This window comes from uncultured Shewanella sp., from assembly GCF_947497935.1.
In the GTDB taxonomy this organism is placed as follows: Bacteria; Pseudomonadota; Gammaproteobacteria; order Enterobacterales; family Shewanellaceae; genus Shewanella.
Window position 1 is genome coordinate 1 of the sequence record NZ_CANMIO010000015.1, and the last position, 110228, is coordinate 110228.

Below are 110228 nucleotides of genomic sequence, written 5' to 3' on the forward strand. Positions count from 1 at the left end.
ACCGCTCGACTTGCATGTGTTAGGCCTGCCGCCAGCGTTCAATCTGAGCCATGATCAAACTCTTCAATTAAAGTTTTGTTGTTTCACTCGGTTAAGAGCAAAACGGCTCAACGAATTCTGTATTTCATAAATTATCTTTGATTTTACTTTCTATAAGAAAGTGAAGACCAAAGTTGCTATGAACACTCATTCATTAAGTAATTTTTGATTACATCAAAGATGTAATTTCGAATAACTTAATCTCTGTGAGTGTCCACACAGATTTGCTTGTCATATTGTTAAAGAGCGTTGCCTGCTTGACGTTCTTACGAATCGTTCCAAGTGGCTAGGGGTGCGTATTCTACACTTCCCGTTGTTGGCGTCAAGCGCTTATTTTAAGAAGCCTTTCAAGCGATGATTTCTTAACCACTCTCGTGAAAAAAATCAAAATTCGAAGCCCTTAAAGCGGTTGTCACCTGAGATTATTTTCCTAGGAAGTTAATCTCTCACCTCTTTGTTAAAAGAGATACTGAGTCAGCTGCAAGTCCCATACTACCTAACTTTTGCTAAGCGCCAATGGCCTGCTATGCCGTGTCAGTGGATGCGCATTATAGGGATGTGAAACCAAAGCGCAAGAGGCTTTTTCAATAAAATCCTAATAACTTAACTAAGCGGATACTAATTCTTCATTATGCGTTTTTATCCAGCGAAAACTCCTATGTTACGGTCATTATGAGCAAGCTGTTGTCCTTACCTACGGTTATTTCTAAGGAGTTTTTACTAGCAATTAAAGTTTAAACACTTAACTAGCCGCTTTCTCTTCTTTCTTATAGCTTACTTATACCCTTGCTATATCACTCTTACCATCTATCTAAGTTAGTGCAATTACGGTGTTGGCATTCAGAATGTATTCAAGCTAGCATGGAGTTTGTTTTAGTTGACCACTACAAATTTGACTTAATTGAAGTCAGTTCATTTTTAACTATGGATAGAGAAATGATTAAAACAATAAAAATTGGCTACGCTAAACTTCCGCTCCCCACCTACACAGCTGCTTTAGCTAGCACATTTCTGCTATTGGCCTTGTCACCCTCGTTAGCCCAAGCCAACGTAATCTATACCTGGGTAGATGATAATGGGGTTACTCACTATAGTCAGCAACCTCCAGAACAAGGTCAAACGCCAGCGAATACTGACAAGTTATATAGTGAAGACCTTAAGCCTAAACCAATTGGCACTGTCGCTCCTTCAGCTCCCATTGTTAAAAATCAAGCTCAAACAGATTTAGAGAAAAAGGCGGCAGCCATTAATCAGGCAGATTCGGAGCAAGCAAAACATATCTGTAATAATGCCCGCCACAGCCTCAACGTACTCACAACCCATTCAAAACTAAACCAGAAAAATAAACAGACTGGCGAAATGATCGCAATGACGGAAGAACAAAGGCAGGCTTCTATATCGGAACAAAAAGAGAGAATTAAACTATTTTGCACAAAGTAGTCTTTGAATAAAATTCTATACTAAAGTTTTACCCTCTCAATTGTTGAAACAAAAACAGACTCATGCGAGTCTGTTTTTTATCCGGCCTACAGCTATTTTTTAGCTTGGAGATTATACATAGAACGTGGAACACCATCTTCACAAGCCTTTTGACCCGCCGACCAGCCGTCATCAAATCGTTGTAGACCATCTAAAGCTGTATCTTTCTTTATTGAGTCATATAACTCTGTCTGCTTTTTCGCTGTCACATAAGCATTTTTACAGCCGCGGTAGTAACCATAGTGATAGAGACTCTCATACTCCTTATTCCCTTCACCAATATAAGGCCCTGACACCTGCTCTTTTTCATAATTCGAACTTGAAGAACAGCCAATCACAGTCAGTGACGCTAATGCGATAATGGCTAATTGTTTTTTCATGATGTTCCGCTCCATGTCCATTCCAAGTTTAGAAATACATTAATCAACGCTAACTTTGAGTATCGTGCATTACTCAAATATTACCAACCTGACTAATATCAACCTCTATAAGTTAACTATCGAAAACAAATATATTTAGTTTAATTAATCACCACCAGCTCCCAATATACATTAAGATTGCTTAGTTTTTGTGATTTATTTTTCACACAAAAAAGGCTTCAACCGAGATTGAAGCCTTTCTACTAAACACCTAATGCTTAGGTTCTAACTTATTGGCTAAATACTAAGATGTCGTTTGCAACTGAAACCTTAATATCCTTACCAGGCAACAGTTGCCCGCTGAGGATCTGCTGCGCCAACGGGTTTTCAACTTCTTGCTGTAGTGCTCTCTTAAGTGGTCTTGCACCATAGACTGGATCAAAACCCGCTCGTGCGATCAATGCCAGTGCATCATCAGTCACTTCAAGCCCGTAGTCTTTCTCGGCAAGGCGCTTCTTAAGCCCTTCAATCTGGATCTCAGCAATATAAGCGATGTTCTGTTCATCTAACGGATGGAACACAACGGCCTCATCGATACGGTTTAAAAACTCAGGCCTGAAGTTTTGTGTCACCACCTGCATGACATCAGACTTCATCTCTTCGTAACTTTGATTTCCAAAGCCCAATTGGATGAGATCTGAACCTAAATTCGAGGTCATGATCACCACAGTATTTCTAAAGTCTACCGTGCGACCTTGACCATCGGTTAGTCGTCCATCATCTAATACCTGCAGTAAGATATTAAATACATCTGGATGCGCTTTTTCTACTTCATCAAGTAGGATCACCGAATAAGGTTTACGCCTCACAGCTTCTGTTAAGTACCCGCCTTCTTCATAGCCGACATACCCAGGAGGGGCACCGACTAAACGCGATACTGAATGCTTTTCCATAAACTCTGACATATCGATCCGCACAAGCGCCGATTCAGTATCGAACAAGAACTTAGCAAGCGACTTACATAACTCAGTCTTACCCACACCAGTTGGGCCTAAGAATAAGAACGAACCAATTGGACGGTTAGGGTCCGCAAGGCCCGCACGACTTCGACGAATTGCATTCGATACCGAGTTTACCGCTTCGTTTTGGCCAATAACCCGTTCATGCAGCGCATCTTCCATCTTAAGCAATTTGTCACGCTCACCTTCAAGCATCTTAGAAACAGGGATCCCCGTCGCTTTTGATAAGACTTCAGCGATTTCTACGTCGGTAACCTTGTTACGTAGTAGTGTCATATCCTGCATTTCGGCTTGCGCCGCTAAATCTAGTTGCTTTTCAAGTTCCGGAATACGCCCGTACTGCAGCTCTGACATACGGGTTAAGTCACCCGCGCGTCTAGCGACTTCAAGATCCATACGCGCTTGTTCTAGATCGGCCTTAATATGCTGAGTGCCAGCTAATGCCGCTTTTTCTGTATGCCAAATCTCATTGAGTTCCGCCGCTTTGGCTTCAACATCTTTAAGCTCTGCACGCAATGTGTCTAAACGGCGTAAGCTGGCTTCATCCGCTTCTTTACTCAACGCTTGCTCTTCAAGCTTTAATTGAATAGCACGCCGCTCTAATCTATCTAAAGATTCTGGTTTTGAATCAATCTGAATTCGAATACTCGATGCCGCCTCGTCAATCAGATCGATGGCCTTATCGGGCAATTTACGATCTGAGATATAACGGTGCGACATACTTGCCGCAGCAACAATGGCTGGATCGGTAATTTCTACATGATGATGCAGTTCATAGCGCTCTTTCAGACCACGCAAAATTGCAATGGTATCTTCTACACTCGGCTCATCTACCAGCACTTTCTGAAAACGACGTTCGAGGGCAGCATCTTTTTCAATGTACTGACGATACTCATCCAATGTTGTTGCACCCACGCAGTGTAGATCACCACGTGCTAGAGCTGGCTTTAACATATTACCCGCATCCATCGCCCCATCGGACTTACCCGCACCGACCATAGTATGCAGCTCATCAATAAAGAGGATAACTTGCCCTTCCTCTTGAGATAACTCATTGAGCACCGCTTTTAAACGTTCCTCAAATTCACCGCGATACTTAGCACCAGCCACTAGAGCGCCCATGTCCAATGACAATACACGCTTATTCTTAATGCCTTCGGGAACTTCGTTATTAATGATCCGCTGAGCCAAACCTTCAACAATCGCCGTTTTACCCACACCAGGTTCACCAATAAGTACCGGGTTGTTCTTACTGCGACGCTGCAATACTTGAATGGTACGGCGAATTTCATCGTCACGACCAATAACAGGATCTAGCTTACCCTGTTCTGCACGCTCGGTGAGATCGACGGTAAACTTCTTCAGTGCTTGGCGCTGATCTTCCGCATTGGGATCATCCACGTTTTGACCATTACGCACTTGGTCAATTGTCGACTCCATTAACTCCTTAGTCGCACCCGATTGTTTAAGCGCTTGCGCTAAAGGATCATTGCCCTCTAATGCCGCCAATACAAACAGCTCACTAGAGATAAACTTGTCTTTGCGTTTCTGCGCCAATTTATCGCACAAATTAAGCAAACGAATAAGCGCTTGAGATAACTGCACATCACCGCCAGTACCTTCTACTTGCGGCTTTTGTTCAAGATCTTGACTCAGCAAAGAGCGCAAGGTACTTACTTGGATCCCTGCTTGTGTAAGTAGAGGATGGATAGAACCACCATCTTGATTCAGTAATGCCATCATTAGATGTGATGGTTCAATAAATTGATGATCTCGGCCTAGTGCCAATGACTGAGCATCCGAGATGGCAATCTGGAATTTATTGGTCATACGATCGAGTCGCATAAATCCTCCGATAACTCAAAAAATGGTAAATAAAAGGCAATGGGCATTGCTTATCAGCTTCGAGAAACCGAATTGGGTAGCATTAATATCGCCATATAAACGATATAAATCCATTCGCACTTCTATTCACATAAGAAAAGGTGACTCTGCTATAGGTACAGAATCTTTGTTACTTAAAAGATGGGGTCTATTTGAACAAAATCAAGTCAAAGCTAAGTAATAAAGTTAACGATTAAGCCAAATAAATGATGCCATGCGGCCAGTAATGCCTTCGCGGCGATAAGAAAAAAATGAATCAGTGTCAGAAACTGTGCAGCGTGGATCGCTATGAATGCGCTTCAAGCCCAATAACGACAGCCTAAACCTGGCTAATCCATGGATATCAGCCATAAACTTTTGTTCCCCTTGCGCATTGACATGAGGAGAGAAAAACTGCGTTGTTTGCGGGTGTTTGGCTTCAAATTGCGCTTTGACTTCAGCGCCGATTTCAAATGCCGTTGGACCTATAGCAGGGCCAAGATAAGCAATAATCTCTGCTGGCTTATGACTAAATTTATCAACTGCAACTTCGATGATACCGTCACATAAACCACGCCATCCGGCATGTACAGCCGCGACTTCGGTGCCATTTTCATCACACAGTAATACCGGCAAACAATCTGCAGTCATCACCACACACACTTGCTGGTGACTTCGAGTGTAGCTGCCGTCGGCATGATGAACTTGTGAGTTATCGGCATCGACAACGTCGACACTGTGAATTTGCTCGAGCCAAGCAGGCTTTGCAGGAAGATTAAGCTTCTCAGCTATGAGTTGACGGTTAGCTAAGACTTTTTGAGGGTCATCGCCAACATGCAGCCCAAGATTAAGGCTGGCAAAAGGTGGCAAACTGCAGCCACCTTCTCGAGTAGAAAAAGCTAAGTTTACCCCTGGTGGGATAAACCAAGCTTGATTTTCTATTTTACTTGCCATTAAAACGCTGACGGGTTTTCTTCAGTGTCTTTACGTAGCGCTCTAGTCAGCTTAACCATATCCTCTGGGATAGGTGCTTGCCAGCTCATGATTTCACAAGTAAATGGATGCGCTAACTCAAGTCTTATCGCGTGCAATGCTTGACGCTTGAATCCCATGTAGGTTTCAAAGAAGTCCGGTGCCGCGCCTTTTGGCGGACGTGGACGACCAGCATAAACTGGGTCACCAACTAATACATGGCCAATATGTGCCATATGCACACGAATTTGGTGAGTACGGCCAGATTCCAAACGCAGTCTTAGGCGAGTATGTGCTCTAAACTTTTCCGCTACGCGGTAGTGTGTCATCGCAGGCTTACCATTATGGACAACTGCCATATGGGTACGCTTAGTCGGATGACGATCGATTGGCTCATCAACTGTACCACCGGCAATAATAGTGCCTGTGACAATCGCTTCGTACTCACGAGTAATATCTCTAGCCTGCAACGCCGCCACTAAATGAGTCTGAGCTTCAACAGTCTTAGCCACCACCATCAAACCTGTGGTGTCTTTATCCAAACGGTGAACAATACCTGCACGAGGTACCAATTCAATACCAGGGCAATGATGCAATAACGCATTCATCAAGGTACCGTTTTGGTTACCCGCTCCAGGGTGAACCACTAGGCCAGCTTGCTTGTTGATCACCAAAATATGGTCATCTTCATACACGATATCTAAATCAATCGCTTCAGCTTCAGCTTTAGTTTCTTCTTCCAGAGTGGCGTTTACGGTTACAACCTGACCTTCTAGCACCTTAGTTCTAGGCTTGTCAGAAACCTCGCCATCAATAAAGACTGAACCTGATAAAATCCACTCTTTAATACGTGTGCGCGAGTAATCCGGGAACAAATCGGCCAGAGTCTGGTCCAATCTTTGCCCGGTTTGTGTTGCTGTGATCTCGCTTTTTAGATTAATCTCTTGTGTCATATGAACCGTACCCACTTTTCTGGGTCCAAAAATGTTTACTATCTGTTACAATCGGATTGTTTCTATTTTATCGTGAAATGGAAAAATTCTTAACAATAACTTTAAAAGAATCGAATTCAAGTATGCATAAAATTGCCAAAAGTGTCGCTGTAGTCCTAATCACACTTGCAGCTACGGCCTGTAGTAGTAAACAGGGCGAAGACCCTGCGATGACAAAGAGCTCTCCTGAAGTGCTCTATTCTCAAGCAAGAACCTCTATGGAACTAGGTAATTACAGCAAAGCTGTCCGCTCTCTAGAAGCCTTGGATTCACGCTTCCCATTTGGTCCACATAAGACTCAAGTTCAACTTGACCTTATTTATGCCTATTACAAACTTGACGATCCAGCGTCAGGTATTGCGAATATCGATCGCTTTATTCGCTTAAACCCAACTCATAAAGATATTGATTATGTTTATTACATGCGCGGCCTAGTCAATATGCAGTCTGACCGGTACCTATTTCACGATATGCTAAATATCGATCGTTCTGACCGCGATCCAAAGGCTGCGCAAGATGCATTCAACGATTTCGATAGACTTATTAAGTCTTATCCAAACAGTAAGTATGCAGCAGATGCACAAAAACGCATGCAGCACCTAAAAAATAGACTGGCACTTTACTCGATCAAGGTAGCCGAATACTACATAAAAATGAATGCATGGAGTGCTGCAGCGATCCGCGCACAGTCAGTTTTAGAGACCTACCCAGGCACACCGTCAACTGAAAAAGCATTAGAAATCATGTCTACTGCTTACGGTGAACTTGGCCAAGAAAAGCTTAAAGATCATGTACTCATGGTAATGAAGGCTAACTATCCTAATAACAAATTAGTGGCTAAATAATCCATTAATTCAGCATATTTGATGATAAATAAAGGCCTCTTTTTGAGGCCTTTATTTTTTATTCCATTTTCGACTAATCTCGTTAAAGCCTGCTATCGATACCTGATTTACTTAGTCACAAGTTAAACTTTATCTCTCTTTTAAAAGCCTTGAAGAGATCAAATGTCATTATAAATAGCTTTTATCCCTATCAGTATAAGATGTTGCTCTACTCAGAGTGTTTTTAGCATACAAATTCAAGGTGAATACCTGAGGGGATAGTAATTCTCTGGTGATGCTGTTCAACTCAAAAATAGTCAGCCCAGAATGGCGACCCAATCTTTATACTGATTGGTATTAATCTTAACTACTTCCTTTTTCTTTAAGCCTCTTTGACAAAATCCAATATCGATACAGCACAGGCAACATCAACACATCGAATCCCCAAGCAAAAATCACCACTAAACAAGATAGTAAGCTCAAGTGAACGATAGGAGCGAATGACGATAACAAACCAATTGAGAACCCTAGAGCGAGAGTTAGGGTAGTAAAACTTATTACTGGCAAAACCTTGTGCAGACTCAGCCATATCGAACGCTCACTTAACGTTTGGCTATCAGGCAGTTTCAGCATCAAGTGCAAAGTATCATCGACGATAATTCCCAGCATCATGCCTAACACCACCGCAGTCCCTAAACTAATGAAGCCGCCATTGAGCTGCCAAAGAGCAAATACCCATAGCAAAGGCAAAAAGTTTAGCAATAACCCCATAAACCCAAAGATCATTGCCCCCTTCAATACACACAGTAAAATTGCTAACACAATCAGCGCCACTGCAAATGACAGCAGCATATTATTAGCATTTTCCACGCTAAGATGGGCAAACATTAAGTTACTGGCAATGGGAAGGCTCACCTTAACCGCTGTAGAATGTTCTGCAATCCAGTCACCTACCTTTTGCTCGAAGGCTATCAACTCCATCGCTGTCATCGGCTGCAAATAGAGTGTCACTAAACTCGATCGCTTATCGGCCGACAGTTCACTCGCGAGCCCTAATTCTGCAACAGAGTTATTGGCCAAGATCTGTTTAAATTGATTCTGGCCCACACCTGCACTCTTAATCCAATCACCGATATGCTGAACCTTGATCACCTCAGGCTGCCGCTTTAAGAAACGACTCAATTTATAGATATAACTAATCTCGACCTTAGCAAGCTGCGTATTGCTGGTACTAGTTACTACATAATGCTGTAAATTAATCCCCGAAAAATATTGCGTCATTTTCTCGCTAGAGAGGCTAAAGGGATTTGACGATTCAAAGTAACTCAATGGGTCATCATTTAACGTCAGCTTTGACACACTAACCAGCGAAAAGGCACTTATCAGCACTATGCCCGTCATAACAGCAATAGGTTGTCTGGCATTCCACTTAGCAATAGCTACCACCACAGAAAAGTCTAGCCCTTTTCTCACAGAGGGCTTCGAATGGCGAGCGAAAAAGAGCAAAGTCGTTAGGGTCAGTAGATAATTACAAAGCACCGCAAAAGCCACCAACAAACCAAAACTTTGGATGGGAGGCGACGGGCTAAACATAAGCAGGCTAAAACCAAATATCGTGGTGATGCTAGAGTAAAAGAGTGGCGCCAGATTAATCTTAACCGCATGGCGCAAAGCCTGTTCATGAGTTTGACCACGATTAATCTCAGTGCGCCAACCAAAGTACAGGTGAGACGCATATGCCAAGCCAAGAGTCACTATAATCACAGGAGCAAAAGCCGTAATAGCCGTCAGAGTCAGATTTAGCCAAGCGGCAAGGCCCATGCTTAAAACCAAGGAAATGCCGCTGTTGATACAGAGCGCGAAAATCCACAGTTTTTGCCTTATAAACAGCGCAGCCATTAGTAAGATAATGCCTAACAATCCCGGAGCAAACCAACTCAGATCATGGCTAAGCACCCTCGCATATTGCCAATTAAGCGCGTGGGTACCATTGAGATAAGTGTTTACATTTAGCGGCAGCCAATAGTCACGACTCTCGCTATCGACTCTTTGCAATACATCATCTAACCAGAGACTCTGAGTTTTAAAGTCTTGGATCCTGTGACTTCTCAGCTGCAACTGCAGCAAGATCCCGTGTCCGTTTGCCGACAGCACCGAAGCCAGCCGGGGGTGGGTTTTATAAGTGAGTATCTTATCTGCTTTGGCCGTGCCCTGTACAAACTGGTTATAGCCCTGAATACTCGCAATATCTTGATTGGCTTTAAGCTTATCAGTGAAGTTAATTAACTGGGCTTGTGGCTCCTTATCACGCCAATCTTGTTGAGTTTCCAGCAAGAGCCAAAGCTGATCATGACGTTCAAACTTTTCCATCATACTGTTAAACGTAATAAATCGCGGATCCGAAGGTGCGAAGTAATCACTAAAGTCCACATCGAGATTGAGCCGATGAAACCCCATCACAGAGAACAGTAACGAGGCAGCGATAACTATAAACATGATTATTGGATATCGCTGAATATGCCAGATGGCGCGCACTTGGTAACCCAATCCATCTCTCCCCGTATTTCAATGAGTAATATTTCGCAATGAGTAATGTTTAGCAATGAGTAATGTTTAGCAATGAGTAATGGTTAGCAATGAATGGTATTTAGCAGTGAGTTCCCATAAAGCCTAGCAAAGCCGCCTCCCGCATTCACTCTAACGACGGCGGACTAATATCTAATAAACCATTACTTTACGATTATTGCTCACTTATAAAGCTAAGTGCCTAATTATTCAACGTACGAGCAAAAAAACTCACTTATTTTCAGAAATGGGTTGACTCAAAACCGTAAAAACCTTTTAATAGCGCTCGTTGCCCGAATAGCTCAGTCGGTAGAGCAGAGGATTGAAAATCCTCGTGTCCCTGGTTCGATTCCGGGTTCGGGCACCAATATTCAGTTTAGGTGTTGCAACAGCTAAACCAGCGATAAGGCAAATTAAGACCTTAAATCGCTAAACTAAACCTCGCGCTGCGAGGTTTTTTTATGCCTGTAATTTAACTATTTTAATTCAATCCACATAAAAAAGCCCCGAGACGACTCGAGGCTTAATAGAGGCTGATATTAAAAGTTAAGCAGTGAAGCTAGACTTTAAACTTACTCACCGCATCTTGTAGGTATTCGGCACGCTCACGCACCTCGTCGGTCGCACAGGAGTTCTGAGTAGCGACCTCCGCAGTCTCTTGAGCTATATCACGGATCACCACCACATTTTGGTTCACCTCTGCGGCCACCATACTTTGCTCTTCAATCGCCGCAGCGATTTGAGTACTCATGTCCATAATATTGGTCACGTCACCGTTGATCTGTTCAAGCAGTGTTCCAGCTGATGCAGCCTGCTCAGCACTCTCGTTGCCCTGCTCACTACTCGATTGCATCAACTCAACAATTGAGTGAGTACGCGACTGTAGAGTCTGAATAATCGCTGCGATCTCTTCAGTCGACTCTTGGGTTCTCATCGCAAGACTACGCACCTCATCGGCAACAACAGCGAAACCTCTTCCTTGCTCTCCCGCCCTTGCAGCCTCAATAGCAGCATTTAGTGCCAGTAAATTAGTTTGCTCTGCAATACCACGGATCACATCGAGTACACTGCCTATGGTTTCACTGTCTTTTTCAAGATCGCTAACAACAGCTGCAGATTCGTTGATTTGCTGTGCCAGTAATTCAATTTTTTCAATTGTTTGCTGCACACCAACTTGACCAGTCTGAGCATTATCATGGGTCGTGCTGGCTTTGTTTGCTGCAAGTTCTGTGTTCTTGGCAATTTCATCGATCGTCGCCCCCATCTCAGTAATCGCCGTCGCCACCATATCGGTTTCATTAAGCTGATTCTCAGCGCCTTGTGAGGCCCGGGCAACATTGGCAGAAAGCTCTTGGCAAGAGTGATTCATCGTCTCAACGGACTGCGTCACCTGATGGATAAGCTGCTGAAAGCTTTCAACCATGCTATTGAAGTGTTTTGCGATTTGACCCAGTTCATCATCGCTACTGGCATCACAACGCATCGAAAGATCTTTGTTTTTCTCGATATGAGTGATCACATCGGTAATGCGTTTCACTGGCTCTATGATGCTACGAATAATCATCAAAGTCGTCACAGCTAAAGCAAGAGCGATCAACACGGCAATAGTAAGACCAAAAATAAATGCCGAACTTTCTTTATCGCTAATGGCATTCACGGCTAAAGATTCAAGTTGATTTAACGCACTGTCGGTATTGCCGACCGCTTGGCGTAATTTTCCTCGCTCGCCTTCAGAAATACTCAAACCAAGTTGTTTCTCTTTCTCTACTAAGGCTTTGAAATCATCATTATATTGTTGAATATTATTCAACACCTGCTGCTTAGCTTGCCCCCCCAACTGAGACTCGTTAGCCGTATCAATAAAGGTTTCGAGATTTTTATCAAACTTTGCCACATAACTTTCACTTCGCCTGAGCATAAAGTCTTTCTCTGCGCGCCTAAGTTGTAGCATCTGCACCATCAACTGTGGTTCATCATATTGCCCAACTAAGCTTTCTACTTGATGTACAGCGCTTCGTAAGGTGCCATATAAACCCGTTTTAGGAGTGAGACCTATCTGCTTATTTAGGCTAACGACATTACTAAAGGCGGATTCATAACGGCCGAGCTCTTGACTAAACAGGCTTAAACTCTCGGTGGGGATCTCATATTTTTCAAACACAGCAGTCAACTTAACTACCGTCTCTTTAGCTTCTCGGTTGTCAGACCTATGCAACTCAACATATTTAAGCTCTTTTCTTGCTAGAAAGTCCTTTTCATCTTTACGTAACGTTAAAACTTCATTCTTAAGCCCGGCAATATCTTGTGAAGCTTGTGCTAATTCCGTTTGCACTTGACTAAAATAAACTTGAAGGCCAAACATGGCGGCTAGCGCCGTGATGGACACTCCTGCACTTAACAGTAATTTGTAACGAATTAGCATTTTACATCTCTTTTCTTATCGATTTATTTCCCTTAGAAAACACTTTTTGCACTCTCCTTAGGCTGTCATTTATCTCTATCGGCCAATATAGCAGTACATTTAGCTACAAAATGGAACAAAAACAGCAAACAATAACTAACATTCTAATTATTAAGTTGAAATATAATTCACCAGCTAAAAGTTCATTGACTCAAACAACGCCCACAAATAGTATAAAATATACTTAAATGGAGGTTTTCATGTTAGTCATTAATGCAGAATCAGTTCATCAGTCACTTAATTTTCCCGATCTAATCAATGCTCTCGATGAGACATTTTCTCGCCCAGCAGGCATGCCACAACGCCAAGTGTTTAGCCTAGATGAGTCTGGTGCACATAATGATGCTTTTGCCGTTTTACCTTCATGGAATGAAAAAGCTATCGCAGTAAAAGCCTTCACTTACTTTCCTGGCAACCCAAAAAAAGACCCTACTCTTGCTAGCCTATACTCAAAAATATTAGTCTTTAGCCGAGAAACCGGTGAGCCACAGGCCCTAGTCGATGGCACCAGTGTCACCTTCTGGCGCACTGCAGCTATCTCGGCATTGGGAAGCCGTTACTTGTCACGTGAAGACTCAAGCAAGCTGCTTGTTTGCGGCACGGGTAACTTAGCTTCCTTTATGGCGCTTGCTCATGCCAGCGTGCGCCCTATTACCCAAATCACCATTTGGGGACGCAATGAAGAGAAAGCCCGCGCTACGATTGAGCTTATCCGTAATAAGCGTCCAGATATTGAAGTCTTGCTATGTACAGATCTCGAGCAAAGCGTGCGTGAAGCTGATGTCATTAGCTGCGCAACCGGCTCACCCACCCCTCTATTCCCTGGTGATTGGGTACAAGCGGGTACTCACACTGATTTTGTCGGCAACCATAATCACGATAGACGCGAATGTGATACTCAACTCATCACCAAATCATCGGTTTTTGTCGACTCTAAAATCAATGTGTTTGCTGAAGCTGGCGAATTACTCCTGCCTATCGAAGAGGGCGTGTTCTCTCTTGATGAGGTGAAAGGAGAGCTGGGGCAGCTATGTACAGCTCAAATTAAAGGCCGCACCAGCAATGATGAAATCACCATCTTCAAGACAGTGGGGACTGCACTTGCCGATCTTGTTGGTGCCCAGCTTGTGTTTTCAAAACTAAGTTAACCATGCCTAAAAGGCTGTTAAAGCCGTCGTAAAATAGTAAAAAGGAGCCGTTCGTGCTCCTTTTTTAATACTTTTTCTCAAATACATTTTTCAAACTTTCGCTATGTTGATTAACCAATATCAGCAACAAAAAACAGATATTCTTCGCTCAGCAAAAAATAATTTTGGTTGCATTTAAACCTTTTTATCTGTTGGCTATGTCTTATTAGTATCTAAAGCCCACAAGGAAAGTTGAGTGACGGCACAAATACGGGTAATGGAGCCAAGGCCGCTTCTAGAACCTGAACTTATCGATAAGGCAAAGCTAGGTGATAAGTCCGCTTTTAAGCAGCTCTATCAGCTACACCACCAGCGCGTCTATGCACTTTGCTTAAGGATCACCGGTCAGGTATCACTGGCCGAGGAAGCCACTCAAGACTGCTTTGTCAGGCTTTGGCAAAAGCTGCCGCAGTTTCGTGGTGATAGCCAGTTCACCACTTGGTTACACACGCTGAGTGTCAATCAAGCGCTGTCTAGCCTTAAGAATCATCGCTCATTTTGGTCACGATTTGTCAGTAGTGATACCGACATTGAAAGTGTTAGCGATGAGTATGAAGACTTGGATAAGATTTTACTCAAGTTACCAGAACGCGCTCGGATCGTTTTCGTCTTGCATGCGCTCGAGGGCTATAAACACGAAGAAGTTGGGCAGCTGATGGGCATAGCCGCTGGGACAAGTAAAGCCCAATACCACAGGGCACAAAAGTTACTTGAGGCACTCATTGACCAACGCCAAATAGATAATGGCCAGACAAATAAAGGAGGCCGTAATGAATGAAGCTAAGGCTAAGCTCACCCAGTTAATTAATCAGGCGCCTAAAGAGATCCAACCACAGAAAGATCTTTGGAGTGATATTGAAAAACAACTCGATAAGCCCGAGTTTAAACAGACTAAGCCTGAACATCAAAAAAGTAGCCAATGGATACGACTCGCCGTTGCCAGTCTGGTACTGCTCACAGGCCTTGTTGGTATGAATCTTTGGCAACAGAACGCAGCATCGATAGCGACAGACTCCCCCCTGCTAGCCACGCTATCAGAGATAAAGCAGCAGCATCAACTCCAAGTACAGCAATTAAGTCACCAGCAACACCTTACCAACTGGCAAACCAGCGAGTTAGGTTTACCGCTTGAGAAAGGCATCGAACAACTTAGAAAAGCCGCGGAGCAGATCTATCAAGCCCTGCAGCAAACCCCGAACGACAAGGAACTTTGGCAGCTATGGCTGTGGACTCAACACAAAGAGATCGAGCTATTACAGCAAGGGCAGAAGCTGCCTGTTAACCCATCACCTCAAGGAGCTTAAATATGAAACTCTCATTCATTAGTACACTCATGGCAAGTACGCTTTTTTTAAGCAATATAGTTATTGCGGGCGAAGCTATCGAACAACAGCAGACCGTTCAAGGCAATCCGTTAGTTAAAGTCAAAGTGCAACGCGGGAGTGTTACCTTTAAGTCTTGGGATAAGAATGAGATAGCGGTAAAGGGAACCCTTGACGACCTCAGCGAAGGCTTCACCTTTTCAGTCAAAGGTAACAATGTCACCATTGAGGACAACCTGCCCCGTCAATACAGTGGTAATAACACTGAGGGCTCAGAGTTAGTCATCACTCTTCCTCGCAAGCTTAACCTTGAAGCAGAGGGCGTATCGGCAAACTACAGCTTAGATAGCCTAACGGGCACACTAGAGATCAGTTCAGTCAGTGGCAATATCAAAGCTAATGCCCTAAGCGACAAAACCATGCTTCAGACTGTGTCTGGCGATATCTCTACTCGTAGTCTTACAGGTAAGAGTAAGCTACAAACGGTTTCAGGTGACATCAAAGATACCCAAAGCTCAGGCATATTAAGCTATCAGATGGTGAGTGGTGAGCTGACTGCTGATACTCAGGCGACCAAGGTAGCAATTGAATCAGTTTCAGGGGATGTGACTATTGCGCTAGCGAGTGTTGATACACTATCAGTCAAGACAGTCAGTGGGGATTCAGAACTCTCGCTCAACTCCTTATTAAGCCGCGCTAAGCTCGGCAGCGTCAGTGGCGATATCGAGGTTAAGTTTCTCGGTGATACCGATGTCAGCTTCAATATTAATGGCGGCCCTAGCGGTAAGATCAGCAACAAGTTAACCAGCGACAAAGTCACTAAAGAGAAGTACTCACCGCAAAGCTACCTAAAATTTCAAACGGGCGATGGCCGCGCGGAGCTCAAGGCTTCAACCATTAGTGGTAAAATTGAGTTATTGAAGTAAGTTATTAATACAATTACAGCTTCTATAGAGGTCAGCTCCGCTTTATCATGCCAAACAACAAAGGCTGCAAAGCACTATGACTTGCAGCCTTTATGTTATCTTTAAAGCCGTGCCATAAAAGTTACTTCCGCCTAACAACCAGCGGTTCCAATAAAGGAGACAAACTCCTTTGCTGCAGGTGTTAAAGCACGAGACTTTAAATACACCGCGCCATAATCCACTTTAATATTAGGCATATCTTTGACGTTTAATAACACTAAACGCCCAGCTTTTAGCTCGTCCTCAATAGTCACTTCAGGCAAAAGGCCTATCATATCACTGTTATAAAGTAGCAATCGTATAGATTGAAACATCTCAAATCGTAGTAGACCGGAGAAAGCCTGCCGGCTTGAGTCAAATAGATCACCAAATTGATTTTCTATTTCATGGGTGGTGGCGCGAGGTAAGGCTATTGGGAAATCTTTTAATCTGGGCGTATAGAGGTTTGCTTCTCTAACAAGTGGATGCTCAGGCCTACAACAAAACACACCATGAGAGTGACAATAGTTAATCACCTCTAGGTCATCTCGTTTGTCGAAGCCTGTGACTTTAGTTTCAGAAACAAACAGGTCCAACTCCCCTCTTAAAAGCAATTCACTTAACTCACTAACGTCTCTTGTTCGTAACTCAACACTTACCGACGGAGAGTGTCTTGAAAACTCACTAAGGATCTCACTCAATATATTACTTGAAGCTAGCGTTCCGCCGCCAATAACAAGCTTACCGCTTGATTTACCGCTATTAACTCTAATATCAGATTCAAGCAGATGTACACCAGTTAGTATCTTATCACTATGCTTTAAGACTAAGTCCCCATGAAAGGTTAACTTGACATGGCGTGAGTCGCGAGTAAATAACTGCACTCCTAGGTTCTGCTCCATCTTCTGAATACTGCGTGTCAAAGAGGGTTGAGTAATGGCTAACTTATCCGCAGCGACACTGAAGCTCTTACATTGAGCCAGCGCCACAAAGTGTTTTATATGCCTTAACTCCATATGCTCATCCAACAAAAATTCGTTAATCTAGATAAAATCAAACTCGTCATTAGCCTCAGCTAACAAACAAGATAATACCAGTTGAAGGTTAACCCTCGATTAAGCCAACTCAACCCCGCTCCCCTAACAAACTATTCCAGATATTACTCCAACTCAAGCTTTGCACCGCGAAGGTGTGACAACTTGTATCAATTGTAACCATGCCCAAGTTAATCCATTAAAACTGCATAAAACATCTATATTTCAATACCACAAACTCGATCTCGATTCGTCTTTTGGAACCACTAGTAAAGATAACTCACCAAAAAATTGAACATATTCACCATAAAAAAAACTGAAATACCTATCAGCTATCGCTGCATTCATTCTGCCTATTGGCCACAAATGCAACATTCAGATAACAATCTTATTGCACAACTACAACCAAAAGGCAGAACAATGAAAATAAAAAAAATAAGTCTGATGACCCTAGCGGCGATTTATGCCGCAAGTGCAGGGGCGGCGGCCAGCTCAAGCACTGATGACAATATACGGAGTATCGAGATAACTGATGCGATACTTAAATATAATGAGGATATTAAAAATCGTAAGCAGCGTAATGGCAGTATCGACACAACTAGAAACAACAAGGGCAAAAACGTTCATCGCGCCATAGCAACATCGACAGATAGTAAGGTTCCGTTTCAATACCAAGCCGGACTAACCGGTGAACAAACCTACATTGTGGAGCTAAGCGATAAACCCGTCTCCCTATACCGCGGTGGGACAGCACATTACCAAGCAACCTCTCCCACGATGAATAATGTGCCTGTCATGCTCAATGCCAGATCACATAATAAGTTGGATGTACACAGCAATGCAGTTAAGAGCTACAGTCACTACCTCACCGAAAAGCAAGACTCTGTTTTAGCCTTAATATCCGGGCAGGCAGAACTCAAAAACAGCTATACCTTAGCCTTTAACGGTATGGCCGTAAAAATGACACAAGAGCAAGCAGCAAGACTCGCTCAAGAGCCTGGCGTACGTAATGTTAGTCTAGAGAAACGCTATGAACTTCATAGTGATACAGGGCCAAAGCATATCGCAGCAGATGGGCTATGGACGGGCTCTGCTGCGGATGATAAATACAAAGGTGAAGGTATCGTTATCGGCGTCCTAGATACCGGTATTAATAGCGATCACCCCTCCTTTGCGCCAGTAGCTGGCGACGGCTACATCCATCAAATGCCAGCACGTTATAACCACTATTTAGGCGATTGTGAGAAAGCCGAGTTTGCTAGTATGTGTAACGACAAGCTTATCGGCATTCGTTCCTATGAAAGTATCACCGACAGTTACATGGATGGCGCATTCCAGCCCGAGCAACCCTCTTGGAATATTACCGATCCTAAGCGACCACAAAATGGTGAAGACTACAATGGTCATGGCTCTCACACAGCTTCAACCGCAGCGGGTAATGAGCTGTTTAATGTTGACCATGTCCTAGCAACGCCTGGTGAAACAGGAGATGGCGTCCCAACCGGCTTGCAGTTTGAACACATTTCAGGGGTGGCACCAAGAGCAAATATCATCATGTACCAAGTCTGTTATCCAGGTGATGGTAGCTATGGTGATGGTTATGGCGGCTGCCCTGGTTCAGCACTACTTGCAGGTATTGAAGATGCGGTTGCCGATGGTGTTGACGTAATTAACTACTCGATAGGTAGCACCTTTGGTACTTTCCCGTGGGACGACCCTATGGAGCTTGGTTTTCTTGCAGCTCGTGAAGCAGGGATTTCAGTTTCCGCATCGGCAGGGAACTCCTATGCTCCTCAGTATGCTAACCAAGCACGTGGCGCAATTGATCACTTCTCTCCTTGGTTAACCTCTGTCGCTGCCAGTACACACGGGCGAGAGATTAGCGTTGAAGGCAAGATGATTACAGCTGCTACAGGGGGGGACCAGCCTCTTGCAGATCTTGAAGGCGCGGGGATCTCAGGGGAATATACAGGTCCAGTGATAGAAGCCAAAGCCTACGGCAGCGAATATGAAAAGTGTAACGATCCTTTCCCTGAAGGTTTCTTCGACGCCGATCCACAAGGCACACCTTTCTCAACAGCCCCAATCGTTGTTTGTAAGCGTGGTGATATCCCCCGTGTGACTAAGGCGACTAATGTCCAATCCGGTGGCGCAGGAGGCTTTATTCTCTGGAATGCTAGTTACTCAGATCCCGTTCATAACGACCCTTATGCAATCCCAGGTATTAACATAAATAACAGTAATTACAATGGTAACTATGCTAACGGTTATTTTGGACTGCAAGATTGGCTAGCCTCAGGAACCGATCACTCGTTAACGATTACAGCTTCTGAAGTGTTCCTAAGCCAAGGTAGTGCTGACTATGTGGCCGATTTCTCATCACGCGGCCCCAACCTAGAAGCTCCCGATGTCATGTCACCCAACGTAGCAGCACCCGGAGTCGATGTTTATGCCGCATGGGCCGATGAAATGCCCTTTAGCATGTATGGTATGCCAGCCGATTATGCAGCCATCAGCGGTACCTCGATGGCAGCGCCACATGTTGCCGGGGCAATGGCATTGCTGAGCCAATCACATCCTGATTGGACACCAGCTCAGATCCAGTCCGCTTTAATGACTACCGCCTCACTAGAAGGAGTAACCCGTTCACGTGATGGTTACCCATTCGATCCTGTAGATGCTGGTCATAGTGATGCTGGTAGCGGTGTTATCAATGTTTCACGAGCTAATCAAGCTGGATTATTACTCAATGAAACCACTGAAAATTACCGCGCGGCTAACCCGAATAATGGCGGAAATATCCATACACTCAATCTCCCCTACTTCTACCATGATAGCTGCTCAGGGACCTGTAGTTGGATACGTACTGTTACCGCAACCCAAGATGGTACTTGGAGCGTGGATGCCAACCCATTTGAAATCGACGGCGCCCCGATGTTAGAGCTCGAAGTTTCACCAAAGCAATTTACTCTGCAGGCTGGCAAGTCCCAGACTATCAGCTTAAAAGCAAAGGTGTTGCAAGTTGAAGCTATTGGAGCTAACTCCTCAGTCATTCAACTATCAGGGGCTGTATCCTTGACACCGAGCAATACTGCCTTACCTAATCAGCATCTTCCTGTCGGTGTGCGTTATAGCGGCGATAACCTACCCTCTGAGATTTCAGGCATTATCCATAGAGAGCAAGGGCACACCTTAACGCCAATGCTTAATACAGCAGAGATCCAGTCATTTAATTCGAAAGTGTTCGGCCTTAATAAAGGTGAGCGACACGATGCAGAACTTCAACGTGCCGAAGTCAGAATGTACTCAGACGGTTTCACACGCCAAGAGATCGAGGATGGTGGCGCTAAAGTCATATTTTTCGACGTGCCAGAAGGCACAAAACGTGTCGTTTGGGAGGTGATTTCAGCGCCTAAACATGCCTATACCTCAATTGACTTAGGTATGGATATAAATGGCGACGAAGAAATTCAATGGCTAGATGAAGCTCTATGTTATTCATGGACCGATAATGGTGACTTCTGTGCTATCAACGACCCAGTTCCTGGCCGATACTGGGCCATTGCCGCAAACTGGAAGTTTGACTATGAGGATGAAAAAAATCTTGCCGATGAGTTTGCACTCAGTTTAGGCATAGTTGGAGGAGAAGATGATGGCAATCTTAGTGCTGAAGGTCCTGCAACTAACGATGGCTTAACTCCCTATCAAGTAAAGCTCAACTATAACCTCCCTGGGGCTGTTGAAGGCGATACCTACTATGGTGTGGTCGCTATGGGCAGTGACGAGTACAACGCCACAAACTTGGGTGACTTTGCCGTTAAGCTGCAACACTTTGGCACAGATACAGAAATTAACGCCTCACAAACGGCTGCAAAAGAGGGGGATATTGTCGACTTTGTGGTTGAGTTAGCGCCAAACTTACTGGCAGGAGAAAGGGAGTTTAGCTTAAATGCGAGTTTAAGTGATGGCATTCAATTGATCACAGACTCAGTCAGTGTAGGTGGTGTAGGTAACTACACAGATGGACTAATGGTTGAAGGCAATCAAATTAGCGTTAATGCCACTCAGCCTTCATCAAGTGACATGCCGCGCCATTATGTGTTTACGACTAATCTTACCGATGCCACCTGTAAGGTACCTTATGGTGACGATGAAACCTTCTATGATCTACCTATGCAGGGTTTCAATCATATGGGAATTTCAGGTCGGTCAAATCAAACAGTATTAATCCCACTGAGTGAGAGCGGCTTACCCCATGTACCGCTTTATGGTAATCCAGAAGTGTTTGGTCAAGATGTTCTCGCTATTTCGCCCTTTGGTTATGTACAGTTTGATCCAATGCCTGATTTCTGGAATATGAACCTGCCGTTCAATGACAGTTTCCAAACCTTCCCAGATACCATGGTCGCCCCTCTATGGCGCGGTGATGTGAGAATGCCTGAGCCAACATTAAACTGGGAGACTTTCCGCTATGAGCATGTAGTTTATGGTGCCATTACAGATAAGCACTTTATTTTCCAGTGGGATGGTGGTGAAGAGTGGAGCGCGTTCTTGAGCGGTAACTCGAATCCAGATCCAGATGCCAAGTTCAATGTTCAAACCATTATTGCAACCGATATCAGCTTCGATGCTGAAACTCCTGAGATTATTTTTGCATACAAGACACTAGAGTCTAGCAACGATCACCTCGGCTCTATCGGTTTGCACGGATATTGGGGCGAACGCGCAAGTATGGGTCCTGCTTTTGGATGGCTTAACGACGGATTTGCCTACAAAGATGTAAACGAAAAAGTATCGGCTGGAACAGTTGTCTGCGCCGACTACCGTGGTCCAGAGCAGACTGCTGTATCACTTAAATTCTCTGCTCGCGTATCGGCTAACGCTATAGGTAACGAAAACTCACTGATAGTAGAAAGCCAATATGCAGACTCAGAGTTACTCACTATTACCCATACCTTGGCAGCACCAAGTAATATTACACTAGCGCCTATAGCTGATATGACAATGGAGGAAAACACCAGCTTAGAAGGGCTTAGCGTTATTTACAACGATGTGAAAGGCACAGCAAACGGTATGATAGTAAGCGGCGATAATATCACTGCGGCCATCACTGGAGAGCAATTCTCAATCACCCCAGATGCCGACTGGCATGGCACCACAGAAGTGACCGTTACCGTCCATGATATGGCTTACCCATCGGATCAAGCTTCAACCCGCTTTATGCTGACAGTGAACTCTGATGGAGTAGACCCCACTCCACCAGCAGAAGAGTCACCAGATGAGCAACCAGAGTCTGATTCAAGCGGTGGTAGCTTAGGCTTCTTAGGTCTTGCACTACTAGGTTTGATTGCAGCTGGTCGCAGAAAGCGCAACTAAGTTCTCCCTATAAAATCAAAAACTAAGAAAACATCAACAGGGCCCTAACGGGCCCTTTTTTCGACAAGTCTAATTATGAATATTAACCCAAGGCTAATCAAAAAACGGGTTAGCTTGCTTGTTTACCTGCCCATTTCCATTCTCAAGCATCAGCTGCAAGAAACGCTTAGCTGCCACACTCACTTGGCTTCTAAGCATCACCACACTAAAACACACATCCAACTGTGGCATATCTACCGGTTTAAAGATATGCAGCTCATCTGTCACCGCTTCATCCAATAATGCCACCTTAGGTGTCAGTGCTAGCATCTGTGAATGTTGCATTGCCGCTTTAATCGGTGGGAAAGCGTCATAATTTAAAAGCCCAGCAAAATCACTTCGATATTCAAAAAACAGATCGCCAAACATATCAGCAACGCCTGCGGGTAAATTCCTAGGGATAGCTATTGGGTATTGGCGAATATCCTCTAAACTCAAGCTATCACGCTGTGCAAGGGGATGATCTTTTCTGGCACAGAAAACGGCGTTATAGGTGGGTAAATTAAAACATTGAACTAAGGCTTCGTGGCCTATCTCCTCTCCTCTGACATCTGTCACCAGTAGAGATAATTTTCCCTGAAGCAATTTGACTAAGTTAGCCTGCCAAGTGCCCTCTTCCAATTCAACATGCACATCTGGAAAGCGATCGATAAAACGACCTATGGCAGGCCCAAGTATGGTGTTTGCAGGAACCGGGCTAGTGCCTATAGCAAGGTGACCACTGCTTTTACCCTGTAAATATTGCAACTCTTTACGCAAGGTATCAACACCTTGAATAATGCTTTCGCTATGATTGAGTACCAGCTCTCCCGATGCAGTCAACGACATTGCTTGATGACCTCGGATCAACAACTCAGTGCCCAATAACCCCTCTAGCCGCTGAATACTGCGACTCAAAGAAGGCTGCGCCAAGTTCAACCTCTGCGCCGCCTTTTGGTAGTTCCCCTCTCTAGCTAACACTGTAAAGTTTTTCAAATGCCTAAATTCAATCAAGACTCACCCAAAGGCCTGTAATTAACATGACGACAACATACTGGTGTTAAAAATAATCAACAAGTAAGCCGCTGTTACAACTTGTATCCACCAGCATTTAAATCCTGTTGAGAAATAGACAAGCCAAGCCCTTACTACACAAGCGGTAAGTACCTTTAGCTAGGGTGAGCATATACAACAAGCGTATCGAGGTATACGCATTACGCATTAGCTGAAGACAGCTCACTGCCGTAAAAAATACAACGCGAAATTAACATTATCGCAACAATAGACAACAAGGAATGGACCATGAAACTCAAGAAAATTAGCGTAGTTACGATGGCTGCGTTATATGCTACTGGGTTAGGGACGCTAGTCGCGAATCCTCTATCCATAGACACTACCAATGGTGGCAATAGTGAACTGATTGGCATAAAGCTTACACCAGAGCAAATCGAACAATATAAAAACAAGCCAAAACACCCTGGTGTCAATCAAGCAAATCGCCCTGGCCAAGTCGGTATGAACGTGCACCGTGCAGCAAAAGGGAGTAGCCATAAAGCGCCGTTTGTGTGGGAAGATGAAGTTGAAGGCGAGCATACTTACATCATTCAGTTGATGGATGCACCAATTGCACTATATCAAGGTGAACGTCCTGACTTTGCTGCGACCTCGCCACGTAGTCAGCAGCCATCGATGCGTAGCAGCGAGCGCTTCGGCACCCTCGACGTTAAAAGCCAAGCGGTAAAAAATTACCGCAATTTCCTGACTGAAACTCAAGATTTAACAGCAAGTAAAATCAAAGCGCTAGCACCTAGGGCTGAAATCAAACGCCGCTTTAATGTCGCCCTAAACGGTATGACCATGACCTTGAGTCAGCATGAAGCGGCTAAAGTTGCCGAAATGCCAGGTATTAAGGCGGTGACTCGCGCTAAAGAATACAAGCTGTTTACCGATGTTGGTCCTAAGCACATTGGGGCCGATATGGTTTGGCAAGGTAGCGGTGTTCCCGACGGCGTAGAGATGCGCGGTGAAGGCATCGTTGCCGGTATCATCGATACCGGTATTAACTCAGATCACGCATCATTTGCGGCAGTGGCTGGCGATGGTTACGTTCATAGCAATCCACTCGGCGAAGGTAATTTCGTCGGTGATTGTGTTGAATACCCAAACATGTGTAACAGCAAACTGATTGGCGTACGCTCTTACGACATCATCACCGATACCTTTAAAGACCCAGTATTCCAGCCAGATCTCCCTGAGTGGGAAGTTGACTACAAACGTGCGCCAACAGGTGAAGATTACAACGGACACGGCTCACACACTGCGGGAACAGTAGCGGGTAACGTCCTGCACGACATTGCCTTCCAATTAGCTGGAATGACAGAGAAGTCTGATGGTTTTGATACACCATTAGTCTTCCCAGAGATCTCAGGGGTTGCACCTCGTGCCAACATTATTGCTTACCAAGTCTGTTACCCTGGCGGTGGCTCATTTGGTGAGACCTATGGTGGCTGTCCAGGTGATGCGCTGGTAGCCGCAATTGAAGATGCGATTGTTGATGGCGTAGACGTGATTAACTTCTCTATTGGTGGTCTTGAAAGCTTGCCTTGGTACGATGCTATTGAAATGGCATTCCTATCGGCACGTGAAGCAGGGATCTCCGTTGCAGCCTCGGCAGGTAACTGGGGCCAATATGGTCCATCTTATATTGACCACGTATCACCTTGGTTAACCTCTGTTGCTGCAAGTACTCACGGCCGTCAAATTGAGCCTGTTGCGGGTCGCATTAGTGACTATGTGGGTGCCAATGCGCCTGAGGATATCGAAGGTTACGGGATCACAGGTGACTTTACCGGTAACTTAGTCGATGCTGCAGATTTTGGCGATGAACTGTGTTTAGAGCCATTTGCAGAAGGTACCTTTGAAAGTGACGATATTGTCCTATGTAAGCGTGGTGATATTGCCCGTGTACAAAAAGGCGTTAACGTTGCCGAAGGTGGCGCAGGTGGCGTAATCCTTTATAACGCTATCTCTTGGGATGATGGTCGAGGCGGTAATAGCCTTAACTTAAACCCATTCCCAATCCCAGGCATGCACATAGATATGGCATCGGGTAATGCACTTGTGGACTGGGTAGCTGATTCAGAGGCTGCGCCTCAGCTAAGTATCTACGCGTCTGAAATCACTACCACAGAACGTGAAGCCGATATCTTAGCGAACTTCTCATCTCGTGGACCAAGTACCACTAACCCAAATACTATGGTGCCTAACGTATCAGCACCGGGTGTCGATGTTTTTGCGGCCTACTCAGATGAAATGCCATTTAGCCTGTACCCTGCACCAAGCGATTATGTTGCAATCAGCGGTACCTCAATGTCAGGTCCCCATGTAGCGGGTGCACTGGCCTTGCTAACACAGGCACACCCTCAGTGGACGCCAGCGATGATCCAGTCAGCATTGATGATGACCGCACAATCAGGCAAAGCCTATAACAATGATTATCCACCGACACTTGAAACGGCCAACTTCCATCAAATGGGTAGTGGTGTTATCAATGTGGCTAGAGCAGTAAAAGCTGGCCTAGTCATGGATGAAAATGGTGACAACTACCGCGCAGCTAACCCAATGGAAGGCGGAGATGTGTCAGCGCTTAACGTACCTTATCTAGTCAATGCTGAGTGTCAAAGCACTTGTACTTGGATGCGTACCTTTACCGCAACACAAGATGGTGAGTGGACTGTTGATTCTGAAGTACTAGACATGGACGGTGCGCCGTTCTTAGAGCTAGATGTTTATCCAAAGACCTTTACGGTTAAAGCGGGTGAAACCCAGAGCATCATGGTAACCGCCAAGGTACTGGATGTGACTTCGGTTAACGCCAGCTCAGCGAACCTCGATCTGTTTGGTAAGGTTAATCTAACACCTGCAGATAAAGCTGTGCCGAACCAGTACCTACCCGTTATTGCAAGCTTTAGCGGTTCGAATCTTCCAGAAATCGTATCGGGTCTTATCCACCGTGATAACGGTACCTTGTTGACGCCTGAGCTAATGACAAAAGAGATTGCAGAACTCAATGTTAAAGTTCACGGCCTAACTGCCGGTGATGTGGTTGAAAGCCAGCTAAGCGCGGCCTATGTCGACTTCGAAGATCCTGAAACCATGCTAGACAATCCTGGGATCAAGGTGCACTTCTTTGACGTACCAGAAGGCACAGCTCGTATTGTTTGGGAGCAGGTATCAGAAGATAAAGCGGCAGCGTCATCGCTCGATATCGGTATGGACCTTAATGAAAATGGTCTAGTTGAATGGTATGACGAGGCGATCTGTTACTCATTTACCGATGTGCAAGACTACTGTGCCATTAACAATCCTATGCCAGGCCGTTATTGGGCGATGCTAGGTAACTTCAAACGCCCTTGGAGTGATGAAGAAGATACTCTAGATACTATCACCACCAGCTTAGCAGTGATCCCAAGTGTAGATAGTGGCAACCTAAGCGTTACAGGTCCACAAACCACTAACGGTTTAGAGCCATACAACTTAGCGATGAACTGGTCTCTAGCAGACGCCGCAAAAGGCGATCGTTTCTATGGCTTGGTTGAAGTCGGTAATAGCGCAGACAACGTGGGTAACCTTGGCAAAATGGCGCTCAATTTAGTTCATGCTGGTGACGATGTGATGATTAACACCAGCCAGCAGCAAGCTAAAGAGGGTGATATTGTTCAAGTGAATGTTCAGATGGCACCTAACATGGTTGGCCTAGAGCGTGATGTGAACATGCAGCTGAACCTGCCTGAAGGTTTACAGTTGATTAGCGACTCAGTCACGGCAAGCAGCAGCAACCAAGACTTAGCCGATGCGTTGACCGTTGAAGGCAATCAAATCAGTCTTGCTACCATGCAGCAAGCCAGTAATGCACAGGCACGTGAGTATCAGTTTACTAGCAGTGAAGACGACATGACTTGTCGCGTTCCTGTTGGTTCAAACCCTTACTACCTAGACTTGTATGGCGAAGCCTACATCGAGCCTGAATTTGCCATTGGTGGCCGCGCGAATCAGACCATTACCGTGCCATTAAGCATCTTTGGTGTCGATAGGATCCCACTTTACAACAACAATCCAGACTACATGGAGAAGGACACACTGACTATCTCACCAGCTGGTTTCATTCAGCTTGATAGTATGCCGCTATTCTGGCCTCTGCACTTCCCAATGGATGAGCAGTTCTTCCCAGATACTGTGATTGCTCCGCTTTGGCGTGGTGATGGATTTATGCTACCTGGCTTCGATATGGATACTGAAGCTTACGATGGTGTATCGCTAGCATCGACAACCGATGGTCGCTACCTCATTGTCGAGTGGGACAATATGCGCCAAGAGTTTGCCTTCGGTGTTAACTTTGATCCTGACTACGATGCACGTTATAGCTTCGAGCTTATTGCATCAACTGAGTTGAACTTCTCTGCAGGTGAACATGAATTTATCTTCGCTTACGATAAGTTTACTGGTAAGAAGTCGCATCTAGGTTCAATTGGCCTGCATGGTTTCCATGGTCCTCGAGGTACCTTCGGCCCAGCTTATGGCTACACAGGTGACGGCTATGCATTCAACGACGTTGATGAGAAGGTCTCTGAAGGCCTAGTGGTTTGTGCTAATTACTTTGGCCCAGAGCAATCGGCTATTGACCTATCATTCTCTGCACGTGTTGCCGCGGCGGGTGTTGGTCAAGATCTACAGATCTCTGTAGACAGTGACTACACAGGCAGCGACAGCATCACCACAACATCAGTACTGAAAGTGCCTTCAAATCTTGCGATTGGTGCCTTAAATGACATGAATGTTGATGAGAATGAAAGCATCAGCTTTGAAGTGATGGTTCAGGATAAAGAGAGCACGGCCAACGGCATTCAAGTGTCTGCAGAGCATGTGACTGCAACAGTTGAAGGCAACATGGTGACGCTGACTCCTGAAGCGGATTGGCATGGCGATACCACGGTAACCGTTACGGCCCATGACTTAGCCTTCCCTAATGATGCAGTGCAAACTAGCTTCACACTCACGGTTAACTCAGATGGCTCTGAGCCGACTCCGCCACCAGCGGAAGAAACTCCAGATGTTGAAGAAACTGATGATTCAAGCGGTGGTAGCTTAGGCTTCTTAGGTCTTGCACTACTAGGTTTGATTGCAGCTGGTCGCAGAAAGCGCAACTAAAGCTGCAGTAAGACCAAACGCTTTAACGAGCATTGAGGTTAAATAATCGCTCCAATTGTTTTCACAACTTTTAACCTTGTTTTTGGGCCCTCATATGAGGGCCCTTTTTTTGCCTTGAATGAATCACTCAATCTCAAGAGTTAAAACAGGCTTTATTTAACTGAATGAACTTACACTGACTGACAAAGACTTATTTCACCGATTTAATTTCGACATCAGTTAAATAGCGCCACTCACCCAACTCAAGACTTGGATCGAGTTCGATAGCGCCAACACTCTCACGGTGAAGCTTAGTGACCTTGTTACCAACGGCTGCAAGCATGCGCTTAACTTGGTGGTACTTACCTTCGGTAATAGTTAAACGTGCTTGGTTAGGGCCTAAAATCTCAAGCTCTGCTGGTTTGGTCAGGCCATCTTCGTTATTAAGCTGCACACCAACGGCAAATTGCTGTACTAGCTCTTCGCTTAATGGCTCAGCGGTTTCTAATAGATAGCGCTTACCGCACTCTTTCTTTGGCGAGGTAATTTTATGCGACCACTGACCATCTGTAGTGATTAACACTAAGCCTGTGGTATCAGCATCTAAACGACCAGCAATATGTAAGTCTTCAGGACGAATCACATCCAATAAGCTAATGACCGATTGATACTCTTCATCAATGGTTGAACAGATGGTATCAACTGGCTTGTTTAGCATGATAAAGCGCGGACCAATGATGGTTAACACTTCGCCCTCAAGGCGGATCTCATGCTCATCGGTTACCTTAAAGCCCGAGTTTTTAACGACTTCTCCATTGCAAGTGACATCGCCACGATGTAAGGCTTTCTTGGCAGAAACGCGAGAGTGTGAAGTTGACTCACAAATAAATTTATCTAAACGCACAGTAAAAACTCAGCTGATATAACCATAATGGCCGACATTATGAGGCCAGCGCCGCCAAAGGGCAAAGTTTTGCTTGAACAAGCAGCAACCTCAAGCGTATCGTTATTGCGAGTTTTTGTAGAGATACGATATGAATCAATCACCTAGTACAGAACAACTGTCAAAAAGTGCATTAGAAACCAAAGCGCAGCAAATTGATGAATTTTCCAAAATGATCTCAGGCAGCCACTATCAATGCCTAGATCCACAACTCAATCAATTCTGGCATCAGCAACAAGTGCGCAACCAACACATGAATATCAACGGCCAAATCGATTATGAGTTGTTACCTCATGTCGCCAAAACGGCCGTAATTGTGCAGCCTTTTAATGTGAGTTACGGCATCAATATCAAGTTAGCTGACAAAGCCTTTATTAATGCTAACTGCACTTTGCATGACAATGCGCCAATTAGCATTGGGTCACAAACTATGCTTGGGCCCAATGTGCAAATATACACAGCAAGTCACCCTCTTGATGCCTCTGAACGTTGTCGCGGCATAGAAACCGCCAAAGCAGTGACAATCGGTAACCGAGTTTGGATAGCAGGTGGCGCAATCATTTTACCCGGTGTCACTATTGGCGATGAAGCTGTTATTAGTGCTGGCTCAGTGGTCACTAAAGATGTTGGCGCTAGACAAGTGGTAGCAGGCAATCCTGCCAAGGTCATAAAAACCTTATAGTTGAGGTTATTTTTAACTAAAAGTGACTCATTTTTTAGTTAAGGAAACCTTTTCTTACACATGACCACTTAAATATCCCGATAAGTTTACGCCTTAGACTTGTTCAATACATACCAAAAAACTTAACATAAGTAACTCAATGTAATTCGTTTGACCTAGCAAGTAGTCATAGTCAGCATTAACTTGATGCATGGATACGCTATTTGAAAATAAAACAATAACTCGCTTGATTCAAAAGCAAAATAAATTGACGGTATAGATTAAGGAAGAAAAATGAAAAAAGTACTCGTAGGGGGCTTATGTGCTTCCCTTATCGTTGGCCTCAGCGCATGTAACAGCGAACCCACTGAAGTTAATACGCCTGACACAAGTAAGAGTGAAACAGCCGTTGCCGTTGAAAAAGCACTGACCTCAGGTATCGACTTTGCCAATTTCGATAAGTCAGTTCGCCCACAAGATGATTTCTATTCCTACGTGAATGGTACTTGGGTTAAAGAAACCACCATTCCGAGCGACCGCACCAGTACAGGGGCATTTTACGACCTACGTGAAAAGTCACGTGACGACGTAAAGGCTATCATCGAAGAAGTCGCCTCGACGCCAAACCTAAAAGTCGGTAGCGACGAGCAGAAAGTTGCCGATCTATACAACTCATTTATGGATGTTGACACCCTAAACAAACTGGGCGTGACGCCTATTCAAAGTGAGCTTGAAAGAGTCGATGCGATTAAGTCGAAGGACGACCTTGTCACTTACTTCGCTCGCAGCCAAATTATCGGTAGTGGTACCCCTATGGCGTTTTACATTAACGTTGATGCCAAAGATTCAAGTCGCTATGCCACGCATATCTGGCAATATGGCCTTAGCCTGCCAGAGAAAGACTATTACCTAAACCAAGACGAGCGTTTCGTTAATATCCGTAAGGCCTATGTTGAACACATCGAAAAGATGTACACCTTAGCAGGCTTACCCAATCCAAAGGCGAGTGCCGAGGCGATTCTAGCGCTTGAAACTGAGATTGCTAAGCAACACTGGGACGTGGTCGAGACCCGCGACAGCACTAAGACTTACAACAAGTACCAAGTTAAAGACTTGCCAACACTGGCACCCGACATTAACTGGAACGGTTACCTAGCCGCACTTGGCGCCGACAAGCAATCCGATATCATCATCAATCAGCCTAGCTATATTCAAGGCCTAAACCAAGTCATTAAAGATACCGATCTTGCCGCTTGGAAAACATACATGCAGTGGCAGGTGCTGACCCATGCAGCTGGCAGCCTAAGCGAAGCGCTTGATACCGAAAACTTTGAGTTTTTTGCTAAGACACTCAATGGTCAGCAAGAGCAGCAGCCCCGTTGGAAACGCGGCGTATCATCGGTAAACGGTCTACTGGGTGAAGTGGTCGGTAAGGTGTACGTTAAGCGTCACTTTAAACCTGAAGCCAAAGAGCGTATGCAGGTTCTGGTTGAAAACCTACGTGGTGCCTATGGCGATAGCATTGAATCGCTAGAGTGGATGAGCGCAGACACTAAAGTTGCCGCTAAAGACAAGCTAGCTAAATTCGATCCTAAGATAGGTTACCCAGATCGCTGGGAAAACTATGACAAGTTGACCATTAAATCTGATGATCTATATGGTAACAACCTACGCGCAAGCGAGCTAAGCCACGAAAAAGAACTTGAGAAACTCGGTAGCCCAATCCGTAAGTGGGAGTGGCACATGACGCCACAAACCGTTAACGCTTACTACAATCCAACCATGAATGAAATCGTGTTCCCTGCAGCTATATTGCAGCCACCATTCTTTAACATGGCAGCCGACGATGCAGTGAACTATGGCGGTATCGGCGCAGTTATCGGTCACGAGATGGGTCATGGCTTCGATGATCAAGGCGCAAAGTTTGACGGCGAAGGTAACATGCGTGACTGGTGGACTGAGCAAGACTTAACCGAGTTTGCCGCCCGTGGTAAGGCGCTTGTCGATCAATACAACGACTACGCGGTATTTGACGACCTCAACGTTAACGGTGAACTGACTCTGGGTGAGAACATCGGTGACCTATCTGGCGTCACTATCGCCTATCGAGCCTATAAGAAGTCTCTAAACGGTAAAGAAGCGCCGGTTATCGACGGACTAACGGGCGATCAACGTTTCTTCATTGGTTTCACGCAAATTTGGCGTGCAAAAATCAAAGAAGAGTCAATGCGTAATCGCGTCGCGACCGATCCACATTCACCAGCGCAGTTCCGTGCTCTAGGTGCACTATCTAATATGCCTGAGTTCTACAGCACATACGCTTTAAAGCCTGGCGATGCGATGTACATAGCACCAGAGAAGCGCGTTAAAATCTGGTAATTAAACTTTAGGTCCTAGGTTCTAGGAAATGCCAAGAAAGGTCCTAGGAAATGCAAAAGGCAAAGACGATGAAAGCCGAGACGGGTAAAGCAGGGAAAACGGTGTTTGTTGTAGGTCAAGCTTTTGCTTTTCCTAGCAGGACCTCTCTGCACAAGCAGCCCGTCCTCAAAGCGTAGCGTCCTAGAATCTAAATCTTGGGTCCTAGCTCCTTTAAAGTTAAAACCTAAAAAGCCGTTGATGTCTCATTTCATCAACGGCTTTTTGTTTATTGTTACTTTTCGGTGGTTAAAGCTCACACTATGAACAAATGTTAATTTGCCATTCAGCAAAGCTTAAGCATTTTCCAGCTAAATTACGGTATAGCCAAAAATAAGGACTGCTATGAACCGGATATTGCGGACGTTTTTCATTTTCTTGCTGTTACTATCAACCCGAACAGCCTTTGCTCATAATGTCGATCATGGGCAGAACAGTAGCAAAAATAACGGTAGTTACGCAGCCAAAAAGGCGCTTCCTAAAAACCTTGCAGGACTCACTGCCATCCAGTCCATGCAATACCAAGTGCCTAGGCAGACCAGCGCCGATCTCGATACCCTTTATAGCCAAGCCTCTGACGCACAAGATGAGTTAGCCCAACTGCTCAATATGATCACCACTCAATCTCATACTCAATCTGTTCTAGCCGATATTAAGAGCCGAGACAGAGCCGAGGCCAAGGTGCAAAACAAATTAGATAACGACGCTAGCCAACTAACCGATATCGTCAGAGCCAGTATCGTCAGCCACGATATTCACAACTTAATGCAGGCGTTTGCCCTACTAAAATCAGACTGCGAACTCATTCAAGTAAAGAACCGCTTCGCCAGCCCAAAAGAGTCCGGTTACCGCGACTTGAACTTATTGGTAAAACTGCCAGAATCGCAAATGATAGCCGAGGTGCAATTACACCTTGCCGATATCGCCGAGATAAAAAGTGGCGTAGAACATCATGTCTACGAGCAGGTACAAACGATTCAAGCCTCAGCCATGCAGGAGCAACGTAACTTGAATGAGATAGAAACCACTAAGATCACTCAGCTGCGCCAGGCATCCCACAAGCTTTATCATAAGGCGTGGCTCAAATATAAACGCAGCGATCAAGCGAATGAGATCAGCATCGCCGCCTAAAACACACTATAAATAATGATGTAAAGGACCCACCTAGTCGGGTCCTTTTTTGTGTCACTTTACTCTATTTCATTCACACCAGTTTTGTCGCGAGATTAGCCCTCCTAAGTAAACCCCGTTAGAGGAGCCAATTTGCAAAGCTAAATACCCGTCGAGGCTATGTGATTTAATTCCCCCAGTAACCTGCACTTCCTGCCGATTTGCGGTTATACTCCGCCCCAATAGTCTATACACCCAATATACCCAAGACCTTATGAACGATATCATTGAGCAACTACAAGAGATGAGTGAAACGGTACCTGTGCCGTTAGAGCTAGCAACATTTGAACAAATTGTTGAAGTGGAAGAAGAAATTCTAATTCCGCTACCGATGGAGCTCAAAGAATACCTACTTTACGCCAGTGACGTCATCTGTGGCAGTTTAGAGCCTGTTACAGCCAGCGACCCTAACTCGCATACCTACCTGCCTGAAGTGGCTGCCTATGCCTGGTCAATCGGCTTACCACGTGAATATGTGCCAATCTGTCAGCAAGGCGATAACTTCTTCTTTATCAGCCAAGAAGGTCAAATTCAGCTGTGGCAAGATGACGAAATTGACGAAGAAGAGTCATGGGAATCTTTCTGGGATTGGGCAGAAGAAGTCTGGATGCGCAGCTAATACTACAAGTATAAGCACACGCCATCACAGCAAATTATTTTAAGGAAACAAGATGTCTAAAGAACTTGGTTTAAATGCCATTGAAATGCAGTACCTTCGTCTATCTTTGGCGCTAACCACGGCCCAAGTTGCCGAAATTGGTAAAGTGACCGAAGCCGATGTTATCGCTTGGGAAGCAGGTGAAAAACCAGCTCATATGCCTGTACAGAAGAAGCTGCTTGAAATTGATGAAGCGATTGAAATGCAGGTGCTTAACACTTGTGATGGTATCGAAGAGCTATTCAAATCAGAGCCAAAGCGCACACTAAGCTTTGTGGTATATCCAACTCAAGCTTTGTACGCTCAGTACAACCCAGAATTTCTAGGCACATTGCCATTAGCCGAGCTCTATAACGTTTCAGCTTACCGTATCAAGAAAGAGTGCAAACTTATGCTAGAAGTTGACGTGGTACTGGTGCCGCTAGACTTTGAGTCTTACAAAGCATTCCGCGAAAAAGAAGGCTTGAAAGAAAGCCGTGAAAACCGCGCGAAATGGGCTAAAGCTCAGTTATAAGATATTAGAATCTAGGTTCTAGGAAAGGCAAAGAAAGGTCCTAGGTCCTTCTTTTAAAGCAAAGACGGTAACAGCCGAACTGCCTGCGGCCTTACAGAACGTGACTGTGTCACTACAGAACGCTGCGCTTACGGAAAGCACATTGGCAGGACCTAAAATATGTAGGTCGGGCTTTAGCCCGTCAAGCTTTTGATTTTCCTAGCAGGGCGAAGCCGCCCTCGCAGCAAAGCGTCCTAGGTCCTGCATTAAAATGGCGCTACTTAAGCGGCGCCTGCCTCTTCTTTAGCAAGTCCATTCACCATTGCTTGACGCGCGGTGATTCTATCGCGATAAGCGCTCAGCCTGGATGGAATATCTTGCTCAAATCGTGTCGCCCACAGCAAGGTATGCCCAAGCAATATATCGGCAACGCTGAGCTCATCGCCAAGCAAAAACTCACTCTGTGGTAACCACTTCTCGGCGATTGCCGCGGCCTTGTCAAACTCCCATTTTGCAACCGATAGCATAGCAGGCAGACGCTGCTCCTCGGGCAAGGCAAACTTATGCTTACCCATGCTCCACAGCGGTTGCTCAAGCTCACAGGTAATAAAGCTTACCCACTTATGGTGCAGCGCCGACTCATGCGTCCCCGCCTTTGGCAGTAACTTACCCTGACCATACTTCTCAGCCAAATATAGTGAGATAGCCGCCGACTCCGTCACAGCAAAACCATCATCCACCAGAGCCGGAACCTTACCACAAGGGTTAACAGCCAAAAATGCTGGGTCACGACTATCGCCCTTAGCAAAGTTAATATAGTGATATTGCCAGTCGAGCCCTAACTCTTCTAAGGTCCATGACACTCTCAAAGAGCGGCTACGCGGGATCCCATATAGTGTAATCATCTAACGGTTCCTTAATTTGCATCAATTGGGTGACTCCCTAAGCTACTGCTAAGAACTAACAATTGAAACCGCCACTTTGTTTCAAAATAAATCAGGATCAAAAAGGTCAGTTTCAAAATAAATCAGCCTAAAAATAAGTCGCATTTAAATTACGGTTTAATTTTGCTCAAATTTTTGTTTTAGTAATGCAGAGGGTAGGACATAGATAACAGCAATAACACAAGGGAATGACCATGGACAGCAATCAAGAAACCAGTATCAAACATGCCGAATTTGCCGCGAATTTAGGCCAATATTGGCTCACCCCTTTTGCAATCATTCTCGCGCTATCTGTCGTTGGGATCCCACTACTACTGCTATGGCTCCCCATCGGCAGTATTTTTACCCGTCGTTATATTGACAACATGAGTACCGAGCTCACCGATAGAAAGCTCATAGTGCGTAAAGGTATCTTCACCCGCACCGAAAATAGCGTGCCACTCGATAAAATCACCGATATGGCACTGATCCAAGGGCCCTTAATGCGCTTTTTCAAATTGCACCAACTCACTATTGAAACTGCAGGCCAATCGGGAACCGGTGCGTTACTTAGCTTAACGGGCATCATAGACGCAGCTGAATTTAGAAGCTTAGTACTGGAGCAAAAAGAAAAGCTCAGCCAAATTGAGCCCAACACAGCTCAAGATGAAAATAATGATGCTAGCGTTATCAGCCTTTTACAGGAAATATCTGATACCCTCAAACGCATTGAAAGTAATAGCAAAAGCTAAAAAACCGCACTTTGGCATTTTAATAAAAGAATAAGAAAAGCAATCAAGATGAGCGATCACAGCGCAGCAATATCAAGCCAACGAATGAATTTATCGACACTACTGAGCGCTATGGGCCCTGGGCTACTAATGGCCGCGGCGGCAATTGGCGCCTCGCACTTAGTGGCATCGACTCGCGCTGGCGCAGAGTTTGGCTGGCAACTGGCCTGGGTGATTTTGACGGTTAACTTACTTAAATACCCATTTTTCGCCGCAGGGGCACGTTACACCAGTGCCACCGGAGAGAACTTATTGCAAGGTTACTTAAGGCAAGGGCGAAAGTATCTTGTGGTATTTACCGCGCTCAACACACTCGCCGCCATCGCCAGTACCGCTGGAGTCGCTATGCTCACAGCCGCCATGTTAACCCAGTTTGTGCCCTTACCTATCGACTTACTCGCACTTCTGGTATTGCTCTCCTGCCTAGCCATACTCACCTTCGGCCATTATGCGCTGCTTGATAAGATGACTAAGGTGATCATGCTTGCGTTGACACTCACCACCTTGATTGCCGTAGCTTTGGCCTTTAACGCGCCCAGTGTTGTTCAGCCCGATTTTATCGGCCATTCTCCTTGGCAATGGGCTTATGTCGGCTTTTTAGTTGCCATGATGGGCTGGATGCCTGCACCGATTGAGGTCAGCGCCTGGAATTCGCTCTGGCTAATCGAAAAGCAAAAGTTGTCACCCGTGAGTAAGCAGCAGGCGCTGTTTGATTTTAACTTCGGCTATCTGATGACGGCGCTACTCGCCATCGTTTTCCTCGCCCTAGGCACCTTAGTCATGTACGGCAGCGGCGAGCAATTTTCACCATCAGGAGCTAAATTTGCGGGTCAGCTCATCAGCCTTTATAGCCAGGTAATGGGCAGCGAAAGCCGCTACCTTATCGGCGCAGTGGCATTTCTATGTATCTTCAGCACCACAGTAACGGTAATCGATGGCTATAGCCGCACCCTTAATATGGGCTGGCAGCTGCTCACCAAACAGCAAGACTGTGAGCGCAGACTTAATGCTGTGATGTTAGCCGTCAGTACTCTTGGTTTATTTATCATATTGTTTTTTAAAGGGGCTCTACTTCCATTGCTGGAATTTGTTATGATTCTAGCCTTCATGACAACCGTGGTTTTTGCCTGGCTTAACTATAAGTTGATGATCAGCACAGCACTGTTGCCAGCAGACAGGTATGGTAGCGCTATGAGAGTACTCTCATGGATAGGCTTAACTTACTTAGTGAGCTTTGCCGCGCTATTTATCTATTGGATGCTAACAAAATAACAGATACGGACACCTACACCCCGATGCACCTAATAACAAAAACGCTGATAGGCACTATGCTGCTTGCACTTTGTCTCTGGGCCGCGAATAAAGCCAGTGCTAACCGCATGGTCAACAGTGATATTGCCAAACAACTGCCAACGATTATTACTCAAAATGAGCGCCCCTTTAGCGGCATTATTATGCTCAAGCGTGACAATCAACCGATATTTACCTATATCTCTGGTAACGACGTTGAAATCAATTCAAGCTTTGTTATCGCATCCCTTTCTAAGCAAGTCACTGCAGCGTTAGTGCTAAAAGCCGTCGATGAAGGCTTAATTGAGCTAGAGCAAAGTGTGAGTCACTACCTACCGACACAGGCTAGCGAAGCCAAGCTCTATATTCCCCCTAGTGTCACAGTGTCGCAGTTACTCAGCCACACATCGGGTCTGGTCAATATCGGCGAAGCGCCTCTATATAAACCCGGTAGTCAGTTTCAATATTCAAACTACGGTTATGCACTACTCGGTGAGTTACTCGAAACGGTTTACCAGAAGCCGGTTTATCAACTCGTCAACCAACTCAATGAGCAAACTAAGCTCAATGGCTTATATGCGGAAACTGGCGTGATCAGCAACATTAAAACCAAGCATCCAAGCTTGATTCTTGGTCAAGCCGAAGAGCTAACTCTGAACGCCGATGGGAAAAGCCGCTCTCACTTCACTTCAGCCGACATAAACATAGATAAGAAATTGGTTGCCTTCGGAGGCATGATCGCCTCGGTCGAAGCTTATAGCCAATTTCAGTACGCCCTTTACAGTGGTAACTTGATTAGTCCGCAGAGTCTTAAGTTAATGACCTCCCCTCAAGCCACCCGAAACCACAGGTGGGGTGTATTAGAGTATGGTTACGGCACTCAGATTAGCCGAGATGAGCAGTTAGTCGAATATAGCCACAGTGGTTACTTACCTGGCTATGTAAGCCTCGCCACGTACTACCCAAAGTCAAAAGTCAGCTTAGTGATTTTAGAAAACACATCTTGGGATCTCAGTAATCGCGAGCGCGTATTCGGCTTACACGACGCTATACGCAGCAGTATTCGTAGCAAGCTCATTGCACTTGAAAACCGCCCAGTGGAAAAGCTATATCAAGCAGGGGTTTCTGCAGTCGAAAGCGTAATGATTCCCACAGCCGAAAAACTAGCTGACTAATGCATCTAAGAGGCTGCTATCTAAGGGTTAATTTCTGCTATAATATCCCCCGATGATCGCGCAGCCGCGCGGTCCCATAGTTAGAAGAAATCAAACTCATGATTAACAATGATATTTTACGTAAAGTTCGCTATATCCTCGACTTAAGTAACGCAAAGATGATCCGCATTTTTGCTAAGACTAAGCACGAAGTGACTCAAGAGCAGATCATCGACATGCTAAAGAAAGAGCATGAAGAAGGTTATGCTCCGCTTAACGACAAGAACATGTGTCGTTTCCTAGACGGTTTAGTGATCTACAAGCGTGGCCTAAAGCCAGGCGCTGAAGCACCTGAGCCACTATCTCAATTGACCAACAACCTTATCTTCAAGAAGTTAAGAGTGGCATTTGAGTTACGTGAAGACGATATCATTGAAGCGCTAGAACTTGCTGAATTCAACATGAGCAAGTCTGAGCTAGGCGCACTATTTAGAAAGCCAGGTCACAAGCACTACAAACCATGCGGCGACCAAGTGCTACGTAATTTCTTAATGGGTTTATCCCTTAAGCACCGTCCAGAAAACGCGAAGTAATAACCGATATAGAGCATCTAGCCAGTCGGGTAATACAATAAAAACGAGCACTGCCAATGGCGGTGCTTTTTTTATTAAAGAAGGGCCTAGCACCTAAGACCTTTCTCAGCCTTTCCTAGGACCTTCCCTTTTCCCATATCTAAAAAAATCAGTCTAATTCACCCGCAACCGCTAACAAAGATCACGCTTTGTGTTAATCTTCCGTGATTAGTATCACTTGTCATCCTAACTAACAAAAACAAAGAAAAGGTTTCCAATGGACGATAATAAACGCCCGCTCTATCTTCCTTTTGCCGGTCCAGCCATTCTTGAAGCGCCTTTAATCAACAAAGGTAGCGCTTTCACCGACGAAGAACGGATATTTTTTAATCTCGAAGGCCTACTGCCTCATGTCATCGAGACTATCGAAGAGCAAGCCTCTCGCGCTTACGATCAATACAAAAACTTCAGTAATGATCTCGACAAGCATATCTATCTAAGAAACATTCAAGACACCAACGAGACCCTCTATTATCGTTTGGTGCAGAACCATATCACCGAGATGATGCCTATTATCTACACCCCAACGGTGGGTATGGCATGTGAACGTTTCTCTAAAGATTACCGCCGTAACCGTGGTCTGTTTATCTCTTACGCCAATAAAGACCGTATCGACGATATTCTCAATAACTCGACTCGCCAAAAAGTAAAAATCATCGTAGTCACCGACGGTGAGCGCATCTTAGGTTTAGGCGACCAAGGCATTGGCGGCATGGGGATCCCGATTGGTAAGCTATCCTTATACACCAGCTGTGGTGGTATTAGTCCAGCTTACACCTTACCGATCACGCTCGATGTGGGCACAGATAATCCGCACTTACTGGAAGACCCTATGTACATGGGCATGCGTAGCCCACGTATTGGCGGCGAAGAATACACCGAGTTTGTTGAAGCCTTTATGCAAGCCGTTCACCGCCGCTGGCCCGATGCACTGATCCAGTTCGAAGACTTTGCTCAGAAGAATGCTATGCCACTGCTTGAGCGTTATAAAGATCAGTACTGCTGCTTTAATGATGATATCCAAGGCACTGCAGCGGTTACCGTTGGCTCACTCCTCGCAGCCTGTAAGGCCGCAAAAACCAAGCTTAGCGAACAGCGCATCACCTTCTTAGGTGCAGGCTCCGCTGGTTGTGGTATTGCCGAAGCAATCGTGGCGCAAATGGTGTCTGAAGGGATCAGTGAAGTACAAGCACGCAAGCAAGTGTTTATGGTGGATCGCTGGGGTATGTTGCAGTCAAATATGCCTAACCTACTGCCATTCCAGCAAAAGTTAGCGCAAAACTGTGATGATATCGCTAATTGGGATAACTTCAGCGACAATATCTCGCTACTGGATGTCGTCAACAACGCTAAGCCTACGGTATTGGTTGGTGTGTCAGGCGCGCCGGGGCTATTTACCGAAGAGATCATCAAAGCGATGCACAGCCATTGCAAGCGCCCAATAGTGTTCCCACTGTCGAACCCAACCAGCCGCGTTGAAGCCACGCCAAAAGATATTTTACACTGGACTCAAGGCCAAGCGCTGGTAGCAACTGGTAGCCCATTTGAGCCAGTGGTGGTTGACGATGTGACCTATGAGATTGCCCAGTGTAATAACAGTTATATCTTCCCAGGTATTGGCCTTGGCGTATTAGCCTCTGGGGCAAAGCGCGTCAGCGACGCTATGTTGATGGCATCGAGCCGCGCACTTGCAGAGTGTTCACCACTAGCGATAGACGGTGAAGGCTCACTGCTACCAAAGCTTGAAGATATTCATAAGGTGAGTAAGCACATTGCTTTCGCCGTCGCCCGAGTGGCAATTGAAGAAGGCCATGCACAGCCTGTTACCGCAGAGCAGCTGAACTATGCGATTGACGATAACTTCTGGATGGCAGAATATCGACGTTATAAAAGAACTTCGTTCTAAGATTCTGCTTCGGAACCTTAACTAACGAAGTTGAAATCAAAAGCAGTCATATTTGGCTGCTTTTTTGTTTTTAGGTTTTTAGGTTTTTAGGTTTTGGGGTTATCTGGTAGTTGGTTTGTTATCAGGCTTTGCCTGATAGTTGGCAAAACCTCTAAAATATGTGGGGCAGAGTAAACTAAACCAATAACTCACTAAGCCTTTAACCATAACGCCGCCCCCCCAGGGTTATGCTTATCTAATGCAGACACTTCTGCCCGCCGCAGGCAATTGAAACCACTATTGTTGGTTGTCACTCTCAGCATAAAAATAACAATTAACTTTCATGAACAAGATTATTGTTTAGCTATCCCCCCTAACTTGACGAAAATCGTAAACTTGCAGCTAAAAGCAAAAAACGGTAGGTTGCAGGTCAACAAAAGGACAGTTTTGTTTAACGATTAAATAATAACTTAAAAAAGGACTTACAATGTACAAAGTACTCGTAGTGATATGTGCCCTACTGACATTATCAGGCTGTGTTTCGCCTATCGCTTTGCAAGAACAGACTCCTACCCCTGAATATCAAAACAAAGAGCCTATTCTCATCAGTGTTATCGATAATCGAAAAAAAGTTAAAGAAGGAAAACCTGAAACTTTCATTGGACGTGCTCATGCAACGTTTGGCATACCTGTTGATTGGGATGTAAATGCAATTTTAGCGACGGAAAAAACAGATAAATCTTTAACCTTAAGCCAATGGCTGCAAACACGAATCGTCACAGGACTGACTGAAAAAGGGTGGCAAGTAAAGGCTGCTGACTTTAAAACGGTACCGACAGAAACAATCGCTAGCCATACGTTAACCGAGCAAGAATCGCAGCACCTTTTAGTCCTCGACTTGCAAGAGTGGTTCTTTAGTATCAATTTAAATTGGGTATCGTCATTTAACTTTGATACCGATGTTGATACCTACTTATTTGATAAGACTCGCGGCTTAACTTATCAAAAAAATACCCAAGAAAGAGATGTCATTGAAGAAGAAGGTAGCGAATCGCCACAAAACAATGTACTACGTGCTTACCATGACCAACTATTACAAATCCTCTCTGATCCAGAGCTAAAAGCGTTAATACTGCAAGAGCCCCCCGTAAAAACGGCCGAGTCGACAACTACGCTATAAACCTCCACATAAACAAAAAAGGCTATGGGAAAACTCCCATAGCCTCTTGAAATAGCCTTTTTGACTTAACTTTATAGCAAAAAGTTAAAACTATTGACCTGCAATAACAGCCTTAATGCTGTTAAGCATCGAACGGTCAGTTCGCGCTTTCTTAAGCTTGCGTACACTCTCTTTAAGCGAAGCGTCTGATAATCGAGTGAAGATACCGTTGTACTCTTTCTCGGCGATCTCATCGTCAGTGTCGGCCATCTCTGCGATGTCTTGCGCGACGCGGCTTAGCTGGAACCATGCGTTAGCGATATAGAAACCGTGGAAGTCCTCTTTTGGCAATAAGCCCTTGGCACTGGCTGGCAATGCGTCCCAACCAGCGCTGAACTTAAGATCTTTGTCTTCAATTAGCTCATTGCAAAGGTTTGCGTAGGCTTCGAACAATCCCTCAGGAATGTCATTCATTGGCATCACGGTGTTGCATACGTTTAATGAAACCTGCTCAGCACGTTCTCTATAAGCCTGGGTTACTTCTGTCATTGCTTTCTCTCTACAAATATATCTAAAAATATTTCAGTTAGATGGCGCCAAATAGCACCTCTCTAAATTCAATTGGTACGTTAAAATTTACCGCTTACATATAAGCCGTAATTACCGTTACCAACGATTGGTGTGATGGTGATGCCTTTATAAGGGTCGGTAAAGTATAGCCCTGATAAAATGCCAATGGCGGCGCCAGCTAATACATCTTCCACATGATGCTTATCGCTTTCAACACGGGTGTAACCCACGTAGGCCGCGCCAATGTAAGCGGGAATAGCCCACTGCCAGCCGTATCTTTTCTGTACAAAGGTTGCAGCGGCAAAACTGTCAGCGGTATGTCCCGACGGGAACGAGTCATCCCCAGAGCCATCGGGCCTGTCTTTATCGACCGTATATTTAAGGCCTTCGACCACTAAGCGAGAAACCACGCCAGTTTTGGCTAGTTGCCACGCGCCTTCGTAACCCTCTTCATAGATAAGAGTGCCACCCAGCACAGCGGCAGGAATAAGCAGGTGCAATACATCGCCTGACTTTTCTAAATCCGATGAGGCGAAAGTTGTCCAACTTGTCAGTAAAAGCAAACAAGCAAATAGCTTTTTCATTGGTGTGACCTGTGTCATGAGCCATTTAAGGGCGTTGTTATACAGGCACTGTGTGGTAAATGCAAAAACTTGTGAAAGCGATTCGATTTTGAGCACTCAACAGATAAAAAAACTTAGTTAACAAAAATCCTTATCGTGTATTCTAACGGCTGAATATAAAAGACTTTAATAATTACAATAAAAGTAAATGCACAAGCCAATTCAATTATTGCTCATCCTTCTAGCCTTACTCATAAGCTCGGTTAGCCATCATGCTGCTTCAGCCACTACGGATATCCAACGTGCAGATGAGCTACTCGACTTGCTCGACAGTGGTGTCGTTGAGGGAAATATTGAGAAAAAGCAATACCTCGAAGAGCTCGTGCCCTTAGTGCCTAAAGGTGATCTTGCGAGGCAATTACGCTTAACTCGAGCCACCTGCTGGTCATATGACATGCTGGATGATGCTGAAATTGATCAGGCTTTGTCATTTGCGAAACAGGCCTTAACACGTCCAGAGTTAGCTAACGCCCCCGATGATAAATTGGATTTAGAGCTTTGCTACGCTTGGTTTTCCGAGCAGAAAGGCGATGTTGATACTGCGCTAACCTATTATAACCGACTGGTCATTGAAGCCTACAGGTTAGAAAATTTGCGCCTTATGGCTGACGTTCGAATGATGCGCGGCTATTTAACTTCCTTTCAAGGCAATTATACCCAAGGGATTGAGGACTTAATGACAGCCCAAACTCTGTATAAAAGTTTAAATGTCACCGTTTGGGTGCAGCATAGCCTATATGAAATCGCGACCATATATCGCCGCTTAGGTGATCAAGAAAACGCTATCCGTTATTACAACCAATTGTATAAGAGCCACATCGACAACAAGCAGTTTGACAAGGCCAATGTGGTGATCTCATCGATCGCAATTGCAGAAGAAGAGCGCAATAACTTTGCTCAGGCTAAAAAACTTTTCTTAGAAAGTTACCACTACTGGGACGCTAACGGTGAGAAGTTCAGAAAAGCTGGCGTAGCCGTGAACATGGTTGGAACCTTAATCAAACTAGGAGAAATCAACCAGGCTCGCCAGTACCTAGATGAGGCGGTCCCTTTTATCACTCCGTCTGCGGAAGGCTTCTATAACTATATGCAGCTGTTTTATGCCCAAGTTCACTTAGAGCTTGGGGAGTTTTCCCAAGCCCACAAAAGCATCGCCTTAGCCCGAGCCGCATTTGAACGAGTCAAAAGTCTACGAGGGTTAGTGCAAGTACAACTGGTCGAGAGCCAAATCTTTCTGATGCAAGATAACTGGCAAGCAGCCTATGAGTCTTTATATAAGTATATGGAGCTGCATATGGAACTGGATAAAAAGCTATTCTCTCGTTACAACGCCGAGATGCGAACGCGTTTTAATGCCGAGCAGATAGAAGCCGAAAATCGACATCTAATTGAAAACCATAAGCTTAAAGAGCTAGAGTTAGCGATGCTGGAGCAGAACAAGGTTCAACAATGGATTATCATCTTTATGGGCAGCATAATCCTTATCATCATATCGATTTTCACTTATAAGCAGTCGCAGAAGAATAAATTACTGTCTGCGTTAGCACTGACTGATGAACTTACTCAACTGCCTAATCGCCGCTACATCTACACCCAAGCCCAAGGCTATTTTGAGTGCGCAACAAATAATCAGCAGGCTTTATCCTGTATTAGTTTCGATGCAGACTATTTCAAACTCATTAATGACCGATATGGTCATGAAGTTGGCGACAAAACCTTAACGTTACTCGCCGATACCTGTAGAGCCGTACTAGGGACTCACTATGAAGCTGCGCGAGTGGGCGGTGAAGAGTTTCTCATTCTGCTGCCCAATACCGATAAGGCGCAAGCCCTTAAGGTTGCCCAAGTTCTGGTCAACCAGGTCCGTAATGCTGACTTTAGCCTTTTCCCTCAAGGGTTCTCGATAACGATAAGTGCTGGAGTCTCAAGCCTTAGCGATACTGACGATAAACTTTCTCAGCTGCTGAAACGAGCCGATGAGGCGCTTTATTTAGCCAAAAAACAAGGCCGGGACCAAGTTAAAATGATTTAAGCTCGGCCACTTTCATCTTACGGCTGCAACAGGACAAATAATCACTGGCGTAAATCCTTACCGCCAATATCAGACCTGCTATCTCATATAGCAGGTCCATCACCCATATCGTAATTTTTGTCTCTATTCATTCGCTATAACGCTGCTGCAAAGGCGGCCATAGATACTTATATTTGGTCCTATTCTATGACATTGAACAACACTAAAGCTTGCCATACTTTATACTGTATAGTGTATAATTAATTCAGAATATCAATAACTTCTACGCAAAGTAGACATTAAATGCCCAAGCTTTCTTTGTTAATACAAATCCTACTTTTTGTAAGCGCTCTTTCTGTGAGTAGTTTAGGCTTCGCTACACAAACTAACACTCAAAAAGCAGATGAAATCTTTGCCATTATTGATAGTGGTACCATCAACAATTCCGAGTCCTATCAACTGCATCTAGCTCAGCTAGAAAGCCTAGTTGTGAAGAGTGACACCTCAAGATTTCTGCGCCTACAGCGGGCATGGTGCTGGTCATTTACCCCTTATAAGAAAGAACAAATTCCAACAGCCTTAGCATTTGTCAAACGCGCACTCACCCACCCTGAATTAGCTCAATACCCAAACCATAAGCTTGATCTAGAGCTTTGCCAAAATTGGTTTACAGAGAAGCATGGCAACGTAGAAGCTGCACTAACAGGTTATAACGAGATAATAGAAGAAGCCTATGCACTAGAGAATTTACGCCTCGTTGCCGATGCCAGAAATATGCGTGGCTTCTTGCGCTCTTATCAGGGTAACTTTACTCAAGGACTTGAAGACTTACTCATAGCTCATGCTTTATATCAAAATTTAAGCCTACCGGTTTGGGCTCATAACAGCTTATATGATATCGCTACCAGTTATCGCCGCCTAGGCGAACACGAGAATGCTATCCGCTACTTTAAACGACTTCAAGACAACCATATTAAGAACAAAAATTTTGATGGTGCCAATGCGATATCAGTCTCTATCGCCATTGCCGAAGAAGAACAGGGCAATCTAGAAGTCGCAAAGAAGTTACTTAAAGAAAGTCATGACTATTGGAAAGACAAGAAAAAAGAGTTAGAGCAAGCCACTGTTGGAGTGAATATCGCTGGCACCTTGATAAAACTCGGTGAGATATCTCAAGCTCGCCAATACCTGAATGAAGCCGAGCCGTTTATTCTCCCAACAGATACAGCATTTTACAGCTTTTTACATCTATTTCGCGCACAAATTTACCTCGCTGATAACCAACTGCCTCTGGCTCACAAGAGTATTAGCTACGCACGTACCGCCTTTAGCCGCGTGAAGAATATACGTGGATTGGCACAGTTGCAATTAGTTGAAAGCCAAGCCTTTCTCAAGGAGGAGGATTGGAAACAAGCCTATTATGCACTCTCTGAATATATGAGGTTGCATAAAGAACTCGATAGTAAGCAACTTTCAAGCTACACCACAGAGATGCGTACCCGCTTCAATGCTGAGCAGATTGAACAAGAAAACCGTCACCTTATAGAAAACCAGCGGCTAAGAGAAATAGAGCTGACCATGTTAGAGCAAAATAAACTACAGCAAGGGATCATCATCTTTCTAGGTGGTGTTATCATTCTGATAGTTTCTGTTTTTGCCTATAAACAAAATAAAAAAAACAAACTCTTGTCTGCACTTACGCTGACGGATGATCTCACCCAACTTCCCAATCGCCGTTATATCTTCACCAAGGCTGAGACTTGCTTCGAACAGGCCCAAAGAACTGAGAGCCCATTTTCAGTAATTACATTTGATGTCGACTACTTCAAGCTGATTAACGACAAGTTTGGTCACGAGGTCGGCGATAAGGCCTTAAAGTTCTTGGCGGATACTTGCCGCACAGTGCTTGCAACGCAAAATAAGACTGCCCGTATTGGCGGCGAAGAGTTTCTAATTATCCTGCCAGATACCGATTTAGCGCAGGCTTTTAAGATTGCTCAAGCCTTAGTTCATAGCGTCAGATATAGTGATTTCAGCCCATTCCCTGCAGACTTTAGCATGACTATCAGTGCTGGAGTCGCTAGCCTTAGCACTACAGATTGCAAGTTGTCGCAGCTCCTTAAAAAAGCCGACCAAGCCTTATACGTAGCTAAGAATGAAGGTCGTAACCAAGTTCGAATGGGCTAATTGAGCTATAGATGGGGATACCTATTTATCCCCAATAACTGCTATCATTAATGGTTATACCAAGCCGATACTTTTAGCCAATAATAGGCCTATGTCCGATATATCTTCACAACTTGCCCCTATCGATACCCTAACGCCCATTCAACTTGGCGAGTTAGCCCTAAACATTAAACAATGGGGCCAAGAGTTAGGCTTTGCGCAAATTGGGATTTGCGATACCGATCTCAGTGCCGAAGAGCCAAAACTTCAAGCTTGGTTAGACAAAGGTTATCACGGCGACATGGGCTATATGGCTAATCATGGCATGATGCGCGCGCGAGCTTATGAGCTACATCCAGGTACTGTGCGAGTGATCAGTGCGCGGATGAATTACTTACCGCCAGATGCCGGCTTTGCCTTTAATCTTAAAGACCCCGATTTAGCCTATATCTCTCGTTATGCAGGTGGACGTGATTATCACAAGATGATCCGCAATCGCCTCAAGAAACTGGGTGATAGAATTGAAGCCGAATTAAAACGGCTTGGCGTCGATAAACCTAACTCTCGCCCTTTCGTCGACTCAGCCCCCATTTTAGAGCGCCCTTTAGCCGACAAAGCTGGCCTTGGCTGGACCGGGAAACACAGTTTATTGCTTAATCAAGATGCTGGCAGCTGGTTCTTCTTGGGGGAGTTATTAATAGATTTACCTTTGCCTGTCGATATTCCTGTGGCCGAAGGCTGTAATACCTGTGTAGCCTGTATCAAGTCTTGCCCAACCAATGCCATTATCGAACCATATATCGTCGATGGTAGTCGCTGTATCTCTTATTTAACCATTGAGCTGCAAGGGACAATTCCTGTTGAGTTTAGGGAGGCTATCGGCAACCGTATCTATGGCTGTGATGATTGCCAACTGGTTTGCCCGATTAACGCTAAGGCGCCTCTAACCGAGGAAAACGACTTCCATACTCGTGCTTCACTCAAGCAGCCTCGGCTACTTGAGCTATTTGCATGGAGTGAAGCTGAGTTTTTAAAGCTCACCGAAGGCAGTCCAATTCGACGCATCGGCCACCCTCGGTGGCTGAGGAATATTGCTATCGCCCTCGGTAATGCCCCTAGCAGCGAAGAGATCATTGCAGCACTCGAGACTCGCAAACTCTCCGATGAGGTGGATGAGATGGTGATAGAACATATTGACTGGGCCCTGAATCAGCAACAACTAAAACTCGCCCAACAAAATGCGCAGCCAGAAGCTACGCATATTCATAAAACTCAAAGCCGCAAAACCCAAAGGGTGATCCGCAGCATTGAGAAGGGCTTACCGAGAGACGCCTAACGCTTTTATTACTAAAGCATAAGCGCAGCTGTGCCAACTTATGCTTTAGGATCTAAGGTGAAGCCCACTTTGATTGTCACTTGCCAATGAGCAACCATACCTTCTTCTAAATGTCCTCGCGTTTCTACTACCTGAAACCATCTAAGATGCTTCAATGATTCATTTGCTGTAGCAATGGCATTTTTTATGGCTTCATCTGAGCTAATTGGAGACGATCCTGCTAGTTCGATAATCTTGTAGGTATGGCTCATGTTGACTCCAACACTAATTAAGGTAATGACCTTAATCAGTATAGAACAACATCAGTGTTAGTCAGTGTGAGCCAGATATTTTTGCCGTTAACTTTTAAAGCCGACACTGGCGTGCCCCCCATGCAGGTGAGCACCTATACCGACCCCTTATACTTAGCACTTACATTTAGATCGAGTTCTTAGACTTAAACACCTGCAGTAAACTTGAATACGAACCATGCAACAATGGTGCATGGCTAGCCATTCCAATCCTAAAGGCGCTTGGTGACCCTCTGGCCACAGCAAGAGCTCTTTCCTTTCGTTATCCAATCACAATAATTATGTGACCCGTATTAGTTGCTTACTTCGAAGCTACCCACACCAAAGTCGAATGTTTTAGCCAAGCGGTTCCAAGCATTAATTTGGATAACAGCCAGTGTCAGCTCGCTTATCTCTTTACTAGAGAAGTAGTCCTTAAGGGCTATTGTCGCCTCTAGCAGACGCGTTTCTTCATGGGTTACGCCAGCATGGGGAAGATCTGTGAGCGCCTCGGCCCAATTTAATACCACACGCTCTTTCTGAGTGTAGTAAGGCGCTTCACGCCAGATAGACAGTGACGCCATTCTCTGAGCGGTTTCGCCTGCGGCAAGAGCCTCTTTAAAGTGCATATCGATGCAGTAGGCACAACCATTAATTAACGATACACGGTAACGAATAAGCTCGAGTAAAGCATGCTCTATCCCACAACTATTGACATAGTTTTCTGTTTTTAGCATACAGCTCATCACGCCACTGGCGATTTCAGCACTCTCGAGCGGCGCAGTAATTGAAAGGTGTTGATTAGTTGATTGAGTCATCTCTTGTACCTTGTTAATTGAATCGATTAATGGAACAACACCTATTATCCACAGATACAAAAAAGCTGGAATACGCGCAAAAACTGCTTTACCTTTGCATAAAACGCAAAAGTAGATTGAGACAACTCATGTTAAGTGCGATGCGGATCTTTATCAAAGTGGTTGAACTCGGAAGCTTCTCCAAAGCTGCCGGGGTACTCAATATGGCGCCCTCAAGTGTTGCCCGTAATATCGATAACCTTGAGCAAGACTTTAATGCTGTGTTACTCAAGCGCAGCACTCGGCAACTATTGCTCACTAAGGCCGGTGAACTTTTCTTGGAGGGGGCACGCAAGCTTGTTAATGATGAAGACGCACTGAAAATATCACTTTCAAAGCAGGATTCTCAGCCCGAGGGCATATTAAGGATTTCAGTATTTGAAGGTTTTGGTCGGGTAAAAATTTGCCCTCTACTGCCTGGTTTTTTAGCCCTGTATCCTAAGGTGAAGATTGAAATAGACTTAGATAATCAACTGGTAGATTTGCACTCTGAGAATGTGGATATCGCCATTCGCATTGGCAGTGCACAAGATTCGAGTCTAAACGCAAGAATGCTGATGAAGAACCAAACCTCGCTCTGCGCGAGCGCTAAATACTTGGCTCAATATGGCACACCTAAGAAGCCTGAAGAGCTGCAACAACATAACTGCCTATTACTCGACCGTGACAGACAGCGTACCTATTGGCATTTCCGAAAAGGTAAACAATATAAGAAAGTCCCGGTGCAAGGTAACCTGACTTCCAGAGGTGGGACGCCAATTCTAGAAGCGGCGATACATCACGGCGGCATAGTGCAACTGTCGAGTTGGATGATGGACGACTTAATCCAAGATGGCAGCTTAGTACGCTGCCTGTCCGACTGGTCGCCCTCATTATCAGAGCAATCCAGTGGGGATATCTATGCGCTCTATAGTGGCGGTAAACACATGCGGCCAGTCATCCGCGCCTTTATCGACTATTTAGTGCAATCCCTTGCCAAAGCCACGAGCTAGAAAGTGTAAATTGACAAGCAGATTAGGAAGCCAACCACATGCGCCACCAGATCCCTGGCAAGCTGGTAAAACCGCTTGTATATGACTGCAACCTCCCCTCCTTAATAATGATGAGTGTCGGTGTTACATGTACAGACCAATCGCTCGCGCTACGGTTATCCGCATCATTTATCACAGGAAAATGATAACCATGCTCCTGCATGTAATCATTAATTTCGCTATTCGAACCCGATGCAATTGCCACACTCACCACAGGGTAAAAATTTGCAATTGATTCGACCGATGGGCTCACCGAACGACAAACTGGGCACCAAGTTCCCCAAAAATATACCAATACAGGCTCTTCGGCACTGAGCACTGTCACGTCGATAGCCTCTCCAGTTAAAGAGAGACCTGATATTGATGGAAAGTTATTGACTTCAACATCACGGCTACGCCATTGATCTACAACCCAGGCTATAGCACTGAACATAACAATTAAAATCAGCAGCTGCTTTAGCCAGTAGGAGACGCGCTGTTTTATCGTCTGTTTCTTTATTGTCATTCGTCTCTTCACTCTTTGTTCACTTAGCTTATCAGGTAAATACTATCGCAAAGGGAAACAGCACCGCGCGACAAATTGAGATAGGAAACTTATATGACCGGATATTTCATAAAATAGTTCATTGCTTCAGTTTATTGCTAAAGTTAATGATTAAATTAATCACATACACTCTGCGTCATAAGTAAATCTTTACCATAGAGTCCATAAAAAAGCGATGCACCATCGTCTGATAGCACACCGCCTTAATAAATCGCTCTGTTACAGGGTTATGCCAAGTTAAATCAGTCTTTCTCAGTGCTTACAGTTAACGCTCGGCTTAATGCCGCTGTAAACCTGAAGATTGAAGCGCGATTTTCGCTCAGTAACTTATGATAGCCACAGAGCATTAGCTGCCTATGTTCAACAAATACTACCCTAGGTTACGGCGTAATATCTTAGTCGCCTCAACTAAGTTAACTAAAGCGGGCTCAACTTCATCCCAGGTACGGGTCTTAAGACCACAATCGGGGTTAATCCAAAGCTGATCAACGGGTACTTTACTGGCCGCTTTTTGCATCAAGCTAACAATCTCATCGACCGTTGGCGTGTTCGGTGAATGAATGTCGTAAACACCTGGGCCTATTTCATTAGGATAATTAAAATCTTCAAAGGCGTTGAGCAACTCCATTCTTGAACGTGATGTCTCAATGGTGATCACATCGGCGTCCATCGCCGCAATCGCCGCTATGGTTTCGTTGAATTCGCTATAACACATATGAGTGTGGATCTGCGTTTCGTTAGTCACGCCCGCAGCACTTAACTTAAAGGCATTGACCGCCCAGTTAAGATAATGCTGCCAATCACTCTTCTTCAGCGGCAACCCTTCACGAAATGCCGGCTCATCAATTTGAATAATACCAATACCCGCATCTTGCAACTCGACCACCTCATCTCGAATAGCGAGGCCGATTTGAGTTGCTATCTGCTCGCGGCTGATATCTTCACGGGCAAACGACCAATGTAAAATGGTAACAGGACCGGTCAGCATGCCTTTAACTGGTTTGTCGGTGAGGCTCTGGGCGAACTCAGCCCACTCCACTGTCATTGCGGTTGGTCGTGACACATCACCATAGATAAGCGGTGGCTTAACGCAGCGTGAACCATAACTTTGTACCCAACCAAACTGAGTAAAGCCAACACCTTCAAGCTGCTCGCCAAAGTATTCCACCATGTCGTTACGCTCAGCTTCACCATGAACGAGTACATCGATACCCAGCTTTAATTGGCGCTCAATACTGTCTCTAGTCACTTGGCGAAGCTGCTCGTTATATTGCTCAAGGCTTATCTCCCCTTTACGCCAGCGGCTACGTAGGCCGCGAATAGCTGGAGTTTGCGGAAAACTCCCTATGGTAGTGGTTGGTAGTAAGGGCAATCGATACTTAGCTCGCTGCACAGTTTGTCTTACAGAGAACACATCGTCACGTTGGTAATCTTGCTCGATGAGTGCATCAACGCGGGCAATCACATCTTGATTAGCAGCTTCTGCACGGGCATCACGCCTTACTTGGCACTCGCTAACAATGGCATTAGCTTCTGGCGAATTAGTCTCGGTTAATAACACTTTAAGCTTATTAAGCTCGGTGAGTTTCTGTTTGGCAAAAGACAGTTGCAGTTTAAGCGCTGGTGCAAGCTCGGTTTCCACTTCTAAATCAACCGGACTATGCAGCAATGAACATGACGGTGATAACCATAAACGTTGCTTCAGATCGCGAGCGACACAGCTGAGCTGCTCTGCAATATTATCAAGCTCTGCCGCCCACACATTACGACCATTAATCACACCGGCAGATAATATTTGCTCTTGCCCTAATGTTGCCACAAATTTAGCCAATTGCTCCGGCGCGGTCACTAAATCTAAATGCAAGCCAGCCACTGGCAAGCCGGACACCAACTGATAATGATGAGCAATGCTGCCATAGTAGCTGGCCAATAATACTTTTAAATCTCCTTTAGAGAGAGCAGCATAGGCTTGAGTTATCGCAGCTTGCCAATCACCTTCAAGCTCCAATGCAAGCACGGGCTCATCAAGCTGGATCCATTCAACACCTTGGCTTTTAAATCGAGCCAATATTTGCTGATATGCCTCGATAAGCTGCGGCAACAAACTCAGCCGATCAAAATCTGAACCGACCGATTTAGACAGATATAAAAATGATACCGGACCGAGAATGACTGGCTTAGCTTGATAGCCAAGAGCTTGTACCTCGCTCACCTCATCAAATAGCTGCTCATAGCCAATATCAAAGCTTTGATCCGCAGTCAGCTCTGGCACAATATAGTGGTAGTTAGTGTTAAAAAACTTAGTCATTTCAGCTGCTGGAGCGTCATTACCTGTTGGTGCTCTGCCACGCCCGACACGAAACAGTGTGTCGATATCTATGTTGCTATCTCCACGGTGACGCTCAGGAATGGCTCCTAAGGTCGCACTCAATGTTAATACTTGATCATAAAAAGCAAAATCACCAACAGGTAATAATTCCACCCCGGCATCAGCCTGCCACTGCCAGTGTGACTTACGTAAATCTCTCGCAATATCAAGCAATTGAGACTGTTCTATTTCGCCACGCCAATATTTCTCTAAGGCAAACTTTAATTCACGAAAACGTCCTATGCGTGGAAAACCCAAACTATTTAATTGCATATTGTATACCTTTTGATGTTAAGATGAGGAAAATTCAGAGTTAACGCCCGTCTGAATTTCATATAACTAAACATAACAACGGGCGTCTGGACGTCTAGAAGTTTATTGTGTTAGCCTATGTATTCGCAATCGAAACGAATTCAAGCGCAACATGAGAAAACGTCATGTGAGGATAAAATGATAGAGCTTAGACATTTACGTACATTAGTTGCCCTAAAGGAAAGCGGCAGCCTCGCTGGGGCAGCAAAAAAACGCTTCGTCACTCAGTCAGCACTCTCGCATCAGATCAAGGAGTTAGAGACGCGTATCAACTCTGCTATTTTTGTACGCAAGAGTAAGCCTCTCTCTTTCACTCAAGAAGGCGCGAGATTACTCAACCTTGCTGAAGATATTCTGCCGAAGGTGATCGAAACAGAGTTTGACCTAAAGAAAGGTTTAGAAGATGGCGATAATCACTTAGGTGTTGGCATCGAATGCCACAGCTGTTTCCGCTGGTTAATGCCAGTGATGGAGGAGTTTAGAAAACAATACCCTCAGGCCAATCTCGATCTATCCAGCCGTCATTTGTTCGACTCGCTGAACGCGCTAGAGCAAGGTGATCTCGATGTTGTACTGAGCTCAGACCCAGTGCCTGGTCAGTCAATTGCCTACCAGCATTTGTTTGATTTTGAAGTGAGATTAGTGGTAGCCAGTGACCATCCTCTGGCTCAGCAAGAGTATGTCACACCGAAACAGTTAGAGAATTTATCGATTTTAAGCTACCCAGTTGCGCTCGAACGCTTAGATATATATCGCCACTTTTTAGAGCCTGCCGGCATTCAGCCGGGTCCACAAGTAAAGTGTGATTTAACCATGATGCTGCTGCAACGAATTGCCTGTAAAGATGGTGTGGCCGCTTTACCGAGCTGGTCGATTAGTGAGGCCCATGGTCTTAGCCTTACTAGTGTCAAACTGGGTCCTGAAGGGCTTAAGCGTCCTCTCTTTGGTGCATACCGTCGTAACGGTGCGAATGCACGTTTAGCTCAACATTGGTTAGAGTTAGTCGCTAAAGAAGGCCTAGCAAAACAGAAGCTTAATTAATTGGTTAGCGTAACAAAAAGCCTGCATGATGCAGGCTTTTTTGGTTTCTATATTGCCTTAAGCAATAAATTTCTCTTGGTTAGTACCCGTCTCAATACTAGGCCTGGAGAATTAGCATTATGTGTTTGTCGTAAATTATGAGCAATCATAAACTCACCACTTAGATCATCGTCTAATCCTAATGATTCAAAGGCTTCTAGGGTCAATGTTTGCTGCTGATCTTCAATCACAGACTTAAGCAAGCTTAACGGATAAGGCTCGACTAACTCCGAATTTAAATAGGCAAATGCGGTCAGTGCGATGATGTCACCGAACACGCTAAACAGAGCCAATGTTTGCACTTCATCAGGATTAATCTGTACGCTATCCATTTGATATAACTGATCGACGGCATCTACTGCAATCGCTTCTGTCATTGCCCAGTAACCGTGAACGAGTTTCTTGTACGGTTCATTGAGCTCGTCTAAACGCTCTTTCAGGTAAAAAGTAAAAGCATAACGATAAATATTAACTTGGCCCAAGCGCACTAAGGCGTCTTTTAAGGAACGATTCTTACTCGACTGAGCCGTTGCGTGATCAGCACTATTACTTCGCCATAGTAGGTGAGCAGATAACGCAGGATCAGACGAAACGATATCAATGACATTGCGAATATCACCGTCTGCAATAATAGCTTTTTTCAATGGGATAAGGATCCCTCGACGTCCAATTACCTGCTCTTCATTGCTGATAATGGCACGTACTTGAGTAAATACTTGCTGCTCAAGATCTGTCATGTGAAACGTTAAACCTTATTCTTCTAATCATTATCGCAAACTACTTCATACTGCTGGGGTGACATCTATAAGTAGATTGATTATATGTACATTTGTTTTGGTTAAATTAACCCATAATATGACGTCAAAGGTCAAGTCATATAATACCAATCAGTGTAAGAATTTGCCCTACTCAGAGCATTTTTGGCAAACTAATTCAAGGCGAATAGTGGAAAGAATGGTTATTCCCTTATGAAGCTGTTTAACGCAGAAATCGGCAGCCAAAAACGCTCTGAGCAAATCTTTATACTGATTGGTATAAAGCATTACCTTAACAAGTTTCTCCTATTTATGGCGTATTAATTTACACCAGCTGATGAAATGTGTGATTGAACTAGCAATCCGCAACCAGACTGAGGCCTTTTACTTCACTCAGAGCGTTTTCCACAGGAATAATCCACTAACATAAGCTGCTATAGCAATCAGTATAAGAAGCAGATTTACTCAGAACGTTTTTGGGCAAACTGATTCAAGGCGAGCAAACGAAAGAATAGCTATTCTCTGGTGAAATTATTCAACGCAGAACTCGGCCATCTCCAGATGGCGAACAAGTCTTTATACTGATTAGCAATGACTATATCGCCTGATAAATCGCCTCAGCCAACGCAGAATACCCCTCATCGTTTAGGTGTATAGCATCAGACTTTTTACTCGGGCTTCTCAATAGACTACTCAAGATATCTTCGACAAGGACAAGTTGATATTGCTCGGCTAATTCCGCATAAATCGGTGAGGGGGAAAGGAATAAGCTCTTTTGCGGCACGGCCACCAGCAAAATGGGGATCTGCTTTGCCTGCGCTGTCTCAATCATCTGCGCTAAGTTAGCTTTAGTCGTTGCTAGCGGTTGATTACGCAGAAAGTCATTACCGCCCTCAAGTAAGATTAACAGCTCAGGATCATGACGAGCGAGTAACTGAGCTAAGCGCTTTTTCCCCCCCGATGTTGTTTCGCCTGACACCCCAGCATTGATCACTTCAAAGCCACTTATTCCTGCAAGTTGGCTCGGATAATCTTGCCCCTTACTCGCACCAACACCATAGGTCAGGCTGTCACCAAAGGCTAACACTCGTGCGTTTTCGGACAAAGCTGGAATACTGGCGCCCGAGCAAGCCTTTAATAACAGCAGTAACAAGATGATGAGAGAGCGACTAAATGGCCTCAGTATCGACAAGTATTTCATTGCTATGCCCATGTTTAAGTTTATGTTTAAGTTTGCCTATTTATAGCATAAAAAAGCCAGACGCTATGTCTGGCTTTGTTGTAGCAATCGCGATACCTCAGCGATGATTAAAACGCTTGGTAACTAACGCTAAAGAATAACTCTCTTCCTGGACTAAAGTAGTTTTGATCGGAAATGATCTCTTCATCAAACAGGTTATTCGCCTTTAAGCGTAAGCTCCACACGTCATCAATTTGGTAACCAAGACTCAAATCCAACTTATGATAGGCATCTAAGTACTGCTCATAACCAGCATAACGTTTACCTTGGTAATGATAGTTAGCCAACAGGTCAAATTGCTGCCAAGTGTAGCTTAATAAATAGTTAAACTCATTCTCGCTACGACCAATCAGTTGCTCATCAGTTTGCTTGTTCTCTGCATCAAGGTAGGTATACCCCAATTGATGTTCGAGGCTAAGCAACTCAAAGTTAGCCGACAATTCGATTCCGCTGATCTCAGCTTTATTAATATTGGCAGGCTTCCAAATATCCCAACCGTAATCGTCTTGCTCACCCGTAGGAGCCCAAGCAATCAGGTTATCGATAGTATTTTTAAATACGCTAATATAGGCGCGAAGATCTTGGTTATTAAAATGCAAAGCAAGTTCATAACTCTCTGCGGTTTCCGAGATCAAGTCTGGATTGCCTGAGTCTGGCCAGTAGAGATCGTTAAAGGTTGGTGCTTTAAAAGCCGTACCCGTTGTCGCTGCTAGGCGCCACTGATCGTTAAACTGATAGGCAAGACTGGCATTATATGAGGTTTCGCTATCGATATTTTCTACATCATCGTAACGTACTGCCACTTCTGCTAGCAGCTTGCTCCATTGCTTCTGTACTAATGCGTATGCGCCAAAAAGATCACGCTGGTCTTCGGCGTAGTCACCTCGAACTTGCTCTCTTGACCAATCGATACCGCCAGTAATCGTGAGATCGTCTGCCGCTAAATACTGATTGCTCCAGTTAACTTGATCGCGCTTAGTTTCAAACTCAGCGATGGCAACACTGGCATCATCACCGCGGAAGTTCTCATTTGAATCCTGTGACTGGCTCACAGCTAGCTTACTCGTGAACTGTTCACGACTGTACTGCGTAGCTAGACTCCAAAGGTAGTTCTCATAATCTGACTCATCGGCCGAACCCGAAGCGTAGATATCATCGTATTGAGTATTGCCCTTGTCATACTGACCATTCCAAAGTGCTTGCCAATTTTGATTAATCTGCTGCGAACCTTTAAGTGAAAGTGCATTACGCTTGTAGCCATCATCATCGTTCTCAGCTTCGGCGCCATTATACACATCATAGCCGTCGGACTGTTCGTGGTTAACAGCAAGTGTAGTGCTGCCCTCGCCATGACTCATACCAGCGCCAAATGAGCCTCGTACATAGTCGTCGCTACCGTATTCAGCTCCAGCAAACCACTCGCCACCTTTAAGCTCACGAGTAAATATTTGAATAACACCGCCGATAGCGTCACTGCCCCATACTGACGCACGAGGACCCTTAAGCACTTCTATACGTTCAATGTTCTCAGGAGATAAAGTGTTAAAACTGACTGTACCTAAAGTTGCAGAGCCGACCTTAACCCCGTCAACTAGCACTAGGACATGGTTTGAATTACTACCGCGAACGCTAATAGAAGTTGCCTGCCCCGCGCCGCCGTTACGAGAGACACTGACTCCAGGAAGCGTTTCTAGTACATCGGCAACCGATTTAGGGTTGAGACGAACAATCTCTTCGCGCTCAATCGTATTGATAACAGTCAGCTGCTGATCTGCAGTTCTGTCAAAGCGTGAACCTGTTACGGTAATCGTTTCATCGATTGTTGCTGAGGTTGCTCCGAGATCGTCGGCCGAAACAGAGAATGCAGTAAAGCTGATAAAACTGCTAACTAGCAGTGCGATTTTAGAGGGTTGTGTTCCCATTTACCTTTGACTCCTAAAGGAAAACGGGGCAAAAACGTCACGGTGACTCGAGCAATGAATGACAAGTGCCATTATATATTGCTCATTAATTGCCGCATTTCGAGATCTGCCCGCCGAAATCATCGAAATCACTTGCTTGGCCGGTCTCCGGACTTAGGTTCTGTGTTACAAAGTAACACTCAAGAACAAGCTTTAAACGCCTATCCGTTAAGGCGCGCTTGTCTCTCACCATTCACCGTTGCGGGGGCAGTGTCAGAATCTAACTGACTTCCCGATTATCCTTACTACCTTGCGGTATAAGTTACTGCTGTAACTTAAGGCACCAATAAAGTTGACTAAAATAGTATTTTTTCTAATAGCATGCTTTTTAATAGCATGATGCTTATCACTCAAGAGTAAAAAAGCGCCACTTTTGAGAGTGCGCGCATTATAGACGTCTATACGGTTAAATGTCTAACTTAACTATATTTTAAAATCCCAATTTTAGACGAAGAATATTCAGCCACCAAATGACATCAGTACATTTACTTTAAATATCAGTCTGATAAGGCTTAGTTTTTAAGTCGGTTAAGGCTTAATATAGGCTCAGAGGTGTGATGGTCGACAGGAATTCTTGGTGGTTATCTGCTTGGATCGGCAGATTCTGCTTAGTGAAGGCCTCGCCTCGTATCGATTTATGGATTAAATACAGATCCTGCTTTCCTCTTACAGCAATGTAATGCCCTATCTCTCCTTGAGTGACAACCTCTTTAGCGCTAATCGCTTCAGCCGACTTAAGATGAGAGTTAGCCATTTTTGTACAGCCTATGATCGCACTGGCTGTTTCATGGTCATTAAGCGGCTCACTCGGTAAGTCTTCAAGGACTGTCTCGCCTTGGCAACTTTCAAAATACACCGCCGCCATCGTCTCTAGGAATGCTTGTGGACTCACATCTTCTGCAACGCCTTTAAAGCCCTGAACACACAGCATAGATGACCAAGTATGTAACGCCTGAGATGCTGGAACAAACTCAGCAGAGTACATAGTACCTTGCTGCTGTGAATAGGCTAACTTCCAATCTAGTGGCAAGTTAAAGTTAAGAGTTTGGCTAAATATCGCTAACTGTTGAGGGGCTTTAGCCACTTGCGTCTTAGTTGGCTCAGCGCTTACCCCAAAAGACGGAATAGCTAAAAAAATGGCACTCAGCATACCCGTGGCTATGTGAGGAAAGTATGAAGTCATACCTTTACAAACCTTATTGAGGATAGTTTTATGGGCGGTATTCTATCTGCACATAGGTAAAAGCGACACCTAAATAATTACCTTTATGAAACATACCTCTACATTTCGCTGAACAAGCGCAACCTTTAAGCCCTTACTTAACAAAGACTTATGTCGCAACACCTAATCAAGATTAAAAAACACACCACAAATCACTTGCACAATGTGATTACATTTGTAATCTTAATTATAAATTACAAGCGTAATCGAAGAGAAAGCAATGAAAGAGATCAGTAATGCAGAGCTGTGTGTACTCAATATCCTGTGGCAATCCTCACCAATTAGTGCCAGCGATGTCATAGCTGAACTCTCTCGCACTAATGACTGGCATGAGAAAACCGTAAAAACATTACTCAACCGCCTAGTAAAGAAGCAAGCCATTGGCTTTGAAAAGCAGGGCCGATCCTACCTTTATAGTCCGCTCATCAACCAGAGTGAATATCAACTCAAGGAGAGTGAGTCTTTTATCCAACGCTTATTCTCAGGCAAAGTCGCGCCCTTAGTCGCCGGATTTGCTAAGCAGAATAAGCTCAGTGCTGAAGATGTTGATGAGCTACAACAACTAATTGATACATGGAAGAAGGATAACAAGTCATGATGCTATGGATGGCGCAGCAGACCCTTTTGCTCTCGTTAGTGTGCGGTGGCTTACTCTTAAGTCACCGTTTATTACAGCAGCACCTTGGTGCTCACAAAACTTATCATCTGTGGCTTGCCATTCCCGCACTACTCATCAGTTCTGCGATAATGGCGCTGCTCCCCTCCCCCTTTAGCGCAGTGCAAGCTGAGCAACTGGCTCACTACAGTGTGATGGCCAGTAAGGCCATCGCATCGGTTAAAAGCACAGATTATGCCGAGATATTACTGTTTATATGGTTAATTGGCGTGGGCTCGATGTTCTGCTTACTGTTATTGCAAGCCATTGGGTTAAAGCGCATATTGCGTACTGCGAAACCTGTCGAGCATCAACAAGCTACGCTGCCGACATTTCAACACCCCAGTGTGCAGTCGCCCATGCTGGTAGGTATTCGCAATGCCAAGATCTTACTTCCGGCTAATTTTAATCGCTTATCGGATGATGAGCAGCACTCGATAATCGCTCATGAGCAGTACCACCATCAGCGCCGAGATCTAATCAGCAACTTACTGGCTTATCTAGTCCTAACCTTGTTTTGGTTCAACCCTCTTTGTTGGCTGGCTTACCGACGCTTTAGAGACGATCAAGAGTTGTCCTGTGATGCCCATGTCACCCGTGCATTAAGCAAGCAACAAAAGATTAGTTATAGCCAAGTGCTATTAGCTTACTCCCAGCAAGCTCATCACGGCTTGCTACACACTCACTATGGAAATAAAAACATACTCAAGGAGCGTATAATGCAAATGAAAACCTCTCAGAAAGGACAAAGTGGCTTAGCCATTATCGGCCTCACTATCTGCCTCGGCCTAAGCGGCCTACTACTGAATCAACAAGTACAAGCTGGTGCTCACGAGCATAACGACATTCATCCCTTGACCCGTGTTGAACCTAAATATCCAATTCAGGCGGCCAAGGCTCACCAAAGCGGTTTTGTTCAGTTGAAGTTTGACATCAGTCCCAGCGGCGCTGTGAGTAATGTTAGCGTGATAGAGTCATCACCAGAGGCAATATTTGATAAGTCAGCGGTTACCGCACTTAAGCAATGGCGCTATAAAGAATCAGCGAAGGGACTCGAAGGGGCAAAAGTGCAGCTCGACTTTATGATAGAGCCACCAGCAACCGATGTTGAGCGCATTAAAGTGACGCCTTAAGCTAGGGTAAAAATTGAAAGCTAACACTATGTGGTCATAGCGTTAGCTTTTATCTTTGTAGATCGATTATTGATAAGAACTATTTAGTCTTCATCGACATCTCATCGACTAAACGATAAACCGTATAAGTCGTCGACTTAAAGTTTTCAGACCAATCTTCAAGAAGCTCTTCAGCCTTGTCCTCGTTGGACATATGTTTGGCTAACGCCTGTGCAAAGGAGCTATCTGGTGGTGTCATTTCGGCATAATTTCTATAGGGGATCACTAAGCTTAATCCCCCTTTACCGCCAATGCGTTGTCCCCAAACCCACGAGTATGGCCACTTCATCGCTATAGCACTGTCGCTAAGTATTTTCTTCATCGCTTCAACGTCTTTCCATTGCCCCATCTTGACGCGATAATCCGTCACAGCAAAGTAGCGATAGCCTTCCTCTTCTGGCCAATGACTATTGGCAAAATCGATCCGAGTATAGAAGTGCTCGTAACGCGCAACATACTGATCCACGTTGGCGTACCAATGCTCGAGTATCTTGTTATCAGACTGCCACTTTTGGTATGCATCGACATCGTTCCATTTGGTGCAGCAATATCGGACGATATAACGATCCATTCTTGTTCCTATTGTTGGACGATAGACTTTCCACTCTCTGGCGTCATTTTTTTCGGTGCGAAATTGAATGTGTTTTTTAAAGGCAGTCTCAAATTGAGCTTCTTGCCCAGGGTTAGGGATCATCACCCAAACATCAGCTAATGAGTCAGGCTTATCCTCCGCAGCTTGTACCGATAATGTCAGACTAAATAAGATAGCCAGACTCAGCACTAAGCCTTTTAAAATAGAGTTTTTCATTACATCTATCCTTTTCTATGAGTTATTTAACAATCCGATTTATAGCGAATCACAAAAACAAAGAGTAATAGGGAAGAAAATAAGATGCTGTAAATCGAAAGGCGTAATAAAGCCTAGCAAGGATTGAGCGATTGTGCGGAATATTGAGGGCATGCAGTAAACACAAAAAAAGCGAATGCTCGGCATTCGCTTTTTCAACTTGATGCTACAACAGTGCTATCGCAGTCTTCAACTTGTCTTCTAGATCTGAATTACGCAGTTGCAGCTTCTCCATATCGAAGTTATCGAAGAAGCTTGGAATTGACAGCGTAGCTTTTACATCTGCGGCAAAGTAAGGCGCAGATCCTGCCGCTGCTGCGAGTACAGTTGCAGCTCCACCAGGTCCTGGAGACGTCGCAAGCAATACCATCGGCTTATTCTGGAATACCTTCATATCGATACGCGATGTCCAGTCAAACAAGTTTTTGTAGGCCGCAGTGTATGAACCATTATGTTCGGCAAACGAAATGATAATGGCATCGGCCTCACCAATTTTGGCAAAGAACTTTTGCGCCTGCTCAGGCTGGCCTAACTCCTCCTCTCTATCTTGACTAAAAATAGGCATTTCGTAGTCATTAATATCAAGGATTTCAACGTCGGCACCGTCCACTAATGAAGCGGCATAAGTCGCAAGTTGTTTGTTAATTGACTTAGAACTGCTACTTGCTGCAAAGGCTAATAGTTTCATAATAGGACTCTCTATTCTGTTGGCTTATGCTGACGGCAACCCATCAGCACCTTTTATTTAATTATCACTGTAACCATTAGCACCAAGGCTAAGTTTTGAGCGACAACCCGATGTAGAGCAGTGTATATTAGATGCTAATTGTGATTAATAACCTAAAAAGATATTAACTATTTCCATATAACTATTAATCAGAGCGTGGTCTAAGAATGAATAAACTGTTTGATGGTATCGTGATATTTGTACAAGTGGTTAAGAGTGGTGGCTTCTCCGCAGCGGCCGAGGCCTTAGGGCACTCTACCTCCTATGTCAGCAAAGAGGTCAATAAACTGGAGGCTAGACTCGGGGTGCGTCTGCTCAATAGAACCACTCGCTCGATAGGCCTAACTCCTGAGGGAGATGCCTATTATCAGCAATGCCAACAATTAATTAGCGATGCAGAGCAGGCTATAGGCTTAATCACTCAGCATGACGTGAGCCCTCGTGGAGTACTAAAACTCAGTTGCCCAGTAGGTTTTGCAGGGCAACACCTCAAGCCAATTATCTCCGAATACCTACAGCGTTACCCCAATGTCAGTTTAGATTTAGATCTAAGCGATAAGCGTACCGATGTGATTGCCGATGGTTATGACTTAGTAATTAGGGCATCGTCACAGCTAGAGGAATCGAGTTTAATCTGTCGCAAGCTCTATAGCTGCAAAGCTTATACCGTGGCCTCGAAGGAATACATTTCACGCCATGGAAAACCTCATCATCCTAGAGAGCTAGAGACACATAATGGTATCTGTTACTCCAATCATAAACAGCCAAGCAAATGGGATTATGTGGACCATGACGGCAAACACTTTTCGGTAGACATTAGGCCTAAGATCCTCTGCAACAATGGCAACATGCAGCTAGAAATGGCACTTGCAGGACATGGCATCACTCGCTTACCTAACTTCTATATGCAAGGTGAACTCGAAAGTGATCAGTTAGAGATCCTATTTGACAGCTTTCCTAGCGCCAATATCGACGTCTTTGTGGTTTACCCAAGCCGCAAACATCTGTCGCCTAAAGTCAGGGCCTTTATCGATCTGGCCGCCGAACGACTAGGAGGATAGCCATCCACCAATGTTAACCTTTATGGTTATTTTTTAAATAAATGACTTTAAAGTTAACCATCTACAAACTTATAATCAAACAGCCCCTCCCCTGCGGCAAAGTAGCATTCGGCCAAGACGCATTCTTAGGGGGATTCAAACTATTTAGGTGACTTGTGTGCTAAAAAAAATTCTCACTATGACTAGCTCGACCCAGATGTTAGTGGCCATGTTTGTCGGTTTTGCTGTAGGTCTGTTTTTCGGTGAATCCGTTGGTTGGATGGGCACGATAGGCACCAGCGTCATTCTGCTTATGCAGATGACTGTTCTACCCTATATTGTGGTCTCCTTGGTTGGGGGCATAGGCAAGCTGCAAAAGAGTACCGCTAAGCTTATCTTTAGCCGCGCAGGCCTTATCATGTTACTGCTTTGGTTGCTGGCAATCGTCATGATAGCTCTCATGCCACTGTCTTTTCCCGTTGTCGAATCGGCGTCATTTTTCAGTACCAGCAGTATCGAACCAGTCACCCCTATCGATTATTTCAAGCTGTATATTCCCTCGAACCCTTTCGAATCAATGGCCGATGGCTACGTTCCCGCCATGGTGGTATTCAGTATCGCCATGGGGCTGGCGTTAATCGGTATGCAGGGTGAGAATAAACAGCAAATTTTAACCTTTATGCATACTAGCTCAGAGATCTTCTCGCGCATCACCCAAGGCCTAGTCAAGATCCTACCTATCGGTATTTTTGCCATGTCGGCTTCGGCGGCCGGGACCATGGGGGTCGACGAGTTTGCCAGTATGCAGGTGTATTTGATCAGCTATTTTGTGCTGTGTTTATTGCTGACCTTCTGGGTTCTGCCTTGGATTGTGGCCTCACTGACGCCAATCACTTTTGCTCAAGCGCTGCGAATTTCAAAGTCGAGCCTAGTCACCGCCTTTGCTACAGGTAACATCTTTATCGTGATCCCTGTGATTGTCGAAGAGTGTAAGCAGGTGATGCGTGAGCACGACGACTTGTGTGAAGACGGCGCCACCTTAATTGAGATTTTAGTGCCAATCGCCTTCACTTTCCCAAATATCGGTAAGCTCACGGTGATTATGTTTGTCTATTTTGCGGGTTGGTTTAACGGCACGCCAGTAGATATTGCCAGTATTCCATCATTATCTATCAGTGGCCTATTAGCACTATTTGGCAGTGTGTATGTGGCTATTCCCTTTATGCTGGACCTCGTCAAACTCCCCGCCGACCTGTTCCAGCTATTTGTTATGTCAGGGTTTATTACCGGTAAATTTAACTCTATTGCCGCGGTGATGAACTTGTTTGTGCTGACCTTGCTGACGGCTTCACTGTTTCAAAAGTCACTCAAGCTCCGTCCGCCACAACTTATCAAGATGGGCATAGGGATAGGTGCTAGCGTATTGGTTACATTGATTGTTTGCCGTGTCGGTATGGGGATGTTTATTCACAGTCCTGAGATCACCAGCGGCGTGATAGCCAATATGCAGGTGGCCGACAAGGTGCCAACCAAAGTTAATCGCCAGTTCCCGGTCCTTGGGAAAACACCGGCAACACCGAACCGTGGCGTGCAGGCTATCAGGGATGCGGGAACACTCAGAGTCGGTTATATCCCAAGTAATGTACCTTTTAGTTACTATAACAATAGTGGGAACTTGGTCGGCTTCGATACTGCGATGGCGACTAAGCTTGCCGAAGACTTAAAGGTCAAAATCGAATTCATTCCCTTTAAGAAAGACCAGCTTGCCGCATCGTTAAAGGCAGGGTTCTTCGACATTGCCATGTCGGGACTCGCCATGGATATCGAGCAGATGGATGCCCTTAGTTATGCCAATCCAGTGCTTGAATTAAACATAGCCATTGCGACGAGGGACCATCTGGTCAACGAGTTCAAGAGCAATGAGAAGATTAAAGAGATGCGTAATATGACTATCGCTTATGTTGAGCATAGCGATACCATTGAGGAAGCCAAACATTTCGCCCCCAATATCAAATTTGTTAAAATTGAAGGCTATAAAGACTTCTTTAGACAGAAGAAACATAAGTATGACGCGGTCGTGATCAGCGCTCAGGCAGGCTCAGCTTGGACCCTGTTCTTTCCTGGATACGGCATTGCCTTGCTAGAGAACCAATCCCGCTACCCTGTAGCCTATGCCGTTGCGCAAAACAATCAGTCGCTGCTCAATTACATCAATAATTGGCAAAGGTTACGCAAGGTAGATGGTACTAAAGAGGCTATCTATGATTATTGGATGCTGGGTAAAGGCGCCGAAAAAGTGCAGCCTCGCTGGTCGATAATCCGAGATGTACTGCACTGGGTGGATTAAGCTCACTAAAAAGCCCTTAACCTGTTTAGGTTAAGGGCTTTTATTATAATCACAGTAACGAGTATTGAGTTAAAGGCTTGATTGTGGCGTCGGATTCGATAATTGGTGAACCTCTTCCTCGCTAAGATAACGCCACTCACCGACCTTAAGATCTAGACTTAACTCACCAATTTGCTCTCGGTGTAAACCGTTAACCCGATTACCCACCGCGGCAAACATGCGCTTGACCTGATGATACTTGCCCTCGGTAATAGTGAGTAGCACCTCCTTGGGCGTGACCACCTCAAGTTTGGCAGGCTGTGTTAATGCCTTTTCGTTTTGTAGCTGTAATCCTTGGGCAAACCTTGCAATTACCTCAGCCGAGCCATCAATTGTGATTGGGTCACGTAGCGTCACCCGGTAAGTTTTTTCACACTTTTTATCCGGCCGGATAATATCAAACGACCAGCGGCCATCATCGGTCAACAAGACTAACCCTGTGGTATCGGCATCGAGTCGCCCCACAATATGCAAATCCTCAACCCTGTCGATATCGACATAGCGAAATAGGCTTGGGTAATCACCATCGACATTAGAGCTTAAGGTATGTATCGGCTTATGCAGCATGATATAGCGAGAAGGCCGCGCCAATAACCTTTGGCCCCTATAGCGCACAACATTGTTTTCATGCACCTGAAACCGCACATCTGAGATGGGCTCACCGTTAACGCTCACCTCACCACACTCGATACATTCGCTAGCCTGGATGCGATTAAGCTCGGTACTCTTACAGACAAATTTATCTAAACGCATGTCACTCTGTTATCACTTCTTATATAGCGGAATTATCGCAAGCAGTAAAAATTGCACAAGTCTTCATTTAAAAAAGACCTGTATTTATGCGCTCTAGTAGAGGTTCAGCTATTAAGCGGCCGCGATTTCAGGCACAATAGCGCCCTAAGAAAAAGCTTATAAAAAGCTGTCGTATTTTGTCGTAAACGCTTAGGAACCTACAATGACGCAAATCACCCTACTTACTCCTGACGATTGGCACCTTCATTTTCGCGATGGCGATATGTTGCAAGAAACTGTTCCCGCAACCGCGAGATTGTTCCAACGCGCAATTGTCATGCCTAACCTATTACCACCTGTCACCGATGCCAAGATGGTAACTGAGTACCGTGAGCGTATTTTAGCGGCGCGACCAGCGGGTTCGACCTTCGAACCGCTAATGACAATATTCTTAACCAACAACACCACAGAGCAAGACATCATTGATGCTAAAGCCGCTGGCGTTGTTGCAGCAAAGCTTTACCCAGCTGGAGCGACCACAAACTCAGATGCTGCAGTAAAAGCTCTCGATGCGCTATTTCCTGTGTTTGAAGCTATGGCTAAGCACGGTATGTTGTTATTGGTTCACGGTGAAGTGACTGAATCGCATATCGATATTTTCGACCGCGAAGCCATGTTCATCGAGCGCTACCTTGCCCGCATCGTGGCGTCGTTCCCAACGTTAAAGGTGGTATTCGAGCACATCACCACTAAAGATGCAGCTGACTTTGTAATGTCGGCAGCTGACAATGTGGCAGCTACGATTACCCCACAACACCTACTGCTAAACCGTAATGACCTGCTAGTTGGTGGCGTACGTCCGCACAACTTCTGCTTACCTGTTCTTAAGCGCAGCACTCACCAAGAGGCGTTACGCGCAGCAGTTGCTACTGGCTCAAGCAAGTTCTTCTTAGGCACAGATTCAGCGCCCCACGAAAAGCACCGTAAAGAATCAGCATGTGGCTGTGCAGGCTGCTACAGCGCCTGGAGTGCATTAGAGCTATACGCTCAGGTCTTTGATGATTTGGGCGCTCTCGATAAGCTTGAAGGCTTTGCTAGCAAACATGGTCCTGATTTTTATGGCCTACCTCGCAACACCAGCACGGTCACCCTAGTCAAAGAAAAGTGGACAGTACCGAGCGAAATCATCTTGCCAAACGGTAACCCAATTGTTCCTTTCTTCGCCGGAGAAGAGGTGAACTGGAAAGTGAAAACCGCTTAACAAGCTAAGGTCGCAATAGTTAAACTCACGCTTTTGTTAAGAATAGAAGCCCGCTTATTGCGGGCTTTTTGTTTTTATTTAATCTCGAGATGTGTCTAATTGTCTCTATCCCTATGCCAAATACACACATTGTTACCTCAAGACATCAACTGAATTGAGAATAAGATAAAGATACATTTGTATACAAAGTTAGCACATCATTTCTCATCACTTTGCGCTTAACTAGCCTCATGCAAACGCATAGCTTAAAGCAACTTTAAGTCTCACACGCAAGGAGCAACCGATGAAGAAACTATTACCATTAACCGCGATTGTACTCACCTCAATCACCTTTAATGCATCAGCAGCAATGGACCCTGCTATAGAAAAGAAGCTTATCGCCGTCTGTAAGACAGGCTTGAGTGATAACCTATTCTTATACAGCAGAACGATGCTCGAAAATAAGATCGACAAACGTAGAATATTTCCAAGATTAGTCTGTAACGGACAGAGCTTTCATGACTTTGCGCTGTCTAATGGCGCAAACAAAATTGCCAGCAAGATAGCCCATTACGATCCAGGCACGACTTCAATTATCGATTTGGCACAGAATTCACAATCTAGCAGCCAATACTCAGTAAGCTTCTAATTGACTTTGCCAGTATGATGAAAAGGAATAATGCCTTGGCATCGTACTGGTATCGATACATTCCCTAACGTCAACTAACCAAACAAACGTACTTCACTCCCGCCCTAATGCTTCACCCAAAGGTTCAAAATAGGCGATAAGAGCCTTAAAAATTCCCTCTCTATGTTCAAGAGTCGGATATCCACCCGCATCAAATAGTGATGACTTTAAAGTCTCATCTACTAGATAGGGATTACTAATGTCTTGATAAGATTCGATGCAAGACTCAAAGGCCCGTGCCATTAACTCGGTTGGCTTCGAAAAATACTGAGTACCATACTGTTTATCCAGAGCGACGGCTCGATTGACATAGTCATGGCCGTCTTCACCATTGTCACTCAGCATCACCACTTCAAACACCCGCTCAAGGCGACGATTGAGCGGATGAGCAATCGGTTTGACATCCGCAAGCCAACTATGGCTCGCAAAGGATATGCCTCGTCCTGATGTATGAAACGACTTAGGAGCGATATAGTGGTCAAACGCGTGCCAAAACTCATGGGCTAGCGCCCCCGCGCCAGCGTTTTTAGCCAGCGCCAACTCACGCCTGTGCGGCGCATAATGAGCTTGCACACCTTTTTGGCCACCACTACCAAAAGCAAGATTTAAGGTTTCACGTAGACCCAGTGCTTTTGGGGGAAGCTTTAAAATAAACGCCAAATCAGCCAAGGAATCAAAAATCAGATTTGCGGCCTTATCGCGCTCCTCGTTCTCCACCCACTTACCCAAGCGAATATGCCCAAGACCAAACACCTGCTTGATATCGACAAAACTGACCTGTTCATCGAAGCGATAATCGGGGCCGATACGGGTGTAGCTGCGGCTTTTTAACACTCACGTCTCCTGATGGCTTGGGTTGAATGATTATAATCTCGCAAACCTTTCAGTTACAGACTATTTCGGCTCAGCTTACGCCATTGCAAAGGAGAGTGTCCCACAGTCTGTTTAAAGGATTTCGAAAAAGCGCTAACACCACTGTAGCCAAGCATTTCTGACAGCAAGGTAATATCAATATGACTCGATGTTAAATGCCAACAAGCCGTACTCACCCTCACTTCTGCTAACAAGGCTTTAAAAGTCAATCCGTGTATTGCTAAGCGTCGTTGCAAGGTACGGCGATTCATATTCAACATCGCCGCTATTTCATTAATATTAGCGTTATGCATACCCATGGTTTGCAAGATAAGAGTTTTAACCTTACGCTCGATATCATCGCCGAGTTGCCCTACCAATAACTCTAAATAGGCTTCAGCTTGATTCCTATTTAGATCCGATACCACTTGCAGTGGCTGAGTTAAGTAGCTGTTATTGATTATAAGCCTGTCATTTTCCTGATTAAAGACTACTGGGCATTCAAAATACTTCCGGTAAATACCTGCGTCTGAAATCTCAGCATGGGCAAACTCCAGCCGCTCTAATTTCACCTGACTACCAATCAGTGTTTTAATTAAGCCCAAACACACACCAAAGGAGAGCTCTTTATATTGCCTAGCATGATTAATATCTTGAAAGACTTGGTAGCGCTCAATGGAAACCGACAGGTTAAACTCCCTAAGCATCCAGTACTCACCGTGGCTGTGAATCGCCATATAGCGCTGCGCATATATTAACGCCTCTCGCACAGAACGACTCGATTGAATAATTAATCCCACAGCGCCAAGCATATCAATTCCTTGCTTAGCCGCTAATCGCAAGCCAAAATCGTTGCAACTTAGCTGTTCTGATGCAAGCTCGAGCAAATTAATCATGCTAGAAAAGGCGATTAAATTATCAGGATTACGCAGATCTTGTGCCATTAACTGACATTGGTTAAGTAGGCTATTGATATCCCCCCCCAGCTCCGCCACTAAAGTGTCGATGCCCGATAACGAGGCGCTACGAATAAAATACTCTTGCTGCATAAACCTATCTGCTGGAAAGTTACCGTGATTAGATAGTCGCCAATTTGTCGCCAAATGACAAGAATGTTCATTGTAGTCATCCTAATCTGAAATTGTCGAATCGATAAACATAATAAGAACAATTACCAACATTCGGAGTTTCTATGTCTGCATACGATACAATCATTAAGGGAGGTCGATACTTTGATGGAACTGGCGCTAAGTCGTCTATTCAAAATATCGCAATAAAAAACGGCAAGATAACCAAGATATCCAGCGCTGCGATCGAGGAAACTAATTGCAGCCATGTTATTGATGCTCATGAAAAGTGGGTAATGCCTGGCTTTATCGACACCCATACTCATTATGATGCAGAGTTGATTGTGAGTCCTAGCTTGTCAGAATCCGTACGTCACGGTGTAACGACCGTACTCGTAGGCAGTTGCTCGTTAAGCATGGTTTGCAGTGAGTATGAAGATGCCTCTGATATCTTCACCAGAGTGGAGACTGTGCCACGAGAAAAAGTTCTGCCGATTTTAAAGCAACACAAGACCTGGAGTACGCCCAAACAGTGGGTAGAGTTTATACAAAACCATCCTCTAGGTCCTAATGTTGTCAGTATGCTTGGCCACAGCGATTTACGCGCGGGTGTAATGGGGTTAAGCCGCGCCACCGATCTGAACATTACCCCCACAGAAACCGAAATGCGTAAGATGGAAAGCTTACTCAAAGAGTCACTAGAGGTCGGCTTTCTCGGTCTATCAACCATGTGCCTTAAGTGGGATAAAATTGATGGCAACCGTGAGTGGTCAAAAAGCTTACCTAGCACTTACGCCAAATGGAAAGAGGTGTCACGCCTAAACAATTTGGTACGAGAATATGATCGAGTCCACCAAGGTGCCCCCAACGCAGCCGCTATTTTGCAAATCAATCAATATATGCGTGAGTGTATGGGCATTTTCAAAAAACGTCTCAAGACGACACTGATTAGCCGCATGGATCTGAAAGGCAGCGTGTATTTGAGTAAAATAACTAACCTTGCAGCAAGAGTGACCAACTTCTTTAACGGCGACTTTCGCTGGCAAGTACTGCCAACTCCTTTCACCGTGTATGCAGACGGTATTGATGTCGTCTTCTTTGAAGAGTTTGGCGCGGGTGAATTAGCACTGGATTTAAAAGATAACATCGCCCGCAATGAACTCCTTAAAGACGAGAAGTACCGCCGTGATTTTAGAAAGTTCTACGGAGAAAAACTCAGCCCACGCGTATGGCAAAGAGACTTCGGCGACGCCATTATTCTAGCATGCCCAGATGAAACGATTGTTGGCAAAAACTTTGCTGAAGTCGCCAAGGGTAAGCAGATCCATGTGGTCGACCTTTTCCTAGACTTAGTGGTGCAATATGGCACGGATCTTCGTTGGTACACCACAGTTGCCAACCATCGTAAGCACGTATTGAAAAAAATGGTAAAAGATAAGAAATCGTTAATTACCTTCAGTGATGCCGGAGCTCATATTCGCAATATGGCATTTTATAATCTTCCATTGAGAATGCTTAAGCTCGTCAACGAAAGTATCCATGAAAACCAAGCTATCATGTCAATGGAGCAAGCAGTGTATCGCATGACTGGCGATCAGGCTCAGTGGTTTGGGATCGATGCAGGGCGCATTCATGAAGGGGATAGAGCCGATGTGGTAGTTATTAACCCAAGCCAATTCAATCAAAACCTTGAGCAAGTCAGTTGGGGCGAAATGGAAAACTTCGATTTACAGCGGTTAGTTAACCGAAATCCCGGCCTAGTCGAGCAAGTTTTCATTAATGGTAAACTCGCCTGTGAACATGACCAAATAAGCCCCGAGTTAGGGAGGAGTATGGACTATGGCAGCTATATTCCCGCTCATTAATAGCGAGGAAAAATAACACTTGTAAGTTCATCGAGTAATAAGCACTAGACAAGCCGCAAGCAGCTATTCGCGATTGCGGCTTCCACCTACTCTAGCCTACATACTCACTTAGACGTTATAATCTCCCCAATTAGATCCAAAACCATAAAGGCCTAACATGGCACGCACCGCAGCCGCACTACACATTTTGGTTAAGCACCAAACACTTGCTGAAGATATTATCAAGCAACTTAATAAAGGCGCGAAATTCGACGTGCTTGCCAAGAAGCACTCCACTTGCCCATCAGGCAAAAAAGGTGGCAGTTTAGGTGAATTTAAGAAAGGTCAAATGGTGCCGCAGTTCGATAAAGTTTGCTTCACGGGTGAACTCATTACACCACACTTGGTTAAGACTAAGTTTGGCTGGCATGTGATCAAGGTGTTGTACAGGACCTAGGTTCTAGGGCGCTTCGCTTTAAAAGAAGGGCCTAGATCCTAGAACGCTTCGCTGCGAGGGCGGGCTCCGCCCTGCTAGGAAAAGCACAAGCTTGAGGGGCTAAAGCCCGATCTACATATTTTAGGACCTAGGTCCTAGCCCCATCTTTTCCGTGAGCGCAGCGTTCCATCAGTGACACAGTCACGTTCGTAAGACCGCCCGTCTTAGCTTTTTCCATCTTTTCCGTAAGCGCAGCGTTCCGTCAGTGACGCCGTCATGTTCGTAGGACCGCCGATCTTAGCTTTTCCTAGAACCTGCTTTTCCTAGGACCTTCTCTTAAACCTAGGACCTTCTCTTAAACCTAGAACCTATCTTTTAAGCCTATAAAGATTACCGCTATCGGTACTGAAATAGATATCCCCTTTTGGTGTCACTTCAATATCACGAATTCGCTCGCCAAGCTCTGACATTATCCGCTGTTCTGCAATAGCTTTGCCTGCATCATTGATCGTCACCACATTTATGTGAGTCAGCTTTAATGCTCCTGCTAATAACTTCCCCTTTAGCTCTGGAAACTTATCGCCTCGATATAGTGCCAAACTCCCAGGTGCGATTGAGGGGACATAGACCTTGACTGGTGGCTCGACCCCTTCTTTTAATTCTCCTTCGCCAACACTCAAGGGCCCCCAATACTCTTTACCGTGGGAAGTGATTGGCCAGCCATAGTTAGCGCCGCCTTTAATTAAGTTAATCTCATCGCCGCCGCGTGGACCATGTTCAATAGACCAAAGCCTCTGGCTCTGAGCATCAAACAATAAGCCCTGCGGGTTACGATGGCCATAGCTCCAGATCTCATCTACAACAGCCTTATCAGTAACAAATGGGTTATCAGAAGGGACACTGCCATCAGGCATCAAACGTAAAATAGTGCCTGCATGGGTCAGGGTGTCTTGGCCATTGTCTCGTACACCACGATCGCCAATGGAAAAATAGAGGGATTTATCATCAAACGCAATTCTGCTACCAAAGTGCCTGCCAGTCTCTGAGCGAGAGGTACTAACAAACAGATCCTGCCAATCAGACAGCTCACCGTTTTGATAAGTGGCTAAAGCAAGCGTGGTTGCCCCCTCTCCTTCGATATCTTTACTGTAAGTAAAATAAACTTTTTTGCGTTTTAAATCAGTATCGAAAGGTGAAAGTGCAACATCGAGTAAGCCACCTTGCCCCTCTGCCCACACACCTTTTGGCGTGAACAGTGTTTGATGCTTACCCGTTTCAAGGTTTACACGCTTTACCACGCCTTGTCTCTCTGTCACCAGTATGGTTTGCGGGTCAACATAAGCCAGTCCCCAAGGGATATTGAGTCCAGTGGCAATCTTCTCGGCCTCATAGGCGTGGGAATTGCTCGATACTGCGGCTAACAATATCAAGCCTATTTTGCTAATTGCCACTTTCATCGACATGCCAGTCCCCTTTTTTAATAACTTTTATGATTAGGTGCTAGAACGCTTCGCTTCTAGGTCCAGCATAAAGCAGTCTATTTAAGATTCAAGTGGGTATTGAGAAAGGGTATCGACATCTATTAGGTCCTAGGGTCTAGGTCGCTTCGCTGCGAGGACGGGCTCCGCCCTACTAGGAACAGCAAAGGCAAAAAGCATTACCAGTGCTCTTTCTTAGCTTTCCGGCCTTTCCCCTTCTTTGTTTTTCAGCTTTTTCGTCTCAGCTTTAACCGTCTTTTCCTAGGACCTAGAACCTGCTTTTCCGTCTTAGCTTGTACCGTCATAGATAAAAAAACGCCTTACTAAGTCAGTAGCAAGGCGTTTTTATCTTTATCGAGTATCCGTTAATAATAAACTCGGCTTAGCGAATCGCCGAAATAAGGTAATCAATCACCGCGGTTTCAGGCGTTGATTTATGCTTAAGCTCAAATAACGGCACCGGACGCTCTAACATATTGCGTTCAACCATTTCGTTTAGAATTGGCAAGTCGAGCGTACCCGCTTTACCTGCTAGCAAGTTATCTAGCGATGTCGTTTTACTTAAGTTAACGATATCTCTAAAACCTTTTAAGTACAGGAAGTCTTTGGTTAAGCCACCGCCACGGTAAACGCGAGTGGTTAAGGTAAAGGCTTGTTCTGTGGTTTGACCATATTCACGCTTAAGTGTTTCAAACGTCATCGAGAAGTCGCGCTGCTCTAGCATCAAGTTCACCGCAATCACACGCAGCGCCAAGATCTTAAGACGATTTAGGGTTAAATTACCTGAACAATACTCGCTATAAATCGCCACACCTTCTTGAGTGTGGGTATTGCCCACTAAACCTAGAGATAAGACTCTTAGCTTTTGGCGGCGAGCATTCATAGTGGTGAGCATATGCACACCAAGTTCATGGTAGGCAAACGCCACCAGCTCTTTACTGGTGAACATGGCATCTTTATTAATTAACAAGCTGCCGCGCTCATTGTTTACCATTGCCTTAGCCACGATGCGTGTCGACTTTTCAACCTTACACTTAAGTCCCCACTCATCAGCCTGCTTTTGGAATGACTTCACCGCATAAGCTGAATCATAAATAGCTTCTTCGTCATCGCCTTCAATATTTGGCGCACGCAGCAGAAACTCAGCATTGGCAATATCGTCTTTATCTGGCTGACCATAATATTTGAGCGAGTTATAGACAAACTCATCGCTGCCAATTGAGCACAAAAGATCAATCTTAGTCGCTAAGTTATCAATTACATGGCGATATAGCTGCTGAATATCCGCATCCATAATATTGGAGACTGGCAGTTTATAAAGCTGCTCGCGGAACTGATACGGATTAAGGTTTAGCTGCTTATAACTAAACTCTGGTGCAACGGCCCCTTTACGCGCTAAGAACTTCTTACGCTCACTGGCTATATTGATAGGGTTAATATACTTCAATGTCGCTACGTTACTGGCCAGCTTAAATAGGCTTTTATCCAGTGATAAGATCTCTGGTGGTAACGTTGACGAGAGTAGGTCGACATTTCTTACCGACTTACGCTTACCAAAACGGCGCATAAAATAAGCAGCAGTTTCCGACATTGCCTGCTTCACACCCGCCTTAAGCTCTTCTAAAACTAAGGGGTATAGCTCGCCAGTGGTTTCGTCCATGAATACTTTCTTCACTTCGAGTGGCAAGACTAAAGTATGATCAAAATGCGCGTTTACATGGGCAATAAGGTAACCACGGCCCTGAAATACTTCGTCTCTTGCGGCGCGTACATCTAGGTTAGGTAACTCAATCTTGCTTAACTGCTTCTCAAAACTCTGGCACGTCGTCCCCCAGCGCTCGATATCAATCTGGCTCGTACCAATATTAAAGGTCGGCGTATCGCCTTCAATTTTCTGGTAATTATAAGAGTGCACATCAAATACAATACTGTTTTTGAATTGTTTCTCTAAACGCGTCACCAAGGCACTCAATACATTATAAAAAGACTGATGCTTAGCGTGACTTTCATTACGTTGCTTGGTAGTTAAAGGCTTTTTCCACGCTGTCTTATAGTTGGTTGAATGTGCCTTAGGGCGGTTCAAGTCATATTCAAAACGTGAGTCATTACCAATCAACACAATTGGGAAAGACGACAGCATATCAGCCGTATACGGGGCCTCTGCGTACAGACGCTCTTCGGTAGTTAATGCACAAATACTTTGCAAATCATCGCGCAAATTGTGACCGTTATGGATAGCGGTACACACAAATGGAGAGTATTCATCAATTTTGACCGTGAACGAGCCCGACTCGACTTCTGCATGGAAGCATTCGCCTTTATTAATTAACGCTATACACTCTTTTTCAGATAACCTGAGCATCTTCAATCGCCTTTCTAAATTCAGTTTTTCTTGTACTTAATGCTTCTTTCGCATTAATCACATTTTCAATAAAATCAATAACCTTTTTCTGTAGCTTAACGTTGTTTAGCTTATTAATACGCATAATACCACCAGGGCTTTGCACATTAACTTCAATCAACTTTTCGTTGATAACGTCGATTCCAACAAAGAATAAGCCATCACGCACAAGCTTAGGTCCAATTTGCTTACACAACTCTCTTTCTTTCTTCGTCAGCGTATGCTTCACCACACTGCCACCTGCGTGAATGTTTGAACGAACCTCGCCCTCAGCCGGAACACGCTTCATCGCACCGATAGGTTCACCATTTAGCATGAGAATACGCACATCGCCCTCATCGGCGCCCTCGACATACTCTTGCAAGATAACGTAATTACCGCCTTTGCCGCTATTGATATAGAACTGCAATAGAGAGTGAAAACTTTTCTGCGCCGCTTTCTCGACCAGAATCACGCCTTGGCCACCAAAACCATCAAGAGGCTTCATGATCATCTTTTCGGTCTTAGATTCACGCAGCACTTGCTCTAAATACTCAGGCGTTTTCGACACATGAGTCACCGGAATAAAGGTGTTATTGGGATCATCAAATGAGGCGGTGTACAGCTTATTATTGGCGATACGTAAACCGTCGATATCATTCATGATGAACACGTCATCGCGTACCGAATCGAGAAAGTTAAGCGCAATAGGGTCAAGCGGTGGGCTAGCGCGCATAAAAATGCTGTCAAAGCCCGCTAGCGGCAACTGAATCGTTTTAAACTCAGCCTTTTTATAGAAAGAAACGATGTTGTTTGGCGTTGGCTGCTCTTTATTGAATACTTGGCAAAATGCACTAGCCTCTGAGTCGCGCATGGTTAAGTTACTTGTGGTTGCGAGTGCAACGGTATGGCCTCTGGCAACACACTCATGAATTAACCGCAGCGTGGTGTCGGTTTCAGGCACAATAGTCGACCACGGGTACATCAAAAATAGAATATTCAATCGGATCTCTTTTTAAAACGGAATGCTCTAAAGATCTTGGGCCAGATGGTGGCTTGGGGAGGTGTAGAGTATTCAAAATAAACAACACAATGACTTAGCTGAAAAAGCCTAAACCGGACTATGGCATCTATCTATCAATACAAGTTGAACTAGATATGGTGGCGCTAATTTACACCAAATTTTCAAATTGGAATATAAATAATTACCACAAAAGAAAATAAAATTATTCACGGTATTACACACAAGTTGGCAACAGTCATATCTCTCTTAACGTCAATCTAGCCAAAGAACAAAATTAGCTTAAAATCAGAGTCATAACATGTAATTTCGAGTAAGGAAATGCAAATTAAAAACATAAAAAAATGCAGCAATAGGCTTATCTCATTAGCCGTTAATAAAACAGACGTACATGAGATAAATTTTTCAGATTATCAAAGCCGACGTAATGTCAGCATAAAAAACGCAGCCATTAGGCTGCGTTGTATATCAATTAAACACTTACTTGTAGAGCTGACGATACCCTGCAATTAATATCAGATATAACAAAGCTAAATACCCAAAAGCACCACCGGAAGAGCCTGATTCCGTTTCTTTAGGTGCTTCGTTCACGGTCAAACTAACTACCGCCTCACTCACCTCTTCAGCCACATCATTTACTCTATAAGTAAAACTGTCACTTCCACTAAAACCTCCAACCTAAATTAGAACGGTGAATCTGAACTTCAAACCCAGCTCTAGACCATCAATCTAAGGGCCAAATCTTCAGCGTCATCGTTTTATGACTATCCTTTATTCAATGCACCTATAAAAACTAAGTCTGAGGTAACAGGATGAAGCCGATAATCGCAGATATTAAGCCCATTAAAGTTAGCCTAACAAAAGGTAAAGAATACTATTTTTGCCGTTGTGGCCGCTCAAAGAGCCAACCGTTTTGCGACGGTTCCCATGCTGGAACCAATATCAAACCTCAGCAATTTATTGCCGATAAATCTGAAGATGCCTATCTATGCCAGTGCAAGCATACCGCAAACGCGCCCTTCTGTGACGGATCGCATAAGCAGTTCACAGCAAATGATATTGGCAAAGCCCCTGCTCAGGGAAAAGAACAGAAAGAGGCAACAACAGCAGGTCAAGCTGCTCCCATCGCTCGCAATACAGCTGAAGAGCCAACGCTTGAATATATCCACATGCTGGCTCGAGAAGGCTTAGCAAGAGTCGGCCATCATGGCCCGATGACATCTATGGGCGTGCCACGCAATCAGCTGCCCCACTGGGACGACTTACAACTCATGGTGGCGCAAATGGCCACTAAACCCTTAATGGAAGATGTGGAGGTCACAACCGAGCTCGTTATAGGCCCACAGGCAAGAAAGCCACTCAAATTAGCCATCCCTCTATTTGTTTCAGATATGAGCTTTGGTTCGTTATCCCAAGAGGCTAAAATTGCACTCGCTCGTGGTGCCGAATTGTCGGGCACGGGGATCTGCTCCGGAGAGGGCGGGATGCTTAGCGATGAGCAAGCCGAAAATTCACGTTATTTTTATGAGTTAGCCAGCGCAAAGTTTGGCTATAAGGAAGCCTTACTTTGCAAAGTTCAAAGCTTTCACTTTAAGGGAGGGCAAGGTGCTAAAACAGGTACCGGCGGTCACCTGCCAGCGAGTAAGAATGTCGGAAAAATATCTGAAGTGCGTGGTTTACCTGAGGGGGTCGACGCCATCTCTCCACCAACTTTTACCGAGCTAAAAAGCAGCGCCGACTTTAAACGTTTTGCCGATCGAGTTAGAGAATTGTCTGGTGGCATTCCAATCGGCTTTAAGCTCAGTGCTAATCATATCGAGCGCGATATTCAATTCGCCCTCGACGCCAGTGCCGACTACATCATACTCGATGGTAGAGGCGGCGGAACCGGAGCGGCGCCTGAAATTTTTCGCGACCATATTAGCGTACCGACGATTCCCGCAATAGCTAGAGCAAGGCGTTACCTTGACCAACAAGGCGAAAGTAGTCGAGTCACTTTAATCGCCACTGGTGGCATACGGACTCCCATCGACTTTGTGAAAGCCATGGCCTTAGGCGTCGATGGTGTGGCGGTATCGAATAGCGCCATGCAGTCGATAGGCTGCGTTGCCGCTCGAATGTGCAATACCAATAATTGCCCTGCGGGTATTGCCACTCAAAAATCTGATCTGCGTCAAAGGCTCAATATTGATAAATCTGCCAAGCAATTACACAACTTTTTTCAAGCCTCTGTCGAGCTAATGCAAGTGATGGCCCGCGCCTGTGGTCATAACGATCTGAGCCAGTTTAATAAAGATGACTTAGCCACCTGGCATATTGAGATGGCTCGCTTAACTGGGGTCAAATACTCAGGGTTTATCGAGCCTTAATACCTGCCATTGCTCAATCTTTCAATAAAATAGCCATTTCAATAAAAAAGCCCTGATTACTCAATCAGGGCTTTTTAGTCGCAGCTTACTGCTCTACACCTTGCATAAAGGCTTTGTCGGCCAGTGACAGCATGGCAAGATCTTCTTTAGTATCGCCATAAGCGTAGACTTGGCTAAAAGCGTTTAAGTCAAACTGTTGCGATACCTTGTCGGCCTTAGCAGTGCAGCTGCAATCTCCCGCGCTGTAATAACCACTATAGCGCATGTCTTCGCTTGCCATTTCACTACAGATAAGCTGGATATTCATCATCTCGCACCAAGGTTTAAGGTAAAGATCGAGCGAAGCTGAGACCAAGACAATGGTGGCACCATCATCTTGATGTTGTTTGAGTATTTGCATTGCATCTAAGCGAATATGCTTAGGGATGATTTTGTCTGCATAAGCGCGCCCTATCGCATCGACACATAACTTATTGCGGCCAGCAAAGGCAAAGAAACTCACAAGCGGTCTAAGCTTTCTAGCTGGGATCAGACCTAGTCTGTATAACAGATAAAGAGGAGACATAAACACTATGCCAAGCACTAATCGTGCTGGCGTGGCGGAGTAGAGAATAAACTTGGTAAACATATCTTGATGAGTCAAGGTACCATCAAAATCAAACAAAACCAGCTTCAAGCCACTCTCCTAAACGACTACCATATAGTGGGCTATTCTACAGCTTTTACGCGATCTCTTCTTCGATAATATCCACCAACTTTAGCTGCTCATCATGACCAAAAGAGGTTTTCTCGGCATTAGAAACCAGGAATACGTTTTCGGTACATTCGCCTAAGGTACTTATTTTTGCCGAGTGAATACTCAGATTCTGCTCAGATAATAGATTACAGATCTGCTCCAGGTACATAGGATCATCTAAGGTATTAACCTTAAGCAAGGCTCTGTTTTTCTTGGTAGTGTGCAGCACTGTAACCACAGGAGGACTATCAAAGTTCTTTAAGGCTCTAGGTGTAACCAGCTTCCTAGGTCTATCTTTTTGATCAACCGCGCGATAGATGCGCTTAACGATTTGCTCTATTCTTGGCTCATCATCAATAGGCTCATCTTTATGATCGAGCACCTTGATGATTTCTAACACTTGACCATCTTTGGTCTGCATCATTTGAGCGTCTTTCACCTTGAGTTTAGAGCTAGCTAAGGTCTTAAATAGATCGACAAAAAGCTTAGGCCTGTCTTCGGTATAAACATAGATACTGGTAAAGCCATTATCACCATTCTTACCGACCAAAACCCGTGTTGTGCCTGCAACCCCTTCGAGCAGCCCCTGACTTATTTCAACGATATCTTCTACTGAATTACCACTGAAGAAATTATTTGGCAAACTGTGCCAAAACTTAGTTAGACGCTCTTCATCAATCCCAAGTTTTATAAGCTCCACCTTAGCGTCGGTCTGATTCTCACGAATGACGGTTCGCACCTCAAAGATATTTTCTATTCCCTGTTTTAACGCGTCACGAAGCGCCATATACAAGAGAGTTAATTGACTCTCCTGCCAATCGTTCCAGTAACTTTCGTTAGTCGCCATCATATCGGCGATGGTAAATAGAAACAGGGCGTTGAGCTTATCTTGCGAGCCGATGGTTTTAGCCAAGTGCTTAATCACGTCCGGCTCACTGATATCTTGAGTTTGAATAGCGCTGATCAATAGGTCTTGATTGGCCACTAGCCAATAGATTAACGCCGTGGTTGATGCTTTTAATAGGTGCTCTTCAGCCAATTCTTTAGCCTGAATAGCACTCAACTCACTGTTCTCTATCGCCTGCTTACCGGAAAGGTGATGACAAAGCGTTGCAAACACCAGCGCAAACCGATTACCGATATTTTGATAAACCGAATAGGTGAGGCTATTCTTCTTATTCAGTGCAAAGCTGTCGATATATTGAATCGTTTTAAAGGTGTGCTCATCCACGGTAAAGGCGTTATGCATATCAAACTGCATTTGACCTTCAATGGCATGCCACTGTGAGCAATATGCCGCTAATACACCGTATCGATGCATCAAGCCAAGGCATTTACGCAGACCTTTAGGGTGAGACAAGATAGCTAAAAACTCTTCACGACACCCCTGATAATCTTGTAACTCACCGAGCAGTCCACGGCGGGTCTGCCTAAGTAACCTTAGTGTTTGCGGCGCAATACCATCAATATTATCGTTTTCGGCAATAAGCTTGAACATACGTATGACCTGGCGCTTATCAATGAAGGCTTGGGTAAACTTCACTTCAATGAGCCCATTACAGACACTGAAATACTTATCAATAGATTGCAAATTACCCCGCTCGGTTTCATTTAGGGTATCGAGCTTAAACGAGTCACAGATGATCTGATTGAGCTCTCGTACGCGAGTCATTGCCCTAAAGAGCTGGCGCATCATACGCTCAATCGCCAGCTGACTATTATCACCTTGGCCAAATTGCATAAACTCGGCTACAGCGGCTTGATGCTCAAACAGCAATACATCCTGCGCCGATTGCGTCACGCAGTGCAACGCCCACCTGACACGGCAGATAAAATCATAAGCTTCTAATAACTCATAAACTTCATCTTGCTGTAAGAAGCCGATGGTTTTAAGGGCATTGGCATTGGCTAGTGAGAAGTGCTTCTGCGCAATCCACATAATCGTGTGCACATCGCGTAGGCCGCCGGGGTTATTCTTAAGATTAGGCTCCAAATAAAGCGCGGTGTTGAGTGCCTTATTGTGTCTAGCTTGCTGCTCAGCCATTTTGGCGTCGTAAAAAGACAGGCTGGTCCACAACTCATTTTGATAGAGCTGCTCTTTAATGGTCTGGGCATGTTTTTTCGAGCCGACTAGACAGCGGATATCGAGCAGGTTGGTGGCAATGGTAATATCGGAGCTTGCAGACTCTATCGATTCAGAGAGGGTTCTAACTGTTTGGCCTATATCTAAGCCAAAATCCCAGAGATGGGTGAGAAAAAGCGATAATTGTTCTTGCTGCTGCGGGGTTAACTCTTGTTCTAAGATGATGGCTAAATCAATATCAGATCTAGGATGCAGCGCCCTTCGACCATATCCTCCCACCGCATTAAGCGACATAGAGGTATTATGCAGGTTGTACATCTTCCATAATGAAACCAACATTTCGTCTATATGCTTAGCACGCCTCTTTAGTAGAGTCTGCACCGGCAGTGTTAAAAACTGCTCGTTAAGCATTTCGTCGAAGGTTTTTATATGAAACTTCAACTCCGAGAGAGAATTCAGTTCCAATAAACTAGACATAATAAGGCTCTTTCCTATTCGCTATATAACCACTGACTTACACCTTAATAAATTAAGGAGTATGACAACATTCAACGTTCTAATTAGCCCGCAGAAAACATGATTTAACTGGATTAATCGCATCACAACCATAACAATTGCAAGACTTTTATTCAACAAGGCGCCACCTTATCTAACCTGTCCCCCCGTAAACTTAGGCTTGATTTATCAATGAAATAGCATTGCAACACTCAACAATACTACAGGCATCATTAGACTAACCGGCCTGCGCCACCTATCGATAAGCACCTTGAATAATAACAAGTTAACGATATTTACCCATTTAAGCGAATAGAGTAGTCTGTGGCGTTCAACGGACAATTCTAAAGCCATCGGCAATAATATTAAAATTGCATGGTTATGACACTGAAGGCGACTCAATGAAGCAGAAAATCGTATTAGTGAAGAGCTATTTCGCCAAGATTGAAACTGATAAACGCGAAGAGATGTGGGCCGCTAAGCCCAAGACATCGGAATTTGAATATTCCACCTGTAAAATTGATAACCAGCGGCTCAATACCGATCTACAGCTAGCAATAGAAAGTCTCAACAATGATGGTTATAAGGTTGTGCAGATAACGCCTGTTCTCTCTGGCGATTTTGCCTTTGAAGATCACTTCAGTGATCCGCACTTGCTAGGTAATGGCGTCACTACGTCTGGTGGCTACGGCTACGGATTCTCCTACACCGACAGCTTGATTATCCTAGCCGAGCAAGTAACGGAGCCCTCAAGCAATCCTGTAGTACCAAGTCTTGATGACGAAGACGGCGCCATAGCAACCAACTCAGTCTAATTAAGCAATTTATGGTCCTGCTGCGAGCTACACATTCTGAAATAACACTTCGACTGTAAAGGTAAGGATGAACTGATTAATCCGCATCGAAAACTCATCCTCTTTACTCCAATTATATTCAGGCGTGATGGCAAAGAATAACCAGTCTCTGGCGTAGTTTTGTCTGTAGGTCACGCTAATACTGGCATCTTTAACATAATGATAAGGCTCATCGACACCGTAAATACCGGCCTGATAACTCAATGCCTGTTTATTATTGATGTACTGATAAACCTTAAAGCTCGATCCAAACTCCCAGCCGTTATCTCGATTTTCATATTGAGCTGCAGCGCTCCAACGTGCAACGAAGGTCTCGTTAAAGGCATGCTCGATATCAAACTCGGTTGATTCACCAGTTACCTTCTTCTCTTGATATAGTTTTTGGGTCAATCGCGTCACAGTGCTGTCTGAAATGGGGTAGGTGTAGCGCCATCTCGCTTCTACTTTTGGTTTGAAGTTAGCCTTAATATTAAAGCTGACACGATCTTTTGCGTACCAGTCATATCTCAGGCCGATATCCCTCTCACTATTGGCATCAGTAGACTTGATAAAGGCAAAAGGATCGTCCTCTCCAGTCGAGTCTAAGATAAGCTTTAAACGCTTTGTCACCCCAGGCAAATTTAACCTAGCATTGAGGTTGGCTCTATATTTAAAGCCCTCTTTTTCATAGTACGAAAAGTCATTATACCAGCGAACGATAGTGCCAGCTCTCGCATCGTCTTCGACTCTGTCATCAACAAAAAAGCTATCAAACCAGATCGCCGGTTGGCAAAACTTAGTATTGAGATAATTAAACGCCTTATCTATTCGGCCTTCCATTTGAGACTCGCTATAACAAGGGTCATCTTCCTCGTCTTCATCACCTGAGTTAAGCGAAACATCAGCCTCAGGGTTATTTTCAGGATCGGCAGCGGTCTGAGTTTGACTCTCACGAGTTTCAACTTCAGCAGGTACTTCTGAGGCTTGTGCAGCTGCAGCAAAGGGGGAATAACACCCAAAGACAAGAAGTAAGGATAAGCACTTAGCTAACAATTGTGGCACTCAATGCACAATAAACGTTTCATAATAGTATCACTCATTACACCGGCTTTACATCCGTACTATGACCCAGCATACGGCGATTAAAATAAGCATTTATGAATATATAAGCCACAGCCTATAAGCAAGCTGCCCCCAGTGATAGCTGCCAGTAAACCTGTCGTAACCATTGATTATTACTTAAATGCCTCTTCGGCTACGCAAACCCGACTATGCATTTTTTCACTATGGCAACTTCGACAATAGCGTCCAGCGTGAGCATTTAGTTGCAGTCTCTTATGTGACCGATAGTTTTGATCATCTAAGGAGTACTTCAATAAAAGTGTCATATAAACTCAATAAACTGACGGTATATGGAGTAAGAATCTATCTAGCAGGATGCGCTAGCGATTAGCTCAACGATGTATTTAAGCTGAATCAAAATAGGATAGGCCGTGTCTTCAATCACCCCAGATGTATTTATCGACAAAGAGCTTTCTTGGCTATCTTTCAACGAGCGAGTATTGCAGGAAGCCTGCGATAAAGCTGTACCGCTAATAGAAAGGGTCAAGTTTTTAGGGATCTACTCCAGTAATATGGATGAGTTTTTTAAAGTCAGAGTTGCCGCCGTAAGACGTGAAATTTTACTCGCTGCCCCCGATGCTCCCTGTAAAAACCAAGAGCTGATGAATAGGATCCACGCTAAGGTACTTAAGCTGCAAGATCATTTCGACGAAACCTATCATGCATTGATGAAAGCCCTAGCGAGAGAAAATATCTTTCTGATCAATGAAAAGCAACTCAGTGACTTTCATAGTGCCTGGCTAAGAAAGTACTTTAAAGACCAGCTCATTCGTCATATTGCACCACTGATCATTACCAAACAGAACAAGCTCATCAACAATATCGATGATGACTCCACCTACCTTTGTACTAGCTTGCAAAAGGGAGATAAGAGTCGCTATGCATTTGTGAAGCTCCCCAACACAAACCTGCCTCGCTTTATTGAGCTCCCCCATGAGAAGTCGAGTAAGAACAGACACTATATCTTGCTCGACAACATAATTCGTCACTGTATCGACCAGCTGTTTCAACCTTTCTTTGACTACGACAACATCGAAGTCTACTCCATGAAGATGACCCGAGATGCTGAATTTGATATTACCGATGAGCTTGAAAAGACTCAACTTGAACAGATGAGTAACGCCATTCGTAAGCGCTTGCAGGCGCAGCCCGTCAGATTGGTGTTCGATCGGAATATGCCAAGTTCCATGCTAAAAATGCTAAAGCGCAGCCTGAGCATCAGCTCAACCGAATGCTTAGTGCCTGGTGGGCGTTACCACAGCTTTAAAGACTTTATGGACTTCCCAAAATCGAGTCGTCGTAAGCATAGCTACGAAAAAGTGTCTGCGATTGAGAGTAGCCAATTCAGTGCCTTCAGTAACAGCTTCGATGCAATAAAGCACGATGATATTGTACTTAACTACCCTTATCATAAGTTTTCACACTTCACCGAGTTAGTCCGCCAAGCCGCATTCGATCCGGCGGTACATTCAATTAAGATCAACCTCTACCGCGTTGCCAAAAATAGCCACATCATGCAGTCGCTTATCGATGCAGTGCAAAATGGCAAACAAGTCACCGCCGTTATCGAACTCAGGGCTCGTTTCGATGAGCAGTCCAATATCGATTGGACCAAACGTTTAGACGAAGCGGGAGTAAAGGTGCATCATGGGATCCCAAGCTTAAAAGTGCACTCTAAACTATGCCTAATAAGCCGCAAAGAGGGGGATGGAACCCAGCTATACGCACACATTGGTTCTGGTAACTTTAATGAAGGCACGGCACGCTTTTATACTGACTTCTCGCTGTTTACCGCTAACCAAGCCATTGCCCGAGAGGTCAAACACGTCTTTGATCTGCTTAAGCGCCCGTATCAACGCGATCATTTCGAACACCTCATTGTGTCGCCGTTTAATTCAAGACAACAATGGCTCAAGCTTATCGATGATGAAATTGATAATGCAAAGCTAAGTAAGCCCGCTGCAATCACGTTAAAACTGAATAACTTGGTCGATAAGCCTATGGTAGAAAAACTGTACCAAGCCTCTCAAGCTGGTGTAGATATTAAGCTGATTATTCGCGGCATGTGCATACTCATCCCACAGCTTGTTGGCGTCAGTGACAATATCGAGGTTTATAGTATTGTTGACCGCTATTTAGAGCATTCCCGAGTCATGCTGTTTCATGCCAATGGCGAACAAAAACTCTTTTTCGGCTCATCAGATTGGATGACACGCAACCTTGACGAACGAGTCGAAGTTTGCACACCAATATACAGCCAAAATCTCAAAAAAATGATTATCGACACTCTCAATATCCAGCTGAGCGATAACACTAAGTCCCGTCTTATCGATCAAGAGCAAAGTAACCTATACAAGTCTCGCGGTAATCGAAAAAAAGTACGTAGCCAGATGGCTATTCAGCAATATTTACAAGGTTACGAAGCCACACAAGCGCAAAAACTGGCTAACTCCCCGACCCCAATCATTTATTGGCAAACAGACAAAATACAAAAAAAGGCTTAACTCAACGTGTCACAGCAAGACAACTCACTACACTTTGTTGCCATCGATATGGGCTCAAATAGCTTTCACCTAGTGATAGCGAGAGAGCAAGATGGCACCATTCAGACACTACATAAAGAAAAACGCCAAGTTCAGCTTGCTGACGGCATTGCTGCAAACGGCTTATTAGATTGCCAAGCCATTGAGCGGGGCCTCACTTGCTTAACTGAGTTTCATCAACGTTTTTCAGGACTTGAACAGACACGAGTTAGACTCGTCGCAACCCATGCCCTGAGAGTCGCCAAAAATGCCCGCCAGTTTATTAAGGCTGCTAGCAAAATTATCCCCTACCCAATAGAGATCGTTTCTGGACATGAGGAGGCGCGATTAATCTACAGCGGGATCTGCAATAGCCAAAGCCTGCAAGCACGTAACTTAGTGATCGATATTGGCGGTGGTTCAACCGAAGTCGTGATAGGTAAGCAAACTAAAGCTAACGCACTAGCCAGCCTAAAATGTGGTTGTGTTAGCTATAACAAACGCTTCTTTTCTAGCGGCGTACTCGACAAAGCTAGTTTCAAGGCGGCTCAAGCCGCCGCGGATAAACAGTTCTCTTTACTGCCCAATGCCTATTTTAAGGGAGATTGGCCATTGGTTCTCGGTAGCTCCGGCAGCGTCAAAGCAATATATGAAGCGATAAATGACCAGTTAGATCCCCCAGTTGATATCACCTTAGAAAGCCTAATTAAGCTCAAATGTGATCTGCTAGAAGTTGGCCATATCGACAAGATAAATCTGCCCGATTTAGATCCTAAACGTATCCCACTGTTGGCGGCAGGCCTGTGTATTTTAATCAGCTTTTTCAAACGCCTCGCCGTAGATTCAATGCAAGTTGCTCAAGGCGCTTTAAGAGAAGGGATCTTGTATGAATTAGCACACATAGGCCAACAGAAAAGCATTAAGCAACGCACTGTCACCAGTCTTGCTAGGCTTTATCACGCAGACCCTGTACAGGCGGGGAATGTCAGTAGCTCGGTAGTCCATCTATTTGAGCAAGTTAAGACTTCTTGGCCGATAGCCCACTACCTATGGCTGCTTGAGAGCGCCGCCGAACTGCATGAGATAGGCATACATATTAATTCTCGCTCCCACCAAAAACATGGTGGCTACATCATTGAAAATAGCGATCTGCCAGGGTTTAGTCAGCAACAGCAAAACCTATTAACACTGCTGGTGTTAAACCATAGGAAACGAGTTAACCTATATAGAATTGAACAGCTAGAGCCTGAAGAGAAGCGACTCGTGACCAGGCTGCTAGTTATTTTCCGTCTAGCCATAGTGCTAAACCTTGGACGAATTAACACTGAAACTGTGCAGGTGCAAATTGAGGCCCATGACAATCATGTCAGCTTAAGGCTGCCCTCGACGCTTGATGAAGAAGCTCGACTACTGAGACGAGATTTAGCCACGGAGCAATCTAAGATAGCCAAACTTGGCATTAAGCTGCAATTTTAAGTGCAGAGGATATAAGCAGTGAAATGTCTGCACTGAAATATCAGCTCTAGAATGTAAGCTCTTAAATATATGTACTGAGGATATAAGTTCTGAAATAAAGAGGAGCAGCCTCAAGCCACTCCTCATTATTTGCCTGCGCTTACGGGTTAATCCGTTAACCAAACAAACTTAGGTAGCTGGCTAAGATCCAGACAATCTCCTTGTTCTGCAATCACACTTTCTCTCGGTGCAAAGCTGCTATTCGCATTAAGTTGCGCCAGTAAAATCTTTTGCGCCTCTACCTCTCCGTGCACTAATACGATGGGAGGTGAATCGTTAAAGTGTCGATACCAGTGCAACAACTCTGACTGATCCGCATGAGCCGAGAGTCCGCCAACTGTATGTAACCTTGCCGCCACATTAATACTTTGACCACTAATAGTCAGGCTCTCTGCGCCATCGACCAAAAGCCGCCCTGGAGTGCCATGCGCTTGATAACCACAAATAATCACATCTGACTGGCTATTAGCAAGATTGTGCTCTAGATGACAACGAATACGGCCTCCGTTACACATACCACTACCAGCGATAATAATCAGCCCTTGGTGAATATGGTTTAACTCCATCGATTCCTCAGTGGTATCGATAAAATCCACGTTGGACAGTAGGGGATGCTTGCCCGGAGACATACGGGTAAAACGCTTAAAATCCTCATCCATTAAGCCATAATTTTCGACATAGATCTGTGTCGCTCTGATTGCCATAGGACTGTCTAAACAGATCCGCCAGCGGGAGAGATCCCACTGCTTAGCATAGAGGTGAAATAGGTAAAGTAACTCCTGCGCTCGTCCAACTGAAAATGCTGGCAATAAAATATTGCCACGGCTCTGTTCAATGGTGCGGGCAAATATTGATCTCAACTCTTCAAGAGTATCATCCCAACTGCGGTGTAGCCTGTCACCATAGGTACTCTCCATCAACACCAGATCAGCGCTATCGATAAATGTTGGATCATCCAGGATAGGCATCCCCTCACGACCTAGATCGCCACTAAATACCACTTTCTTAGTTTCCTCGCCCTCCCCTAGCCAAAGCTCAACCACCGCAGAGCCTAAAATATGCCCCGCATCCGACAGACATACCTTAAGATGAGGAGTAACCTGCATGTTTTCGCCATAATCGAGTGCCACAAACTGCTGCATCACTCGGTCAACGTCGGCCTCATCAAATAAGGGTTCCAATAAGGGTTCGTCCCTCTTTTCACGCTTCTTGTTGAGTCTTTCGGTATCTCTTGCTTGCAACATCGCAGCGTCTTTTAGCATGACTCCACAAAGTTCTACCGTAGCCTTGTGGCTATAGATGGGACCAGTAAATCCAGATTTAACCAATAGAGGCAGTCGACCGGAGTGATCGATATGTGCATGACTTAATACTACGGCGTGGATCTGCGATGGTGTGAAGGCAAAGGGCTCATGATTACGTAACACATCGGCCTTACTCCCTTGGATCAAACCACAATCGAGCAGTACTTGCCGCCCATCGATAGTGAGTAAGTGACAAGAGCCTGTCACTTCTTGAGTTGCACCTAAAAAAGAGAGAGTCATCTGCATAGCGTTCTTCCTCAAAAGGCACCGTTATTCCCTTTAGACGAGTTCAACACTGGGGGAGTCATTTGTGGTGCTTATGCTTAAAAGATAAACCCTTAATGGGTTTTCGACTAGCAATTAGCCTAAAAATATCTCGGATATTTCCCACAAATTTGTGTCATAAAAAAAGCAGGAATAACGTAATTATCCTGCTTATAAATGGGAGCTTTGAGGTGAGCCCAAGTCTGGGCTCAGTACGACTCAGTAAGGCTTTACGCCTAATTTAGTATTTAGCTTGCAGCGTTAGCCACAGCTTATCGGTATCATTTGAGAAACCGTAACCTGCATCAGCACCACTGAAACTGGCATACTTAACACCTAAGCTATAGTACTTAGCAAATGGATAAGTAGCTGCAACGCCCCACTCTTGACCCATGTCGATATCGCCATAGTCAGAATCAAACTTGTGGTATTTAGCCAACAGCTTTAACCCTGCAAGCTTAGCAGTAACAATGAAGTGAGTATCGACTAGACCATTTTCCCAGTTGCCTTTACCACCAAATAGGAACTTATCTGTCCAACCGTTAAAGGCATGCAGTGTGGCTAATGGCGTAATAAATCCAGCCTTACCATCATCCGAGCCCAGAACTTCGTAACCAAGCTTAGCGCCGAAGGCATCGAAGTTAATCCCAGCGCCTAACTTGTAGTACGAAGCGCTGTAACTCACAGGGTTATTACTTCCCTCTGACTGCTGGGCGTATTCAGCTTCGTAGCTCAGCTTTAATGCATCAAGCTTGATATCTCCAGTTGCACGAATACCATAAGTATCAGTAGAGAATGAAGGCACATCAAGGTTATCAATTAAATAGGCATAACCAGAGATCTTGGCGAAATCTAACGCTTTGTAATTAAGGTTAACTAGGTTAGTTTCGTTTTCATGTTCTTCTTTGCCTGAACCTTCAGGGAAAATACGGTTCACAGTTGCCACATAAGCGTAATATGCCGTCAAGCCTTCAATTGCAGTGTTCTTCACCGAAACCGCATCATAAGTCTGCTCATTTTGGCGGAAACCTACCCCACCAACAAAACGCTGGTTATCGAGTAGAATACGCTGGCGACCGAGCAGTGCTAGGGTTTCAGCTGGCGCTCGGTAACCTATGTAACCTTGGTTGATTTGGGTATATTTATAATCGGCAATCAATGGCTCATTGTCTGTAGATCGAACATCGTCGATCTCTGCAACTGCGTATAGGTTATAGATATCGCCAGTTTGGTAATTCAGACGAGTACGCAGTGTGGTTTGATTCTGATCACCAACACTAGCCACATCCACATCTTCATAGCGCAGGCGGAACTGTACTTTTACAGCAGAGTCATCGATAAAGGCTTTCTTAAGTGAATCAACCGTTTCGGCAGTGGCGGCGGTAGAAGTTAAGCTTGCGAGTACAGCTAAAGTAAGGGCATGAACTTTCATTTATTGTAATCCTTTTGTTTCATCATTCTCGCGGATAGTTATATTAATGAAACAGATTTAACTTTTTGATCTAAAACAATGTTACACAGCGATTACAATTTGCTTTCAATATATGTGATAAAGATCATTGCCAAATACTAATTTAGAGGTACGCATAAATAGGTATAAATCTATTTTTACTAATTTTATAAGCACTTAACTAATATCAAATATGTTGAAACCTTTTGATAAAAAGAGCGACCATTTATGTCTTTGTTCACTATGAGCAAACTGGTTCCCCTTAAGTGTAAGCAATTAAAAATAACAGCCTCATTGCAACTTCTGTTAAGGTGCTGCGTATTTTGCTTTTTCCTTAGCAGCCTCATTTTTGGGTGTCAGCCGACCTGCTGACTGCGCAGTAATCACTTCATAGCCATTGGGCTATTCATGGTTCTCATTCGTTTTATAGCGAAGTCCGCAACGCTGGCGCCCTAGAGAAATCAATTTACAGAGTATTCCAATACTCTGTTGACCTGTCTATAGGTATAGGCTTGACACTCCACGCCGTCGTCAAGGCTAGGGAGAAAAGTGGATCCCCTTCCCCTACACGTTGAACACATAAAATATTCTCTAACCTCCCAGCTCTACGATGAGCAAGAAGTCGAAAAATTAAGACTGTAACAGCGGACGATTGACATCATTCAGATATACCTAATGTCAGGCTTACTTCAGTAGGCATTATTTTCATAAAACAAACTTAATTGACTCTTCCTAAACCACTCCACTCATTCCCTTCCTAACAAAGTGATAATTGCCACAGGAATAATGAAACCTACACCCTACACCTTGTATTTATTCCAACGATTAGCTTTACTTACCTAAGCAACAATACTGTTCATTCACTATTTAGGGGTTGATATGTTAGGCGAAGACCACTCACTTGTTCATGAGTTTCCTGAGTACCAAAATATTATTGTTAAGCTTTGCCAAAGCGACGATGCTTTTGCAAAAGATACCAAACACTATAATGCGCTAGATAAAGAGATCCGAGATCTTGAATTAAGAGGCGCGCCCATTGATGACGATGCGATGCATCAATTAAAACATGATAGAGCGGAGTTAAAAGACGCATTGTTTCATCGCCTCAGTACACATACCTAATCACTTACAAGTTGACAAAAAAAGGGAGCCTAAGCTCCCTTTTTTATTTTATCGGCGTCATTACTGAGGCATGCTGCCCTGAATGATTGTCGCGCTATTATTACTTCCTATAGAAGTCACTGTAGCCGTGTTATGTGCATCGTACTGAGTCACAGAAACATGGTTGCCTACGCCGCCTTCAACATATACGTCTGTAATGTGCGACGCACCTGTTTGAGCAACAGTGATATCATTTTCAGCGCCCCACCAAGACTCTACAGATGCTTCGTTGAACTCACCGGTCTGTGAGATATCAACAGTCGACTGATCATGCGCAGCATCAGCATAAACGCGGTTATCCGTACCATCCTGAGTGATCATAAGTAGATTATCTGAACCATAAGTGCCCGCACCAACAGCTTCACCATAAAAACTTGGCGTGTTACCACCGCCCATGATGACGTTATCGCTACCTTCCTGAGTAATGATGATGTCACTGCCAGCACCAAAACGTGTACCAGCACCAGCGTAGTTACGTTGACCATTTTGGTTAATGCTAATGCTGTTACCATGGCTATCGTCTGCTTGCTCTACTACAGCAGTGTTATTTTCACCCACTTGAGCAATTACGGCACTATCGCCGTTACCCGCTTGAGTAACATCTGCACTATTACCATTACCCGCAGTACTACCACTTTGAGTCAGTAATAGTTGGTTGTTTGAACCACCTTGCGTCACGTTTGCAGTATTAGACTCATCGAATTGAGTAATAATTGCCGATTGAGTTGTACCAGTTTGATTTACTGTCGCGCTGTTGCCAAAATCTTGCTGGCTTAGCGAAACGATACTTAAATCACTTGCTTGAGTGATGCTAGCGCTTTGGCCTGCACCTGACTGATTCACTGTAGCTTGGTTTTCATTACCCACTTGCTCAATCGATGCAGACTGTGAAGCCCCAGCATCAGCAGTTTGATCCACGTAGATGCTGTTGAGGTTACCAGTTTGGCCAGTAATTAGCGTATTACCTAAATGCTCTGAACCCGTTTGGTTAGCATAAAGGCTGTTGCCATTGCCAGTTTGTGTCGCTGTGGTCGAGTCTTTAGCTTGTTGGTTGATAAAGCCTTGGTTGTTATTACCAATTTGATCAAGGTTAGCTGTAGCCTCTTCACCGGTTTGGCTAACACTCGCGATGTTTGCATCACCAATTTGATTCACATTAGCGGTTGTTTGCATAGCCGTTTGGCTAATATAACCATTATTGCCAGCACCCGTTTGGCTAAGGGTTGCACTGGTAGAATCTGAATTATCGTAAAACTCATCAGCATTTGTGAACTGGTCGATAGCACCAATATTCGCACTGCCCGTTTGATTTAGCTCTGCAGTTGCATAGTCAGCATCACCTTGCTGGATCGTTGCATTGTTGCCGCCACCAATATTCTGGCTGATGGTCGCACTTGCATGATCCGTCGCTAGGTTATTGATAAATGCCGTATCACCAGAACCGTTTTGAGTGATGCTTGATAGTGAACCGTCAGCGCTATCTTGAAAAATGCTGGCATCGTTAGCATCACCATTTTGGGTGATTATCGCAGTAGCTTCCTCTTGTGTACCACGTTGCTGTCTGATACTAGCAACATTACCATCACCCGTGGTGTCAATCGTTGCTGTTGAAGTGCTGATCTCGTCGTGCTGCTCGATATTGGCTTGGTTACCATTACCCAACTGGTCAATATCAGAAGTCGTGAAAGAGGTTTCAGTTTGCGAAATAGACGCTTGGTTTGTGCTACCGTCTTGATCGACAGTTGCAGTGTTGTTCGAGCTTTCGATAGATTGAGATACGAATGCTTGGTTGCTATCACCCGCTTGATTTACTGCCGCAGTATTATCATTGCTTTGTGTTGCGTAAGCGCTAGTCGATGCAAATATCGCAGATGAGACCAGCAGTGCAATTTTAGTGTGTTTCATATCCCTATACCCTTTCCCTTCGTTAGCATAATGAGGCAGCAGGCCAAGCCTGTTTACCACGAATTGGAGCAATGCTCTTGGTTAGCTCAGCTCCAATGACACAAAATTTGAACGGCTCAGGTGCAGTAAGTACCTATCTTGATAAACACTTAAATCATGCCGCCAAACTATGGGCACCGATTATGCGCAGTGAAAGAAAACTCTGAATCCCCCCAAAGTATTAACCCAAACTAACCTAAAGTCGTATAATCCTAACCCGCATAGACTTAACTACTAATTTTTGAGAGCCTTCTCGGCGTCCCTTTCAAAATGAAACAAACCCAATAAAAACAACGGTAAATTATTATCCTGCGTGACCTTCATTAGTAGTCAAATAAGCTAGAAGAGTTGACCTCTGAGAGTGTCGGCTTATAGCTAAAGGCAGTGATACCAGCTTCAATAAACTGTGTAAGATTAGACTGAAAGTCATTCCCCTCAAAAAACAAAAGACACAAAACACAAACAAATCCAACCAAAAACACACAAACGTTTCATCACAATAACTTTACTGGTATCTTTGCTGCGCATATTTAGAAAGGACACTCCAATGCTACAAAAATCAAAAATTAGTCAAATTTTCAAATCGGCGTCAGTGGTAAAGTTACTGCCTCTTGCCATACTTATTATCGCTATCTTTAATTCCTACTTCATCGTTATAGAAGGTCATGTAGGCGTTGTTAAGCGTTTTGGTGAAGCCAAAGATCAACAGAACCCAGGGTTACACTTTAAGATCCCTTTTATTGAAACTGTCGAGATGATTGAGGTGCGCACTAGAAAGAATGCCGAGAAAATGGCATCCAGTACTAAGGAACAGATGCCTGTCACTATTGAGGTATCGGTAAACTGGACAGTAAATAAAGAAGCAGCGCTTGATCTATTTAAGCGTTATGGCGGATTAACTCAATTTGAACAGCGCATTCTGGATCCGCGTTTTCGCTCTGCGACTAAAGATACCATTCCTCAATTTGAAGCCGAGCAGTTAATTCAAGACCGAGCCAGTGCTATTCAAGGGATCGAGCGCCGCTTAGCTGAAGAAATGGAAGGTTTCCCCGTTATCGTAGATAACATTCAAATTGAAAATATTATTCTGCCACAGAAATATATCAACTCGATTGAAATTAAGCAGACCGAAAAAAACCTCGCTGCGGCAGAAGAACACAAGCTTGAACGCCAACGTTTAGAAGCACTACGTGCAGTAAACACTGCTGATGCTCGTGCGAAAGGCATTCTAAAAGTAGCCGAAGCCGAGGCTCAGTCCATACTACTAAAAGGTAAAGCTGAGGCGCAGGCAATTGAAGCCAAGGCTAAAGCCCTTAAAAACAATCCATTGATTGTTAAACTGACCGAAGCACAAGCCTGGGATGGCAAGCTGCCGAGCACTATGATGGGTGAAGGCGCTATGCCGATCATGGATATTCGCAACGCTAACAAATAGTAAGTTAAATACTTGCTTGAATATAATACAAGCCCGCATAGTGCGGGCTTACTTCTAAAAAACACTTCGCTAATAAACAGCGTTTGCTTAACATTTGAACGACCTAGCAACATCACTCTTCTTTGCCAAAATAAGTCGAATCATAAACCTTCACAGCAGACAGGAGGTTACCGACTAAAGGTTCAAATTTTAGCACCTAACAACACCACGACCTAACAGCCTATTTACAATCTGGCTTTTCAGGGGGAAAGGACAAAACAGTTACATCTTTGGCTCTGCCGTTATGATAAAAGTGAACGACGTATTGATTCGAGTAAGGCTTTTTACCAAAAATGTACCATCTGGTGTAGATGCCGCGCACACAGCACCTAATATCCGTATTGCTCGCCACAGCTTGCACAAAGTAAAATAAAAGCTAAAGTGGATTTCACTATATTCATAATATTATCCTTAATATTTGCCTGTTATTACCATTTACTGCAACGGCAAAGATATCACTTACTGCTTACCACTAAACTCTATCTATAAAAGAGTATTTAAGCTCTTGAGCTGCGCTTATTGCCACAAGTGCTGTATAAAAACTGATATCACTTAACGGAGATTAAAACTCAGTACAATTAACACAACGTAAAAACACAACGTAAAAACACAACGCAGCAAAAATCCCCATAAACGATAAGAGCAACCCCTGTATGACTTTTTATACAACTAAAAAGCTTACCCAATCCATAGTCAAACAAGAACAACCAATACTAAAACCACGTCCTCGACACACATTGAACCGCAAAAACCTGTGGATGTAACCCTAACCATTAATTGAAAAAGTCGTCAAAGTGACCGTACTTTTTTAACACTAAAAGACAAAGAAGGTAATAGTTACAAAGATAGAAGTCGGATAAGAGCCCGCGAGATCACTGCCAATATAAAGCTGAAACCAGCGCAATACCAAACCCAATTATTGCTGCGTAAAAAGGCAATATGAAATTGGAAAAATCACCGCTGTTGCCGGAAAAGATAATAAACTAACTAAATACTTACGCTAAATTCAGACTCTGACTGAAATAAGCAAACCAATACTCTGGCAGGACAAATTTACCTGTCCCCGCAGCAACACAGTTGGTAACGGGGATTAAATACTGACTTAAAATTGCTGATTTTCTATATCGATATAATCTTTGCTTGCAAACTCTAAATGGATAAAGGCATTTTCACGGCCCAGCATTTTTTGTTCCAAATTAACAATGTCCCCGCTGGAATCGACTCCAACCCAACGCTTGCCTTTACACTGTCCCTGCAGTACACATTGGTATGAACTTAGCTCAGCTGACGAGAATACTAAGGTTTGGTAACCACTACCAATAAGTGAGTTTTTGATATCGTTATAATCGCTTTTAAAACTAACGCCATGAGCCGAGTAGTAGTGAGTGGTCATAACAACTTTCACTAAGCCCTTTTCAGGAGTTTGAACTAGCTTATAAAGCTTAGCAATGGAATTGTTTTTGGGTAAATTATCCGTTTTAACTTCAGAGTAACTCAGTCGTTTGGTCACCTCACCATACTTAGTGATGTCCTCCCCCCAAGTAACTCCAAAAGGAGCCGATGCGGATACAGTCATCGGTGTTATCAGTAAAAGTAAACTAAGTAATTTCATCCCCCCCCCTATATTGTCAAAATTTTGGCGCATACTACCACCAAAGAGGTACCCATCAAAATACTAACATCACACAAATAAAAATTTTTAATAACAATGAGTAAGATTTCATATACCAATTATTTTAGTCATCCCGCTCTCTAAAAAGAGCAAAAGTTGACGTCTAGCTCACTTAACTCAGCGCTTAGCTCTTTTTGTTCAACTTTTTAGGCTTCAAAGTGCTAAAAATGATTGCCATATAAATGACTAAACTCCAACAAAACCAGTTTATCAATATATAAGTTATTCCCTGCACAAAGCACATACAAAGCTAATAATTGACATGAGTCGCCTCATCTTTCTGGTTACGTTTTTGTGCCAACTTGTTAGCCTCCTCACGAGCCTTTACGCTTCTTTAATCGCAGCCATTTAGCTTCTATTTTTTATCTAATGCTCCTAGCCTGCTGCGTTCAGCCCTTCTTTTCTCAAGCTTAAAACTTACTAACAATTCAAATGTTGACATTTTATGCCAATCCTAGAAGATAACTGGGTTAAAACTCATAATATGCTGGGTTGAGAATCATAATAAAAACCGTTAATAAAACGATAAAAGATTGACAAGGAAGAAAGGATAAAAATGAAAAAGTCACTAATAGCGATTGCCCTAGCAACTACCTTTTTAGGTGGCTGCGGCGCATCAGATGTAAACACTCAAGCTAAAGAAACCAAAACTGAAGTCACTAAAAACGCCAATACTAAAGCCGAGTTAGGTAGCTTTGGTGTTGACTTAAGCGCTCGTAATGAAGCGGTTAAGCCTGGTGATGATTTCTTTATGTATGCTAGCGGCACTTGGTATGACAACTACGTAATGCCTGCTGATAAGACTCGTTTTGGCGCATTCACCGGTCTTGCTGAGCGCAGTGAGAAGCAAGTTAAAGAAATTATCGATGACATCGCTAGCCGCAGTGACCTTAACGCTGAAGAGCAGTTAATCGCTGATTTTTATCAGGCTTATATGGATACAGATACCATTAATAAACTCGGTATCACTCCCATTCAAGGCACGCTAGACCAAATAGGTGCTATCAAGTCCACTGACGACTTAACGAAAATATTTGGCCAATCTTGGTTAACCGGTGCAAGCTCTCCAATTGGCGGTGGCATGTGGTTTAACCGCCTAGACCCAAATCAGTATGAGATGTCTATAGGCGCTGGCGGCTTAGGCTTACCGGACCGTTCTTACTACCTTGAAGATGCCGAACGCTTCGTTAAGATCCGTGAAGCTTACGTCAGCCATATCGCTGAAATGCTCGCCTTTGCTGGCGTTAAAGATGGCCAAGCCCGCGCCGAGGCAATACTTGCGCTAGAGACCAAGATGGCTGAAGGCCAATGGCCACGTGAGAAACGTCGTAACCGCGACCTCACTCTAAACCAAGTAAAACGCACCGATTTAGCCAAACAGTACCCTGGCTTTGATTGGGACGTTTACTTCGCCGAAACGGGTTATCAAGTCCCCCAGCTAAATATCTCACAGCCAGAGCCAGTTAAGGCAATGATTGACTTAGTCAATAAAGAACCTCTAAACGTTTGGCAGGATTACCTAACCTTCCACACAGTGAGCAACAACGCAGGTCTATTGTCTGAAGATATTTATGCAGCCAACTTTGGTTTTTACGGCAAAACCTTAAGTGGTCAGCAAGAGCCGCGCCCACGTTGGAAGCGGGCTATTTCAGAAATGTCTGGCACGCAATCTCTTGGTTTTGCCATCGGTAAAGTATATGTAGCGCGTTACTTCCCTGAGTCATCTAAACAGCAGATGGCAGAGCTAGTTGAAAACCTACGCACGGCCATGGGGCAGCGTATTGACGGACTAGACTGGATGGGCGCTGAAACTAAGGTAAATGCCCACGCTAAACTTGCCGCATTTAACCCGAAAATTGGTTACCCTGATGTTTGGCAAGAGTTTGACGGCGTAGAGCTAACGGATAAGGACCTAGTTGGGAATATTCAAAACCTACGTCAGTTCTTTAAAGCCGATAGCGTTGCTAAAGAGCTTAAGAAAACTGACCGTAACCGTTGGGGCATGACGCCGCAGCGCGTTAATGCTTACTACAACAGCTCGTTTAACGAGATTGTTTTCCCAGCAGCGATTCTACAACCGCCATTTTTCGACCCAAACGCCGATCCAGCCGTTAACTACGGTGGTATTGGTGCGGTTATCGGCCATGAAATGGGTCACGGTTTTGATGACCAAGGTTCTAAGTCTGACGCCAATGGTATTCAACGCAACTGGTGGACAGATGCCGACCGCGCCGCATTTGAAGCCAAAGCCGACCAACTTGCCGCCCAATACAGCAAGTATGAGCCAATTCCTGAAAACTTCGTTAATGGCCGCAACAGCCTAGGCGAAAACATCGGTGATGTAGGTGGCCTTTCAATGGCTTACCACGCATACAAGCTGAGCCTTAACGGTAAAGAAGCGCCAGTGATTGATGGCGTAACAGGCGATCAGCGTTTCTTCCTTGCTTGGGCACAAGTATGGAAAGAGAAACGTACCGAACAAAGCATGCTAAACCAGTTACGTGCAGGTACTCATGCCCCTGGTCGTTACCGTGCTCAAGCACCGCGTAACCACGATGCTTGGTACAAGGCGTTTGACGTAAAACCAGGTGACGAGCTGTATCTTCCTGAAGATCAACGCGTTCGTATCTGGTAATAGGCAAACTCATGTAGCCTAACCTTGAATGCCAGTCAGCTTGCTGACTGGCATTTTTTATTACGAATCTTTTATTGCGAATCTTTTATTCCTAAGCCATCTCAATCAGATTAAAGGGTTATATCTGTAGATTCATTTAGGGGTTTTAAAAAGTTAATTAAACCCGATATCTATATTGTTAAGCCTGAACGAATAAGCAGGTAAGCGACTCAATCCCCCTAATTGACAGAACTTTTACCGATAGGATTTATGATGAAAAACCAATACACACCAGCAAAAGTTTGGGCCATGGATAATGAGAATGGTGGCGAATGGGCCAGCATAAATCGGCCCGATTCAGGAGCTAGGCATGAGCAAGTATTGCCTATCGGTAAGCACCCATTGCAACTGCACTCTTTAGCTACTCCCAATGGCCAGAAAGTCACCATCATGCTTGAGGAACTGCTAGCAAAAGGCGTAGCGGACGCTGAGTATGACGCTTATAAAATCAATATCAGCGAGAGTGAGCAGTTCTCCTCCGGCTTTGTTCAGCTCAACCCAAACTCGAAAATCCCTGCGCTAATTGATAATTCAACCGACATGCCAGTTCGGGTATTTGAGTCAGGTAACATCTTGCTTTATTTAGCCGAGAAGTTTGGACACTTTTTGCCAAAAGAAATAGCAGCTAAAACTGAAGTGTTGAACTGGCTATTCTGGCTACAGGGCTCCGCGCCCTACCTTGGTGGCGGATTTGGCCATTTCTATGCCTACGCACCAGAAAAGTTTGAGTATCCGATCAATCGTTTCGCTATGGAAGCTAAACGCCAACTCGACGTACTCGATAAGCAGCTAGCCAATAATGAGTTTATCGGTGGCAGTGAATACAGCATTGCCGACATCGCTATCTGGCCTTGGTACGGCAATCTAGTGCTTGGTAACTTGTACGATGCCGCTGAGTTTTTAGATGTATCAAGCTACAAACACTTGCAACGCTGGGCAAAACAGATAAGCGAGCGCGACGCAGTTAAACGCGGCCGTATAGTTAACCGCTCATGGGGTGAAGAGTGGGAGCAATTAGCTGAACGCCATAGCGCAGCAGACATCGATGCGGTGCTAAGTAAAAAGCCGTAGCCTTGCCATCATAATAAACTAGAAAAGGCGTGAGTGACCTAACTCTCGACGCCTTTTTTGATAACTAGCTGCCTACACCACAGCGGCTTAAACGCTTAATCACTTCTTCGTGCTGCGGGTAATCATTGAGTAAGGTTTCTTGGCTAAATAGCTCAAAGTCATCGAAGGTAAAACCAGGGGACACCATACAACCCACCAAAGAAAAACCTGGCTTATTCATTGCCGAGCCAAAGATGCAGCCTTTTGGCACTAAAAACTGTGGTCGCTCACCAGCCGCTAAATCAAGACCAAGCTGCGCGGTAGTTAACTTGCCCTGTTCATCAATCATATAAATCGTTAATGACTCACCGGCGTGGAAGTACCACATCTCATCAGCGGTTAAGCGATGAAAGTTCGATACCTCACCGGTGCGCAGCAAAAAATAAATACTAGTCCAAAGCGCACGCGTATCGTCGAAGCTTTGGTCTGAGCGATAAGACGAACGAAAGTAGCCACCTTCAACATGTTGTTCTAATTCTAGGTGTTCAATAAAGTATTCAGCGGTTTGCATCAAAAGACCTTTCTAATTTTAATATGGTGGATGTTTAGGTTGAATAGCACTGTTTGGTAGGGAACATTTCTATCCATAAATTCGCGCAGAAGTATAGTCCAGCCTTAGTTAAAAGATTGCGAGCAGAATTAAAGTTTCTTGTTTGCGTCTGCTAAACGCCATAAAAAAGCCCAAGCTAATCCAGCTTGGGCTTCAATAGTTATCATGATGATAAGTTTAGTGTTTGCCAGTCACGCCATCACGTACCATATCTTTACCTGTCTCATACACTTCATCAGTTACCCAGCGAGCGTGTAACAGCTTGTGATTATTATCAAACACGGCGACGAAGTGGCGACCATCGGCGTTATTAGTAGCCATACCCACACCAGCAACGCCTTCAAGGCCTAGACCGCCGGTTTCAATCGACACTAATAAACGTCTTAGATCGTCCAAATTATCGATAACTTTTTGCTCACTACTCATTTTCAATACTCTTGTGTTCGTTACTTAGCAAATGGGGCATAAAGCCCAAAGCTCACTATGGGCGTACTGTACAGAACCTAGCTACTGATGAAAAGACTGTAAAATGAATAAGCCAATTAATGCGGCTTATCTGCCAATAAGAAACCTCGCCCTACACTGCTGACGGTAATTTAAGCGACAGCTTATTTAGTCTATTAGCTTGGTCACAAATTGCGGCATATTTTCTTAAACTTAAGCGACCTCATGTAATACTCCGCGAAAAGCCCCTATACACATAAAAAGATGGATGCACCAAGATGTCTGAGATTAAATTTGCAATTCTAGGACAATACTTTCATTGCCCAGTAAAAGGTGAGTTTGAGTACGCACAAAAGGCGCTAATTCAGGTTAATAGCCAAGGCACTATAGTTTCGATAATGACCGAGTCTGATGCAGATTTCCAAGCCCAAGTCAGCGCATTATCCAACAGCAATCAGCTAATCGAACTCTCTTCAACTCAATATTTAATGCCTGGCATGGTCGATTTGCACGTGCATGCGCCGCAATTCCCTCAAGCCGGTAAAGGCCTAGACCTACCGCTGTACGATTGGCTACAAGACTATACCTTCCCGCTAGAAGCCAAATTTGCTGACATGGATTTTACTAAGCAGATCTATCCAAGCCTAGTTAAGTCACTACTAGCTAACGGCACCACCAGCGCGGTCTATTTTGCTACTATTCATAAAGACAGCTCTGTCGAACTCGCTCGCGAATGTTTAAAGCAAGGTCAGCGTGGCTTTATCGGCAAAGTCAATATGGATGAAGCCAGCCAATGTCCACCATTTTATATTGAAGCATCGACCACTGACGCCCTAATCGAAACCGAAGACTTTATTCAGCAGGTTATGCAGCTTGAAGGCAATGAGCACAGACTGGTATCGCCAGTGGTTACCCCACGCTTTGTGCCAAGCTGCACCAGCGAGATGCTGCAAGGCTTAGGCGAACTTGTACAAAAGTACCAGTGCCATGTACAAACCCACTGCTCAGAAAGCGATTGGGCTCGAGATTACAGTCAAGAGAAGTACGGCAAGACCGATGTTGAGATCTATAATGATTTTGGCCTCATGACCAACAAGACTATTTTGGCGCACTCGATATTTTTAACCCCGAATGATCATCAGGTGATTAAGGCTACAGGCGCAAGTATCGCTCACTGCCCGCTATCAAATATGTATTTTGCCAATGCCGCGATGCAAACCCGTGAAATTTTAGATAACGAGCTAAAATGCGGTCTAGGTAGCGACTTAGCCGGCGCACCAATCCCATCGATATTCCACACCTGTCTAGACGCGGTGAACCACTCTCGCGTACGTGAAGATGGTACATCGACTTACTTGCCTGCAGATACTCGCGGTGAAAGCGGCAGTCGTATTTCATTCTTAGAGTCTTACTGGATGGCAACCGTAGGCGGCGGACAAGCAATCGATGCCAAAGTGGGTTTGTTCCAACCAGGGTTTGAGTTTGATGCCTTAGTGGTTGATACCGCAGTTGATGACAGCAATATCTTTATTCTTGATGAGATGGACAGCGCGAAAGACAAGCTTGAGAAAATCATCACCCTCAACAGCCGTCAAAATATCCGTAAGGTTTGGGTGAAAGGTCAGTTGGTGGTAGAGAAGTAAATCGCTAGCGTTGTAACTTTAGCCATATAAAAAAGGCTCAGAAGGTAATCCTTTTGAGCCTTTTTGTTAACTTATCTAATATCAATATCCGAGCTGTGGACGCAATATTAATTGCCCGATATTAATGCCCATCAACAAAGGCAAATTTGAAAACAAACAATAATGCCACTATCGCCACACCAGGGTGGATTTCACGCCAGCGATTGGTGCCCACTTTTAGCACGCAGTAAGTAATAAAACCTGCAGCTACGCCTTCTGTAATCGAGAAGGTAAATGGCATCATCACTGCGGTAATAAAGGCTGGAGCCGACTCGGTTAAGTCTTTACCGTCAATTTTTGCAAGCTCTGATGACATCAAAATACCCACATAAACTAGCGCGCCAGCAACCGCATAACCCGGTACCATTGCCGCTAGTGGTGAGAAGAAGATCACCAAAATAAACAGTAGTCCTACAACAATCGCAGTCAAGCCAGTGCGGCCACCCGCGGCAACACCCGCAGAGCTTTCGATATAAGCAGTAACTGTTGATGTGCCCATGTAAGCGCCCACAACTGAGGTTGCAGAGTCGGTCATTAACGCCTGTTTCATGCGTGGGAAACGACCGCGTTTGTCGGTAAAGCCACACTTTTCTGTAACGCCAATCATAGTGCCTGAGCTATCAAATAGGCTCACTAAGGCAAACGAGAAAATCACTCCCATTAGCGCCACATCAAGTGAACCAGCAAGATCTAGCTGGCCAAAAGTATTAGCGATACTTGGCGGCATAGACACAATGCCGGTGTACTCGATATCGCCCATTAAGGCCGCGATAGCCGTCACGATAGCAATCGATACCAGCACAGCTGAATGAATACCACGAGAGGCTAGAATGACAATAATAAAGAAGCCTAAAGCGCCGAGCACACATTGTAGTGAGCTTAGGTCACCCACAGTAATCATGGTTGCAGGGCTTGCAACTACAATACCGGCATTAGTAAAGCCAACCATGGCGATTAGCAAACCAATACCACTTGGAATACCGATGCGTAAACATTTTGGGATATTGGTTAAGATCCACGAACGGATCCCTAATAGCGACACTATTGCAAAACAAACGGCGCCCCAAAAAATGGTGCCCATACCGATTTGCCAGCTTACTCCCATGCCCACTACCACAGAAAAGGCAAAAAACGCATTCAGTCCCATTGCTGGAGCCAACGCAATCGGCAGATTGGCAATCAATCCCATGCCGATACAGCCGATAGCACTGATCATACAGGTCACCACGAATACCGCGCTGGCATCCATACCTGCTGCAGATAGAATTTGTGGATTCACGAACACGATATACACCATGGTCATAAAGGTGGTGATACCAGCAATCACCTCAGTTGAGACTGTAGTGTTATGGGCTGACAGTTTAAAAAAGCGCTCTAACACACCCGGCTTTGCAGGCATATCGCTAGAACTTGCTGCTGTATTAGCAGCTTTTACATCGCTGTGCGGTGTATTACTTGGCGTACTCATAAATAGATTATTTCCAGTTTTTACTTTACTCAACCCGCGCCCTAAACAGCTGTGCAACCTCAACATTAAATTTACGGCGCACACACTTAACCCCCTGAAAGCATATTTCTGGAGATGACGAATTAATGATTACGGTTTTAACTAACGAGGGGCGCTATTGTAGAGTACAGACACCATCGCACACGAGTGATTCATATCACATATTGCAGAGTTATTTAGAGGGTAAATCTACTAGAGAGCTACGTCATCAAAATAGTATCTTAGCTTAAGTAGAATCATAGCCGTGATCACTAGTAGACATTTGCTATAGCTACCTATCTAACCTTATATATACAAAGAAGTTATTGAGCTAAAGCAACCGCAATGCTAGTGTCAGCCCAAACTTGTTCATATCCAAGGAAAGAAGAATGCTTAAAAAAATCTTGGCCAGCGTCGGTATAGGTAAAGCGACTGTCGATACCATCTTGCTCGATGATCAATTAACAGCCGGTGAGCCATTTAGAATCGAGGTCGTCATCAAAGGCGGCGAAGTCGAACAGGAGCTCAATGGTCTTGAGTTTGCGATTATGGCCGAAGCAAAAGCCGAGAAAACAGTCGGTGACGATGAAGTTAAATACAACAAGAGCTTAATACTGCAGAGCTGGAAGCCTATGCTCAAGCAGACGATTCAACCTGGCGAAACCATTACCCATCAGTTCAACCTTGACCTGCATCCAGAAGCCCCTGCCACTCGACTTTTTGGCCATAGAATAGCTAAGGTTTGGCTCCAAACAGGTTTAGACATCAAGAACGGTATCGACGGCAGTGATAAAGACCCCTTAGTGATCGTGCCTTCTAATACTCAACTTGCGGTATTAGAGCTGATTGAAAACAGCGGTTACCGTCTGTTTAAATCGGATCTTGAAGTGGGCTATGTACGTGCGCAAGGTTTTGCATCGCACCTTCCTTGCTACCAAGAGTATGAATTTAAACCACAATCACGCTCATTTTTTGGCGCACGCGAACTAGAAGTCACCTTTGTCGATAATGGCGCAGAAACTGGTGTACTCATCGAAATAGACAGAGCCTTCTCTGGTGATGGCTACCATAGTGTATCGATTCCAAATCACTGCGATACAGTGGAGAGTGTTCGGCCATATATAGAAAGCGTGCTTGGTTAGCAGTCATTCACAACAAAAATAATGCGAGTAAACACCTCTGCAAATCAGCTAATTAAACCTATCATGGCTCCCCTTTACCAGGGTCGCGATCGCAAACAGTAATTTTTAGCCTTCTTGCAGAAGCTAGGGGAAAACGAGCGTTAAGCTAAAAAGCCAGCATCAATTACTGGCTTTTATTCATATATTATCGACATAGGCAAAGGCGTAAAACCTAGCCAGGGATAGGGTTCTTTTCGACCTCTCGCTTAAGTTCATCCGCTTTTTTACGCGCTTCAGCTTCATACTTATCGGCATCCTCTCTCGCATCACGTGCATCCCGCTTAGCCTCTTTCATATCTCTGTCCGCAGCTTGACGAGCCTCACTGTCATACTTATCGGCTTCTTTTCTCGCCTTCTGCGCATCCTTTTTAGCTTCTTTCATATCTTTGTCCGCAGCCTTACGAGCCTCGCGGTCATACTTGTCAGCCTCTTT

Annotated in this window: 81 protein-coding genes, 1 tRNA gene, 1 rRNA gene, 1 pseudogene and 1 riboswitch; of the genes and pseudogenes, 43 read left to right on the forward strand and 41 right to left on the reverse strand. The window is 44.6% G+C overall.

The window, feature by feature from the left end; all coding sequences use genetic code 11:
- A 16S ribosomal RNA gene (locus Q1A86_RS15655) occupies nt 1-70 on the reverse strand; the annotation flags it as partial.
- Nucleotides 71-900: 830 nt separating this feature from the next.
- Here Q1A86_RS15655 and Q1A86_RS15660 point away from each other — a divergent pair.
- Nucleotides 901-1479 (forward strand): DUF4124 domain-containing protein, encoded by a 579-nt coding sequence (locus Q1A86_RS15660; protein WP_299808332.1) that lies wholly within the window; start codon nt 901-903, stop codon nt 1477-1479.
- Nucleotides 1480-1571: 92 nt separating this feature from the next.
- On the opposite strand, the gene Q1A86_RS15665 is transcribed toward Q1A86_RS15660, so the two are convergent.
- From Q1A86_RS15665 to rluD, 4 genes are all read right to left on the reverse strand, one after another.
- Nucleotides 1572-1898 carry a hypothetical protein gene (locus Q1A86_RS15665; RefSeq protein WP_299808335.1) on the reverse strand — a complete coding sequence of 109 codons (327 nt, stop codon included), beginning with the start codon at nt 1896-1898 and terminating at the stop codon, nt 1572-1574.
- Between the two features lie 269 nt (nt 1899-2167).
- A complete protein-coding gene (clpB, locus tag Q1A86_RS15670; RefSeq protein ID WP_299808338.1) occupies nt 2168-4741 on the reverse strand; it encodes an ATP-dependent chaperone ClpB in 2574 nt (857 codons plus the stop codon).
- A gap of 225 nt (nt 4742-4966) precedes the next feature.
- Nucleotides 4967-5713 (reverse strand): peptidoglycan editing factor PgeF, encoded by a 747-nt coding sequence (pgeF, locus tag Q1A86_RS15675; RefSeq protein WP_299808341.1) that lies wholly within the window; start codon nt 5711-5713, stop codon nt 4967-4969.
- On the reverse strand, nt 5713-6684 hold the full coding sequence (gene rluD, locus Q1A86_RS15680) for a 23S rRNA pseudouridine(1911/1915/1917) synthase RluD (RefSeq protein WP_299808344.1): 972 nt from the start codon (nt 6682-6684) through the stop codon (nt 5713-5715). Before rluD ends, pgeF begins: the two co-directional genes overlap by 1 nt.
- 122 nt (nt 6685-6806) lie before the next feature.
- On the opposite strand from rluD, the gene Q1A86_RS15685 reads away from it, so the two are divergent.
- Nucleotides 6807-7568, forward strand: a complete 762-nt coding sequence (locus tag Q1A86_RS15685) for an outer membrane protein assembly factor BamD (RefSeq protein ID WP_299808347.1) — start codon at nt 6807-6809, stop codon at nt 7566-7568.
- Nucleotides 7569-7910: 342 nt separating this feature from the next.
- Here Q1A86_RS15685 and Q1A86_RS15690 read toward each other — a convergent pair whose 3' ends face one another.
- Nucleotides 7911-10094: an MMPL family transporter gene (locus Q1A86_RS15690; protein ID WP_299808350.1), complete on the reverse strand. Its 2184-nt coding sequence runs from the start codon at nt 10092-10094 to the stop codon at nt 7911-7913.
- A gap of 309 nt (nt 10095-10403) precedes the next feature.
- Here Q1A86_RS15690 and Q1A86_RS15695 point away from each other — a divergent pair.
- A tRNA-Phe gene (locus tag Q1A86_RS15695) sits at nt 10404-10479 on the forward strand.
- Between the two features lie 192 nt (nt 10480-10671).
- Here the strand turns inward: Q1A86_RS15695 and Q1A86_RS15700 are convergent.
- Complete coding sequence (locus Q1A86_RS15700; protein WP_299808353.1) at nt 10672-12534, reverse strand: methyl-accepting chemotaxis protein; 1863 nt, start codon at nt 12532-12534, stop codon at nt 10672-10674.
- A gap of 239 nt (nt 12535-12773) precedes the next feature.
- Here Q1A86_RS15700 and Q1A86_RS15705 point away from each other — a divergent pair, with 239 nt between their 5' ends.
- The 4 genes from Q1A86_RS15705 (at nt 12774) to Q1A86_RS15720 (ending at nt 16008) form a co-directional block, all read left to right on the forward strand.
- A complete protein-coding gene (locus Q1A86_RS15705; protein ID WP_299808356.1) occupies nt 12774-13721 on the forward strand; it encodes an ornithine cyclodeaminase family protein in 948 nt (315 codons plus the stop codon).
- Between the two features lie 256 nt (nt 13722-13977).
- The gene (locus Q1A86_RS15710; RefSeq protein WP_299808561.1) at nt 13978-14538 is read left to right on the forward strand and encodes an RNA polymerase sigma factor; all 561 of its coding nucleotides are present in this window, start codon (nt 13978-13980) and stop codon (nt 14536-14538) included.
- Nucleotides 14531-15064 (forward strand): hypothetical protein, encoded by a 534-nt coding sequence (locus Q1A86_RS15715; protein WP_299808359.1) that lies wholly within the window; start codon nt 14531-14533, stop codon nt 15062-15064. Before Q1A86_RS15710 ends, Q1A86_RS15715 begins: the two co-directional genes overlap by 8 nt.
- Before the next feature lie 2 nt (nt 15065-15066).
- Nucleotides 15067-16008, forward strand: coding sequence for a DUF4097 family beta strand repeat-containing protein (locus Q1A86_RS15720; protein ID WP_299808362.1), 942 nt, complete (start codon nt 15067-15069; stop codon nt 16006-16008).
- 131 nt (nt 16009-16139) lie between these two features.
- On the opposite strand, the gene Q1A86_RS15725 is transcribed toward Q1A86_RS15720, so the two are convergent.
- Nucleotides 16140-17042 (reverse strand): LysR family transcriptional regulator, encoded by a 903-nt coding sequence (locus Q1A86_RS15725; protein ID WP_299808365.1) that lies wholly within the window; start codon nt 17040-17042, stop codon nt 16140-16142.
- A gap of 438 nt (nt 17043-17480) precedes the next feature.
- On the opposite strand from Q1A86_RS15725, the gene Q1A86_RS15730 reads away from it, so the two are divergent.
- The gene (locus Q1A86_RS15730) at nt 17481-22436 is read left to right on the forward strand and encodes a S8 family serine peptidase (RefSeq protein ID WP_299808368.1); all 4956 of its coding nucleotides are present in this window, start codon (nt 17481-17483) and stop codon (nt 22434-22436) included.
- 93 nt (nt 22437-22529) lie between these two features.
- Here Q1A86_RS15730 and Q1A86_RS15735 read toward each other — a convergent pair whose 3' ends face one another.
- Entirely contained in the window at nt 22530-23450 is a 921-nt protein-coding gene (locus Q1A86_RS15735; protein WP_299808371.1) for a LysR family transcriptional regulator, read from the reverse strand.
- Nucleotides 23451-23756: 306 nt separating this feature from the next.
- On the opposite strand from Q1A86_RS15735, the gene Q1A86_RS15740 reads away from it, so the two are divergent.
- Nucleotides 23757-28661, forward strand: coding sequence for a S8 family serine peptidase (locus Q1A86_RS15740; protein ID WP_299808374.1), 4905 nt, complete (start codon nt 23757-23759; stop codon nt 28659-28661).
- A 190-nt stretch (nt 28662-28851) separates the two neighbouring features.
- Here Q1A86_RS15740 and rsuA read toward each other — a convergent pair whose 3' ends face one another.
- Nucleotides 28852-29544 carry a 16S rRNA pseudouridine(516) synthase RsuA gene (gene rsuA, locus Q1A86_RS15745; RefSeq protein ID WP_299808376.1) on the reverse strand — a complete coding sequence of 231 codons (693 nt, stop codon included), beginning with the start codon at nt 29542-29544 and terminating at the stop codon, nt 28852-28854.
- 193 nt (nt 29545-29737) lie between these two features.
- Between rsuA and Q1A86_RS15750 the strand changes: the two genes are divergently transcribed.
- From Q1A86_RS15750 to Q1A86_RS15770, 5 genes are all read left to right on the forward strand, one after another.
- Entirely contained in the window at nt 29738-30265 is a 528-nt protein-coding gene (locus Q1A86_RS15750; RefSeq protein ID WP_299808563.1) for a sugar O-acetyltransferase, read from the forward strand.
- A 273-nt stretch (nt 30266-30538) separates the two neighbouring features.
- Complete coding sequence (locus Q1A86_RS15755) at nt 30539-32623, forward strand: M13-type metalloendopeptidase (RefSeq protein WP_299808379.1); 2085 nt, start codon at nt 30539-30541, stop codon at nt 32621-32623.
- Between the two features lie 381 nt (nt 32624-33004).
- On the forward strand, nt 33005-33790 hold the full coding sequence (locus Q1A86_RS15760) for a RelA/SpoT domain-containing protein (protein ID WP_299808382.1): 786 nt from the start codon (nt 33005-33007) through the stop codon (nt 33788-33790).
- Nucleotides 33791-34043: 253 nt separating this feature from the next.
- Entirely contained in the window at nt 34044-34448 is a 405-nt protein-coding gene (locus Q1A86_RS15765) for an SMI1/KNR4 family protein (protein WP_220758558.1), read from the forward strand.
- 52 nt (nt 34449-34500) lie between these two features.
- Entirely contained in the window at nt 34501-35001 is a 501-nt protein-coding gene (locus Q1A86_RS15770; protein ID WP_299808387.1) for a DUF4447 family protein, read from the forward strand.
- A gap of 260 nt (nt 35002-35261) precedes the next feature.
- On the opposite strand, the gene Q1A86_RS15775 is transcribed toward Q1A86_RS15770, so the two are convergent.
- Nucleotides 35262-35885 (reverse strand): glutathione S-transferase family protein, encoded by a 624-nt coding sequence (locus Q1A86_RS15775; protein WP_299808389.1) that lies wholly within the window; start codon nt 35883-35885, stop codon nt 35262-35264.
- Between the two features lie 233 nt (nt 35886-36118).
- On the opposite strand from Q1A86_RS15775, the gene Q1A86_RS15780 reads away from it, so the two are divergent.
- The 6 genes from Q1A86_RS15780 (at nt 36119) to Q1A86_RS15805 (ending at nt 42835) form a co-directional block, all read left to right on the forward strand.
- A complete protein-coding gene (locus Q1A86_RS15780; RefSeq protein ID WP_299808392.1) occupies nt 36119-36655 on the forward strand; it encodes a PH domain-containing protein in 537 nt (178 codons plus the stop codon).
- 48 nt (nt 36656-36703) lie between these two features.
- Nucleotides 36704-37966 (forward strand): Nramp family divalent metal transporter, encoded by a 1263-nt coding sequence (locus Q1A86_RS15785; RefSeq protein WP_299808395.1) that lies wholly within the window; start codon nt 36704-36706, stop codon nt 37964-37966.
- A gap of 23 nt (nt 37967-37989) precedes the next feature.
- Nucleotides 37990-39159 (forward strand): serine hydrolase, encoded by a 1170-nt coding sequence (locus Q1A86_RS15790; RefSeq protein WP_299808398.1) that lies wholly within the window; start codon nt 37990-37992, stop codon nt 39157-39159.
- A 98-nt stretch (nt 39160-39257) separates the two neighbouring features.
- Nucleotides 39258-39731: a DUF1456 family protein gene (locus Q1A86_RS15795; protein WP_299808401.1), complete on the forward strand. Its 474-nt coding sequence runs from the start codon at nt 39258-39260 to the stop codon at nt 39729-39731.
- A gap of 256 nt (nt 39732-39987) precedes the next feature.
- Nucleotides 39988-41676 carry an NAD-dependent malic enzyme gene (locus Q1A86_RS15800; RefSeq protein WP_299808404.1) on the forward strand — a complete coding sequence of 563 codons (1689 nt, stop codon included), beginning with the start codon at nt 39988-39990 and terminating at the stop codon, nt 41674-41676.
- 466 nt (nt 41677-42142) lie between these two features.
- Nucleotides 42143-42835 (forward strand): hypothetical protein, encoded by a 693-nt coding sequence (locus tag Q1A86_RS15805; RefSeq protein ID WP_299808407.1) that lies wholly within the window; start codon nt 42143-42145, stop codon nt 42833-42835.
- A gap of 90 nt (nt 42836-42925) precedes the next feature.
- On the opposite strand, the gene Q1A86_RS15810 is transcribed toward Q1A86_RS15805, so the two are convergent.
- Entirely contained in the window at nt 42926-43363 is a 438-nt protein-coding gene (locus tag Q1A86_RS15810) for a DUF3069 domain-containing protein (RefSeq protein WP_299808409.1), read from the reverse strand.
- 80 nt (nt 43364-43443) lie between these two features.
- Entirely contained in the window at nt 43444-43968 is a 525-nt protein-coding gene (locus Q1A86_RS15815) for a phosphatase PAP2 family protein (RefSeq protein ID WP_299808412.1), read from the reverse strand.
- Between the two features lie 187 nt (nt 43969-44155).
- Here Q1A86_RS15815 and Q1A86_RS15820 point away from each other — a divergent pair, with 187 nt between their 5' ends.
- From Q1A86_RS15820 to queG, 3 genes are all read left to right on the forward strand, one after another.
- Nucleotides 44156-46039 (forward strand): GGDEF domain-containing protein, encoded by a 1884-nt coding sequence (locus tag Q1A86_RS15820; RefSeq protein ID WP_299808415.1) that lies wholly within the window; start codon nt 44156-44158, stop codon nt 46037-46039.
- Nucleotides 46040-46375: 336 nt separating this feature from the next.
- Entirely contained in the window at nt 46376-48205 is a 1830-nt protein-coding gene (locus tag Q1A86_RS15825) for a diguanylate cyclase (RefSeq protein ID WP_299808418.1), read from the forward strand.
- 91 nt (nt 48206-48296) lie between these two features.
- Nucleotides 48297-49520: a tRNA epoxyqueuosine(34) reductase QueG gene (queG, locus tag Q1A86_RS15830; RefSeq protein ID WP_299808421.1), complete on the forward strand. Its 1224-nt coding sequence runs from the start codon at nt 48297-48299 to the stop codon at nt 49518-49520.
- Nucleotides 49521-49558: 38 nt separating this feature from the next.
- On the opposite strand, the gene Q1A86_RS15835 is transcribed toward queG, so the two are convergent.
- Complete coding sequence (locus Q1A86_RS15835) at nt 49559-49771, reverse strand: dodecin (protein ID WP_012156412.1); 213 nt, start codon at nt 49769-49771, stop codon at nt 49559-49561.
- Nucleotides 49772-50103: 332 nt separating this feature from the next.
- The gene (locus Q1A86_RS15840) at nt 50104-50607 is read right to left on the reverse strand and encodes a carboxymuconolactone decarboxylase family protein (protein WP_299808432.1); all 504 of its coding nucleotides are present in this window, start codon (nt 50605-50607) and stop codon (nt 50104-50106) included.
- 128 nt (nt 50608-50735) lie between these two features.
- Between Q1A86_RS15840 and Q1A86_RS15845 the strand changes: the two genes are divergently transcribed.
- Entirely contained in the window at nt 50736-51638 is a 903-nt protein-coding gene (locus Q1A86_RS15845; RefSeq protein ID WP_299808435.1) for a LysR family transcriptional regulator, read from the forward strand.
- 22 nt (nt 51639-51660) lie between these two features.
- Here the strand turns inward: Q1A86_RS15845 and Q1A86_RS15850 are convergent, their stop codons facing one another.
- Both Q1A86_RS15850 and metE read right to left on the reverse strand, forming a co-directional pair.
- Nucleotides 51661-52182 carry a protein disulfide oxidoreductase gene (locus tag Q1A86_RS15850; protein WP_299808438.1) on the reverse strand — a complete coding sequence of 174 codons (522 nt, stop codon included), beginning with the start codon at nt 52180-52182 and terminating at the stop codon, nt 51661-51663.
- A 409-nt stretch (nt 52183-52591) separates the two neighbouring features.
- Nucleotides 52592-54862: a 5-methyltetrahydropteroyltriglutamate--homocysteine S-methyltransferase gene (metE, locus tag Q1A86_RS15855; protein WP_299808441.1), complete on the reverse strand. Its 2271-nt coding sequence runs from the start codon at nt 54860-54862 to the stop codon at nt 52592-52594.
- 177 nt (nt 54863-55039) lie between these two features.
- Here metE and Q1A86_RS15860 point away from each other — a divergent pair, with 177 nt between their 5' ends.
- Nucleotides 55040-55942 (forward strand): LysR family transcriptional regulator, encoded by a 903-nt coding sequence (locus tag Q1A86_RS15860; RefSeq protein ID WP_299808443.1) that lies wholly within the window; start codon nt 55040-55042, stop codon nt 55940-55942.
- Between the two features lie 47 nt (nt 55943-55989).
- On the opposite strand, the gene Q1A86_RS15865 is transcribed toward Q1A86_RS15860, so the two are convergent.
- The 4 genes from Q1A86_RS15865 to Q1A86_RS15880 all read right to left on the reverse strand — a co-directional run bounded on the left by Q1A86_RS15865 (nt 55990) and on the right by Q1A86_RS15880 (nt 61120).
- Entirely contained in the window at nt 55990-56718 is a 729-nt protein-coding gene (locus Q1A86_RS15865; RefSeq protein WP_299808445.1) for an HDOD domain-containing protein, read from the reverse strand.
- A 613-nt stretch (nt 56719-57331) separates the two neighbouring features.
- Nucleotides 57332-57937, reverse strand: coding sequence for an arylesterase (locus Q1A86_RS15870; RefSeq protein WP_299808448.1), 606 nt, complete (start codon nt 57935-57937; stop codon nt 57332-57334).
- Between the two features lie 107 nt (nt 57938-58044).
- Nucleotides 58045-59898 (reverse strand): TonB-dependent receptor, encoded by a 1854-nt coding sequence (locus Q1A86_RS15875; RefSeq protein WP_299808451.1) that lies wholly within the window; start codon nt 59896-59898, stop codon nt 58045-58047.
- A gap of 120 nt (nt 59899-60018) precedes the next feature.
- Nucleotides 60019-60240: riboswitch (cobalamin riboswitch) on the reverse strand.
- 232 nt (nt 60241-60472) lie between these two features.
- Complete coding sequence (locus Q1A86_RS15880; protein WP_299808453.1) at nt 60473-61120, reverse strand: hypothetical protein; 648 nt, start codon at nt 61118-61120, stop codon at nt 60473-60475.
- 259 nt (nt 61121-61379) lie between these two features.
- Between Q1A86_RS15880 and Q1A86_RS15885 the strand changes: the two genes are divergently transcribed.
- Complete coding sequence (locus Q1A86_RS15885; RefSeq protein WP_299808456.1) at nt 61380-61757, forward strand: BlaI/MecI/CopY family transcriptional regulator; 378 nt, start codon at nt 61380-61382, stop codon at nt 61755-61757.
- On the forward strand, nt 61754-62947 hold the full coding sequence (locus tag Q1A86_RS15890; protein ID WP_299808459.1) for a M56 family metallopeptidase: 1194 nt from the start codon (nt 61754-61756) through the stop codon (nt 62945-62947). Before Q1A86_RS15885 ends, Q1A86_RS15890 begins: the two co-directional genes overlap by 4 nt.
- Before the next feature lie 79 nt (nt 62948-63026).
- Here Q1A86_RS15890 and Q1A86_RS15895 read toward each other — a convergent pair whose 3' ends face one another.
- Both Q1A86_RS15895 and Q1A86_RS15900 read right to left on the reverse strand, forming a co-directional pair.
- Nucleotides 63027-63794, reverse strand: coding sequence for a hypothetical protein (locus tag Q1A86_RS15895; protein ID WP_299808462.1), 768 nt, complete (start codon nt 63792-63794; stop codon nt 63027-63029).
- Between the two features lie 205 nt (nt 63795-63999).
- The gene (locus Q1A86_RS15900) at nt 64000-64521 is read right to left on the reverse strand and encodes an NADPH-dependent FMN reductase (protein WP_299808465.1); all 522 of its coding nucleotides are present in this window, start codon (nt 64519-64521) and stop codon (nt 64000-64002) included.
- Between the two features lie 206 nt (nt 64522-64727).
- Here Q1A86_RS15900 and Q1A86_RS15905 point away from each other — a divergent pair, with 206 nt between their 5' ends.
- Nucleotides 64728-65621, forward strand: coding sequence for a LysR family transcriptional regulator (locus Q1A86_RS15905; RefSeq protein ID WP_299808468.1), 894 nt, complete (start codon nt 64728-64730; stop codon nt 65619-65621).
- A gap of 157 nt (nt 65622-65778) precedes the next feature.
- Nucleotides 65779-67947: a cation:dicarboxylase symporter family transporter gene (locus Q1A86_RS15910; protein WP_299808472.1), complete on the forward strand. Its 2169-nt coding sequence runs from the start codon at nt 65779-65781 to the stop codon at nt 67945-67947.
- Nucleotides 67948-68016: 69 nt separating this feature from the next.
- Here the strand turns inward: Q1A86_RS15910 and Q1A86_RS15915 are convergent, their stop codons facing one another.
- Entirely contained in the window at nt 68017-68739 is a 723-nt protein-coding gene (locus tag Q1A86_RS15915) for a pseudouridine synthase (protein ID WP_299808474.1), read from the reverse strand.
- Between the two features lie 202 nt (nt 68740-68941).
- Between Q1A86_RS15915 and pyrC the strand changes: the two genes are divergently transcribed.
- Nucleotides 68942-69979: a dihydroorotase gene (pyrC, locus tag Q1A86_RS15920; protein WP_299808477.1), complete on the forward strand. Its 1038-nt coding sequence runs from the start codon at nt 68942-68944 to the stop codon at nt 69977-69979.
- 283 nt (nt 69980-70262) lie between these two features.
- Nucleotides 70263-70607 (forward strand): DUF3718 domain-containing protein, encoded by a 345-nt coding sequence (locus tag Q1A86_RS15925; RefSeq protein WP_299808482.1) that lies wholly within the window; start codon nt 70263-70265, stop codon nt 70605-70607.
- Nucleotides 70608-70700: 93 nt separating this feature from the next.
- Here the strand turns inward: Q1A86_RS15925 and Q1A86_RS15930 are convergent, their stop codons facing one another.
- Both Q1A86_RS15930 and Q1A86_RS15935 read right to left on the reverse strand, forming a co-directional pair.
- Nucleotides 70701-71480 carry a CLCA_X family protein gene (locus Q1A86_RS15930; protein ID WP_299808484.1) on the reverse strand — a complete coding sequence of 260 codons (780 nt, stop codon included), beginning with the start codon at nt 71478-71480 and terminating at the stop codon, nt 70701-70703.
- A gap of 53 nt (nt 71481-71533) precedes the next feature.
- The gene (locus Q1A86_RS15935) at nt 71534-72547 is read right to left on the reverse strand and encodes an AraC family transcriptional regulator (RefSeq protein WP_299808487.1); all 1014 of its coding nucleotides are present in this window, start codon (nt 72545-72547) and stop codon (nt 71534-71536) included.
- A gap of 143 nt (nt 72548-72690) precedes the next feature.
- On the opposite strand from Q1A86_RS15935, the gene Q1A86_RS15940 reads away from it, so the two are divergent.
- On the forward strand, nt 72691-74430 hold the full coding sequence (locus Q1A86_RS15940) for an amidohydrolase family protein (RefSeq protein WP_299808490.1): 1740 nt from the start codon (nt 72691-72693) through the stop codon (nt 74428-74430).
- A 157-nt stretch (nt 74431-74587) separates the two neighbouring features.
- Nucleotides 74588-74866 (forward strand): peptidylprolyl isomerase PpiC, encoded by a 279-nt coding sequence (gene ppiC, locus Q1A86_RS15945; RefSeq protein ID WP_012156435.1) that lies wholly within the window; start codon nt 74588-74590, stop codon nt 74864-74866.
- 347 nt (nt 74867-75213) lie between these two features.
- On the opposite strand, the gene Q1A86_RS15950 is transcribed toward ppiC, so the two are convergent.
- The 4 genes from Q1A86_RS15950 to Q1A86_RS15965 form a co-directional block, all read right to left on the reverse strand.
- Nucleotides 75214-76308 carry a PQQ-dependent sugar dehydrogenase gene (locus tag Q1A86_RS15950; RefSeq protein ID WP_299808496.1) on the reverse strand — a complete coding sequence of 365 codons (1095 nt, stop codon included), beginning with the start codon at nt 76306-76308 and terminating at the stop codon, nt 75214-75216.
- Between the two features lie 397 nt (nt 76309-76705).
- Nucleotides 76706-78685 carry a flavohemoglobin expression-modulating QEGLA motif protein gene (locus Q1A86_RS15955; protein WP_299808499.1) on the reverse strand — a complete coding sequence of 660 codons (1980 nt, stop codon included), beginning with the start codon at nt 78683-78685 and terminating at the stop codon, nt 76706-76708.
- Nucleotides 78669-79706, reverse strand: coding sequence for a glutathione synthase (gene gshB, locus Q1A86_RS15960; RefSeq protein ID WP_299808502.1), 1038 nt, complete (start codon nt 79704-79706; stop codon nt 78669-78671). Before gshB ends, Q1A86_RS15955 begins: the two co-directional genes overlap by 17 nt.
- A 498-nt stretch (nt 79707-80204) precedes the next feature.
- Nucleotides 80205-80354 (reverse strand): GlyGly-CTERM sorting domain-containing protein, encoded by a 150-nt coding sequence (locus Q1A86_RS15965; protein ID WP_299808505.1) that lies wholly within the window; start codon nt 80352-80354, stop codon nt 80205-80207.
- Between the two features lie 182 nt (nt 80355-80536).
- On the opposite strand from Q1A86_RS15965, the gene Q1A86_RS15970 reads away from it, so the two are divergent.
- Nucleotides 80537-82093: a glutamate synthase-related protein gene (locus Q1A86_RS15970; RefSeq protein WP_299808507.1), complete on the forward strand. Its 1557-nt coding sequence runs from the start codon at nt 80537-80539 to the stop codon at nt 82091-82093.
- Nucleotides 82094-82178: 85 nt separating this feature from the next.
- On the opposite strand, the gene Q1A86_RS15975 is transcribed toward Q1A86_RS15970, so the two are convergent.
- Nucleotides 82179-82769 (reverse strand): HAD-IB family hydrolase, encoded by a 591-nt coding sequence (locus tag Q1A86_RS15975; protein WP_299808510.1) that lies wholly within the window; start codon nt 82767-82769, stop codon nt 82179-82181.
- Nucleotides 82770-82815: 46 nt separating this feature from the next.
- Nucleotides 82816-85389: a [protein-PII] uridylyltransferase gene (gene glnD, locus Q1A86_RS15980; protein ID WP_299808513.1), complete on the reverse strand. Its 2574-nt coding sequence runs from the start codon at nt 85387-85389 to the stop codon at nt 82816-82818.
- A gap of 419 nt (nt 85390-85808) precedes the next feature.
- Here glnD and Q1A86_RS15985 point away from each other — a divergent pair, with 419 nt between their 5' ends.
- Nucleotides 85809-86222, forward strand: coding sequence for a hypothetical protein (locus tag Q1A86_RS15985; protein WP_299808516.1), 414 nt, complete (start codon nt 85809-85811; stop codon nt 86220-86222).
- A 27-nt stretch (nt 86223-86249) separates the two neighbouring features.
- Here the strand turns inward: Q1A86_RS15985 and Q1A86_RS15990 are convergent, their stop codons facing one another.
- Nucleotides 86250-87302, reverse strand: coding sequence for a hypothetical protein (locus Q1A86_RS15990; RefSeq protein WP_299808519.1), 1053 nt, complete (start codon nt 87300-87302; stop codon nt 86250-86252).
- A gap of 431 nt (nt 87303-87733) precedes the next feature.
- On the opposite strand from Q1A86_RS15990, the gene ppk1 reads away from it, so the two are divergent.
- Together ppk1 and Q1A86_RS16000 are read left to right on the forward strand one after the other, a co-directional pair.
- Complete coding sequence (gene ppk1, locus Q1A86_RS15995) at nt 87734-89866, forward strand: polyphosphate kinase 1 (protein ID WP_299808522.1); 2133 nt, start codon at nt 87734-87736, stop codon at nt 89864-89866.
- A 6-nt stretch (nt 89867-89872) separates the two neighbouring features.
- Nucleotides 89873-91360 carry a Ppx/GppA phosphatase family protein gene (locus Q1A86_RS16000; protein ID WP_299808525.1) on the forward strand — a complete coding sequence of 496 codons (1488 nt, stop codon included), beginning with the start codon at nt 89873-89875 and terminating at the stop codon, nt 91358-91360.
- A gap of 146 nt (nt 91361-91506) precedes the next feature.
- On the opposite strand, the gene Q1A86_RS16005 is transcribed toward Q1A86_RS16000, so the two are convergent.
- Both Q1A86_RS16005 and Q1A86_RS16010 read right to left on the reverse strand, forming a co-directional pair.
- Nucleotides 91507-92949, reverse strand: coding sequence for an MBL fold metallo-hydrolase RNA specificity domain-containing protein (locus Q1A86_RS16005; RefSeq protein ID WP_299808528.1), 1443 nt, complete (start codon nt 92947-92949; stop codon nt 91507-91509).
- A 259-nt stretch (nt 92950-93208) separates the two neighbouring features.
- Nucleotides 93209-94399 carry an alginate export family protein gene (locus tag Q1A86_RS16010; RefSeq protein ID WP_299808531.1) on the reverse strand — a complete coding sequence of 397 codons (1191 nt, stop codon included), beginning with the start codon at nt 94397-94399 and terminating at the stop codon, nt 93209-93211.
- 897 nt (nt 94400-95296) lie between these two features.
- Between Q1A86_RS16010 and Q1A86_RS16015 the strand changes: the two genes are divergently transcribed.
- Complete coding sequence (locus tag Q1A86_RS16015) at nt 95297-95539, forward strand: YdcH family protein (RefSeq protein ID WP_299808534.1); 243 nt, start codon at nt 95297-95299, stop codon at nt 95537-95539.
- A gap of 60 nt (nt 95540-95599) precedes the next feature.
- Here the strand turns inward: Q1A86_RS16015 and Q1A86_RS16020 are convergent, their stop codons facing one another.
- Entirely contained in the window at nt 95600-97483 is a 1884-nt protein-coding gene (locus Q1A86_RS16020) for a curlin (RefSeq protein ID WP_299808537.1), read from the reverse strand.
- Between the two features lie 586 nt (nt 97484-98069).
- Here Q1A86_RS16020 and Q1A86_RS16025 point away from each other — a divergent pair.
- Nucleotides 98070-98957 carry a prohibitin family protein gene (locus Q1A86_RS16025; protein ID WP_299808540.1) on the forward strand — a complete coding sequence of 296 codons (888 nt, stop codon included), beginning with the start codon at nt 98070-98072 and terminating at the stop codon, nt 98955-98957.
- A gap of 1141 nt (nt 98958-100098) precedes the next feature.
- On the opposite strand, the gene Q1A86_RS16030 is transcribed toward Q1A86_RS16025, so the two are convergent.
- Nucleotides 100099-100608 (reverse strand): hypothetical protein, encoded by a 510-nt coding sequence (locus tag Q1A86_RS16030; RefSeq protein WP_299808542.1) that lies wholly within the window; start codon nt 100606-100608, stop codon nt 100099-100101.
- 616 nt (nt 100609-101224) lie between these two features.
- On the opposite strand from Q1A86_RS16030, the gene Q1A86_RS16035 reads away from it, so the two are divergent.
- On the forward strand, nt 101225-103303 hold the full coding sequence (locus Q1A86_RS16035; RefSeq protein ID WP_299808545.1) for a M13 family metallopeptidase: 2079 nt from the start codon (nt 101225-101227) through the stop codon (nt 103301-103303).
- Nucleotides 103304-103555: 252 nt separating this feature from the next.
- Nucleotides 103556-104413, forward strand: coding sequence for a glutathione-dependent disulfide-bond oxidoreductase (yghU, locus tag Q1A86_RS16040; protein ID WP_299808550.1), 858 nt, complete (start codon nt 103556-103558; stop codon nt 104411-104413).
- A 64-nt stretch (nt 104414-104477) separates the two neighbouring features.
- On the opposite strand, the gene Q1A86_RS16045 is transcribed toward yghU, so the two are convergent.
- Both Q1A86_RS16045 and Q1A86_RS16050 read right to left on the reverse strand, forming a co-directional pair.
- A complete protein-coding gene (locus tag Q1A86_RS16045) occupies nt 104478-104963 on the reverse strand; it encodes a cupin domain-containing protein (protein WP_299808553.1) in 486 nt (161 codons plus the stop codon).
- 216 nt (nt 104964-105179) lie between these two features.
- A complete protein-coding gene (locus Q1A86_RS16050; RefSeq protein WP_299808555.1) occupies nt 105180-105428 on the reverse strand; it encodes a hypothetical protein in 249 nt (82 codons plus the stop codon).
- 296 nt (nt 105429-105724) lie between these two features.
- On the opposite strand from Q1A86_RS16050, the gene guaD reads away from it, so the two are divergent.
- On the forward strand, nt 105725-107089 hold the full coding sequence (gene guaD / locus Q1A86_RS16055; protein WP_299808557.1) for a guanine deaminase: 1365 nt from the start codon (nt 105725-105727) through the stop codon (nt 107087-107089).
- 121 nt (nt 107090-107210) lie between these two features.
- Here guaD and Q1A86_RS16060 read toward each other — a convergent pair whose 3' ends face one another.
- Nucleotides 107211-108509, reverse strand: a complete 1299-nt coding sequence (locus Q1A86_RS16060; RefSeq protein WP_299808565.1) for an NCS2 family permease — start codon at nt 108507-108509, stop codon at nt 107211-107213.
- A 494-nt stretch (nt 108510-109003) separates the two neighbouring features.
- Here Q1A86_RS16060 and Q1A86_RS16065 point away from each other — a divergent pair, with 494 nt between their 5' ends.
- Nucleotides 109004-109756 carry a sporulation protein gene (locus Q1A86_RS16065; protein ID WP_299808559.1) on the forward strand — a complete coding sequence of 251 codons (753 nt, stop codon included), beginning with the start codon at nt 109004-109006 and terminating at the stop codon, nt 109754-109756.
- 211 nt (nt 109757-109967) lie between these two features.
- Here Q1A86_RS16065 and Q1A86_RS16070 read toward each other — a convergent pair.
- Nucleotides 109968-110228, reverse strand: a pseudogene (locus Q1A86_RS16070) (hypothetical protein); the annotation flags it as partial.

Bases quoted from the DNA above. Each gene is read 5' to 3' on its own strand.
- Q1A86_RS15660 (WP_299808332.1), top strand. From the start codon at position 901: ATGGAGTTTGTTTTAGTTGACCACTACAAATTTGACTTAATTGAAGTC.
- Q1A86_RS15665 (WP_299808335.1), bottom strand. From the start codon at position 1,898: ATGAAAAAACAATTAGCCATTATCGCATTAGCGTCACTGACTGTGATT.
- clpB (WP_299808338.1), bottom strand. From the start codon at position 4,741: ATGCGACTCGATCGTATGACCAATAAATTCCAGATTGCCATCTCGGAT.
- pgeF (WP_299808341.1), bottom strand. From the start codon at position 5,713: ATGGCAAGTAAAATAGAAAATCAAGCTTGGTTTATCCCACCAGGGGTA.
- rluD (WP_299808344.1), bottom strand. From the start codon at position 6,684: ATGACACAAGAGATTAATCTAAAAAGCGAGATCACAGCAACACAAACC.
- Q1A86_RS15685 (WP_299808347.1), top strand. From the start codon at position 6,807: ATGCATAAAATTGCCAAAAGTGTCGCTGTAGTCCTAATCACACTTGCA.
- Q1A86_RS15700 (WP_299808353.1), bottom strand. From the start codon at position 12,534: ATGCTAATTCGTTACAAATTACTGTTAAGTGCAGGAGTGTCCATCACG.
- Q1A86_RS15705 (WP_299808356.1), top strand. From the start codon at position 12,774: ATGTTAGTCATTAATGCAGAATCAGTTCATCAGTCACTTAATTTTCCC.
- Q1A86_RS15710 (WP_299808561.1), top strand. From the start codon at position 13,978: ATGGAGCCAAGGCCGCTTCTAGAACCTGAACTTATCGATAAGGCAAAG.
- Q1A86_RS15715 (WP_299808359.1), top strand. From the start codon at position 14,531: ATGAATGAAGCTAAGGCTAAGCTCACCCAGTTAATTAATCAGGCGCCT.
- Q1A86_RS15720 (WP_299808362.1), top strand. From the start codon at position 15,067: ATGAAACTCTCATTCATTAGTACACTCATGGCAAGTACGCTTTTTTTA.
- Q1A86_RS15725 (WP_299808365.1), bottom strand. From the start codon at position 17,042: ATGGAGTTAAGGCATATAAAACACTTTGTGGCGCTGGCTCAATGTAAG.
- Q1A86_RS15730 (WP_299808368.1), top strand. From the start codon at position 17,481: ATGAAAATAAAAAAAATAAGTCTGATGACCCTAGCGGCGATTTATGCC.
- Q1A86_RS15740 (WP_299808374.1), top strand. From the start codon at position 23,757: ATGAAACTCAAGAAAATTAGCGTAGTTACGATGGCTGCGTTATATGCT.
- Q1A86_RS15755 (WP_299808379.1), top strand. From the start codon at position 30,539: ATGAAAAAAGTACTCGTAGGGGGCTTATGTGCTTCCCTTATCGTTGGC.
- Q1A86_RS15760 (WP_299808382.1), top strand. From the start codon at position 33,005: ATGAACCGGATATTGCGGACGTTTTTCATTTTCTTGCTGTTACTATCA.
- Q1A86_RS15765 (WP_220758558.1), top strand. From the start codon at position 34,044: ATGAACGATATCATTGAGCAACTACAAGAGATGAGTGAAACGGTACCT.
- Q1A86_RS15770 (WP_299808387.1), top strand. From the start codon at position 34,501: ATGTCTAAAGAACTTGGTTTAAATGCCATTGAAATGCAGTACCTTCGT.
- Q1A86_RS15775 (WP_299808389.1), bottom strand. From the start codon at position 35,885: ATGATTACACTATATGGGATCCCGCGTAGCCGCTCTTTGAGAGTGTCA.
- Q1A86_RS15780 (WP_299808392.1), top strand. From the start codon at position 36,119: ATGGACAGCAATCAAGAAACCAGTATCAAACATGCCGAATTTGCCGCG.
- Q1A86_RS15785 (WP_299808395.1), top strand. From the start codon at position 36,704: ATGAGCGATCACAGCGCAGCAATATCAAGCCAACGAATGAATTTATCG.
- Q1A86_RS15790 (WP_299808398.1), top strand. From the start codon at position 37,990: ATGCACCTAATAACAAAAACGCTGATAGGCACTATGCTGCTTGCACTT.
- Q1A86_RS15795 (WP_299808401.1), top strand. From the start codon at position 39,258: ATGATTAACAATGATATTTTACGTAAAGTTCGCTATATCCTCGACTTA.
- Q1A86_RS15800 (WP_299808404.1), top strand. From the start codon at position 39,988: ATGGACGATAATAAACGCCCGCTCTATCTTCCTTTTGCCGGTCCAGCC.
- Q1A86_RS15805 (WP_299808407.1), top strand. From the start codon at position 42,143: ATGTACAAAGTACTCGTAGTGATATGTGCCCTACTGACATTATCAGGC.
- Q1A86_RS15810 (WP_299808409.1), bottom strand. From the start codon at position 43,363: ATGACAGAAGTAACCCAGGCTTATAGAGAACGTGCTGAGCAGGTTTCA.
- Q1A86_RS15815 (WP_299808412.1), bottom strand. From the start codon at position 43,968: ATGAAAAAGCTATTTGCTTGTTTGCTTTTACTGACAAGTTGGACAACT.
- Q1A86_RS15820 (WP_299808415.1), top strand. From the start codon at position 44,156: ATGCACAAGCCAATTCAATTATTGCTCATCCTTCTAGCCTTACTCATA.
- queG (WP_299808421.1), top strand. From the start codon at position 48,297: ATGTCCGATATATCTTCACAACTTGCCCCTATCGATACCCTAACGCCC.
- Q1A86_RS15835 (WP_012156412.1), bottom strand. From the start codon at position 49,771: ATGAGCCATACCTACAAGATTATCGAACTAGCAGGATCGTCTCCAATT.
- Q1A86_RS15840 (WP_299808432.1), bottom strand. From the start codon at position 50,607: ATGACTCAATCAACTAATCAACACCTTTCAATTACTGCGCCGCTCGAG.
- Q1A86_RS15845 (WP_299808435.1), top strand. From the start codon at position 50,736: ATGTTAAGTGCGATGCGGATCTTTATCAAAGTGGTTGAACTCGGAAGC.
- Q1A86_RS15850 (WP_299808438.1), bottom strand. From the start codon at position 52,182: ATGACAATAAAGAAACAGACGATAAAACAGCGCGTCTCCTACTGGCTA.
- metE (WP_299808441.1), bottom strand. From the start codon at position 54,862: ATGCAATTAAATAGTTTGGGTTTTCCACGCATAGGACGTTTTCGTGAA.
- Q1A86_RS15860 (WP_299808443.1), top strand. From the start codon at position 55,040: ATGATAGAGCTTAGACATTTACGTACATTAGTTGCCCTAAAGGAAAGC.
- Q1A86_RS15865 (WP_299808445.1), bottom strand. From the start codon at position 56,718: ATGACAGATCTTGAGCAGCAAGTATTTACTCAAGTACGTGCCATTATC.
- Q1A86_RS15870 (WP_299808448.1), bottom strand. From the start codon at position 57,937: ATGAAATACTTGTCGATACTGAGGCCATTTAGTCGCTCTCTCATCATC.
- Q1A86_RS15875 (WP_299808451.1), bottom strand. From the start codon at position 59,898: ATGGGAACACAACCCTCTAAAATCGCACTGCTAGTTAGCAGTTTTATC.
- Q1A86_RS15880 (WP_299808453.1), bottom strand. From the start codon at position 61,120: ATGACTTCATACTTTCCTCACATAGCCACGGGTATGCTGAGTGCCATT.
- Q1A86_RS15885 (WP_299808456.1), top strand. From the start codon at position 61,380: ATGAAAGAGATCAGTAATGCAGAGCTGTGTGTACTCAATATCCTGTGG.
- Q1A86_RS15890 (WP_299808459.1), top strand. From the start codon at position 61,754: ATGATGCTATGGATGGCGCAGCAGACCCTTTTGCTCTCGTTAGTGTGC.
- Q1A86_RS15895 (WP_299808462.1), bottom strand. From the start codon at position 63,794: ATGAAAAACTCTATTTTAAAAGGCTTAGTGCTGAGTCTGGCTATCTTA.
- Q1A86_RS15900 (WP_299808465.1), bottom strand. From the start codon at position 64,521: ATGAAACTATTAGCCTTTGCAGCAAGTAGCAGTTCTAAGTCAATTAAC.
- Q1A86_RS15905 (WP_299808468.1), top strand. From the start codon at position 64,728: ATGAATAAACTGTTTGATGGTATCGTGATATTTGTACAAGTGGTTAAG.
- Q1A86_RS15915 (WP_299808474.1), bottom strand. From the start codon at position 68,739: ATGCGTTTAGATAAATTTGTCTGTAAGAGTACCGAGCTTAATCGCATC.
- pyrC (WP_299808477.1), top strand. From the start codon at position 68,942: ATGACGCAAATCACCCTACTTACTCCTGACGATTGGCACCTTCATTTT.
- Q1A86_RS15925 (WP_299808482.1), top strand. From the start codon at position 70,263: ATGAAGAAACTATTACCATTAACCGCGATTGTACTCACCTCAATCACC.
- Q1A86_RS15935 (WP_299808487.1), bottom strand. From the start codon at position 72,547: ATGCAGCAAGAGTATTTTATTCGTAGCGCCTCGTTATCGGGCATCGAC.
- Q1A86_RS15940 (WP_299808490.1), top strand. From the start codon at position 72,691: ATGTCTGCATACGATACAATCATTAAGGGAGGTCGATACTTTGATGGA.
- ppiC (WP_012156435.1), top strand. From the start codon at position 74,588: ATGGCACGCACCGCAGCCGCACTACACATTTTGGTTAAGCACCAAACA.
- Q1A86_RS15950 (WP_299808496.1), bottom strand. From the start codon at position 76,308: ATGTCGATGAAAGTGGCAATTAGCAAAATAGGCTTGATATTGTTAGCC.
- Q1A86_RS15955 (WP_299808499.1), bottom strand. From the start codon at position 78,685: ATGCTCAGGTTATCTGAAAAAGAGTGTATAGCGTTAATTAATAAAGGC.
- Q1A86_RS15970 (WP_299808507.1), top strand. From the start codon at position 80,537: ATGAAGCCGATAATCGCAGATATTAAGCCCATTAAAGTTAGCCTAACA.
- glnD (WP_299808513.1), bottom strand. From the start codon at position 85,389: ATGTCTAGTTTATTGGAACTGAATTCTCTCTCGGAGTTGAAGTTTCAT.
- Q1A86_RS15985 (WP_299808516.1), top strand. From the start codon at position 85,809: ATGAAGCAGAAAATCGTATTAGTGAAGAGCTATTTCGCCAAGATTGAA.
- Q1A86_RS16005 (WP_299808528.1), bottom strand. From the start codon at position 92,949: ATGCAGATGACTCTCTCTTTTTTAGGTGCAACTCAAGAAGTGACAGGC.
- Q1A86_RS16010 (WP_299808531.1), bottom strand. From the start codon at position 94,399: ATGAAAGTTCATGCCCTTACTTTAGCTGTACTCGCAAGCTTAACTTCT.
- Q1A86_RS16015 (WP_299808534.1), top strand. From the start codon at position 95,297: ATGTTAGGCGAAGACCACTCACTTGTTCATGAGTTTCCTGAGTACCAA.
- Q1A86_RS16020 (WP_299808537.1), bottom strand. From the start codon at position 97,483: ATGAAACACACTAAAATTGCACTGCTGGTCTCATCTGCGATATTTGCA.
- Q1A86_RS16025 (WP_299808540.1), top strand. From the start codon at position 98,070: ATGCTACAAAAATCAAAAATTAGTCAAATTTTCAAATCGGCGTCAGTG.
- Q1A86_RS16030 (WP_299808542.1), bottom strand. From the start codon at position 100,608: ATGAAATTACTTAGTTTACTTTTACTGATAACACCGATGACTGTATCC.
- Q1A86_RS16035 (WP_299808545.1), top strand. From the start codon at position 101,225: ATGAAAAAGTCACTAATAGCGATTGCCCTAGCAACTACCTTTTTAGGT.
- yghU (WP_299808550.1), top strand. From the start codon at position 103,556: ATGAAAAACCAATACACACCAGCAAAAGTTTGGGCCATGGATAATGAG.
- Q1A86_RS16045 (WP_299808553.1), bottom strand. From the start codon at position 104,963: ATGCAAACCGCTGAATACTTTATTGAACACCTAGAATTAGAACAACAT.
- Q1A86_RS16050 (WP_299808555.1), bottom strand. From the start codon at position 105,428: ATGAGTAGTGAGCAAAAAGTTATCGATAATTTGGACGATCTAAGACGT.
- guaD (WP_299808557.1), top strand. From the start codon at position 105,725: ATGTCTGAGATTAAATTTGCAATTCTAGGACAATACTTTCATTGCCCA.
- Q1A86_RS16065 (WP_299808559.1), top strand. From the start codon at position 109,004: ATGCTTAAAAAAATCTTGGCCAGCGTCGGTATAGGTAAAGCGACTGTC.